This window comes from Vibrio sp. QJM3NY_21, assembly GCF_057785975.1.
In genome coordinates, this window is record NZ_CM173514.1 from 1,384,117 (window position 1) to 1,499,459 (window position 115,343).

At 43.9% G+C, this 115,343-nt stretch carries 89 protein-coding genes and 1 pseudogene (2 of these 90 only partly in view); 44 read left to right on the forward strand and 46 right to left on the reverse strand.

The genetic code is table 11. From position 1 onward, the window contains the following. Together AC3CID_RS21675 and cspE are read left to right on the forward strand one after the other, a co-directional pair. On the forward strand, positions 1 to 728 hold the 3' portion of the coding sequence (locus AC3CID_RS21675) for a cytosine deaminase (RefSeq protein ID WP_488527440.1). Its footprint begins 550 nt before the window's first position; the window shows 728 of its 1,278 coding nt (coding positions 551-1,278); the start codon falls outside the window, past its left edge; the stop codon is at positions 726 to 728. A 360-nt stretch (positions 729 to 1,088) separates the two neighbouring features. Then, complete coding sequence (cspE, locus tag AC3CID_RS21680; protein WP_004730009.1) at positions 1,089 to 1,301, forward strand: transcription antiterminator/RNA stability regulator CspE; 213 nt, start codon at positions 1,089 to 1,091, stop codon at positions 1,299 to 1,301. Between the two features lie 7 nt (positions 1,302 to 1,308). On the opposite strand, the gene AC3CID_RS21685 is transcribed toward cspE, so the two are convergent. Then, positions 1,309 to 1,437, reverse strand: a complete 129-nt coding sequence (locus tag AC3CID_RS21685) for a hypothetical protein (protein WP_267136161.1) — start codon at positions 1,435 to 1,437, stop codon at positions 1,309 to 1,311. A 248-nt stretch (positions 1,438 to 1,685) separates the two neighbouring features. Between AC3CID_RS21685 and AC3CID_RS21690 the strand changes: the two genes are divergently transcribed. Next, positions 1,686 to 2,702: a GGDEF domain-containing protein gene (locus AC3CID_RS21690; RefSeq protein WP_237300394.1), complete on the forward strand. Its 1,017-nt coding sequence runs from the start codon at positions 1,686 to 1,688 to the stop codon at positions 2,700 to 2,702. Positions 2,703 to 2,888: 186 nt separating this feature from the next. Here AC3CID_RS21690 and AC3CID_RS21695 read toward each other — a convergent pair whose 3' ends face one another. After that, complete coding sequence (locus AC3CID_RS21695; protein WP_054547138.1) at positions 2,889 to 3,485, reverse strand: aldolase/citrate lyase/malate synthase family protein; 597 nt, start codon at positions 3,483 to 3,485, stop codon at positions 2,889 to 2,891. A 169-nt stretch (positions 3,486 to 3,654) separates the two neighbouring features. On the opposite strand from AC3CID_RS21695, the gene AC3CID_RS21700 reads away from it, so the two are divergent. After that, entirely contained in the window at positions 3,655 to 5,184 is a 1,530-nt protein-coding gene (locus AC3CID_RS21700; protein WP_488527441.1) for a DUF3612 domain-containing protein, read from the forward strand. A 560-nt stretch (positions 5,185 to 5,744) separates the two neighbouring features. Here AC3CID_RS21700 and AC3CID_RS21705 read toward each other — a convergent pair. Further along, positions 5,745 to 7,328 carry a DEAD/DEAH box helicase gene (locus AC3CID_RS21705; protein ID WP_054543020.1) on the reverse strand — a complete coding sequence of 528 codons (1,584 nt, stop codon included), beginning with the start codon at positions 7,326 to 7,328 and terminating at the stop codon, positions 5,745 to 5,747. A 164-nt stretch (positions 7,329 to 7,492) separates the two neighbouring features. Further along, entirely contained in the window at positions 7,493 to 8,848 is a 1,356-nt protein-coding gene (locus AC3CID_RS21710; RefSeq protein WP_488527442.1) for a diguanylate cyclase, read from the reverse strand. A 283-nt stretch (positions 8,849 to 9,131) separates the two neighbouring features. On the opposite strand from AC3CID_RS21710, the gene AC3CID_RS21715 reads away from it, so the two are divergent. Then, positions 9,132 to 10,280 (forward strand): DUF3541 domain-containing protein, encoded by a 1,149-nt coding sequence (locus AC3CID_RS21715; RefSeq protein WP_488527443.1) that lies wholly within the window; start codon positions 9,132 to 9,134, stop codon positions 10,278 to 10,280. Between the two features lie 139 nt (positions 10,281 to 10,419). On the opposite strand, the gene AC3CID_RS21720 is transcribed toward AC3CID_RS21715, so the two are convergent. The 8 genes from AC3CID_RS21720 to AC3CID_RS21755 form a co-directional block, all read right to left on the reverse strand. Beyond that, positions 10,420 to 11,037, reverse strand: coding sequence for a class I SAM-dependent methyltransferase (locus tag AC3CID_RS21720; protein ID WP_488527444.1), 618 nt, complete (start codon positions 11,035 to 11,037; stop codon positions 10,420 to 10,422). Next, positions 11,037 to 12,290: a sensor histidine kinase gene (locus AC3CID_RS21725; RefSeq protein ID WP_488527445.1), complete on the reverse strand. Its 1,254-nt coding sequence runs from the start codon at positions 12,288 to 12,290 to the stop codon at positions 11,037 to 11,039. The genes AC3CID_RS21720 and AC3CID_RS21725 overlap by 1 nt, the downstream gene beginning before the upstream one ends. Beyond that, positions 12,287 to 12,997 carry a response regulator transcription factor gene (locus AC3CID_RS21730; protein ID WP_114635777.1) on the reverse strand — a complete coding sequence of 237 codons (711 nt, stop codon included), beginning with the start codon at positions 12,995 to 12,997 and terminating at the stop codon, positions 12,287 to 12,289. Before AC3CID_RS21730 ends, AC3CID_RS21725 begins: the two co-directional genes overlap by 4 nt. 155 nt (positions 12,998 to 13,152) lie before the next feature. Then, on the reverse strand, positions 13,153 to 16,296 hold the full coding sequence (locus tag AC3CID_RS21735; RefSeq protein WP_488527446.1) for an efflux RND transporter permease subunit: 3,144 nt from the start codon (positions 16,294 to 16,296) through the stop codon (positions 13,153 to 13,155). Positions 16,297 to 16,298: 2 nt separating this feature from the next. Next, on the reverse strand, positions 16,299 to 17,564 hold the full coding sequence (locus tag AC3CID_RS21740; RefSeq protein WP_488527447.1) for an efflux RND transporter periplasmic adaptor subunit: 1,266 nt from the start codon (positions 17,562 to 17,564) through the stop codon (positions 16,299 to 16,301). After that, positions 17,561 to 19,009, reverse strand: a complete 1,449-nt coding sequence (locus tag AC3CID_RS21745; RefSeq protein WP_488527448.1) for a TolC family protein — start codon at positions 19,007 to 19,009, stop codon at positions 17,561 to 17,563. The genes AC3CID_RS21740 and AC3CID_RS21745 overlap by 4 nt, the downstream gene beginning before the upstream one ends. Before the next feature lie 114 nt (positions 19,010 to 19,123). Then, positions 19,124 to 19,393, reverse strand: coding sequence for a hypothetical protein (locus tag AC3CID_RS21750; protein ID WP_488527449.1), 270 nt, complete (start codon positions 19,391 to 19,393; stop codon positions 19,124 to 19,126). A gap of 358 nt (positions 19,394 to 19,751) precedes the next feature. Continuing rightward, positions 19,752 to 20,960, reverse strand: a complete 1,209-nt coding sequence (locus AC3CID_RS21755) for a NupC/NupG family nucleoside CNT transporter (protein WP_488527450.1) — start codon at positions 20,958 to 20,960, stop codon at positions 19,752 to 19,754. Between the two features lie 612 nt (positions 20,961 to 21,572). On the opposite strand from AC3CID_RS21755, the gene AC3CID_RS21760 reads away from it, so the two are divergent. The 4 genes from AC3CID_RS21760 to AC3CID_RS21775 all read left to right on the forward strand — a co-directional run bounded on the left by AC3CID_RS21760 (position 21,573) and on the right by AC3CID_RS21775 (position 24,316). Then, positions 21,573 to 22,049 (forward strand): hypothetical protein, encoded by a 477-nt coding sequence (locus AC3CID_RS21760; protein WP_004729970.1) that lies wholly within the window; start codon positions 21,573 to 21,575, stop codon positions 22,047 to 22,049. 285 nt (positions 22,050 to 22,334) lie between these two features. Then, positions 22,335 to 22,604 carry a PTS sugar transporter subunit IIB gene (locus AC3CID_RS21765; RefSeq protein ID WP_004729968.1) on the forward strand — a complete coding sequence of 90 codons (270 nt, stop codon included), beginning with the start codon at positions 22,335 to 22,337 and terminating at the stop codon, positions 22,602 to 22,604. Positions 22,605 to 22,613: 9 nt separating this feature from the next. Continuing rightward, a complete protein-coding gene (gene ulaA, locus AC3CID_RS21770) occupies positions 22,614 to 23,870 on the forward strand; it encodes a PTS ascorbate transporter subunit IIC (protein ID WP_004729966.1) in 1,257 nt (418 codons plus the stop codon). Next, positions 23,867 to 24,316 (forward strand): PTS sugar transporter subunit IIA, encoded by a 450-nt coding sequence (locus AC3CID_RS21775; RefSeq protein ID WP_171308021.1) that lies wholly within the window; start codon positions 23,867 to 23,869, stop codon positions 24,314 to 24,316. Before ulaA ends, AC3CID_RS21775 begins: the two co-directional genes overlap by 4 nt. Before the next feature lie 227 nt (positions 24,317 to 24,543). Here the strand turns inward: AC3CID_RS21775 and AC3CID_RS21780 are convergent, their stop codons facing one another. Further along, positions 24,544 to 25,809, reverse strand: a complete 1,266-nt coding sequence (locus AC3CID_RS21780; protein WP_054547150.1) for an HD-GYP domain-containing protein — start codon at positions 25,807 to 25,809, stop codon at positions 24,544 to 24,546. 225 nt (positions 25,810 to 26,034) lie between these two features. On the opposite strand from AC3CID_RS21780, the gene AC3CID_RS21785 reads away from it, so the two are divergent. After that, positions 26,035 to 26,571, forward strand: a complete 537-nt coding sequence (locus AC3CID_RS21785) for a GNAT family N-acetyltransferase (RefSeq protein ID WP_372243466.1) — start codon at positions 26,035 to 26,037, stop codon at positions 26,569 to 26,571. Positions 26,572 to 26,674: 103 nt separating this feature from the next. Here AC3CID_RS21785 and AC3CID_RS21790 read toward each other — a convergent pair whose 3' ends face one another. Beyond that, positions 26,675 to 28,024 (reverse strand): sensor histidine kinase, encoded by a 1,350-nt coding sequence (locus tag AC3CID_RS21790; RefSeq protein ID WP_054547151.1) that lies wholly within the window; start codon positions 28,022 to 28,024, stop codon positions 26,675 to 26,677. After that, complete coding sequence (locus AC3CID_RS21795; protein WP_065205833.1) at positions 28,017 to 28,706, reverse strand: response regulator transcription factor; 690 nt, start codon at positions 28,704 to 28,706, stop codon at positions 28,017 to 28,019. The genes AC3CID_RS21790 and AC3CID_RS21795 overlap by 8 nt, the downstream gene beginning before the upstream one ends. A gap of 812 nt (positions 28,707 to 29,518) precedes the next feature. Here AC3CID_RS21795 and AC3CID_RS21800 point away from each other — a divergent pair. The 9 genes from AC3CID_RS21800 to AC3CID_RS21840 all read left to right on the forward strand — a co-directional run bounded on the left by AC3CID_RS21800 (position 29,519) and on the right by AC3CID_RS21840 (position 39,573). Next, entirely contained in the window at positions 29,519 to 31,525 is a 2,007-nt protein-coding gene (locus AC3CID_RS21800; protein ID WP_171327947.1) for a putative bifunctional diguanylate cyclase/phosphodiesterase, read from the forward strand. A 250-nt stretch (positions 31,526 to 31,775) separates the two neighbouring features. Continuing rightward, positions 31,776 to 32,255: a type II secretion system protein gene (locus tag AC3CID_RS21805; protein ID WP_017079599.1), complete on the forward strand. Its 480-nt coding sequence runs from the start codon at positions 31,776 to 31,778 to the stop codon at positions 32,253 to 32,255. 849 nt (positions 32,256 to 33,104) lie between these two features. Continuing rightward, entirely contained in the window at positions 33,105 to 34,850 is a 1,746-nt protein-coding gene (locus AC3CID_RS21810; RefSeq protein WP_488527451.1) for an EAL domain-containing protein, read from the forward strand. A gap of 222 nt (positions 34,851 to 35,072) precedes the next feature. Further along, entirely contained in the window at positions 35,073 to 35,444 is a 372-nt protein-coding gene (locus AC3CID_RS21815) for a GntR family transcriptional regulator (RefSeq protein WP_488527452.1), read from the forward strand. Then, positions 35,441 to 36,295 carry an ABC transporter ATP-binding protein gene (locus AC3CID_RS21820; protein WP_488527453.1) on the forward strand — a complete coding sequence of 285 codons (855 nt, stop codon included), beginning with the start codon at positions 35,441 to 35,443 and terminating at the stop codon, positions 36,293 to 36,295. Before AC3CID_RS21815 ends, AC3CID_RS21820 begins: the two co-directional genes overlap by 4 nt. Beyond that, a complete protein-coding gene (locus AC3CID_RS21825) occupies positions 36,295 to 37,152 on the forward strand; it encodes a hypothetical protein (protein WP_488527454.1) in 858 nt (285 codons plus the stop codon). Before AC3CID_RS21820 ends, AC3CID_RS21825 begins: the two co-directional genes overlap by 1 nt. A gap of 939 nt (positions 37,153 to 38,091) precedes the next feature. After that, positions 38,092 to 38,379, forward strand: coding sequence for a putative quinol monooxygenase (locus AC3CID_RS21830; RefSeq protein WP_473577781.1), 288 nt, complete (start codon positions 38,092 to 38,094; stop codon positions 38,377 to 38,379). After that, positions 38,379 to 38,933, forward strand: a complete 555-nt coding sequence (locus AC3CID_RS21835; RefSeq protein ID WP_065205827.1) for a nucleotidyltransferase family protein — start codon at positions 38,379 to 38,381, stop codon at positions 38,931 to 38,933. The genes AC3CID_RS21830 and AC3CID_RS21835 overlap by 1 nt, the downstream gene beginning before the upstream one ends. Positions 38,934 to 39,135: 202 nt before the next feature. Continuing rightward, positions 39,136 to 39,573 (forward strand): bifunctional diaminohydroxyphosphoribosylaminopyrimidine deaminase/5-amino-6-(5-phosphoribosylamino)uracil reductase RibD, encoded by a 438-nt coding sequence (locus tag AC3CID_RS21840; protein ID WP_171308025.1) that lies wholly within the window; start codon positions 39,136 to 39,138, stop codon positions 39,571 to 39,573. Between the two features lie 17 nt (positions 39,574 to 39,590). Here the strand turns inward: AC3CID_RS21840 and AC3CID_RS21845 are convergent, their stop codons facing one another. After that, complete coding sequence (locus tag AC3CID_RS21845) at positions 39,591 to 40,043, reverse strand: NUDIX hydrolase (protein ID WP_488527455.1); 453 nt, start codon at positions 40,041 to 40,043, stop codon at positions 39,591 to 39,593. A 291-nt stretch (positions 40,044 to 40,334) separates the two neighbouring features. On the opposite strand from AC3CID_RS21845, the gene AC3CID_RS21850 reads away from it, so the two are divergent. From AC3CID_RS21850 to AC3CID_RS21865, 4 genes are all read left to right on the forward strand, one after another. After that, the gene (locus tag AC3CID_RS21850; RefSeq protein WP_488527456.1) at positions 40,335 to 42,047 is read left to right on the forward strand and encodes an RluA family pseudouridine synthase; all 1,713 of its coding nucleotides are present in this window, start codon (positions 40,335 to 40,337) and stop codon (positions 42,045 to 42,047) included. Positions 42,048 to 42,202: 155 nt separating this feature from the next. Continuing rightward, positions 42,203 to 42,583, forward strand: coding sequence for a hypothetical protein (locus AC3CID_RS21855; protein ID WP_004729929.1), 381 nt, complete (start codon positions 42,203 to 42,205; stop codon positions 42,581 to 42,583). Between the two features lie 274 nt (positions 42,584 to 42,857). Continuing rightward, positions 42,858 to 44,054: a multidrug effflux MFS transporter gene (locus tag AC3CID_RS21860; RefSeq protein ID WP_488527457.1), complete on the forward strand. Its 1,197-nt coding sequence runs from the start codon at positions 42,858 to 42,860 to the stop codon at positions 44,052 to 44,054. A 124-nt stretch (positions 44,055 to 44,178) separates the two neighbouring features. Further along, complete coding sequence (locus AC3CID_RS21865) at positions 44,179 to 45,192, forward strand: alpha/beta hydrolase family protein (RefSeq protein WP_019824676.1); 1,014 nt, start codon at positions 44,179 to 44,181, stop codon at positions 45,190 to 45,192. Positions 45,193 to 45,212: 20 nt separating this feature from the next. On the opposite strand, the gene AC3CID_RS21870 is transcribed toward AC3CID_RS21865, so the two are convergent. Continuing rightward, positions 45,213 to 46,277: a helix-turn-helix domain-containing protein gene (locus AC3CID_RS21870; RefSeq protein ID WP_473577770.1), complete on the reverse strand. Its 1,065-nt coding sequence runs from the start codon at positions 46,275 to 46,277 to the stop codon at positions 45,213 to 45,215. A 110-nt stretch (positions 46,278 to 46,387) separates the two neighbouring features. Next, complete coding sequence (locus AC3CID_RS21875; RefSeq protein WP_488527458.1) at positions 46,388 to 47,320, reverse strand: GlxA family transcriptional regulator; 933 nt, start codon at positions 47,318 to 47,320, stop codon at positions 46,388 to 46,390. A gap of 89 nt (positions 47,321 to 47,409) precedes the next feature. On the opposite strand from AC3CID_RS21875, the gene AC3CID_RS21880 reads away from it, so the two are divergent. Further along, positions 47,410 to 47,973 carry a cysteine hydrolase family protein gene (locus AC3CID_RS21880; RefSeq protein WP_065205822.1) on the forward strand — a complete coding sequence of 188 codons (564 nt, stop codon included), beginning with the start codon at positions 47,410 to 47,412 and terminating at the stop codon, positions 47,971 to 47,973. 90 nt (positions 47,974 to 48,063) lie between these two features. Here the strand turns inward: AC3CID_RS21880 and AC3CID_RS21885 are convergent, their stop codons facing one another. From AC3CID_RS21885 to AC3CID_RS21895, 3 genes are all read right to left on the reverse strand, one after another. After that, entirely contained in the window at positions 48,064 to 49,422 is a 1,359-nt protein-coding gene (locus tag AC3CID_RS21885) for a Na+/H+ antiporter NhaC family protein (protein ID WP_488527459.1), read from the reverse strand. A 190-nt stretch (positions 49,423 to 49,612) separates the two neighbouring features. Further along, positions 49,613 to 51,799 (reverse strand): malate synthase G, encoded by a 2,187-nt coding sequence (locus AC3CID_RS21890; protein WP_488527460.1) that lies wholly within the window; start codon positions 51,797 to 51,799, stop codon positions 49,613 to 49,615. Positions 51,800 to 51,954: 155 nt separating this feature from the next. Further along, on the reverse strand, positions 51,955 to 52,908 hold the full coding sequence (locus tag AC3CID_RS21895; RefSeq protein WP_054545783.1) for a LysR family transcriptional regulator: 954 nt from the start codon (positions 52,906 to 52,908) through the stop codon (positions 51,955 to 51,957). 141 nt (positions 52,909 to 53,049) lie between these two features. Between AC3CID_RS21895 and AC3CID_RS21900 the strand changes: the two genes are divergently transcribed. Together AC3CID_RS21900 and AC3CID_RS21905 are read left to right on the forward strand one after the other, a co-directional pair. Further along, positions 53,050 to 54,648 carry an isocitrate lyase gene (locus AC3CID_RS21900; RefSeq protein WP_017074729.1) on the forward strand — a complete coding sequence of 533 codons (1,599 nt, stop codon included), beginning with the start codon at positions 53,050 to 53,052 and terminating at the stop codon, positions 54,646 to 54,648. Between the two features lie 212 nt (positions 54,649 to 54,860). Next, complete coding sequence (locus tag AC3CID_RS21905; RefSeq protein WP_054545784.1) at positions 54,861 to 55,439, forward strand: hypothetical protein; 579 nt, start codon at positions 54,861 to 54,863, stop codon at positions 55,437 to 55,439. 118 nt (positions 55,440 to 55,557) lie between these two features. Here AC3CID_RS21905 and AC3CID_RS21910 read toward each other — a convergent pair whose 3' ends face one another. Next, complete coding sequence (locus tag AC3CID_RS21910; protein ID WP_054545785.1) at positions 55,558 to 55,932, reverse strand: cystatin domain-containing protein; 375 nt, start codon at positions 55,930 to 55,932, stop codon at positions 55,558 to 55,560. Between the two features lie 263 nt (positions 55,933 to 56,195). Beyond that, positions 56,196 to 58,652 carry a M9 family metallopeptidase gene (locus tag AC3CID_RS21915; RefSeq protein ID WP_488527461.1) on the reverse strand — a complete coding sequence of 819 codons (2,457 nt, stop codon included), beginning with the start codon at positions 58,650 to 58,652 and terminating at the stop codon, positions 56,196 to 56,198. Between the two features lie 455 nt (positions 58,653 to 59,107). Between AC3CID_RS21915 and AC3CID_RS21920 the strand changes: the two genes are divergently transcribed. Together AC3CID_RS21920 and luxN are read left to right on the forward strand one after the other, a co-directional pair. Continuing rightward, complete coding sequence (locus tag AC3CID_RS21920; RefSeq protein WP_488527462.1) at positions 59,108 to 60,343, forward strand: acyl-homoserine-lactone synthase; 1,236 nt, start codon at positions 59,108 to 59,110, stop codon at positions 60,341 to 60,343. Then, entirely contained in the window at positions 60,336 to 62,939 is a 2,604-nt protein-coding gene (luxN, locus tag AC3CID_RS21925) for a quorum-sensing autoinducer 1 sensor kinase/phosphatase LuxN (protein ID WP_171327933.1), read from the forward strand. Before AC3CID_RS21920 ends, luxN begins: the two co-directional genes overlap by 8 nt. A gap of 144 nt (positions 62,940 to 63,083) precedes the next feature. Here luxN and AC3CID_RS21930 read toward each other — a convergent pair whose 3' ends face one another. Continuing rightward, positions 63,084 to 63,374: a hypothetical protein gene (locus AC3CID_RS21930; protein WP_029225018.1), complete on the reverse strand. Its 291-nt coding sequence runs from the start codon at positions 63,372 to 63,374 to the stop codon at positions 63,084 to 63,086. A gap of 888 nt (positions 63,375 to 64,262) precedes the next feature. Between AC3CID_RS21930 and AC3CID_RS21935 the strand changes: the two genes are divergently transcribed. Then, positions 64,263 to 65,183 carry a LysR family transcriptional regulator gene (locus tag AC3CID_RS21935; RefSeq protein WP_488527463.1) on the forward strand — a complete coding sequence of 307 codons (921 nt, stop codon included), beginning with the start codon at positions 64,263 to 64,265 and terminating at the stop codon, positions 65,181 to 65,183. A 43-nt stretch (positions 65,184 to 65,226) separates the two neighbouring features. Here AC3CID_RS21935 and AC3CID_RS21940 read toward each other — a convergent pair whose 3' ends face one another. Then, the gene (locus AC3CID_RS21940) at positions 65,227 to 66,153 is read right to left on the reverse strand and encodes a LysR family transcriptional regulator (protein ID WP_017074721.1); all 927 of its coding nucleotides are present in this window, start codon (positions 66,151 to 66,153) and stop codon (positions 65,227 to 65,229) included. 130 nt (positions 66,154 to 66,283) lie between these two features. Here AC3CID_RS21940 and AC3CID_RS21945 point away from each other — a divergent pair, with 130 nt between their 5' ends. After that, complete coding sequence (locus tag AC3CID_RS21945; RefSeq protein WP_054545795.1) at positions 66,284 to 67,072, forward strand: hypothetical protein; 789 nt, start codon at positions 66,284 to 66,286, stop codon at positions 67,070 to 67,072. A gap of 144 nt (positions 67,073 to 67,216) precedes the next feature. Continuing rightward, positions 67,217 to 68,728 carry a DUF1214 domain-containing protein gene (locus AC3CID_RS21950; protein WP_171310864.1) on the forward strand — a complete coding sequence of 504 codons (1,512 nt, stop codon included), beginning with the start codon at positions 67,217 to 67,219 and terminating at the stop codon, positions 68,726 to 68,728. A 190-nt stretch (positions 68,729 to 68,918) separates the two neighbouring features. Here the strand turns inward: AC3CID_RS21950 and AC3CID_RS21955 are convergent, their stop codons facing one another. Both AC3CID_RS21955 and kduD read right to left on the reverse strand, forming a co-directional pair. Then, on the reverse strand, positions 68,919 to 69,557 hold the full coding sequence (locus AC3CID_RS21955) for an RpiB/LacA/LacB family sugar-phosphate isomerase (RefSeq protein WP_146456242.1): 639 nt from the start codon (positions 69,555 to 69,557) through the stop codon (positions 68,919 to 68,921). Positions 69,558 to 69,610: 53 nt separating this feature from the next. Continuing rightward, positions 69,611 to 70,369 (reverse strand): 2-dehydro-3-deoxy-D-gluconate 5-dehydrogenase KduD, encoded by a 759-nt coding sequence (gene kduD / locus AC3CID_RS21960; RefSeq protein ID WP_488527464.1) that lies wholly within the window; start codon positions 70,367 to 70,369, stop codon positions 69,611 to 69,613. Positions 70,370 to 70,684: 315 nt separating this feature from the next. Between kduD and AC3CID_RS21965 the strand changes: the two genes are divergently transcribed. Together AC3CID_RS21965 and AC3CID_RS21970 are read left to right on the forward strand one after the other, a co-directional pair. Further along, positions 70,685 to 72,016: an MFS transporter gene (locus AC3CID_RS21965; RefSeq protein WP_488527465.1), complete on the forward strand. Its 1,332-nt coding sequence runs from the start codon at positions 70,685 to 70,687 to the stop codon at positions 72,014 to 72,016. Positions 72,017 to 72,201: 185 nt separating this feature from the next. Continuing rightward, on the forward strand, positions 72,202 to 73,083 hold the full coding sequence (locus AC3CID_RS21970) for a multidrug transporter (protein ID WP_488527466.1): 882 nt from the start codon (positions 72,202 to 72,204) through the stop codon (positions 73,081 to 73,083). Here AC3CID_RS21970 and AC3CID_RS21975 read toward each other — a convergent pair. Further along, the gene (locus AC3CID_RS21975) at positions 73,070 to 74,260 is read right to left on the reverse strand and encodes a GGDEF domain-containing protein (RefSeq protein ID WP_237289392.1); all 1,191 of its coding nucleotides are present in this window, start codon (positions 74,258 to 74,260) and stop codon (positions 73,070 to 73,072) included. The genes AC3CID_RS21970 and AC3CID_RS21975 overlap by 14 nt on opposite strands. Positions 74,261 to 74,855: 595 nt before the next feature. On the opposite strand from AC3CID_RS21975, the gene AC3CID_RS21980 reads away from it, so the two are divergent. Both AC3CID_RS21980 and AC3CID_RS21985 read left to right on the forward strand, forming a co-directional pair. Continuing rightward, positions 74,856 to 75,644, forward strand: coding sequence for a phytanoyl-CoA dioxygenase family protein (locus tag AC3CID_RS21980; protein WP_114634771.1), 789 nt, complete (start codon positions 74,856 to 74,858; stop codon positions 75,642 to 75,644). Between the two features lie 20 nt (positions 75,645 to 75,664). Next, entirely contained in the window at positions 75,665 to 76,654 is a 990-nt protein-coding gene (locus AC3CID_RS21985) for a zinc-dependent alcohol dehydrogenase family protein (RefSeq protein WP_488527467.1), read from the forward strand. A gap of 21 nt (positions 76,655 to 76,675) precedes the next feature. Here AC3CID_RS21985 and AC3CID_RS21990 read toward each other — a convergent pair whose 3' ends face one another. From AC3CID_RS21990 to AC3CID_RS22000, 3 genes are all read right to left on the reverse strand, one after another. After that, a complete protein-coding gene (locus AC3CID_RS21990) occupies positions 76,676 to 77,623 on the reverse strand; it encodes a FecCD family ABC transporter permease (RefSeq protein WP_488528004.1) in 948 nt (315 codons plus the stop codon). Positions 77,624 to 77,724: 101 nt separating this feature from the next. Continuing rightward, positions 77,725 to 78,687 (reverse strand): ABC transporter substrate-binding protein, encoded by a 963-nt coding sequence (locus tag AC3CID_RS21995; protein ID WP_488527468.1) that lies wholly within the window; start codon positions 78,685 to 78,687, stop codon positions 77,725 to 77,727. Then, on the reverse strand, positions 78,684 to 79,526 hold the full coding sequence (locus AC3CID_RS22000) for an ABC transporter ATP-binding protein (RefSeq protein ID WP_488527469.1): 843 nt from the start codon (positions 79,524 to 79,526) through the stop codon (positions 78,684 to 78,686). Before AC3CID_RS22000 ends, AC3CID_RS21995 begins: the two co-directional genes overlap by 4 nt. Before the next feature lie 371 nt (positions 79,527 to 79,897). On the opposite strand from AC3CID_RS22000, the gene AC3CID_RS22005 reads away from it, so the two are divergent. After that, the gene (locus AC3CID_RS22005) at positions 79,898 to 81,802 is read left to right on the forward strand and encodes a bifunctional metallophosphatase/5'-nucleotidase (RefSeq protein ID WP_488527470.1); all 1,905 of its coding nucleotides are present in this window, start codon (positions 79,898 to 79,900) and stop codon (positions 81,800 to 81,802) included. A gap of 267 nt (positions 81,803 to 82,069) precedes the next feature. Here AC3CID_RS22005 and AC3CID_RS22010 read toward each other — a convergent pair whose 3' ends face one another. From AC3CID_RS22010 to AC3CID_RS22025, 4 genes are read right to left on the reverse strand one after another with little or no spacing between them, the layout of a single operon-like run. Continuing rightward, entirely contained in the window at positions 82,070 to 82,780 is a 711-nt protein-coding gene (locus AC3CID_RS22010) for a response regulator (RefSeq protein ID WP_488527471.1), read from the reverse strand. Positions 82,781 to 82,803: 23 nt separating this feature from the next. Then, positions 82,804 to 84,237, reverse strand: a complete 1,434-nt coding sequence (locus AC3CID_RS22015; RefSeq protein WP_488527472.1) for an ATP-binding protein — start codon at positions 84,235 to 84,237, stop codon at positions 82,804 to 82,806. A gap of 10 nt (positions 84,238 to 84,247) precedes the next feature. Next, the gene (locus AC3CID_RS22020) at positions 84,248 to 86,311 is read right to left on the reverse strand and encodes a MacB family efflux pump subunit (RefSeq protein WP_488527473.1); all 2,064 of its coding nucleotides are present in this window, start codon (positions 86,309 to 86,311) and stop codon (positions 84,248 to 84,250) included. 2 nt (positions 86,312 to 86,313) lie between these two features. Continuing rightward, the gene (locus tag AC3CID_RS22025) at positions 86,314 to 87,546 is read right to left on the reverse strand and encodes an efflux RND transporter periplasmic adaptor subunit (protein ID WP_488527474.1); all 1,233 of its coding nucleotides are present in this window, start codon (positions 87,544 to 87,546) and stop codon (positions 86,314 to 86,316) included. 723 nt (positions 87,547 to 88,269) lie between these two features. Here AC3CID_RS22025 and AC3CID_RS22030 point away from each other — a divergent pair. The 3 genes from AC3CID_RS22030 to AC3CID_RS22040 are packed head-to-tail and all read left to right on the forward strand — an operon-like array spanning position 88,270 to position 92,631. Then, positions 88,270 to 88,977: an ABC transporter ATP-binding protein gene (locus AC3CID_RS22030; protein WP_248398664.1), complete on the forward strand. Its 708-nt coding sequence runs from the start codon at positions 88,270 to 88,272 to the stop codon at positions 88,975 to 88,977. A 4-nt stretch (positions 88,978 to 88,981) separates the two neighbouring features. Beyond that, entirely contained in the window at positions 88,982 to 91,516 is a 2,535-nt protein-coding gene (locus AC3CID_RS22035) for an ABC transporter permease (RefSeq protein WP_488528005.1), read from the forward strand. After that, positions 91,516 to 92,631, forward strand: a complete 1,116-nt coding sequence (locus AC3CID_RS22040) for a lipocalin-like domain-containing protein (protein WP_488527475.1) — start codon at positions 91,516 to 91,518, stop codon at positions 92,629 to 92,631. Before AC3CID_RS22035 ends, AC3CID_RS22040 begins: the two co-directional genes overlap by 1 nt. A gap of 76 nt (positions 92,632 to 92,707) precedes the next feature. Here AC3CID_RS22040 and AC3CID_RS22045 read toward each other — a convergent pair whose 3' ends face one another. From AC3CID_RS22045 to AC3CID_RS22070, 6 genes are all read right to left on the reverse strand, one after another. Beyond that, complete coding sequence (locus AC3CID_RS22045; RefSeq protein WP_473577731.1) at positions 92,708 to 93,739, reverse strand: HlyD family secretion protein; 1,032 nt, start codon at positions 93,737 to 93,739, stop codon at positions 92,708 to 92,710. Next, positions 93,739 to 94,047 carry a hypothetical protein gene (locus tag AC3CID_RS22050; RefSeq protein WP_016785541.1) on the reverse strand — a complete coding sequence of 103 codons (309 nt, stop codon included), beginning with the start codon at positions 94,045 to 94,047 and terminating at the stop codon, positions 93,739 to 93,741. Before AC3CID_RS22050 ends, AC3CID_RS22045 begins: the two co-directional genes overlap by 1 nt. Positions 94,048 to 94,251: 204 nt before the next feature. Further along, positions 94,252 to 96,606: an arylsulfatase gene (locus tag AC3CID_RS22055; RefSeq protein ID WP_010432891.1), complete on the reverse strand. Its 2,355-nt coding sequence runs from the start codon at positions 96,604 to 96,606 to the stop codon at positions 94,252 to 94,254. Positions 96,607 to 96,836: 230 nt separating this feature from the next. Then, a complete protein-coding gene (locus tag AC3CID_RS22060) occupies positions 96,837 to 97,682 on the reverse strand; it encodes a LysR family transcriptional regulator (protein WP_065206740.1) in 846 nt (281 codons plus the stop codon). A gap of 3 nt (positions 97,683 to 97,685) precedes the next feature. Continuing rightward, entirely contained in the window at positions 97,686 to 99,011 is a 1,326-nt protein-coding gene (locus AC3CID_RS22065) for an anaerobic sulfatase maturase (RefSeq protein WP_488527476.1), read from the reverse strand. Positions 99,012 to 99,308: 297 nt separating this feature from the next. Then, complete coding sequence (locus AC3CID_RS22070; protein ID WP_248391934.1) at positions 99,309 to 100,442, reverse strand: OmpP1/FadL family transporter; 1,134 nt, start codon at positions 100,440 to 100,442, stop codon at positions 99,309 to 99,311. Between the two features lie 675 nt (positions 100,443 to 101,117). Between AC3CID_RS22070 and AC3CID_RS22075 the strand changes: the two genes are divergently transcribed. Next, positions 101,118 to 102,047: a LysR family transcriptional regulator gene (locus AC3CID_RS22075; protein ID WP_054545821.1), complete on the forward strand. Its 930-nt coding sequence runs from the start codon at positions 101,118 to 101,120 to the stop codon at positions 102,045 to 102,047. A 79-nt stretch (positions 102,048 to 102,126) separates the two neighbouring features. Here the strand turns inward: AC3CID_RS22075 and AC3CID_RS22080 are convergent, their stop codons facing one another. Beyond that, positions 102,127 to 103,191, reverse strand: coding sequence for an alpha/beta hydrolase (locus tag AC3CID_RS22080; protein WP_488527477.1), 1,065 nt, complete (start codon positions 103,189 to 103,191; stop codon positions 102,127 to 102,129). Between the two features lie 258 nt (positions 103,192 to 103,449). Here AC3CID_RS22080 and AC3CID_RS22085 point away from each other — a divergent pair, with 258 nt between their 5' ends. From AC3CID_RS22085 to AC3CID_RS22100, 4 genes are all read left to right on the forward strand, one after another. After that, a complete protein-coding gene (locus AC3CID_RS22085) occupies positions 103,450 to 104,541 on the forward strand; it encodes a calcium:cation antiporter (protein WP_054545823.1) in 1,092 nt (363 codons plus the stop codon). Between the two features lie 67 nt (positions 104,542 to 104,608). Then, a complete protein-coding gene (locus tag AC3CID_RS22090) occupies positions 104,609 to 105,259 on the forward strand; it encodes a DedA family protein (RefSeq protein WP_065206737.1) in 651 nt (216 codons plus the stop codon). Between the two features lie 9 nt (positions 105,260 to 105,268). Then, positions 105,269 to 106,660 (forward strand): magnesium transporter, encoded by a 1,392-nt coding sequence (locus tag AC3CID_RS22095; protein WP_114634756.1) that lies wholly within the window; start codon positions 105,269 to 105,271, stop codon positions 106,658 to 106,660. A 129-nt stretch (positions 106,661 to 106,789) separates the two neighbouring features. After that, complete coding sequence (locus tag AC3CID_RS22100) at positions 106,790 to 107,440, forward strand: MarC family NAAT transporter (RefSeq protein ID WP_054545826.1); 651 nt, start codon at positions 106,790 to 106,792, stop codon at positions 107,438 to 107,440. Positions 107,441 to 107,940: 500 nt separating this feature from the next. On the opposite strand, the pseudogene AC3CID_RS22105 reads toward AC3CID_RS22100, so the two are convergent. The 4 genes and pseudogenes from AC3CID_RS22105 to AC3CID_RS22120 all read right to left on the reverse strand — a co-directional run. Next, positions 107,941 to 110,994: pseudogene (locus tag AC3CID_RS22105) on the reverse strand (efflux RND transporter permease subunit). Beyond that, positions 110,994 to 112,085: an efflux RND transporter periplasmic adaptor subunit gene (locus AC3CID_RS22110; protein ID WP_488527478.1), complete on the reverse strand. Its 1,092-nt coding sequence runs from the start codon at positions 112,083 to 112,085 to the stop codon at positions 110,994 to 110,996. The pseudogene AC3CID_RS22105 and the gene AC3CID_RS22110 overlap by 1 nt, the downstream one beginning before the upstream one ends. Positions 112,086 to 112,203: 118 nt before the next feature. After that, positions 112,204 to 114,003, reverse strand: coding sequence for a mechanosensitive ion channel family protein (locus AC3CID_RS22115; RefSeq protein WP_065206734.1), 1,800 nt, complete (start codon positions 114,001 to 114,003; stop codon positions 112,204 to 112,206). Between the two features lie 699 nt (positions 114,004 to 114,702). Beyond that, on the reverse strand, positions 114,703 to 115,343 hold the 3' portion of the coding sequence (locus AC3CID_RS22120) for a hypothetical protein (RefSeq protein ID WP_488527479.1). The gene runs 43 nt beyond the window's last position; 641 of the gene's 684 nt are visible here — the last part of the coding sequence; the start codon falls outside the window, past its right edge — the gene reads right to left on this strand; it ends in the stop codon at positions 114,703 to 114,705.

Consider the following 115,343-nt stretch of genomic DNA (forward strand, 5'->3'; position numbering starts at 1 on the left):
TCGAATTCACTCGTGAGTACGGTATTGAATCTCTGCACTATGCGTTTGAGCTTGCTCGCAAGTACGACTGTCTGATCGACGTTCACTGTGATGAAATCGATGACGAGCAATCTCGCTTCGTTGAAACACTGGCAGCCCTTGCTCATAAATTCGACATGGGTGATAAGGTAACGGCAAGCCATACTACAGCAATGGGTTCTTACAATGGTGCTTACGCATCTCGCCTATTCCGTCTATTAAAGATGTCTGGCATTAACTTCGTGGCAAACCCGTTAGTGAACATCCACTTACAAGGCCGTTTCGACGACTACCCGAAACGTCGTGGTGTGACTCGTGTTAAAGAGATGCTAGCGGCTAATATCAATGTGTGTTTCGGCCATGATGATGTGTTTGACCCATGGTACCCGCTGGGTACAGCGAATATGCTTCAAGTTCTGCACATGGGACTGCACGTAACACAAGTTATGGGCTACGACCAAATCAATACCTCTCTTGATTTAATCAGCAAGAACTCAGCTCGTACATTGAACATCCAAGACAACTACGGTATTGAGGAAGGTAAGCCAGGAAGCCTGCTAATTCTTCCTGCTGACGATGGCTTTGATGCCGTGCGCCGCCAAGTACCAGTGCAGTACTCTATCCGCCACGGCAAGGTAATCGCAGAGACTCAACCAGCGAAAACAAAAATTAATTTAGATAAAACTGAAGATATCAACTTCAAACGATAATATCGTCTATACTAATGATGAAAAGGAGGCTTAGGCTTCCTTTTTACTTTGTCATGGCGTGTGATTTTATAAAACTATCAGCTATTTCAGGTGGTTTTGTTAACGAGCACAACATGACAAAAAAACTCGCTGATTTCTCAATCAATGAGTGTACAACCGGAAAGACTGTGTTAACATGCACTCGCTCTGTTAGCCGGAGTTATTTAAGTTAGATGAATAGTAAAAAATGACATGTAAAATCGTTACCCGTTTTTGTAAGTAGTTTTTCCTTATTTCTTAGCAACATTAAATAATTCAATTATCAGCGCATTGCAGTAATGCAATCAACAATTTAGAAAATTTATGAATAAGGGACAAATTATGTCTAACACAAATACTGGCACTGTAAAATGGTTTAACGAAGAGAAAGGTTTCGGTTTCATTTCTCAAGACAACGGCGGTGCTGACGTATTCGTACACTTCCGTGCAATCGCTTCAGAAGGTTTCAAAACTCTGAAAGAAGGCCAAAAGGTTTCTTTCGAAGTTGAAAACGGTCAAAAAGGCCTACAAGCAGCAAACGTTGTTGCTCAATAATTAGCTTTTAGCTAAAAAGAATTTTAAAGCGCTGATTTTTATCGGCGCTTTTTTGTATCTGCTCATCAATGTTTTCACCCTTTCCCTCTCTCGATTCAAATTTCTGCGTTACTTCTCCAATCGATTCTGAAATCACAGTTCTCTCCCAGACTAAGGTTTTAATAAAAAACTTAACCTATGTTCCATAGTGAATAACCAAAAATATGGTTAAAGAACAATCCATTAGACACCATTTATGAATACGCAATCGATATTCATAATAAAAATGAGTTATTTATCCAATCCTCATCGATTAATCATATAATTTTTAAAGCAAAGACCTGCGAAATCCGCTAACCTTGTCCACAAGTGGCTTGAGTTAGTTTGGTATCTGCAGTAAAAATAATGAAAAAAGACGAATTCCAGAAATCCACCGCTAATCTAAAAAAAGCGGTACCTCTTATGATGAAGAACAGAGTGTCTACCACACCTGCAAATTACGCACTTTGGTACACCTATGTCGATAATGCTATCCCACAGCTAACTAAAGACATGGATGGTGTTTTAGAACACTACGGCATTTGCCCTCCAGCCGTTGGTGAGCAGCTTTACAACAATTACGTTGCGAGCAAATCTGAAACCAATATCAACGATCTTCGCGCTAACCTAGAACTGTTAGTTTCTGAAGTTTCGAATTCAATGAATGATACTCTCACCGATACCTCCGCTTTTTCCGACATGATCGATAAAAGCTTCGAGGATTTGGCTCGTGTTGATAATGAAAGTCTATCGATCGACGAAGTCATGTCGTTGGTTCGTCAGTTGGTTTCTGAGTCTCGTCATATTCGTCACTCTACTCAGTTTTTAAACTCTCAGTTGAACTCTGCAACGTCAGAAATCACCAAGCTAAAAACCCAATTAGTAGAAGTGCAGAAAGATGCGCTCTTTGACAGTACAACGACACTCTATAACCGACGCTCTCTAGATCGTGATTTGGAAACATTATGCGAAGCCAAACAGTCACTATGTCTCATCCTTCTCGATATAGACCATTTTAAAAATTTCAATGACACCTATGGCCACTTGTTTGGCGATATGGTTCTTAAAGGGATAGCTCGCAAGCTGAAGCTAAGTTGTCGTGAGGGTATTTCTGCGTATCGATTTGGTGGTGAAGAGTTCGCACTCATCGTGCCAAACAAGTCTTTGCGTATTGCTCGTCAGCTCGCAGATACTAATCGACGCTCTCTAGAAAAGCTGTCTATTAAAGATCGTCGCAGTGGTCAACAAGTCGGTAGTATCACCGCATCGTTTGGTGTCGCTGAACTTGAGCCCGGTGAGTCGGCGCAATCACTGATCGAACGAGCTGATAAGTTACTTTACGAAGCGAAATCACTTGGCCGCAACCGAGTCATGCCTCTTTAAGGTTTCACAGCTGGTTCTGCTCAATGAGAAACCGTGAACGCGAATTGATATACATTTAAAAAACAACAAAAAGCCCCAAAGACTAACTAGTACATTAATCTTTGGGGCTTTTTCGTTGGCTATGTGTATCGGCTTAGTACTTACTGGGGTCAAACCCTCCAGCGTTCCAAACCTTATTTCATACGACTAAAGCTGGTAGCAATAATTCAGGCAGTAATCTTCACCACTCTTTGCTCTGAACTCTTTATCTTCGCTGCATGCCTTTGGTTTGCCCTTTGCATCACCTTGAATCAAGCTGATCCAGTGGCGCATTGCTGCAATGGTCTCTTCGCGCATTGTGGTGGTTGCTTCCACTGGCGATTGACCGAACGTGGTGCATGATTCTAACTGAATATCATCGATCTCTACCAATTCAATACACCCTGTCCCTTTATGACATCCAAACATCACTTCTAAGTGACTGCCACTGCCATCTCGGAACAAGATAGAGTCTGGGTCATTCTTCTCACCCATGTACGCTACAAACTGTTTAGGGTGCTTTAGGCCGCTGTGCTGACCATCTTTAAAGTAAGCCATGATATGGCGGTAATCAACTACGTAGCTGGTTACGTCTTGATGTGAACCATTCTCTAGTGGGAACAGTCGATCAAGCAGCTGTTTTGCTTTCACTTGCTTCTCTGTTTGCTGGTTGGCACTGATTGTCTCCACGGCAAAGACAGCTTCAGCGATAAATGGTTTTGATTGTTTTTGGATTTCTGTTTTATCGAATGTAAGCATATTCATAGTCTTTCCCTCTTGACTAGCCCGGTGATAACCACCGATTTCTACAGCAAAAATGTGTCCTAGAGCAATTATTCCAAACTAACGTTTAACTTATTTGTCATTTTGTGAATTGCTTAGTTTGTAGATTAGCGCTTTTTTACATACAATTTCACAACAAAAATTTTACAATGTGAATTTTACAAATATGGCCTTGTCAAAAAGTTTAGTTCGTCAGTCTCATTTCCTAGGTACGAAAATACGTAACCTAAGAAAACGTAACCATTTAACGATGGAAGATCTGTCTGCGCGTTGTATTCGAATCAACCCAGAATACGCACCTTCCGTTTCTTACCTTTCAATGATTGAACGCGGAAAGCGTGTGCCAAGTATCGACATGCTGGAAGTGATTGCGCAGGTTTTTCAGAAGACCCCAACGTGGTTCCTCGACGACGAATCAGAACAACAAGCCATTGCACCTGACAAAGGGAATCGTGGTGGGATAAGTGGCATGGCACTCGAGCCTAGCTTTCTTTTCTCCAACGACATCCTGCAGATTGCGATTCCTGAAATGCTGTCACAAACGGGGATCTCTGGCCGTCAGTTTGCTCACCTCTTGATTAGGGCACACCAAGAAAGCAACCAGAACCACTTCCCTGACCTTGAGCGCGCCGCAGAGGAGGTTGGCCTAAAACGTCTTAACCTGAGCGTAGAAGACCTTATAGACATCGCTAGAACCCTTGGTATTAATATCCGCTGGGTTACGCGCACGCCGCAGGACGTGGTTGACGAGCTAGGAATCAATGCCAAGCAACTGGTTACTTCATTCTTTGAGCCTCCCGGTACGATCTTTTTAAACGAAATTCTCAAAGAGTACCCCACTCGTCTGAAATACGATCTCTCGGTTTATATCGGCCATTGCATTCTGCATAGCAAAGAAGGGTTAAAGAGTGTGTTGTCGGTCGGTAACAACAACACATGGGATGACAACCAGATTTCAGGCTCTTCACAGCTGAACTCTCAAGACATTCTGCAAGCGTGGCGAGACTTTGAATCCAGTTTCTTTGCAGGAGCACTTCTGTGCCCTAAAGTCCCGTTTAGACAGCTGCTTGACCGCACAGGTTACGAAATAGACGTTCATAAGAGAGCGGGGGTTTCCCCCTCTGTTGCGATGCGTAGAATGACGGTAGTATCGCCCTACCCTCACTGGCACTACTTTGATGCTTATGGGCCGGGGAAGCTCAAGGCGGTATACCGCGGGAACGGGATTCCACTGCCTTGGGGGAATATGAGAACGGTCGCTGACCCATGTCAACATTGGGCTGTATTCCGTCGATTGTCAGAACCTCAGGCAGGTAGCTCAGCTCAGATCTCCATTTTAAATGTGGGAGATGAGCCAAGAATCTATTGCTGTGAATCCATCAATATGACGGATCCTGCGGGTAACAATCGTGTGTTGTGTGCTGGTATAGACTTAAACCCAGCGATTGATGCTCAAGGCGGTAATTCAAGAGATATAGCAGAGCAGCTTAAGGCGTCATGCGTCAACAATGGTGGCTCTGTGGTAATCCCGCGTAACATCAAGAAAGATCTCACGACAATAGCCAAGATTCTAAATATAAATTGGATTGAACGTGGGATTGAGACAGAGGCTAGGCTTATCTGCTCCAGAGGTGGAGAGTGCCCTCGTCAACCAAGCTGTTACTCGAAGTGTGGTGAGTAAAAAAGTAAAACCAACAAGTAGAACTCAAAATTCAGGCAAAAAAAAACCAACCACAATAAAGGTGATTGGTCATATATTTTGTGTGAACAATATGGGTTCACTAACAACGTCAGTTGGCTAGGTGACCCTCGGCTTAAGAAGGGTCACCATTACTAATGCAGCATACGTGCCAACTTTTAAAACACGTATTTACTAAGCATCTGAACACGTATTGTCCGTAAATCCCTGCTTGTTTTGCAAACTGGAATTGCAAATTGCAAAGATCCACAAAAACGCTAGTGATTATGTTGTTATTAATAAATCATTAACGAATCATTACCTTTCCTCTCAATAGCGTATTTCTTCTTGATTCAGTAGTTTTTGCAGCCAAGAAATCACTTCTAATTCGCAAAATAATACCCATAAAAAAACGCGAACATTGAAATTCAATATTCGCGCTTATTCGAGTTAAATTGCAGAAATTCGCTACGCTAATAAACGAGAACCTTTTAAAAAAGTAATTCTCGTTACTGAAACGCTACAAAGCTACCTTATCAACCTTTCGGTCTACCAAAGAGCTACTATTTCTGAGGTGCAGGCTTAGAACGGCTTCTAGATGGTGAAGGCTTGTTCCCTGTAGGCTTATTACCTGCTGGTTTGCTCGAGCCATTACCGCCACCGAAACCAGACTTCTTAGGTTTACCTGCACCAGCTGGCTTACCAGAACTATTCGTAGAAGGCTTGTTTGCCGCATTGCCACGCTTATAGTTACTGCCATTATTTCTTAAAGATTTATCATCACCCGCAACTGTTGAGTTGCTGTCAGAAGCTTTGTTGCCTGAATTAGGCTTGTTCGCATTAGGCTTACGCTTAGGAGCAGAACCTGAACCAGAGACATGACGCTTGTTCTTACCTGCTGGTTTGTGCCCGCGAGCATTCTCACCAGAACGTTGACCATCAGAGTGTTCACGTGTCTTTTTCGGCTTCTTAGGCTTAATCGGACGCGAATCCAAACGAGATTCAGGCAGTTTGTTTACAGGTGCAAAACCTTCAAGTTCACGGCGCTCAAGCACTTGCTGAATAAGGCGCTCGATACCAAACAGTTCACCCACTTCATCAGCACAAACCAATGAAATTGCCTTACCCACTTCACCAGCACGGCCAGTACGACCAATACGGTGAACGTAATCTTCTGATACGTTTGGAAGGTCGAAATTCACTACTTGAGGCAGTTGCGGAATATCGATACCACGCGCTGCAATATCTGTCGCCACTAATACTCGGACTTTACCCGTTTTGAAGTTCTCTAGGGCTTTCGTACGCGCGCCTTGGCTCTTGTTACCATGAATAGGAGCCGCTGAGATGCCTTGCTCGTCAAGGAAGTGTGAAAGCTTGTTTGCACCATGTTTCGTTTTGCTAAACACAAGCACTTGTCGCCAATCATTATCTTTGATCAGCTTCGCTAGCATTGCGCTTTTTTTCTTTTTATCTACTGGGTAGATGCTTTGCTCAACGGTTGGTGCTGTTGAGTTCGCAGGGCTTACCGAGATTTCAACTGGGTTGTTTACTAAGCCTTTCGCCAAGCCACGAATATCATCAGAGAACGTCGCTGAGAACAGTAGGTTCTGGCGCTTTTTAGGTAGAAAAGCCAAGATCTTACGGATATCGCGAATGAAGCCCATGTCTAGCATGCGGTCAGCTTCATCTAGCACTAGAATTTCTAGTTGATCAAAACGCACAGCATTTTGGTTGTATAGGTCAAGTAGACGACCCGGTGTTGCTACCAGTACATCACTACCTTTACGCAGTTTTTGCATCTGAGGGTTAATTTTCACACCACCAAACACCACCGTAGAAGTAAGAGGTAAGTTAATACCGTACTTCACTACGCTGCCATTCACTTGCGCAGCAAGCTCACGGGTTGGTGTTAGCACTAGCGCACGTACTTGGTTCTGACGTACGCGAGGGCCTTTTGACAACATTTCAAGAATAGGTAGCGTGAAGCCTGCAGTTTTACCTGTACCTGTTTGAGCAGCGGCCATAACATCTTTGCCCGTTAGGACAGCAGGTACGGCTTTCTCTTGTATTGGTGATGGCTTATCGTAACCTTGTGCTTCAATAGCTTTAAGGATCGGTTCAGAAAGGCCCAGGGAGGTAAAACTCATAGATTATTTTCTCAGTTGAATAACATTTAGTATGAGCAACGCGCAGAAAGAAGTCGTTGCTACAGCTTTCGCTCATCAATTAGATTGATAAGGAGCAAAGCGCGGTATTCTGAGGCTTTTCCCCACATTCAGCAACTAAATTCTAATCACAGCTCCAATTCAACCTACATAACTTGTCGCTTCTGTTCGTACATTTTTTCATCAGCCGCTTTCAAGAGTGCATCGACATCATCGTAGTTATTGTTATGAATAACCCAACCGACACTAATTCGAAGATAAATTGAGTACGTCTCGTAGACCACTGGTGTCGTACATATCACCTTACGAAGTTTAGCCACAATCGACGATACATGTTGATCATCGATGATGCGTGGCAATAAGACTAAAAACTCATCCCCCCCGATCCTTGCCACGATGTCTGAACCGCGCAACTCACTCTTTATACGCTTGGCACATTCAACTAACACCTGATCGCCAGCTGCATGACCAAACGTGTCGTTGATCGCTTTAAAACCATCGAGATCGATATTCACAACGGCAAAGGTTCTCGCTCTCTGCTTTTGAGTGGTTTTAAATGCCTGCTTGAGGCTGTACATGAAGTATCGACGATTCGGTAACATCGTAAGCTCATCATGCATAGAACGGCTATCAGCAATTAGATAAAGGCGATAAATAGTCATAAAGGCAATCGCTAGTACTAACATTATGGTGTAACCCACCAGCCTTACCGCTTGAACTCGATACCAAGGCACGTCCATCAATACATGCTCATTACCGGAGAGAGCAAGGTACCAACCACCGTAAGGAAAGCTCACCTGCTCGGAGGCAAACGCATTATCGAACACACCCTGGGTGCCATAAAAGACTGGGCCATCTTTACCTGAACTGTTGGCACCGCGAATCGCGAGTTCGTACTTGTTCTCGATTTTCCCAATTCCGACATCGTCAAACAGCTCATCTAAGCCAATAACAGCACTGGATACACCCCAATAGTCTTGATTAAAAGGTGGGTCTCGAAAGATCGGAGTTCGCGTAATGAGGGCTTGACCACCTTGAAACAATTCAAAAGGCCCAGCAATAACAGTGTTACCGAGATTACGGGCTATCTCAACAGACTCCCATTGGTTTGGATAATCGCGATAATTAATACCAAGAATCTGCTCATTGCCTTCCATTGGGTAAACAAAGTTTAGAATATCGTCTTTGGCGAGTGCGATAAGTCGAATATGGAAGCCATCTTGAATGATATTCTCAGCAATCTTGTCCCAATTCTTCACCTCACTATCAGGGTTGATGGTCACTAAGGTAGAGAAATTGTTGAGGATATACATATCAGACACGATCGCGGCTTCGATCCGAGAACGAATAATGGATAATTGTTTTTTCCCCTCAGAATACGATTCATTCTTAAGAAAAGTTAATTGCTTGGCGTGAAAGAACTCAATCGCGCCTACTATCGCTAGGAAAAAAAGAAAAGATACTACTTTGGCAGACCACTGCTTGCTAGAACCACTTGGCATTTACGAACCTCTAACACTTTTGTTCTATATACTGCCTTATAACGGCTCATTTCTGGCTTATTGCTCCAGTATGCCGCTAAGTCACTAAAAATCTATACTAACGTCTACTATCTATCAAATATTGTGCCATTCATCACTTCAGGTCTGTTGGTTATACTAATTGCTTAATCAAAAAGGGTTAGTGAACCTTATAAAGCTTACATTGTATTGACTCAAACCTTACATTAAAGGATTCATCGATGTTATTTTACATAGACTATTAATCAGCTTGGTACCTCACGACATGAAGCTAAAAACGATTACACTGTGCACATTATTATCGGCCTCAGTTACGGTCGCTGTTCACGCACAAGAGAACGCTCTGGCGACAAATGTACCGAGTATTCAAATCCAAGCAGATTCTCTTAACTCTCAAGAACAATCTTTCAAGCAATCTGCCAATCTGATTCGCACAACCTACGAAAGCCAACTTTATACCCTGCCCGCTTTCAAAGAAGGTCACTATGGTTTGCGTATGTATCGACAAACATTAGACGATAAATATTCTGCAGCGGTGTGGAGCGACATGGCGCGTGTATCGAGCAAGCTTAGCCGCCTGTCTAATGATGTTCAAACCATGGAACAGATCGTACTCTACTCAGAAAAGCGCGTGGCTTCGTATGTGGGTGATGACGATGAACGCAGCGTTCGACGCTACAACATCACCAAGCACATGCCAGAATATTTATACCTTGGCGTTGACCTTCTTGGCTCTATGGCGCGTGCCAATGAGTACGGTTTAGAACACAAGAACGATGCCAAACTACGTGAAATCATTCGTCGCTATGACTTCTCTCGCTACGTAACCAATGAAGACATGATAAAAGCCTGGGCAGCACAATTAGCTAATCAGGTTTACTGGCTGCGCCAATTGGGTGAGCAAGATGTCGTTGACCAGTTCGTCGACACTTTCAAAAAAGCGTACCCAGACGACAAAGACAAGAAGCTTTCAAGCCAGCAATACGGCAATAAGATCTATGGTATGACACATGTGATCTTTGGTGATTCGGAATATTACCAACACCAAGTCAGTGAGCAAGAACACCAATGGATCTACGATTACTTCAGAGAGAACATCGATACCATTCTACTGCGCGCTAAAGAAGATGTGATTGCAGAGGTTGGATTGACCTTCTTGCTTGCGGGCTTAGAAGATGACCCGGTTGTAGAGAAAACTCGACTCGCGATCCAAGCCTCTATCGATGAGAAATATGGGATGATTCCTTCAATCACTGGTGATTTTGACCTTGAGTACGGTGAACACCGCAACGTGTTGGCGATCATGCTGCTCGATTGGCAACAAGTGAACGAAGCACCGACGTTAAAAGGTAATCCTAAGGTGTTTACTACAATTCCGTATGGGCTAATTGAAAACCAGCCATTGAGTAAATAGAAACTCCGGAGTTCATCTATAAAACCTAAAAAGCCGCAAACCTCTCAAGGTCTGCGGCTTTTTACTGCTTGTTACGTTAGTACTCGTATCAAGAGTTGTTAATATCAAAACCTGCGTAAAGATAAAGACAAAGACGATATCAATCCCCTGTCACTGCTTTGTTCATCACTATCGTGAAATCCCCTTCTGCATAGCCTTCTATCAGAGAGACATCGTCACACAGCGTTTTACAGAAGCGATAAACGCCCTGAGGGTGATAACTCATTAAGGTATTACGCGAAGGATATTGACTTGAATTGAGAAGGTTAAAAATCACGGTCTGATTCGCCAACTCAAACATACGAGTGATCATGTTAGTCAAATAGTCAGAATCACGAGAGATGTAGTTCAGTGAACCACTTGCGATAACCACGTCGTGCGCTTCGAGGCTCATGTTACTCATATCACCCGATAAAAACTGGCAACGAGCTTCGGTGTAATTTTGCTTGGCCTTTTTTAGGAAGTCCGCGTGTTGATCAACGCCCGTATAAGATTGAATTCGATAGATGCTGTCGAGCAGTTCAAACAACTCCCCGTAGCCACACCCTAAATCCAAAACACTCTTCTTCTCAAAGTCGGCCGAGCGAGCAATCACTTCAAAGCGACATAATTGGCTCTCTTCATTAGTCCAGCCTAAAGACTTCGCTTTATCGCCATTCGAGCGGTTTGTCTGCTTTCGGTGGTACCAATACACCTTAAAACGATCACGCCAGTGCATTATGAGAAATCCACCCACACTTCACGGCCACCAGCCAACTCTTGGTTATGGTATTGCCATTGATATTGAGCGAGCAACTTCTCGGTAAGCTCTAACCCTAGACCAAAGCCGAGATTATTGTCTTCTACCGTGCCGTCGGTGTTGTGGTTAACGATGGTGACTTTTGAACCAACTTGAACCATATCTACAGTACCGCTTCCTGTGTGTTGGAAGGCATTACGAATCAAGTTAGTTAATACTATTCGGGTTAACCCGACTGGTAACTGGCACTGTGTGTCATCGCTTTCAAGATTCACGACCACAGCCTTTCCATTCAATAGATAGGTTAGGTCATGGTTTATCTGCTGCAACATGTCGCCAAGATGTGTGTTTTGCTGAGGCAGGTCTTTGTCTTGTTGTCGAGTTAACCACAGCAAGGTCTCTGTCAGGTCTGTCATGGTGAAACCCGCGCGCTTAATTCGGTCTATCACTTCAAGCTGCTTTTCTGGGCTCTTACCTTTTTGAATCAGCTTCTCTAACAGTTCACTGTTGGTTCTTGTCACAGCGATAGGTGTGCGTAACTCATGGCTCGCGTAACCCAAGAACTTCTGCTCTCGTTCTAAACTGCTTTGAACCGAACTTAAGCTATCACGAATGATGTTAGCCAAGGTGTTCAGCTCACTGAAATGAAAATCGGGAGTGGGTTCATTAAGGTTGTCTTTGTCTAACGACTTAGCCCAATTTTTGAGTCTTTCAACAGGCGATGCGACCTTACGTAATACCAAAACTAGAATGACCACAAACAGAGTAATCGCGCCTAATGCAGTCAAAAAAATCGTTACAAAGTGCGGAAACGCATCGTTATCTATGAAGTGATCTTGCCTTTGAGTAAATACCGCAGAAACATAACGAATCTCGTCACCTTTCATCACCTTCATGGCGAAGTAGCCTTCCTCTGGCGGTGAAAATATGGATTTACCAATAATCATTTTAGTAATGAGGTTGAATTGGAGTTCATTCTGCTTGAGGTTGCTCTGGATGCTTTGTGGCAAGTCACTCCATTGCGTCGCCACAGTAAACTCTTGGTTGGTCATAGGCTTGCCCGGTTTCACAACCTCTTGCTGAGCTTGAGCAATCATAGAGCCACGCATAGCGACATCCATACCTGAGATAAAGTAATTTATACTCAATGCTGATAGAACCAGAATCGTCGTTACGCCCGTAACCAGAATCGCCAGCAATACATAGATTCTTAAGCTTGGTCTAATCTTCATCCTTCTGGTTGCTCCTTAATCGCAAACCCTTTGCCCGCAATGGTATGAAGTAATTTGTTCTCTTGTTCAGCATCGACTTGTTTACGTAGATTGAAAATATGCACTTTTAAGCTATTACTGTCTGGTTGATCATCGCCCCACACGCCCTGCATGATCGTCTCTCGTGAAACAGGATTAGGACTAGATCGCATCAAAACTTCTAAGATTTTGAGCGCAGTTGGGGAAAGCTTTAGAGGTGAGTTCGCACGATAAGCTTGATGCTGTTTAAGGTCGATCTCCAGATCACTCACCGATAAGCGGCTAACCTGACCACTGCGCCGCTTTGCCAATACTTGAGCTCGAACAATCAACTCTTCCATCGCAAATGGTTTGATCAAGTAGTCATCGGCACCTTTTGAAAAGCCTGTCAGCTTATCATCAAGCGTATCACGCGCCGTCAGCATCAATACTGGTGTGTCGATCCCCTGTGCCCGCAAGTTCTCACAAACATGCAAGCCATTCATTTTAGGTAAGTTGAGATCGAGAATTACTGCGTCATAGCGATTAGTTTCAATTAGATTGAGTCCAGCTAGACCATTTGCTGCATGATCACACTGGATGTCTTCTAAATCGAGGTAATCAATAACAGCAGTGGCCAAATCGAGGTCGTCTTCAACCAAAAGCAATTGAAGCTTATCTGTGAGTTTATTAGTGACGGATTCTGCCATCATGACGACCTCTATTTTAGTTATATTGTGGCTAGTAATGCGCAGTTCTGTAATGCCTTAGCCTATTGAGCTTTGACTGCTAATGAACCTAAACAAATGCTGCTGAGACTAATTCAGCATCCACCTATTAGATATCATCATTAGCTTAGCCATGGTTAAGCCGTTTGTTCAACGCCTTTGACTCGATTTGTGACTTTAAGAATCAGCGACTTAATCTCACACTGAATCATTAGTAATGCTGGCGTCAGAATCAGCGTAATAAACGTCGCAAACAAAATGCCGTAACCTAGTGCTGCCGCTGCAGGGATCAGGAATTGAGCCTGCAGAGACGTTTCACTTAATAGTGGCGTCAAACCTGCGAACGTGGTGACCGATGTGAGTAACACGGCTCTTAGTCGACCTGAACACGCTTCAACAATCGCATCGTGAACCGACTTGCCCTGCTCCTTGATTAGCTCGTTAAAACGAGAAACCAACAACAAGCTGTCATTCACCACCACACCGCTCAACGCTAGAATGCCGTTTAACGATAGGATACTGATTGTTAAGTCATTCCACCAGTGCCCTAGGATTGCGCCAACAATACCAAATGGAATCGCCGTCATGATGATCACCGGCTGAATGTAAGACTTCAGCGGGATAGCAAGCAGCGTGTAGATAGCAATCATGGCGAGTACAAACATGCTCATCATTGAACTCGCGGTTTCTTCTTGCTCTTCCGTTTCACCAGCAAAGTCGACCGTTAGCCCCGGATATTGCGCTTCTAAATCGGGTACTAATGTGTCTTGCAACTGATGAACAAGCTCAGCAGGCGCAACCACCTCTTTGTCCAATACTGCACTGATGTACACAGCACGTTGGCTATCAATGCGTGTGATCTCTGATACTTGGTAATCAGAATATACTTTAGCGACTGTGCTCAAAGGTACCACGGTACCGTCGTTGGTTCTCACGCTCGATTGTTTGATATCCGCAATGGTTTGACGATCCGATTCAGGATAACGAACACGGACTTTCACTTCATCTTTACCACGTTGGAACTGCTGAACAATATCACCACCAAACGCTTGCAGTACTTGTTGCGAAAGGCTTGCAGTATCAAACCCCAACGCGCGACCTTGTTGTGTTAATTCAAAACGATACTGAGGCTCACCCAGATCCAAGTTATGATCAATGCCACTCACACCGTCAATAGCTTGAAGCTTAGTTAAGAACTCATTGCCCGCCGCAGTAACAGATTCTTCGTTCCACGCTTTCAATTCTACTTTGAAGTTGTCGACCATCTCCATTTTAGACAAGATCTTGAGCTTCTTAACCCCTTCCATCTGGCCCACAGTCTCTTGCCAAGCATCTGCAAACTCGTTCGATGTGTAGACACTGTCGCTATCTAATTCAATTTTAACTTGGCCAGAATCATCAGCATCGGCGATAACCTGAAGGCTAAGCAGTTCCGATGATTCATCTTGAGCACCGTATTGCGCTCTCAGAGTTTCATCCGTTTGTGTTGCCGCCGCTTCAAGCACTAGCAAGTTCTGTTGTGTTTGACCAAAGCTCGCGTCGTTTTGCATCGACATGTCAGCAGTCACGGTGTCGCCCGGCATATCAGGGAAGAATGCCACACGTACCGCCCCAGTCATTGGCAGCCCCGCCGCCAAGATAAGCAGTGACAAGAAAACCATTACCACGGCGTAACGCAGTTTCAGCGCCCATTCAATCACAGGGCAATAGATGCGCTTATTAAACCAACCTAGCCCAGTATCGGCAGCATGTTGAACACGAGCCCAAAGCCCCTTTTTGTCGCTGCGCTTGGTATTAATATGCGCGAGGTGCGATGGCAGGATGAACTTAGACTCAACCAAAGACAGCAACAAACAGATAGTCACGACCGTGCCGAACTGAGCGTAAATCTGACCCATTTTGCCTTCAACGTTAGCCAGTGCTAAGAAAGCAACAACCGTCGTTAGCACACCAAATATGGTTGGCGATGCCACCTTCATCGTGCCTCGAATAGTACTGCCGATCGAATCCCCTTCTTCCTTACGCGTGGAGTAAATGCTTTCCCCGACGACCACCGCATCATCGACGACTATTCCGAGCGCCATAATGAAACCAAAGGTGGTCATTTCATTGATGGTTAACCCCATAAAGGTGTCTGTCATGAAGAACATGGTGCCAAAGAATACGAACGGTAAGCCCGCAGCCACCCAGAAAGCGACACGCACATTAAGGAATACCGCTAACACGATGAATACCAGAGCAATACCCGTTAACGCGTTCTTCACCAACAGGCTCAAACGGTCTTTGATCATGGTACTTTTGTCGTACCACGTTTCGATTTCGACATCGCTCGGCAGCATGTTGCTGTTTTCCCAGCGATCTACCACTTGTTGAGCCTGTTCAACGATGCTGACGACATCTCCATATTCATCCATCACGATCTGAATCGCCATTGCATTATGTTGGTTGTAACGAGAAAGCATGAAGGTGTCATCGGCAAACATGTCTTCAACGTTAGCAATGTCACCCAATGTAATTTGAGTACCATCAGTGGTCGTCATCACCGGAATCGCGTTGAAATCTTGCAGTTCATACGCCTGCTCAGACACCTTCAAACGAACCGTTTTCTCGCCATTGCGAAGGCTCGTCGAAATAGCCGCAGAAGATTCCGCATTGATCGCTTCAGAGACGTCAGTCAGGGTTAATCCATAAGCTTGAAGTTTATTCTCATCAACCTCGACCGAGATCATAGGATCGGCTTTAGCCTTAATCTCTAAGTCACGAATGGCCGATTGGCTCAGTAAATCCGACTTTAGTTGCTCAGCTAAGCTCTGCAGCGTTGCTCGGTCTGCATCCCCATAAAGCTGTACCCATAAGGCGTGGTCTTGCATGCGAGCCTTATCAATCACAGGATTGTCAGCGCCCGCAGGCAGGTTATTGATCGCATCAACCTTAGTTTTAACGTCGGTTAACAGAGTATCAAGATCATAGGTGCTCGTTTTCTCAATCGAGACGTGGCTGCCGTTGGCATCAGAAGTCGACGTAATACGCTTAATACCCGGCACAGTTTCTAACGCATCTTCTATCTTGATCGCTAACCCTTCTTCCGCTTGAACAGGGTCACCACTGTCATAAGTAACTGAAACTGTGACAACATCGGGTTCAAGACTTGGGAAGGCCTCTTTACGTAACGTGTTAAGCGATAACACGCCAATAATGATCACGCCCACTAACAATAAGTTCGCTGCCACAGAGTTGTTAGCAAACCATGCAATAGCGCCTGTATGCTGCTTGTTTGACATGATTAACCCTTAGCCAGAACGACCATGCCTGCTTTAAAGCTGCTTAACGGACGCTTTACCACTTGCACACTGTCACTATTTGATTCTGTAAGGCTATTCAGATCGGCAGAGTTGTTCAGCTTGGTAGGGTCGATGTAAATCAAACCGCCCTTTTCAAACTCAACATTCGCGTTTGATTTAGAGAGCAGACCGTTGCCATCCACAAACCACAGGTCACCCTGCTGCGAAAGTGCTGAAGCTGGCAGCTCCCATAATTGAGTTAGTTGCTTACCCGAGATCGTTGCCTGCACGAATGTGCCTGGATAAAGATCTTTCTCTTGCTCCAAAGGGTTATCGACTTTCACGATCAGTGAACGTTGACGTGTGTCTTGTTGTAAGTGCTGCTCTACTCGCTCGACATAACCTTGCCACTGGTACTGACCATCAGAACTCGACAGAATCACTGGCCACGGCTGCTCTTTCAATTGCGAGTTATCGCTGTTGGGTAAGCTCAACCATTGGCTTTCAGACAAAGGAACAGAGACCTCAACCTCATCAACGCTGTATAACGTAGCAATCTGCGCGCCCGTTTGTGCGTAGCTTCCCGGTTGAACATCACGGCTCACGACTAACGAATCAAAAGGGGCAACCAAGGTTGTTTTTTTGAGGTCTTGCTGAGCCTTTACCAATTCAAGCTTGGCGTTCTCTAAGGCAGCTATTACTTGTGCCAGTTGTGGTTCGCGTAATACTAAAGGTGAATCCGGCTCGCCAGACAAACCAGATCGTTGCCATTCAGACTTAGCTTGTTCGCCTTGTCTCTGTTCTTCCAATAAATCCAATTGAGCTTGAGCAACATTCGCTTTCGCTTGTGTAACCGCTTGTTGATAGTTGGTCGAGTCGATATTGGCGATCACCTCACCTTGGCCAATCACTTGCCCGGTTTCGAACTGCGAGCTGATTGCTTCTACTCGGCCACTAACTTCTGTTGAAAACATCAACTCATAACGCGACTTCGCTTCTCCGTAGCCCACCACTTCCGCTTGGTAGTCTCCGAGAGTGGCGAGTACCACTGACACTTGTTGCTGTTGCGATGCAGACAAAGTTGTCGTTTCAACAGGCGTCATTTCGAGAGACTTAGTGTCAACAGACATAGCCTGAGGCTCGGAAACCGTTAGTTCATTCGCCTTTTGAGGAGCAGGAGCCACTTGAGAGCCGTTGTAAGCAAGGGCAGCAAAAATGCTTGAACCCGCAACAAGGGTGATTGCAATTGTGATGGTGTTCAGTTTCATGAAGATACTCCTAAGCCCAGAGCTAGGCCTAAATCAATTCGGTTTACAAGACGGTTATAGATGGTTTGTGTTAGCTGCGCTTCAAGGTCATAGGTTTGTTGCTGAACAGTAAGTAGATCAAAAATGTCGACCAAACCCTGACGGTATTTCTCTTCATAGCTGGTGAAGCTGCGTTGTGCGCTCACCAAGGCGTTCGTTAGGTGTTGCTGTTGAAGAGTTAGTGAGGACTCTTGACCCATCGCGTTCTCCACTTCATTCACCGCAGTAAGTAGGGTTTCTTGGTAAGCCCAGTAGCTGGATTCTGTGGTTAAGTCTGCAATCTCTGCCTGTGCTTTAAGCTTGCCACCTTGAAACAGTGGTGCTGACACTTGACCAAGTGCGCTCCACAAAGGTCCGGTCAACAAGGCTTCATTCGGAGATTCCGCCATATCGGTTAGGCTTGCTGATAAGCTGATCGAAGGCAGCATCGCTTTGTATGCAGCATCAGCACGCAGTGTTTCTGCTTCAATATTGAAGAAAGCCGCTTGAAGATCCGGACGCCCTGCCAGATCTTGCGTCGGCATGTTGTCTAGCGGGTTAATGATGGTTGGGAATGAACCGAGATCCGCAAGTGATAACTCCTCAGACTCCCCACTCCACTGCCCCGTTAACAAAACTAACGCGCGTCGACTTTGTGCCAGTTGCTCTTGGTAATCGGCCAAAGTTGCTTGAGTCGATGCGCTGCTCGTTTTGGCGTTATCTAGCTCTTCAAGGCTACCTAGCCCTGTGCGATAACGTTCTAAAACCAGCTCTTCGTTGTTTTCGAGGATCACTAAGCGCTGCGTTTCAATATCAACAAGCTGCTGCTTCAAACTGATATCAAGCCAACCTCTCATAACACTCGCGACCAAAAGATCTTGAGCGCCCTGAAGGTTAGCCTGAGACGTCGCAATATCTTTTAACGCGGCGTTGTTTGTGTCTGCTAATTTCTGCCATAAGTCCAACTCCCAACCGACCGTGACATCCGTGGTGTAGGTTTCAGTGGTGCTTGAGCCGTTAGTGCCTTCGTCAGCTTGACCAGAAAAACTCGCATCGACGGTTGGTAAGCGGTCGCCAGACGTCACACCTTGCTGTGCATAGGCAATTTTGAGTGCTGTGATACTTTGTTGAAGGCTTGGACTGTTCTGCAGAGCGCGCTCGATATAGAGATCGAGCTCCGGCGCATTCACTAAATCGGTGAGTTGTAGATTCTCTGTATCTAACTCTTGTTCATTAGAAGCATGCTGGTTCAAAGCCTGTTCTTCAGAGGTTTGTTGGATCAGCTCTGAAAGCAAGCTTTGCTGTGTCTTGCTAGTGCTTTGCTCTGCTAACGAAACATAGTCAGCCTGACTGGTTGTCGTGCAACCGATCAACCCGATTAGAGCAAGTGAAATAAGGGAATGTTTTAAAGGAAGATTCAATTTCATCTTCTTGTCTCCTGTAAGAATGGAGGCAAGATAACGAGCTGGAGGTTAAGGGAGGGTTAAGGCGAACGTTAACCCTAAAAGAAAATGCAAAAAGTGTACGTTTAAACTTCTGTTTTATGCTTCTGACTTGCTAGAAAAGAGCCCACCGATCTTATAACCAATCGCATAGCAAACCACGGCAATAGTCACAAACACCAATGCCGAGAAGAAGTACGCCACCGATGCGGCGACGCCAGTGCCCCATACGATGCTGAAGACTAAACCGTGGTAAGCCTCTTGCGGCCACTGAGAGATAGGGAACTGAGTACCAACAGCAATAAGATAAACCATCGCAAACAAGCCGATAAAGGCAGTGATAAGACCGATGAGAACGCGCATGTTCATGGGGAGACCTTTGATTTATTGGACTTGGTTGCCATTGTTCTTAGTCGAAAGCGGATGTGCTTAGTCGAAACCGAATATTCTCAATCGAAGTCGAATGTTCTTAATCGAAGTCGAATGCTATTAATCGCAACCTAATGATATTCAAGTATATCGGATAAAAGGAGCTTGCTCTATTACTCTTCCGAGTGAGCCTAACACACTACAGAACAATGAGAAGTGGTGGTTTGAATCTGAATCAACCTAACCAGCAGGCACAAAAAAGCGGATACCCTTCTTACGTAAACTCCGTAAGTAAGATACCCGCTTTTACTAAATTTAAGCGCTTTTATTGAATCTAGCTACTTTAACTTAATCTAGCTTAAAGCAGGATGAAGATACCCGCTAAACATGCACTCATTAGGTTAGCTAACGTACCAGCCGCTACCGCTTTCAAACCTAAGTTTGCCACTTCTGCACGACGCTCTGGTGCCATCACACCAATCGAACCTAATTGAATCGCGATAGAACCAATGTTGGCAAAACCACACAATGCAAAAGTCACAATCACTTGGCTATGTTCAGACAGCAGAGCTTTGTTCTCAACGAAGTCGATGAAAGCAACAAACTCGTTCATTACAATCTTCTGACCGATGTAAGAACCTGCCATTAATACTTCATCACTCGGGATACCAATTAACCATGCAAGAGGCGAGAATAGGTAACCAAAGATAGCTTGCAGGGTAATGCCCGCAAAACCGAACATTTCGCCTAGACTTTCTAAACCCGTGTTGACCATTGCAATCACACTCACGAATGCAACCAACATAGTGCCGACAGCGACCGCCACCTTCATACCGTTCATTGCGCCACTTGCCAATGCATCGATCACGTTGCTTTGGTCAGCTTTATCTAGCTCAATGTGGTCGTAGTCACTCGGAGTACTACGCTCAGGAACAATGATCTTCGCCATCAATAGGCTGCCCGGAGCCGCCATGAAGCTTGCTGCAATAAGGTATTTAAGCTCAACACCTAATCCTGCATAGCCACCCAGTACACTGCCGGCTACTGACGCCATGCCGCCCGCCATTACAGCAAACAGTTCAGAACGAGTCATAGACTTTAAAAAGGGACGAATAAGAAGAGGAGACTCACCCTGAGAAAGGAAGATATTACCTGTTGCAACTAGAGATTCAGCTTTACTGGTACCCAGCAGTTTTTGCACGGCTCCACCAAGAACTTGAATCACTTTCTGCATAACGCCTAAGTAATAAAGCGCAGAGATCAAAGCACTGAAGAAGATAATGATTGGAAGTACGCGAATCGCGAAAATGAAACCTTCAGTAGCCAGATCACCAAATAGGAAAGCGATACCAACGTCTGCAAAACCAAGCAAGCTCGAAACGCCACTGCTTAGGCTTGTTAACGCCAGTTGTCCCCAAGGGAAATACAACACCAAAGCAGCGAAGCCGATTTGAAGTAATAGTGCCCGAGAGACCGTTTTCCAGTTAATAGAAGAGCGACTCTCAGATAGCAGACATGCGCAAGCAATCAGTGCAATAACACCGACAAGACCAAATAGAATATTCATAATGTGTCCTAGTAATCCTTAAAGAGTGAACATGAGCCAAACGAATGACATCAAAGGAATAGGACAAAGAACCGCAAGCAAAACGCTACGCGATGAAGGAGCTAACAACGTTAGCGACTGTAACAACGAGTTGTTCATGTAAAAATCACCTTATACAAGCAGTGGAACGTAGCTGGTCCGGTCCGTGGGGTCATTCACATATCCATGTGACGGCTTGTATTGGCTAAGCACCGGCTTAAAACCGGAAAAGAAGTATAAACAGTTAAGTGAGACTTTCATCACATTTTTTGACGCAAACGATCGCGCGGTCAAGGATTAAACAAAACGCTGTGTTTATCGTCTTTTGTGTGCATAAAAACTGTAAACAACCTGTATGAAGTTGAATTTGTAATGTTAAGCCTTTAAACGTACGAGCGTAATCACTCGGTTAATTCTGTGTGATTCTTACTACTTTTCTGTGCTCTGCCTCATTTCCCGATACTTCAAGATTCATCTTAAGTTTAGATGCGTATATACTTTGTATGATCTCACCAAATAATTATCTATAAAATACTAATAGAGCTGATTAGATATAACAGCCATCGAGACTAAGAGAGGACACACTTGAAGAAAATGGAAGCTCCGCACGACATGAACAATGGAGCTAAATTCAAAACAAATAGACATGGCTATGTGACAGTAGTTGAATATTATAATACCTATACTGTTATTGTCGCGTTTGAAAACACCGGAAATATCCGCGCTATCAGTGCGGCGAAATTACGTACAGGTCAGTTAACCGATCGCTCTGTCGCACCTGAATCAATAATGATTGGTGAAAAGGTTGAATCCGTTAAACATGGAATATTGACCATTACCCAAGTTGAATCTGAAAATATTGTGGTACTAACCAATACTAATAACGAAGAAATTCGAATGTTATTGCCCGCTGTACAAAAAATGAAAGATAAGGTCGAAGATGTTGAGAATGATAAAACTGAGGCTCCAAAGCCAACCTCTCTTAGTCAATTAACAAAAAGAAATAAAAAGACCAAAGACGTCAATAGTATGCTTAAGAAAATGCTTACCGATTACGGTCGATACGATTAGTTATCTATTTTATTTCACAGTTCTTCTAAATATTTGTCTTCCGAAAAATAAATACATTAACCCCTGCCTTTCTCAATAAGATACGTTGCATATTCGAGTGAAAAGTTAAATTTGATCAAAGTCTCAATCTGGATCTTTAACACGAATTAACGAGATCTCCATCACAATCTCATTTTAGCTTTGTGATGGAGATCTTATTGAAATCTGAATATTTCCATTATTATGCTCTCACACAATAAGAGAACGCAGTTTCTCAACCCCTAAAATCCAATTGAGACAAATATTATGAAAAAGATTCTTGTAGTTTGCGGTAACGGCCTTGGTACTTCACTAATGATGGAAATGGCAGTGAAAGAAGTGGCTAAAAAAATCGGTTTCGAAGCAGAGATTGATCACGAAGATCTATCTTCTGCAGCATCAAGCAATGCGGATATTTGGGTCGCGGCAACAGACGTTGCTAACCAACTGAAAGACGGTGGAAAAGAGAACATCATCAGCCTTAAAAATATTTTTGACAAAGCATCAATCGAAGAACAACTAAAAACTTTCATGTAAGGTCAAATTATGCAAAACTTTTTCGAATTCATGCTCGGCTTATTAAAAGAGCCAGCAATCATGGTAGGTTTAATTGCTTTCATTGGCCTTGTTGCACAAAAAGCTGATATTTCTACCATTCTAAAAGGCACAATTAAAACCGTAATGGGTTTCCTAATTTTAGGTTTTGGTGCTGGCGCTCTTGTTGGCGCACTAAATAACTTCTCAGTTGTATTTACTGAAGCATTCGGCGTAAGTGGTGTTATTCCAAATAACGAAGCAATTGTTGCATTAGCACAAGAAGCATTCGGTTATGAAATGGCTCTAATTATGTTCTTCGCATTCGTTGTGAATATTTTATTGGCTCGCATTACTCCTTTAAAATATATTTTCTTAACGGGTCACCACACAATGTTCATGTCTATGCTAGTAGCGGTAATTCTGTCTACAGCAAACATTGAAGGCACTGCTCTAGTCGCAATTGGCTCTATCATTGTGGGTACACTAATGGTTGTGATGCCAGCTCTAGGCCAAAAGTACACTGAAAAAGTAATGGGTACTGATCAACTGGCTATCGGTCACTTCTCGACACTGTCTTACATCGTGTCTGGCTTCATTGGTAGCAAATTCGGTGACACATCAAAATCAACAGAAGACATCCAAGTTCCTAAAAGCTTAATGTTCCTGCGTGATACGCCAGTAGCCGTAGCAACAACAATGGCAATCTTCTTCATGCTTGCGTCTATTATTGCGGGCGGCGAGTTTGTAGAAACAGTATCAAGCGGTCAAAACTGGGTTGTGTTTACCTTCATGCAATCTCTAATCTTTGCAGGTGGTGTTTACATCGTATTGCAAGGTGTGAAGATGCTAATTGCTGAAATCGTTCCTGCATTTAAAGGTATTTCTGACAAACTAGTTCCGGGTGCAAAACCTGCTCTAGATTGCCCAATGGTATTCCCTGTAGCGCCAAACGCGGTACTTATCGGTTTCCTTTGTTCTTTCGCTGCTGGTCTACTAGCAATGGCAGTACAAGGTGCACTTGGTTGGACAATCATTGTAGCGGGCGTGGTTCCACACTTCTTCGTAGGTGGTGCGGCAGGCGTTTACGGTAACGCAACTGGCGGTTTACGTGGCGCAATCCTAGGTTCATTCACGCAAGGTCTGTGTATCTCTTTCCTACCGATGCTGCTGCTTCCAGTACTGGGTGGCCTTGGTCTTGAAGCGACAACATTTGCTGACTTCGACTTCGGTGTTGTTGGTCTGATTCTAGGATGGATTGTTTCATGAGCCTATTTGATTTAATCGGTAACCAAGGCGTTATCATCAACTCTGAAGAGAACCTAACAGTTGATGCTGCGATTGATTTAACCTGTTCAACACTGTTATCAAGCAAAAAAATCGAAGCAAGCTATGTTGAAGCTATCAAGCAAAAGCACAAAGACATCGGCGCGTACTATGTTCTAGCACCAAAGATAGCGATGCCTCATGCTCGTCCTGAAGATGGTGTGAACGAAGCATCACTACAGGTGACAGTATTCAAAAAGGGTGTTGATTTAGAGTCGGAAGACAACGGTGACGTTTACCTTTCAATCACTCTGGCAGCGATGGACTCAGACAGCCATATCCATACTATTATGGCGCTATCAGAGTTGTTCCAAAATGATGATGACATTGATGCCATTATCGCAGCGGAAACAGAGCTAGAGATCATCGAGATCTTAAAACGCTACTAATCTCGATCTAAAGATCCTGATATGCCCCCATTAAAAAAGCGATAGTCTCGGCTATCGCTTTTCTGTTTCTGGTGCTTAGTCAATTATCTTTTAGCATGAATTGAAACGCATGGCTTACCCATTCATGATTTACAGAAGGCATGGTTTACAAAAATATATGGCTTACAAATGCATGACTAACAAGTGCATCACGCCAACGCCTCACAACCAATCAGCATTCACTAGCGTTAAAACGCGTACATTCTTTTATCAGTTGATAACTCGAAACAGTACTGTGCGTGTTTTTCAAGACATTCAAACACTTCTCTATCCAACTTATAGTTTTCAACATAGTCTCTCAAAATAGCCATCGTCTGTTCTAACGTCATACCAGCACGATAAGGACGTGATTGAGATAATGCTTGGAATACATCTACCACAGCGACGATCCGACTCGGTTGATCCAGCTCTTCCGCCGTTTTACCCATTGGGTAACCTGATCCATCTAACCTTTCATGATGATTGGATGCCCATTGGCATACCTGAGGAGAACTAAACAGCTCTTGCAGTGCGAATCGAGTGTCCGTTGCGTGGCGTTTAATACAGCAATACTCCTCTTCGGTCAACAAATCCGGCTTATGAAGAATGTCATTAGGTGTTTGCAGTTTGCCGATGTCATGAACTAGCCCGGCTAAATAGAGTTTACGCTGAGTTGTGTATGAATAACCCAACTGCTTAGCGAGATATTCAGAAAGCTGCCCGACTTTCAACGAATGCTTAAAAGTAAACGAACTTTTTGTATCAACAACATTGGCGATAAACTCGGCAAAGGCCACCGTCTCGTCCAGCGACATTTGCTGAGAGAAGAATGGCACAGGCTCAAAGTTATCCCTCATGTTCTCGATGTAAGGGATTTCCATCGAGAACCAAAAATCATCCAGATCGACCAGCTCACACATGTGTTGTACAAGGTTGGTTTCGAACATCTCGTCAGCTTGTTCAGTCAAACGTTCGATAATGCTCGCTTTTCCATCTGGTGTTAAATTTCCATAACGATCAGAAGAGGTTATGCCGTATAGATAATCGACTCTGTCGGCAAGCATCACGATCGCGGCCAATTCTTTTTCTAACTCGCTGATATGAATAGCCTTTAACTCAGCCCACGGGGTATGATGATAAAGAACCGGCTTAGCGAATATAGAAAGAACTGGGCACTCTTTTAAGATTTGGTAGCCCTTCTGACAATGGTGATAGCTCGAGTCAGGCACAAACCCAGAAGTTAAGCTGAGCTGCTCATCAATTTGCGATACGCCACAGTCGTGAATTAACCCTAATGAGAACGCAAGTTGGGCCTGCTCTTCTTCCCACCCGACGCTCAGAGCACATCGATACGCGATATAACCTACCCTCTGCCCATGGTTTTTGCTTTCAAAACCGACGTTATCAAGCGCCTTAGCAATACCAAATAGAGCCTTTCTTAGGTCTACGGTTACCTCTTGGCAATGTTGATTCATTATTTAAGCCTAGCATTTTTATAGTTTTTATATATTTAGGCTGCTAATACTAATGCATAGCTAATGGTTATATACACAACTATTGTAAGGTTTAATGAGTTTCGTGATAGAACTAACGTATCACGAAAAATCCGTGCTACAAGTGGTTGCATATTGAAAATCATGCGACATTATAGCCTGCCGACCAAAAATCACTAAATCATCAGCCAAAAGAAAAGGAAAGACATGTTTAAAACGATTATCGATAACGAACTATCCATCGCATTGGTTGAAGAGAGTTTCGCTTCTCACTATGCGGAAATTTCACAAAGTCAGAATGAGTATCTAAGCCAATGGCTTGTGTGGCCACCACATTGTAAAACCGAGCAAGACTTTAGGATCTTCATCCAGCGCTCGCTACACGATTATGCGGAAGGGAAAAGCATGACATGTGCGATTGTGTATAAAGACAATATCGTCGGTAACTGTAGCTTCAACACCATTGACCACAACAAACAGAAAGTCACGATAGGTTACTGGCTGTCTGAATCGTACCAAGGTAAAGGGATAGTCACCCGTGTGGTCGAAAAACTGATTGATATTGCTTTCAATGAGTTAGATATGGAAAAGATTGAAATATCAGCTGCCACTGAGAACATGAGCAGCCGTAAAGTTTGTGAGCGCTTACATTTCACGTTAGAAGGTATTATAACTCGTAATGAGAACTTGAATGGCCGCATCGTAGACCACGCCATTTATGGTCTTCATCGCTCTAAGCTCTAAGCAGTCACTATTATGTAAATGAGCATACTAAAAAGCCACGGTATTCGACCGTGGCTTTGTTATTTTACGAACCTAGAACCTAAGTAGCCCTCAGAGCGCCCAGTTATACGGTCTTAGGAATCACGATACTGAACTTAGCTCCACCATGGTTGCTGTCATCGATTTTGATATCCCAAGAAAGCTTTTTAGCCGCTGAAATCGCAATCGCGAGGCCTAACCCCAAACCACCCGTTGTTGAGGTTCTGCTTGAATCTAGACGGGAAAACGGAAGAAATACTTCATCACGACTGTCTTCTGGGATTCCAGAACCATTATCTTCAATAACCACTAGCCAATTTTCTGAATTCTCATCCAGTGTCATCCACACCTCATCGCGCGTGTAATTACCCGCGTTTTTGAGAATATTATCGAAGACCAAACGTGCCATTGAGCAGTCACACTTAATCTTGCAATCTTGCCCTACTTTGGATTCAAAGAGCACATTGTCTAACTGAGAGTAACGAATACGATCGAGACAGTACTCATGAAGATCAGAGGTCACTTTAACGAGCTCAAAGAATGAGTTATCCATGACATTCAACTTCGACAGCATGATAATTTCTGAAGTGAGATCGTTGATATCCTCAATGTAGGTATCAATATCATCGAAAAGCGCCTGATGATGGTCGGGGGCTCCCCTTCTTAGAATATCGGTCGCCAGCTGAATACGACTGAGCGGGGTGCGCACCTCATGTGGGATAGCTTGAGCAAAGATGTGGCTTTGTTTCACTTTGCTCTCGATCTCTTCCGCCATGAAGTTAAAGCTGCTGGCCAAATCAGACACAGGATGAATGTCGTCTAGGTCAGAACGAGTACTGAGTTTCCCCCGACCAAACTGTTTTTGCTTCTCAACCAGCAACTCGATTCTTTCTTGAAAACGCCTCACAGGTAAGTAAACACTTGCGCCTATGGCGACAATAATGGCGAACAAAAGCCCAAGTAAAAAGTTTCTTTCTGAATCTTCATACCATTCAATTTCAGGAGAGAAAAAATCCCCTACCTCACTGAACGCGAAACTAAATTTAGAATTTGGAAGTTGAAACACCGCCGAGTAAAGATCGTTATCACTGAGATATATGGGTACACCATTTAAAGTGGTGAATAACTCGCATCGTTGGCAGGGAGCTTCTCCCGACCAATTATCTAGCAGTCGTAAATTGAAGATATAAAATTGTTGATAGCCTGTTCTATCGAGTTCTTTATACAGTGAATTATATTGATTGTGCTGACGGGTATACTGCTCAACGAAGTAAATACCATCATTTAGGAAAGTTTCGATCTCGGTTCTTCGCATGTGCCCTTCACCTAGGTTCACAAACAAAAAGATCGTTGCCGACATACCAACCACAATCCCAAGATACAATCGGGCAAACATCGAAACAGAACGAAGTTTCGCAGTCATGAACTTACGCAACCAGCATGTACCCCTTATTGCGAACCGTACGGATCAACTGTTTGTCTTTTGCGTGAATGCGTAGTTTTCGTCTTAAACCGGAAACTCGCATATCAATAGAACGATCATTAAAAGCATAATCAATCCCTCGAAATAACTGACAGCACTGGTCTCGAGTCACGACCTGACAGATGTTATTCACAAGAAGGTTTAAGATTTCAAACTCGGCAGAAGTAAGCTTAAGATTTTGCCCATACAGAGTGGCACTTTGAGCAATATTGTTGATCACAATATCGCATTGCTTTTCAGCCGTTTTTTCTGGCGCGATAGCAATAGGAGCAGCTCGACGTAATAACGCTTCAATTCGCGCCAACAAAGCATGGCCACGAATAGGCTTTGCAACGTAATCATCCGCGCCAAACTTAAATAAGCTTACCTCACTCATTTCATCGGCAGAGGCGGTCAACACTAAAATTATTCCATTGTAAAACTCTCGAGCCTGACGGCAAATTTGAGCGCCACTCATGCCTGGAAGCATCAAGTCCAACAGCACTAAATCAGGTTCAATACTGCGGATCGCTTCAAGTGCTAAATTCCCTTCATGAACAACGCTAACATCGTAGCCTTCAGCTTCTAGGTAAAGCGTAGTTAAACGAGCTATCTCTTGGTCATCTTCGACAATGAGCACTTTGGTTTTCGACATTCCTATCACCAGTATTTATTAAAAGCGAGGGCAGTATATATACTGCTCATATATCATCAATGTTGTGATTCGAGCCTCACTTTTACCGTACGCAAAACATTGTAATCACTTTTGTACATACACGTTTACAAAACGCAGTGCTTAACCACCAGTACGCCTTAGTTTAAGAAGGTTGGCCATCAATAACTCGCTATTCAAGGTGTTTTAATTGCCTATACAACGCTTACGTTTGCTTTATTTTCTTACTCACACTTACATTTAAGGCATTTACAAAACCCAATCAAATCAACCTTCCAAATAGTAATGACTTGTCGGTTAATATCACTGACAAATAACATATTTATAGGTTTAAAATCCGAAAATATCGTTCAACAGTCGAAAGAAAACGATTACGTTACCCACCAGCCAGTGTTTTGCATTTTCAGGGCCTCGGCAGGCGCTATTAAGCAATATCTTCTTCAAGTAATATTCATGAAATTGATAATTCGATCCAGCATTTGCTAATCACCACTACCACACAGGGTCCACTTTAAGATGAATAAACCGCTTTCACTGTTACTGACCAGCCCCCCTTTATTTTCAACGCAGTTATTAGCTGATAGCAATAAACAAGAAATAGTGAATCCGATTCAAGCGCAGGCAAATTCTTGGATAAACATTCAGGTCGCGCCAAAAATAACATTCGTCAAAAGATGGGCTTCAACTGTGAGTTCTATAGCGCGCTCCTTTCTGTAGCACTTTTTTCTTCTTCAACACGGCTTTTAACGGCTGTTGAAGACCAGAATTCAATTTGATAAGCGCCTACTGAATGCATGAGTTCGGTAGGCACTGTTCGACCAACACATCAGTTCACCGAGTTCAATATGATGACCAATTATCAACCTTTCGAGCATCTCAAGTGTCCTATTTGGATATATGATATTGATAATAAAAGAATAACTTGGGCAAATAGTAACGCGCTCCCCCTCTGGGAGTCTGAGTCGATGTTTGAGCTGACATCACGTGACTTTAGTGTCGAGATGTCAAAAGCGATAGAAGCAACACTGGAAGAATACCAAAGACAATTTCTACGTAACGAAAGCATCAAAACATGGTGGAACTTCACGCCAAACCACATTTCCAAACGTGCATTATGCCTATTTTCTGGGATCCCATTGCCCGATGGTCGAACTGGGATGTTGGTACAAGTCATTGCCGAAGAGGGCAGCCTAAAGCACGACTTAGCTTGCTCTGATGGCGCAAATCTATCCCTTCTATTTGATAACTCGGGAGACGTAGTGAGCGCTAACTCCGCATTCTTTCAAAGCTATGGTTCACCGTTTAGTACCCTATCCGACTTCGTTTCAAGTGAAGAGGCAGCAGCACAATGGTTGTTTGCTGCGCGTAAAGGCCGCGAGATTTTAGAAGAAGTCAGCTGCGAAATAGATAACAAAATCCATCACTTTGACGTTCAAGGAAAATGGCTATTTGATAAAAGCGAGCTTCTGTTAAACCTCACCTGTACAACTAAACAAAAAGAGAAGTTGATCAAAGCCAGATACAACGCTGAGCACGACTGTTTAACTGAACTTTATAATCGCCGCGGTATCACCAACCTTTTGGAAACCAGTATTGCCTATCGCTCGCCCTTTGAGTTGATGTTTGTCGACCTTGATGGCTTCAAATTGGTCAATGATACTTATGGACACAGTGTCGGTGACCAACTACTTAAGCAGGTTGGCGAACGTCTTAAACACCTCGTCGACGAAACGTGCATGATAGGTCGATTTGGTGGCGACGAATTCATTGTTATTGCCCACGCCTGCCGAAATCACAATATCCCGCTGCTCTGCTCTCGTATTATTGAAGCCTTGAACAAGAGTTTCCACATCAGAGGGATTGGCACCTTGTCTGTTGGTTGCAGCATCGGTACCGCTCATTTCCCTGATAATGCCGTCGATCAAGAGTCACTGCTCAAGCAAGCAGGTATGGCGATGCATATGGCCAAAGCAAATGGACGAAATCGATTTCAAACTTTTACACCTTGTTTAGCACAAACCCTTCACCGCAAGGTAGAGATCCGTCATCGACTCACGCATGCCTTAGAGAACGACGACCTCAATCTTCATTACCAACCGATAATGAACACTAACAGCGACAAGGTGAAAGGATTTGAAGCCTTACTTCGATGGTCGGACGAAGAACTAGGTGACATCGCTCCTGACGAATTTATTACCTTAGCGGAGGAGAGTGGGCAAATAGTTCCTCTCGGAAAATGGGTTCTCAATTCCGCACTCAAACAGTTATCGATGTGGCAACGAGAGTTTGATAATGAGTTGATGATGAGCATCAATATCTCGAGTATTCAGATGCACGCTACCTTTGCCGAACAGTTATTGGCAATGCTGAACTTCTACAACATCCAGCCTCAAAGCGTTGCCCTTGAAATCACGGAGTCTTCCATGATCTTCAAACATGGTGAAGTCAGACAAGCATTAAGTGATATATCAAAATTAGGCGTAGAACTTCACCTTGATGACTTTGGCACAGGGTACTCCTCACTCTCAATGTTGCATGACTTGCCAATTAGCACCGTTAAACTCGATAAAAGTTTTGTCCATGGTTCGCACAAAGGGAGCAAAGCAATAGTCCAAGCTACCCATGCTATCTGCGACAAACTGGGGCTAAAAGTAGTTGCTGAAGGCGTCGAGACCGAAACGCAAAAAGCGTTCTTGATCGATTGTGGATACCAGTATCTTCAAGGGTTCTTGTTTAGTAAGCCCATCCCGTCAAATGAAGTCGAAAGACAATTTTTAACAGGTCGATTAATAGACATTTAAAAACCTATTTATCAATAAGTTAGAGTTTTTTAGCACTTCGTAGTCCAGAGAGTGATACCCACATCAACGCTTACGTATGCTTACATTGCGGCCAATAACGACAAGCCGAAGTTAAAGTATTGTTTATTATGCAATTATTGAGAACAATCAACCTGCAAGCCATATAACAGATATACCTACCTTCTGTAATGGCTTTGGTATTTAGATTACCCTCTAGCAGCCCCTCAATCAGATCAAATAATCGGTAAATATGAGAAGACAAAACGGCTTCACTCTCTTAGAACTTATCATCGCAGTCTTAATTTTAGCTATCTTGTCTGCCACGGCTATGGTCAAGTTCTTAAACGTTCAAGGAAGCGCCCGTGCGAGTAAAATACACGACGTAGCGGGTAACCTACGTACCGGTATCGATATGATCTACGCCAAGTCTGCGATTGCTGGCGTTGAGGGAGAGTGCAACTATGTAGAAAAAACGGAAATTGAAACCTACTACGTCTGTCATGGCTACCCAATAGCTTATGTGGATTCACTAAGAAGACTGCTCAATATCGACAGAACAGAGCTTCACGTGATCAACAAAGAAGTCGATCCTGGTAGCAATGCCGAAAGAGTAGCTGCTATCTCTTTTGACGCAGATAACTACACCTATTCACCTGAAGGTGACTTTTGTCAGGTACTCTATCAACCAGAAAAAGAACCTCAAATCGTCGTACTTGATGGCGCATGTTAAATACTCAACGATTTTACTCATTCAGAAGTTAGAGCTAAACCATCGAGACAGCTCTTTGAATATCATCTGGTTACGATAAATTTGTTCAAAAATAATACGAATAGGGTTAAGTTGTTGCTACTTACATCTTTAAGTGCTGTTTACGTTATAACATGAACTTAATTCATATCTTATTTTTTATAATTAGCCTGTAAAGATCTACATAGGTGCATGTCTGATATAGATATCAACGGTGTTTTGGTTAAACACCTTTCGTAAATAGATAGGTATAAATATATAAATAAAATAACATGATCGTGCTATCTAAAACTTCCCACCTGAAAATTCCATTATTTAATAAGACGTAAGAATACAAATAAGGAAAACTCAAAATACAATATTATCAATGCCATCATCTATCCATATAATTCAATTACTAAAATCATGTCTCAACTAAATTATATTAACATTACATAAATTGACATAATCTAAATTTATCCGGAAAAATTCTGATAAATCTCACACATCAATAAATCAAATGAATACCATCAAAAGCTACATTAGAAACCTCTAAATTCAGTGGCTAATCCTTCCGCACAGAAGCGGTGAAATGGATAAATACCAAAACAAATGGATAAATCCCCTTTACCCCTTGTAAATCATTGGCTTTCATTTATAAATTCAACTTTTGGGTGAACATCTCGATAACCTTTCATTCAAGCCCAAATTCTGCGATTAGTATCAACATCTTAAGAGAAAATGGTGACATTTTGGTTATATTATTTGGAAAGGACTCTTAGGTTGAATGAAAATCCCAGCCAATACACATCAATCACATAAATATAATAACTGTCGCTTAGGAGTTGAGCCATGCACTGTTCTTTCAATATAAACAACAATAATGAGAGCTTGCAACTGATCTACAATGAAGAAAAAATATATATCAAGAACAACAGTAATAAGATATCAGAGGAAAGTCTTAATAGTAAAGAGAGTTTTGTATTCAAATATCTTATTGAGCACTCATCAATATCTAACCCTCAATCTGCACGAGATGTTGAAGAGTCTTTTAAATTACATTTTGATGAAGAGTTTAGTTTGTATGCATTAAAAAACATCATCGCCTCAATAAGAAAGAAGTATCGAAACTTATGTAAAAAAGCAAAGATAGATAATAATAGCGAACTTATCTCTAACCTTTATAAGGTGGGTTACTTCATCGATCTCGATAAGAGCTCTACAAACTGCATCGCACCAAAGTACGACATCAATCAATTCAAGCCCAGTCAGATAGAAATGTTGAAAATGATGTTCAATACCTATCATAGAGAACTGATTAAGGCTCTGATAACCGTGTTCACCGTCTCTTCATTTTTCCTCTTCGTTGTCTACTTTTTCCAAATCCTTTATACGACGAAGATTGCAGATGAATACAGCGAAAACACCAAACATATTGCTGAAGAAATCATGCTCTATGGTTGCGATAACCAAGGGGCTGTGCACTCATTAAGGCATTCACTCAACTTAGATTCTGTCATCATGACTACGTCTTATGGTTCATGTTATATCTCCAAAACACGCTCGAAAATGGTAGACCTTGATCAAGTTGATGACTTTTACGATAGTACCGATTTCGCTTATTCACGCTTCGTAGATACCAAGCGTGACATTGACCTTACGGTGCGTATTTCTACACGCTCTATTGAAGCTCGATACAAGAACTCACTATTGCCGCTGTTAGTCGACTCGGTCTCGATCCAGAAGAATGGTTATTACATTCTGAACCTAGGTGAAGAAAGTAAAGCTATCTATCAAACACCACTGCCAACCGGTGCAACCATTACCTTTTACAGTGATGATATTGTCGTACTGTGGACTGCGCTTTCTCTGATTCTCGCCACACTGCTTTATCGCTCCTATATTCTGGGCTTTATGATCTACCTGTTTCGTTGGAAACACATCTCCTTTGAAGAAGAGCCCATCATCAACACCGAAGACAACAGCGTTCTGTATTACGAGTTGCTATCTCGAGTTCGTAACGTCGGCGTTTTAAGCTTCATCAACACTATGAGACGCACCAATTTACTCACCTTTCACACTATCTTGCTCATCGAGACGGTCAGAAAAGCCAAATTACACAACAGCCATGAGATCTATGGTGTCAACGTGTGTCCGAGCGCTTTGGTGGGGTCGAACTTCGCAAGGCTCAGAGAGCATTTGGCCGCGATGGAAGCGAATGAATTTGTCGTCGAGATTACTGAATATTCGAATATTGGCTATGGATGTGAGGTTATCGATAACATTAAGGATATCAAAAAGCTTGGTATCACTATCGCTCTGGATGACTTTGGCACGGGCAATAACAACATCGAAATCATCAATGTTATCTCTCCGGCCTATCTAAAACTGGATCGTTGCTTTGTTAAGGATATCGAGTCAGGAGAGCACCATCAGGGTGTATTGCTTAATATCTCTGAGATTGGACGCTTATCAAATATCACGATGATTTATGAAGGTGTCGAGACGCGCAGGCAACAATATATCTTGTGTCAGCTAGGCTACAACTTACATCAAGGCTATCTGTATAGCCGGCCCAATGACTCAGAGGAGCAATAGGCCCCCCTAACAGAAATCTTGACGAGCAACCATTTCCTATTCAAATAATCATCGCTCATACAGCTGCTTGAAAGCCCACAAGGACGTAGGCTTCAAGTACCCTCCCCGCCAAACATGCTTTATCCAAATGTAAAAATATCCGATCCATTTTCATAAAACCCTTGCCAATTCGAATAAAAAGGTTAGTGTTATACACATGTATATCACCATGCAGTTTTAATTATGACCGAATGGAAAGACGACCAACCGATCTTTAGGCAGCTTGCCGTAAAGATCAGTGACCAAATTCTTCAAGGTGTTTGGTTAGAGCAACAAGCATTACCCTCTGTGCGTGCGGTTGCTGCCGATCTCAAGATCAACCACCTTACTGTCATGAAAAGCTATCAGTTACTGGTGGATGAAGACTTGGTTGAGAAAAAACGCGGCCAAGGCATGTATGTGGCCGAAGGGGCACTTCAAAAATTGAAAGAGTCTGCACACCAATCATTCATCAACACACAGATCCCAGCCATCGCTGAGACGCTAGGCATCATTGATATGAGTGTCGAAGAACTCGTGAAACAGCTAGCACAACATATAAAGGACAAGTCATGAGTACTTTACTTTCCGTGAAAAACGTAACCAAAACCTATTCAAATCAAGTGGGTGCCGAGAACATCAACTTCGAGTTAAAGCCAGGGCAAGTACTTGGGCTTCTGGGCCACAATGGCGCGGGCAAATCGACACTGATCAAATCACTGCTTGGTGGCCACAACTATCAAGGTGAGATTGAAGTAAACGGCTACCACCCTATCCACCAGCACGCAGAGCTCATGCAGCACTTGTCGTATATTTCAGATGTTAACGTGTTACCAGAGTGGATGACCGTTAAACAACTGCTTCGATACACACAAGGTGTACACCCTAGCTTCAACAAACAAAAAGCAGAACACACGTTAAGCAGCACCAACATTAAGCTCTCTTCTAAGATCAAACAGCTTTCTAAAGGGATGAAAGTACAACTTCATCTCGCGATCATCATCGCGACTGACACTCAAGTGTTGATATTAGATGAGCCAACCCTGGGCTTAGATTTGCTGTACCGCGATACTTTTTATCGCCACCTACTAGAATGGTTCCACGACGGTGAACGCGCCATGATCATTGCAAGCCATGAGGTTTCAGAAATTGAACACCTATTAACGGATGTACTGATTTTGAAGCAAGGTCATTGTGTACTACAAAAGAGCATGGAAGACATCGAGGACGACTATTTCATTATCGAAGTCGCAAACAACCATTCAAGCGAGATACAGAAACTTAACCCACTCACCTCTCAGCCTGGGTTAGGGACGACTAAGTGGCTATTAGAAGGTCAATACAAAGCGCAGGTTGAATCACTGGGTAACATCTATAACGTTGGTCTCGCAGATCTATTCCTTGCAACACAGACGGAGAAGGCATAATGCATCCAAGTTTTTACATGCTAGAAAAAGAACTCATCGAGCATAAAGTTAACACTCGATTGCCTCTATTTGTCGCATTATGTGGTTTCTTACTGTTCGTTGGTCTGTTCTTTAATGGCTCAGCGCAACATGAATTTTTCTTCGAAATGCAAGTGAACGGTGACGTGAGCGACATTCACAGAGAGTTCGCACAAGATCTCAACTCAGTGATCTACTTTGGCGCGGGCCTTATTTCACTGATCCTGTCGACGCTTTACATCCCTAAAACGCTGCGTAAAGAACGCCAAGAAGGCAGCTCAATGTTTTGGAGAAGTATGCCGGTATCCAACGCAATGACTCACGGCGTGAAGCTAGGCTTCGGTTTAGTGGTTATTCCGGCTATCTGTGCGTTGTTAGTGCTGTTCGCAGATTTTCTATTCTGGATATTGAACGTCTCAAGTGAGCAACAACTGGCACTATTGGTTGAGCAGCAATCTCTGTTTTATGTGCTGAGTAACTGGGTCGTGTTTTTTGGAAGAATGATGTTAGTTGCACTAGTTTTATTGCCACTGGCAACTGTCACTCTAGCTATTTCGCAGCTGGTGAACTCTCCATTGCTTGTCATTTTCATCTCAAGCTATGCGATTAAGTTCCTCTCTGTCGCCGTGTTTGGGTTCTATGGCATCAATGACTTCCTATCTCTCATCGCGTCATTACCAATGAATGTGCTCATAGCAAGCAACCCATTAAGTGCGATTGCAGAAGCGCCGATTTTATCTCTAGGTATTTACGCACTGATCGGTGTTGGTGGCTATCTTCTGAGCCTAAAGCTGAACCGAACCGATGATGTCAGTTTGAAGACGCTCTTCCAACGTTAACGCATTAGCTCCTGACGTTGGTGTTATCTCTCCCGAGCAGGTAACCACATCAGATATCAAAATCTAAATCAAAGCTTCTGAGAAATCAGGAGCTTTTTTTGATCACGACTTTGCCAATACAGAGATAGGTAACAAGAACAAAGGGACAAAAGGGTTTTAGTTAGGAGTAACAGAGTGAAGCAACAAGAGAATCTAAGAGGAGATATTAATGAGCTGACATTGAATGCATTGTTGTTAATGCCTGTCAGCTCTTTGGGGGATAATTTCTTTAGTCGCCGACCAGATGAAGGTCCTTGAGAGTGCTAATGAAATCGATTTGTTGCGTTTACATTTGATTAAGCTTTTCAGCTTTTTTTATCTTAAAGCTTTACGATTTAAAGCTTATTTCTTTGAAGCTTCTTTCGCTGTGTCTTTCCAGTATTGGATGCGAACGCGATGAAGCTGTGCTCTTCTCATTTTTTTCATAAGGGATATTTCCTTTTCTTTAACTGCTCTTCATGAGCTATTTTTATTGCCAACCATTCGAATCTAACGGTGTTTGATGTCCAGATCAATGATACAAATCACAAAATTTATAGAGTTTTGAGTACCATTTACATCAAAGTATGACCTAGCTATCAACTATGGCTCAATTTAATATCTTCAGCCATTGTTCGAAATTTAGATTAGTTATCTCAGATGACAAATTCATTTCAGTATCAATACAGTTCAATGATACGTACTTAATAGACCGGACCAACGCGGATTTAGTTCCAGCATCTTATCTTTTATTACTCACCTTACCCATAAGGTTACAGTGTAACTAAGTCTATATTCAATGTGAACAGTTAGTCGTCACATTAGCCTATACGTCACAACATCAAAATGGGATTATGTTTGTAACGGGTAGAGCTTTTTATAGAAGAAAGCCGTAGTGAATAAAATTAAATGGACGTAATTATGAGTAAAGTAATTCTGCAAGGGCATATTCTAGTGCCAGACAACGACCTAAAAGCCGTCACACAAGCCTTGGTTGTACACAAAGAACTGACACTGGAAGAACCTGGTTGTATCGTGTTTCGAGTCAGTCAAAGCACGCTTCAACCTAATCGCTTTGAAGTGTATGAAGAATTCACTAGCCGAGAAGCATTCGAAGCGCACCAACAGCGAGTAAAAACGTCTGAATGGGGTGATATTTCCAAGAACGTGACTCGTCATTATCAAGTCACCGATGTTCCGACATCATAATGATACATCCGCTTGCCAATAGTATCGTCACGTTGATCAAACAGGATCCCTTACGAATGCAGGTTTTAGACTGTGTCTCTCAGTTGGATTTACCGCAGTGTTATGTTGCTGCAGGCTTTGTGAGAAACCTCGTTTGGGATCACCTACATGGCTATGCCTCCCCGACTCCACTCAATGATATTGATGTGATCTACTTTGATCCCATTGATACCTCTTACGAATCGGATTTTAGATACGAGGCTCAGCTTAAACAATGCTTACCCGAACTGCATTGGCAAGTTCGCAATCAAGCCTGCATGCACACTAGAAATGGAGATGAACCTTACCAAGGCTCATTGGATGCGATGAGTTACTGGCCAGAGAAAGAAACCGCAGTCGCCGTAAAGCAAAATCTTAATGGAGACATCGAGTGTATTTCATCTTTTGGTTTAGAGAGTTTGTTTGATTTGAAGATCACACCGAACCCCAATCGCAGCAAAGACGTGTTTGACCAACGAGTTCAGTCTAAGAACTGGTTAACTCATTGGCCCAAATTAGCGATTGGTCACAGTTAACGATTAACCACAGTGAGTTAATGAGCGGCTACAGTCAACTAGCGGCCAGATTCAAAATGAAAACCATTGACTAAAAGCCCAATCAGATCGAACATGCCCCCACTTGCTTAGCTTATTAGCTTAGTAAGTTAGTAACTAACCAAGTCATCAACCGCGCGCGGTCACTCACTGCTGCGCTCTCTCGTCATACTGAGTAACGACCATGAACCAACAATACATGCTGCAAGCTCTTGAAGCTTCGCGCCAAGCCCTACCCGACTGTCAACCAAACCCGCCTGTGGGCTGTGTTTTGGTTAAGAACGATAAGGTGGTGTCTGTTGGGTACACGCAAAAAGTCGGCGGAAACCACGCCGAGGTCGAAGCGCTCAATAGCTATGACGACGGATTGGACGGAGAAATGGAAGGGGTTACCGCTTACGTAACTTTAGAGCCATGTTCATTTGTAGGCAGAACACCCGCTTGCGCCAATACATTGGTTAAAGCCGGTGTTAAACACGTAGTGGTGGCGATGCTAGACCCAGACCCTCGTAATAATGGTCGTGGTGTTGCGATCCTTGAATCGCACGGCGTGAAGGTGGATGTGGGGTTATGCCAAACACAAGTGAGCGCCTTTTTATCCCCTTACCTTGGTAGGTCCTAGATCTTAAACAACCAGTATTAGTTCAATTTCACTCGGTAAAGCGGGTTGACTGGCTTATCGACAAAATACGACCAGATATGATCGTAGACAGCATGTTGGTTGGGGAATGGCGCTAACGCTTTTGCCTCTTCTAAATTGCACCAACGGTACTCCGTATGCTCGTCATTCAGTCCAATCGCTTGGTTGGGTGGGCATAGCACCGCAAACACAGGGATGAGCTGAATCACATTAACGTGAGCCTCGTAAAACTGCTCCAGAAACTGCGCGTTATACAAGGCTTCCACTTTAATTTGGGTCTCTTCTTCAAACTCGCGCACGATAGCCTGCCAGCCTGTTTCACCTGCTTCAATCGAGCCTGCGACATGGCACCAAAACTCGCCCTTCACACGCTTCATAAGTAGCATTTTCATTTGTCCGTCGATCTCTGAAATAGCGACACCAGATACAATCGAAGTATTGAGTGGAATCATAACGTTACCTTAGGTTGAACAAGAGGGCGGCAAGGCTACCACCCTTCGTTTGTTAAATTGTTTTCTATGATTAAAAACGAGAAGTTACTCATCAATTAATGAAGTTCAAGCCATAGCTCATGGGTTCAATGTTAACCATCTCGCTTAGCTATCCAGTAATAGAACCATTTCTTATTTGAGGCGCTTTTCGATAAAGAGTAGAATCGCCGCCTTGTACTGTGTTTAAAGCCTTTAAACATACACAGTAGACTCACAACCATTTATCACCACGATATAAGTATTCAGACGACTATGCACTCATCAAAATCAACGCACGACTCAGATAACAGCCACACACCTGAGCATTGCTTCACCCGCTTTCAACAGCCGATCGAGTCGTATTCGTTGCCAGAGCGTTTCACCTTCCCGTTCTATTACGAACCGCATCCACTGTGTGAAATCGCCTCTCGTCAGCTTCAACAATATCTAGAAACGCAAACCGATTGGCAACATGACTTCGGGCTAGATTCTGACGCTGGTCGCGGCAAAATGTTTGGTGTGTTACTGGTGAAAAGCCCTGAAGGTGAATTGGGTTACTTCTCTGCTTTCTCAGGTAAAATCGCCGACCAAAACCTACTGCCTCACTTTGTGCCGCCCGTATTCGACATGCTGAGCAGCGACAGCTTTTTCCATCAAGATACGGCCGATATGATGGCTGTAAACGCTGAGTTTAAAGCGCTGCAAGCAAATACTGAATACCTTGATTTGTGCGAACAACTTGCGCAGCAAAAAGCGCAAGCTGAGCAAGAGATTGAAGCTCAACGTCTATTGATTATTGAAGGCCGAAAAACACGTAAAGAACAACGTGAACAAGGCAAAGAAAACCTTGATGAGCAAGCTTTCGAACAGCTAAATAACGAGCTAAACAAGGTCAGTGTTGCCGACAAAAATCAGCAGAAATATCTTAAGCTCAACTGGGAACAAATTCTGAATGAACTGCAAACTAAAGTTGATGTGTTCACCACTCAACTGGCAGAACTCAAAGAGCAAAGAGCACACCTTTCTCATCAGCTTCAGCACAAACTGTTTTCACAATACGCTTTCCAGAATGCGGAAGGAAACATTGAGGATCTAAACCAAATCTTTGAAGACACGCCAAACAAGATACCACCAGCGGGTTCTGGCGAATGTGCCGCTCCAAAGCTGCTACAATACGCGTATTTGAACGGTTACACACCGCTGGCACTGGCTGAATTTTGGTGGGGCCGCTCTCCAAAGTCTGAAATCCGTAAGCACAAGAAATACTACGCCTCTTGCCAAAGTAAGTGTGTACCGATTTTAGGCCATATGATGAAAGGTCTAGAAGTCGATCCAAACCCATTGCTAGAGAACCCAGCAGAAGGCAAAGAGCTGGGTATCTTGTTCCAAGATGAGCACATTGTTGTAGTACACAAACCAGCAGGTTTTCTATCCGTGCCGGGTAAAAACATTAAAGACTCGGCCTACACACGCGTTCAAGAAATGCACCAAGATGTTGAAGGGCCATTTGTTATCCATCGTTTGGATATGGCGACCTCTGGCATTCTGATATTTGCTTTAACACGACGTGCGAACAAAAGCTTACAGAAGCAGTTCATTACTCGTGAAGTCGAGAAGCGTTACGTGGCAATGATTGAAGGCGTTCTAGCAGAAGATGAAGGTTATGTTCGACTGCCATTGCGTGGTGACTTGTATGACCGTCCTCGTCAGATTGTCTGCTTCGAACACGGCAAGCCTGCAGAAACAAAATGGGAAGTGATAGAGCGAAACGAGCAAACCACTAAGGTTTACCTGCACCCTAAAACAGGGCGTACACACCAGTTGCGTGTTCACTGTTCACACGAAGAAGGCCTTAACATGCCTATCGTCGGTGATGGCCTATATGGCAATAAAGCTGACCGACTGCACCTACACGCAGAAAGACTTGCGCTGCACCACCCTGTGACCAAGGAATGGATGGAGTTTCAGTTCGACGCTGAGTTTTAAACCTCTCATTAGTACCAAGCTTTAAAAAAGGAGTCACAACCGCTTGTGGCTCCTACCTCTTTTGGGTATATCTCTACGCTTATTGCACTACATCAAGATTCACTTTGTTGTGAAGAGTAGCATGCCCTCCTTCTTCTCTCCTTGAGGCCTTTGATATGTCATCAGCTGCTTTGAATTTACACCACAACACACAAACTTCTTCTTTGATAACTGCGCAAGCACCAAGCTTGAAACCACTAGCAACCAAAAAGCCTAATCTAAATTTGGCAATGCTAAGCTTAATTGAAGAAGTTAAAAACGAACTCCCACTTTACGAATCGGAGACGTTTATCTGTGGGCCAAAAGGAAACTGCTCGGGTTGCTCTAAGAAACTACTAGAGATGGTCGACAGTGAGTTAATGTATTGGGAGCACAGTATTTCCATTGGCCAAGGCCCTAACTTCGAGGAACTGCGCCGCTTTGGTAAGCTTTGCAGCAGCGTTCGACGTGGTTTAGAGCGTAACGGTTTAGTCGAAAAACGCCCAAAGAAAAGATAACAAGCCAAGTCGATAATCATTACAATGTGTCGTTGGCGATCACAAACCACCCTGCTACTAACTGATTGAACTCGTTAGCTATAAAATTAATAATGTTTTGTAATACAATTCAGTGCGCAGACCGACTTCGTAGATTCGAACTCATAGAGATAAGCTCATCGATACTTTCACTATATTCTTGAACGACTCTATCCTTCTTGTCTGACGTGCCTTAGCCTTCTGTATATCAATATCACATCAATTAGAAACCGACCTTGGACAACGGAGAGCCACCTTGAAGAGACCACAACCAGTACTGGGAAAGACCGGTATGCTATTTTTTCTCGTCATAATAAGTGCTTTCCCTCCATTGACCATCGACCTTTACTTACCTGCGCTTCCGCAGATGGTCGAGGTGTTTAATACTGATCGATCCATGGTCAACCTAACCCTGAGCAGCTACTTCGTTATTTACGCCATCGGCCTTCTATTCTGGGGACCACTCAGCGAGAAATTTGGTCGTAAGCCGATCCTTTTGATTGGGTTAGCGGGCTATATGGTCGCGAGCATATTGTGTGCGATGACCAATAGCATCGAACAGCTAATTGGCGCTCGTATATTCCAAGCCTTTGCTGGTAGTGCTATCACCGTTATTGCTACCGCCATCGTAAAAGATCTTTATGATGGGCGAGAACGTGAAAAGATCATGGCGACTATCATGTCACTGGTGATCATCGCACCAATGGTTGCGCCTGTGTTTGGCGCCTTTTTACTGAAAATTGCTTCTTGGCGAATGATGTTTGTCACGCTCGCCATTTTTGGTGCATTTGCGTCAGTATTAGCTTGCTGCTACCAGGAAACACTCGAAAACAAATACCAAGGTTCCATATTCCGCTCATGGGGAAGAATGGGCGTGGTCATGAAAAACCGCTCGTTCGTCAAGCTGCTGGTCATTTTCTCTATCATACCGATGGCGTTGATGGGCTTTCTTGCGGCGGGTTCTTATATCTACATCGATCACTTTGGATTGACCGAACAACAGTTTAGTTACGCGTTCGCATTCAATGCATTGTGCGCCTCATTTGGTCCAACAATTTACATGAAGTTGTCCTACCGAATGCCGGTTCAAAAGGTCATCTCAGGATGTTTTGCTTTATTAACGCTTGCGGGAATCTTCACTCTAACCATTGGCGACCTATCCCCTTGGTTCTTCATGTTCATCGCGGCACCAGCGACATTAATGGCGATCATCATGCGAGTACCGGGTACCAACTTGATGTTGAATCAACAAGATCATGACACGGGTTCTGCCGTCGCACTGATCCAGTTCTTCAGCATGATTTGTGGCTCACTTGGCATGGTCTTGGTTTCAATACGCCCAGATTCTCTAATTGAAAACCTAGGCTTTATTCAATTATCCGTCGGTACGTTAGGCGGCCTGATGTGGCTAATGATCAGAAACAAAGAGTTCGTGACTAATAAGCTGAATTAGGCGCATCCAAAATAACTAAGTTTGTACTCAAACACGATTTAGGGCGTCCTCGATCGTGTTTGAGGTCTCGCGCTCACTGGCTTTAGCGCATATTGGCTCCAATCACCTCAATTGGAGTTAAACCATGAAATGGATACATTTACTGTTCACATCCCTACTTTTCCTCTGCGCTTCATCCATCGCTTCCGATGTCGGATTCACTCAAGTCACCTTAACTGACGACCCTAATCGCCCGCTAAACACTGCCATTTGGTATCCCACACAAGATGTCTTAGACACAACCTTGATTGGCGATAACCCAGCCTTCATCGGCACGAAAGTCATCAAAGATGGAGAGATTCAATCAGGCATTTTTCCAGTTGTACTGCTATCACACGGCTACCGAGGAAACTGGCGAAACCAAAACTGGTTGGCGACCGAACTTGCGAGTCGTGGCTACATCGTAGCGGCCACTGACCATCCGGGAACCACCTCTTTCGACCAATCTCCAGAGCAAGCGGCCAAGTGGTGGGAGAGGCCGCGAGATATCACTCGAACCATCGATTACCTGTTAAGCGAAGTTCAATGGAAGCAAGCTGTTAACGCCAACAATATCACTGCAATCGGACACTCGCTAGGAGGCTGGACAGTGATGCAATTGGCAGGAGCGAAAATAGATAGAGCGACCTTTGAAGCCGAGTGTCTTATATACCCTAACCCGCGTACCTGTGGGCTGTCTGATGAATTAGGGCTATCACAAGCCCAACCAGCTGAACCAAATGAAAAAGACCTATCAGACCCTAGAATTCAGCGCGTTGTCAGCCTTGATTTGGGGCTTGCTCGTAGCTTCTCAGTCGGCAGCTTAAATGACGTTACAGTGCCAACCTTAATATTGGCGGCTGGGATTGATATTGGGGATCTACCTCAGGCATTAGAATCTGGCTACATTGCTGAGCACATGCCTCTTAATTTAAGACGCTATAAGGTCTACGAAAGCGCTACCCATTTCAGCTTCATTCAAAGTTGCAAAGCTGGGGCGGTACCGATGCTTGAAGAAGAAGTGCCAGGCGATGGCATTATTTGTAAAGATGGCGTTGGTACATCACGCGACCAGCTACATCAATTGATCTTAAACGACATCGTTAGCTTTCTGAATTGATAAACGGAAAGCAAACACACTCAATCTAACACTTGCGGCGAACTTCGATACTCACTCGGAGTTTGCCCAGTTATCCTTGAAAACTCGCGATTGAAATTGGACTTGGTCTGAAAGCCTGAACTAAGGAAGATATCCGTTATCGCTTCATCACTTTGCATCAGGAGAGTCTTAGCGTGCTCAATTCGATAGGCGTTAATCACCTTTGAAATGTTCTGGTGGTGAGTTTGATTAACCGCAGACGATATTTTTCGAGCTGGGATACCTAACTTTCTCGCCACTCGATTCAGGGACAAGTCAGGATCTTTGAACACCTGATGATCCTTCATTAACGCATCAAACTTAGCGACGATCTGCGTGACTTCTTTGTCTTCATCTAAGCTCACCGTTGGTATCAATGCCTCAACTTCGTCTTGTATGCTATTTAGCGTTGAAAGTTCGCTCTGTTGTTGATTTTTTTTCGGAGTCGGAGACGTACTGGTACTGACAACGACCACAGCCCCAACAATTGCGGGAATAAGAACTAGGTAACCAATAGACAGAATTAAGTCGGTGTGTTGTGCGTTAAGCAGCAAAATATCATACGAGATAATGCTATCCACTAGAGCCGAAAACAGTAAGGCTATACCTGCCGTACGCTCAGCATACAAAACATTCGATACATCACTCAGCCTGACGTGCTCTGGGAAGTTAAACGATGATTTCAACAACAAGCAGCCAAAGCTGAGATATAGCGAGATCAACAATAGATCAATCGTTCCATCCCAAATATACGAATAAGAAAAGGAGCCAACCAGAACAACGACTGGGCCTAAGCAATGCAAAAGAGACAAAGGTTTACTTCGATGAGCTCCCGCAAAGCAGAGCCATGCAGCCACCGGTACACTTGCCCCTAGAACCGGTTGTAAGAAACGGAACAGTGCAATATCAAACGTCCAACGTAGCCCAACGACAGTAATCATCAACGCACACAACATAATAAACCAAAACGGTTTTTGGCTTGTCTGTGGGTAACGATATCTAAGTAAAACAGCCGTGACGCATAACAGCAGAGCTGCAATAAATGGTAGGGGAATGGCGAGCATCAAAATTCCATTTAGGTTCGGGGGAAGATGATTTCAATATCACGTCACATATTCCGTAAGTAAACCATTGAATCAATGCGAGTGATAAGTATTGAGTATCAATCTATGGTAAATCATTCCTCAGAGAGAAATCTAGAACGAAATCTTGATGGTGTTAAGCCAATGATTTTCATAAAGACCTTACGGAAGCTATTTACGTCCTCATAACCAACTAGGTAGCTGATCTGCTCAACCGGTTTATGAGAGCTTTCCAATAACTCGCATGCACTTTGAATACGTACGTGTTGGATATAGTTAATCGGCGTAAAACTGGTCGCCTTGGTAAATTGACGAATAAAGGTTCTTCGAGTCATAAACGCTTCTTCAGCCAATTGATCAAGAGACAACGAAAAGTGATGGTTCTTTTGAATAAAACGCTGCACCGACACAATTTTTTCATTGCCGTGAGCATAGTTCGGCACAAAGCTCTGATAGTAACGTTGCTCTCTCAACCCCGTATCAAGCACCAAATATTTACCTAGATTACGAGTGTTGGTCGGTGTCGTGTATTTGGTCAGGATAAACAAAGCGAGATCCATCCACGACATCAAACCACCAGCGGTCATCACATCCGCATCATCAATCAAGATTTTGTCGATATCGACTGCGATCTGTGGGTAAAGCTCCGTAAACTTCTGCTGCGCTTGCCAGTGCGTGGTCACGGTTCGCCCTTCTAACAAACCTGTTTTTGCCAAAATGAACACGCCTGCACAAGCTGAGCAAAGGATCACCCCCCTTTGGTGAGACTCAATCAGGTACTCAAGCAAGGCGTCACTCGGATCTAGATAGTAACAACCATCTAAATTCGGTGGGAGTATGATGATATCGGCGTTCGACACGCTAACACTGTCATGCGCTTGGATCTGAACGTTGAATTGAGTCTTCTCAGCCGAAGGTTCAAGAGAATTTGCCATCTGCAGAAACTCTTTCACGCCAAACACGGCACTTTGCAAAGAACCCGGATAGTCGATGATTTCGACCATTACTGATTTTGTCACTATTGCCATAGAGTCTGTCATTTTTGACGTGCGATAAAAACTACAGAGTATTCATAATATCCCTACACCGCAATACAACAAATACAAAGGTATAGAATATGAAGAACACAGCCCTGCTACTTATCGACTTTCAAAATGACTATTTCCCTTCATACGAGGGTGCAAAATGGGCGTTGTCTGAAACAGAGAAAGCAGCCGAAAAAGGTGCACAGTTATTATCCGCTTTCAGAGACAAGCAACTTCCTGTGGTTCATGTACGTCATGAGTTTCCGACGAATGATGCTCCTTTCTTCTTGCCAAAATCAGACGGTGCTCAAATCCACAGCAGCGTGACTCCGCTAGAAGGTGAACCTGTTATCGTAAAGCATCAAATCAATAGCTTTAGAGACACTGAACTGAGCAAGGTGCTAAAAGAGCGAGGTGTTGAAAAACTGATTATCGTTGGCGCAATGAGCCACATGTGTATTGATGCTGTGACTCGTGCAGCAACCGATTTGGGCTATGAATGCCACGTAGCGCATGATGCTTGCACAACCTTAGACATGGAGTTCAATGGCGTTAAGGTTCCAGCAGCGCATGTCCATGCCGCATTCATGGCTGCACTAAGCTTTGGTTATGGCAACGTTGCAACAGCAAACGAGCTTGAGAGCCTACTTAAATAAAGCTAAAAATCAAAAGCCAGCTTCTGAACAATTCTTGTGGATACAAAAAAGGCGCCAATTACGGCGCCTTCTCATTAAGATCTATTTTTACTAAGCTTGAGCCACTTGGCGTGCTGGGTGTTTAATAAACACAGCTACCACAGCAACGACTGAAAGCGCGAAACAGTAGTAAGAATTAGCCACTATATCCAAAGGCGATAAGTTAAATACCGAACCTAATAGCAATACCTGTGCACCGTAAGGCAATACGCCTTGAATCACACAAGAGAAGATATCCAATAAGCTGGCAGAGCGACGTGGAGAAACGTTATTTTCTTCAGCTAATTGGCGAGCCACACTACCAGACACAATAATCGCTACCGTGTTGTTTGCAGTACATAGGTTCACCATAGATACCAAGCCCGCAATACCCAACTCACTCGCACGGCCATTCGCTTGCTTAGAGTGTGAAGAGCCAAACGCACGAATCACACCACTTACTAAGCTAGTCAGGAACGCCAATCCACCTTGACGACGCATGAGCTCACTCAAACCGCCAATCAGCATCGACAATAAGAAAATCTCCTGCATGTTGCCGAAGCCTGCGTAGATGTCTTGAGCGTAATCCGTCATACCGTAGTTCTCAACAGAACCTAGGCTTACGCCACCCGCCAGCAAGATACCAATCGTCAGCACAACGAATACATTCATACCCGATACAGCAAGAATCAAAATAGTGATGTACGGAAGGACTTTCAGCCACTCGATTGGGCCCGTTTCAGGCACTTGAGTTGCCGTGCTGTTGAAAGCAAAGATAACAATCGCGATAAGAGCAGCAGGCAGTGCAATGCGGATGTTCTCTTTAAACTTGTCTCTCATCTCACAGCCTTGCGAGCGTGTCGCGGCAATCGTGGTATCAGAGATGATAGAAAGGTTGTCACCAAACATCGCGCCACTTAAAACAACACCAGCCGTCAGTGGAATGCTCATGCCTGCTGAATCTGCAATGCCTAGTGCCACAGGGGCAACCGCAGCGATGGTACCCATCGAAGTGCCCATTGCTGTTGCGATGAAAGCAGAAATAAGGAAGATACCCGGCAGAATCATGCTTGTTGGAATCGCCGATAACCCTAGGTTTACGGTCGCGTCAACGCCACCAGACGCTTTAGCCACAGCCGCAAAAGCACCCGCCAATAGGTAGATCATACACATTGCGATAATGTCTTTGTGACCGACTCCACCTAAGAACTGTTCGATAGCACGGTTCAATTTATCTTTGCTTAGCAACAACGCTAGCATCACCGCAGGTAAAGCTGCAATCGGAGCTGGAAGCTGATAGAAAGCAAAATCGACGCCTTGCAGTGACAAGTACGTACCTACGCCAATAAACAGCGCTAGGAACACGATCAGAGGGATAAGCGCAACTGCCGAAGGGGCAATTACCGCATTAGAATTTTTTGAATTGGACATGGAACGACAACACAATAGAACAGGAAGATGAGCAGACTAATGTCACACTTAAGGCTTGTCAACGTCTAGACGTCTAAACACCCAAATTAATGCAAAGTAATAAGCACGCCATTGAACATAAAAAAAGCCGCGCTAAATTAGCGCGGCACCTTGGGCTCGGTTCAAATAGGGGTATTTCTTTTTTTATTATTTATTGTGCAGTTCCTTTCAGCTTCAGTCGCATCGCATGCAGCACTGGTTCAGTGTAACCACTTGGTTGAGCACAACCTTCGAATACCAACTGACACGCTGCTGAAAAGGCAATGTTGCTTTCAAAGTCAGGTGCCATATTACGGTAGCTCGGGTCGCCAGCATTTTGCTCATCAACCACTGCGGCCATGCGCTTCATGGTTTTCATTACTTGGGCTTCATTACAAATCCCATGACGTAACCAGTTCGCAATGTGTTGGCTCGAAATACGCAGCGTAGCGCGGTCTTCCATCAAACCTACATCGTTAATATCTGGCACCTTAGAACACCCGACGCCTTGGTCAATCCAACGCACTACATAACCAAGAATACCTTGCGTATTGTTGTCCAATTCGTTTTGGATATCTTGAGCGGTCAGCTTTTGATTACCTAGCAATGGGATAGTAAGAATATCGTCAACATTTGCTCTCACACGCTCACGAAGCTCTTTCTGGCGGCTTGGTACACTCACCTTGTGATAATGCAAGGCATGCAACGTCGCGGCAGTCGGAGAAGGAACCCAAGCGGTATTAGCACCCGCTTGTGGGTGTCCGATTTTCGCGCCCATCATCTTCGCCATATTGTCTGGCTCTGGCCACATACCTTTACCAATTTGGGCTTTACCTTGCAGGCCACAAGCTAAGCCAAGATCAACGTTCTGATCTTCGTATGCGCCAATCCAAGTCATGGTTTTCAGCTGTGTTTTAGGAGCAAATGGTCCCGCTTCCATACTGGTGTGAATCTCATCACCGGTTCGGTCTAAGAAACCTGTGTTGATGAACACAACACGATCTTTAGCTGCTCGAATACACTCTTTAAGATTGACTGAAGTACGACGCTCCTCGTCCATGATACCGACTTTGATCGTGAATCGATCTAAGCCTAATGCATCTTCAATACGGCCAAATAATTCATTAGTAAACGCCACTTCTTCAGGGCCATGCATCTTAGGTTTTACTATATTGATGCTGTTCGCTGTCGAGTTTTGGTAAGCGCTGTTGCCTTTTAAATCATGCATTGCGATTAGCGAAGTGACCATGCCATCCATAATGCCTTCAGGTACTTCATTACCTTGATCATCAATGATGGCTGGGTTGGTCATTAAGTGGCCCACGTTGCGTATAAACAACATACTGCGACCTTTAAGCGAAATCTCACCACCGGTGACACTGGTGTATTGGCGGTCTGGGTTCAAGCTACGAACGATGGTTTTACCATTTTTCTGTAACGACTCTTGCAAGTCGCCTTTCATCAAACCGAGCCAGTTACTGTAGGCCAGAGCTTTATCTTCACCATCGACCGCGGCAACAGAGTCTTCGCAATCCATAATGGTGGTGAGTGCCGCTTCCACTAACACATCTTTAATGCCAGCAACATCAACGCTGCCAATTGGTGCACTCGGGTCAATTTGGATTTCAATATGTAGGTTGTTGTGCTTTATCAAAATACTTGAAGGCGCACTCGCATCACCTTGATAGCCAATAAACTGGCTATGATCAATTAGAGTGACTTCTTCACCGTTATCTAGTGTCGCCGTCAGCGTGTTACCAATGCTCACGTTGCTGATACTGTATTTGGTCACGTCTTTATGAGAAACACCATTTAACGGCGCAGCATCATCAAGGAACTCACGGGCATAAGTGACTACTTTGGCGCCGCGAACTGGGTTAAAGCTTCCGCCTTTCTCTGCACCATCACTTTCGCTGATCACATCGGTGCCGTAGAGCGCGTCATATAAGCTACCCCAACGTGCGTTTGCTGCATTAAGTGCAAAGCGTGCATTCATAATAGGTACAACAAGTTGCGGCCCTGCTTGTGTAGCAATTTCAGGTTCTACGCTTACTGTGGTGACTTGAAAGTCATCGCCTTCAGGGACTAAGTAGCCAATCTGTTGTAGGAACTGTTTGTACTCTGCCGCATCCAATGTTTGTCCTGCACGCTCTTGGTGCCAAACATCAATTTGGTGTTGAAGGTCTTCACGCTTAATAAGCAATGCGCGATTCTTTGGAGCCAAGTCTGCAAGGATATCTGCAAAAGATTGCCAAAAGTCTTCTGCGATAATGCCCGTTCCAGGAATGACCTGCTCATTAATTAATTGGTAGAGGGTGCTATCAATGTTCAAGCTTCCCTGTTGAATACGACTGCTCATAAAATCTCTCTCAAACTAACTGATGACTACTCAATAATTCTACGTAACTGGCTCAAATTTACGTTACTAACTTAAACTTACTTAACGGACATGAATTTAGCTAATTTATGCCGTTTATACTGGATATTCATATAAAAAATACCCTACAAACTGTGTTATTCCGTCACACCACTCTCTATTTCATTGGCAACACTTTTAATCAATCGACGCATCCACTGATGGTCTGGATTGGTTTGTAACAATGGGCTCCATGCCATCTTCACCTCAAAGGGTTCAATAGCGAAAGGTGCTGGTTTGATCAACAACCTAGGATTGTTGCGCTGTAACTGTGCCGCTTTGGTTGGAATGGTAAGGATCAGATTTTTCTGTTGAGCGAAGAGAATCGCCGACAAATAATGTCGAGTAAACACCGTAATATTTCGGGTTTTGCCGATACGCATTAGTGCTTCATCAATCCAACCCAGCTTTTGTGCTTCGCTTGGGTTGATCCCAACACCTGTGCCCATCCCTGTCTTACTCACCCAAATATGTTGCGCCTTTAAATAAGACAAAATATCAAAGTTATCAGCAATCGGGTTATCACAGCTAAATAAGCAGGAGAACCCGTCGTGCCAAAGGCTCATCTGGTGAAACGACTGTGGAATATCATCAAATCGGTTGATGATAATATCAACAGTGCCTTGTTCCACATCCTTATAGCTCACATCACTTGGCGTCATGATATCCAATCGAATTTTCGGAGCTATTTCGCTCAGTTTTTTAAGCAATGGCTGAATAATGGTCGATTCTGCATAGTCACTCGCCATGATACGAAACACGCGTTCGCTGTCTTCCGCATTAAACTCAGTTGTAGGTTGTAGCGTCTTCTCTACATTCGCCAAGATATTACGGATCAGTGGTTGCAACTTATGTGCGCGCTCGGTTGGTACCATCCCTTCACTTGTTCTCACCAACAATGGGTCTTCAAACAGATCCCTTAACCGGCGTAGGCCATTACTCATGGCGGGTTGAGTAATTCCTAGCTGATTTGCCGCACGTGTTACGTTTCTTTCACGTAGCAACATGTCTAAATACACAAGTAAATTAAGGTCTATACGAGCAATATTCATATAAAAAATACCGAATATAATAACTATAAATTAACAAAATTATCACATATATGGTTATTCTTTGTCCATGGTTAGATTTAGTCCAAATCAAATGACCTCGCCAAATTGGCCAACATGTCCACGAGAAACTAAGGAATAGTTATGTCGCAAATTACACAAGATATCGAAATGATTGAAGTTGCAAAAAGCGCTGCTGGTGCTCCATGGGATGCAATCAACCCTGAATCTGCAGCTCGTATGCGAGCTCAAAACAAATTCAAAACAGGTCTGGATATTGCGCAATACACGGCAGACATCATGCGTGCAGACATGGCGGCCTACGACGAAGACAGCTCTCAGTACACGCAGTCTTTAGGTTGTTGGCATGGTTTTATCGGCCAACAAAAGCTGATTTCTATTAAAAAGCACTTCGATGGCAAAACCGATCGTCGTTACCTATACCTTTCGGGTTGGATGGTTGCTGCACTTCGTTCAGATTTCGGTCCACTACCAGACCAATCAATGCATGAGAAGACATCGGTAGCAGGCTTAGTAGAAGAGCTATACACCTTCCTACGCCAAGCTGATGCTCGTGAACTGGGTGGTTTATTCCGTCAGCTAGATGCTGCTCGTGAAGCTGGCGACGTTAACCTGCAAGACCGTCTCCAAGATAAAATCGACAATCATGTGACTCACGTAGTGCCAATCATCGCTGATATCGATGCAGGTTTCGGTAACGCAGAAGCGACCTACCTAATGGCTAAGCAAATGATTGAAGCAGGGGCATGTTGTCTACAAATTGAAAACCAAGTAGCCGATGAAAAGCAATGTGGCCACCAAGACGGTAAAGTAACGGTTCCGCACGCTGACTTCCACGCGAAACTTCGCGCACTTCGTTACGCTTTCCTTGAACTAGGCATCGACAACGGCGTTATTGTTGCTCGTACCGATTCACAAGGTGCTGGCCTAACAAAAGAAATTGCAGTAGTGAAAGAGCCAGGCGACCAAGGCGATATCTACAACTCATACTTAGATGTTGAAGAGATCGATGTTGCAGATATGGCTGAAGGTGATGTTTGCTTTAACCGCGACGGCAAGCTAGTTCGTCCTAAACGTCTACCATCTGGCTTGTACCAATTCCGTGAAGGTACTGGTGAAGACCGCTGTGTATTTGACTGTATCGAAGCTATCAACGCAGGTGCTGACTTACTTTGGATTGAGACTGAGAAGCCACACATTGGTCAAATCAAAGAGATGATGGACGGCGTACGTGAAATTCACCCTAACGCGAAACTGGTATACAACAACTCTCCATCATTCAACTGGACGCTAAACTTCCGTCAACAAGCATACGATACAATGGCAGCAGAAGGTAAAGACGTATCAGCTTACGACCGTGCAAGCCTAATGAGCGCGGAGTATGACGAAACTGAACTTTCTGCAAGTGCAGACGAGAAGATTCGTACGTTCCAAGCCGATGCATCACGTGAAGCGGGTATTTTCCACCACTTGATTACACTACCTACATACCACACTGCAGCGCTGTCTACTGACAACCTTGCGAAAGAGTACTTCGGTGACCAAGGCATGTTGGGTTACGTTGCGAATGTTCAACGTAAAGAAATCCGCCAAGGCATTGCATGTGTTAAACACCAAAACATGTCTGGTTCAGACATGGGTGATGACCACAAAGAGTACTTTGCTGGTGAGAATGCACTAAAAGCAGCAGGTGAAGCGAATACATCGAATCAATTTGATTAATCGCTAAGACTAAAGCCTCCCCCGCCCTTCTCTCTTACTTAGGTAAGATCCGGGGGAAGGCTTTGAGATAAAGCTACTACTGCCAGCTTTATCTCAAAGCCTCAGATTTGTGTTCCACACCACGGTTAACCGAACAACTTCTGTTTAAGCTAACTGTGTACATATTTGCTCAGATTCCTATTCGTTGATATTCCTTTTGATTGAGAGTGCCTATGACTTCAATACCGACACACCTACAAGATGCAAAAACACTGTTATCAGAAAATGGTTTCGCAACGGGTGATACTTGGTATCACGGCACATCTTCAGCTTTACTTGCGTCTATTCAAGGTCAAGGGCTAAAGCGCTCTGGAGACAAAGCGCTCAACGAAGCGGCTTCAAAAACCATGGCGACCATTGGCAACAACTACACAGAATCCGTTGAACCCGTCTTCTTAACTCAGAGTAAAGAACTGGCGTATTACTGGGCTCAGCAAACCATTCGCGAGCGCAGCACTCGTTTTGAGGGTGAAGAGCAACCTATCGTGTTAGCCGTCAATCTATCTGACAAACAACAAGCAAAAGTCAGACCGGATGTAGGCGCAATGAGCCTGTTGATGATGAGTGTTGGCGAGCAATTCATGTCTCACCTCACCGAGATCTATCAAGAGAACAACATTGCAGGCCCCGACATCGAGCTTCGCACAGCCGATCGTATGGACTATCTGAATAAACTTGGGATGGCCTACATTGATGAAGACATCAGCCGAGCTTGTGTTCAAGAGTTATTGGAACCTGAACTGACCAGCTAATACCGTTCAATCAACCGACCTTAATTAGAATTAAAAATGGCTCCCAATACGGAGCCATTTCTACTTTCTGTATACAAACATAAGTTACCTAAAAATATAGGTATTGAAAATGTCTATACTATAGACACAGAAGGCCTTGCTGCGCAGCTTGCATCATTTCGATATCACCTTGTAGCGAACGATAAACGACCGTATTCCACACCTCACCATTATCCATTTCAAACTCGATAGCATAGTTCAAACCAGCGACGACCTGAGTTCGAACACTCAAGATTTGTTTGAGCTCGGCAGCGGTATTCATTTGACCAAGAACCGCGTTTAAAGCTTGCTCAGCTTGAGGTGTGATATCACTTTTCGACCAACCGCCAGTAAGGTTCTGAGTGCTACAGATTGGATTCGCCTTCTCTTGTGATTGAGTCATCACTTCGCCCTTCTGACTGCATCCAGCTAAAACTACGACACCTACCAAAGTAACCAATAATGCTTTTCTCATAAATCCTCACTAAATAATTCATTCAGCCATTAACGAGCGTTCACTCTCAATGGTGTTTCATATGCCTTCAAGATTAAACCTCAAATGTCATCACTTCATCAGGAATCATGGTGTCGCTAATCCCTAAACACAGAACAGTGTCAGAAAAAACAAAGCCGGACATTCATGCCCAGCTTTTATCCACCGGATATTGTGACCCTTTATAGGAGTAACGTTTTAGATGGTGCTATTTGTTAATGCCATTTTATCTAGTGCTATGTTTGTTAATGAAAGTACACCAACATCTCGACATCATCCCCTTGTTGTTCTGCACTCAGTAAGAAGTGTAAATAGCCTTCTTCTGTTACAGGGATTTGCAGATACTCATTACTGCCTGCGTAGTTAGACGCATACTCGTGCTGCCCTGCGGTTGGCCAATATGTACTGCTAGCAAACAGATCGACATTACCAGTATCTGGTTGAGCGGTGTTTTTGTCCGTTAACCACACTCGCACCTCTTGCACACCTTCTGGAACATACACCGCAGCATAGCGACGTTGATGAACAGTCAGGATTTGAGCTTTACCAGATTCAAAGATCACTGGTGTTAAATCATCTTGTTCTTGGATTGGTGGTGTTGGCGTTTTTGTCTCTACGGATGCCAACAGCGTCACATCACTAAAATCGGTGCGACCCGTGATGCTCATGTAGTAACGACCCGGTTTGATATAACCCGATGAACCAGGTTCGAACGCCACAACTTCATTGCTGCCGTTGCCGTATTGGCTAAACTCGAAGTCGTAATAATGCGCCTCTTTACCGTAACTCATATAGAGGTCAGCATCACCTTGGATTTGGCCCAGAGCATTACCTTCAATCGAAACCTCAAAATGCGTGGTGTTCTCTGGTACATCAATGTAGAAAAGCTGTTCGCTATAAGCCGTGCCGGTTAACAGCACATCTTGGTTTGAGACAAGCACAGTGACTTGATCTGTCGGCTCGGTGGGATCAGTTGGCTCTCCTGGGTTAGGATCCGGGTTTGGTATTTCAGGCTCGGTTGAAACTGATTCTAACCAACGTTCAAACTCACCATTGTATTGCTGACCCAACACTTTTACCTGTTGCGCCCATTCGGAAAACTGACCAGTACGAGACAGTGCCAACAAGCTCTGCACTTCTTGAGGATGTTCTTCCATCATAAAGCGCACCGCCAAGTAGCCCCAGCGATAGATACGATTAGAATCATGGGAGTAAGTGGTTGCAAGCACATCCGATAAGCTCATCTTCCCGCTGTTAATCAAGCTTACCGCAGCATCGTAGCCTTGCTTGTAATGCATGTACTCGGCAAAACCTTCTAGCCACCACACGACGTAGCCATGCGCCAAATTGTCGTTAAACGAACCATATTGGTTAAAGCGGGCATCGAGATAGTGTGTGTATTCATGTTCTAAATTGAGAATAGCCAGGTCATCACCATTATCGTAACGATAAGCTACAAAACGCGCTACGTTGCCTACCTCTGATGGGTTTCCTTCTAAGTACTGACCACCGTTGTCTGTGGTGTTACCAAATAAGAAAGCGGAGTAATCCACATAGCTGCCTTTGCTCCCGAACACCGCGACTTCTACTCGGTCGTTGTTATCGTCTGCGACGGGTTGTTGGCCCGTATTCGCCACTTGATGAAAATCCGCCTCTTTCGTTGCCAACACATCACACGCTTCCATAGCTTGTGACTGGCTTAAATCTTGAGAACGAATAATCGCAGGCCCTTGGCATTCATGACGGTTAGGAAGTACACGCATGGCTAGATCACGTTTGGCTTGCTCAATATCCAAGCCATTTAGCCTTTCCGGTGCGAAATAGCTCATCATTTCTACTGCCGCTAACCAAAGTTTATCATGTGCGCTCCCCAGTGGATTTTGCGCCATCACTTGTTGCATCACTCGCAGTGCTTTTTCTTTGGTGACTTTGTCTGGACTTGCTAACAAACGACCCGTTTCACGCACCGCGTTATAAACAAGAAAGCCGGCATCAGTATCCAGTGCCCATGAGTTATCACGAGCGAACGCCGCAAGCGTATCGATATGCTGAGTATGACTCGCCATATAATCGTAAAAATCATCTCTAGCCGCATGACCTGCCATCGCTCGAAACAAATTGTTTAGCCCATCGACCCATTGCGAGTCTTGCGCAGTTTCTCGGTTAAAGTGGCGAAGTGCCGCAAGTTGCGCATCCATAGTCAGTGGCAGCTGCTTAACATTATCTACCATAAGAGTCAGACTTTTCATTGCACCAGTTTGCTGTCGGCCTTGGTCTAAAGCATTAGGGTTAGCGAGGAACAAGTTAGTCGACTGTGCAAAACGTTGGCTCAGCACATCAGAAAAATCTTCCGCTTGCGCGTTATAGCGAACGTAATAAGCGGCACGAACAAACTCGCCAAGGTTTTCGAGTTTACGAGCTTGTTCTTCTTCACCTCGATAACCGGCAATTTCTAGGTTCAGCGTGGCTTGAATGCGGCTTAAGCTCGCTTCACTGTAAATATTGTTTAATGCATTTTCAGATGCAGAGAACCAAGAACCATAGCAACTGTAGTCCGCCGTAGAGACAGAAAGAGCGAGATCAGAGGCCAACTGAAGATCAGAAACATCACATTGATTTTCGGCAAAAGAGAAACTGGAAACACTAGCAAGCACACAAGCGATCGCCAAACGATGACGTGGGAATAAACGGGGATGAGACATACAACACTCATTAGTTAATTATATATTTTGGGTCGCCGTTATATTCCTTACGATTAACAAGGTGAATTCAGTTGCTTATGATTTATGAGGTTGGTTCAAAAAATAGATATTTTGCGTTATTTTATAAATTCAAAGGTTTATGCTCGACAAGAACTCATAAGCTCAAAACACTATCGAATAATACAAACTACTGATAATAAGGTAGTTTATTTGATCATTAATTGATTTAGATATGGCAAGGCTATGTTGTTAAGGATGACCGCAAGTAGTAAACTTGCGACCGATTATGCAACTTATCTCTCAAGTCATAGGCTCAAGTCATAGGCTCAAGTAACGTTACGGCAGACTCGCTCCAAGTAACATGACTCAAAAAATACTAAAAAATTTGTGTCCTGTAGACAGTGCAAATCGAATAAAAATAATTATATAAACCTAGGCTAGGTTCGGTTAATCAAATGAAAATAACGTCGTCTTTAGGCTCACTGTTGGCTAGCAGTCTGTCTATCGAAAAAAAACAGCGAGCGCTGATAGAGCTCGTTATCAGTACTTATCAGCCACAAGAGCGCACTGCTCTTTTCCAAAGCGTGACTGAATATCGTAGAAGCCAATTAGAATTGCTTTTCCCTGAGCATCAAAACAAAAGCTATTCGGTATTGTTTGAGGTGATGGACTACCGCGATCTGATTCTGCGCTATCCAACTACACTATCTACAGAGGTTGCTCTTCTAGAGCAGGCCGCAGGACAGTGCTATATGCATTGGCTAGATTTCTGGTGTGAGTGCGAAATTGCTGCGATCAAAGCAAAATCGCCATTGAACACCAAGTCCCCTTCTCCTGTCGATCTGCCCATTAAAGATAGTGCCTACTACGGTGCAATCGTTGAACACATCGAAGATGCTCAACTTGTAGTGCAAACACCCTGTCACCCACAAGGAATGTCAATCAGCGATGCCATTGCTTTAAGCAATCTTGAGGTGTTCATCAAGGGTGAAAAATGGTTTGAGATGCTGCCTTTATTACACCTTTCCCAGGCAGGTAAGCATTTTATTCTACTCAAACATCCCGTTGATGAAGCCTTTCCGACACTGGTTTCCTCTGCGCTGATTCAAGATTGGTCTAAGAATGAAACTTGGTTAAGTTACGCGCCACCGTTCAGCAATGAACAGTGGCAATACTGTTTACCCGATCATGGTTACGATGATTTGGCTGAGTTACAGATATTCACACCGTCTACACTGTCAAAATGTCATTCTCTCCTAGAATTTGATAATAAGTTTCAGTTACAATTGTCTGACAAAAGTGCCATATGTGAAGTGCTCCGCCTGACAGTAAGCGGTAATACTCAACAAAGACTCTATTTCCTCTATCTCGCCCAAAAAGAACTAATGAGTGTATTGCACCAAGTAGGGTACAAAATCGGCTTCACCATTATCGAGCAGCCTTTCATGCTCCAGTTTTATCAAGCTACCGATCCCAAAGCGTATTTCCATTCCGGATATTGCGAGTTAAATGATGACGGTACAACCATTTATCGTGGATTGTGGAATTTCGAAGTGATGGTCAAAGTATTTAATAACACCGATTTTCGTCGCTACAAACGCGCAGTACGTGAGAGTAGAAAGCTAGGCTCAGCAGAAAAAGTAAACTCGATAGAAAAACTAAGTTCGGTAAAAAGAGATGAACATGTTTGATTTCGGCCTAGAGGCGATCATCTATGCCAAAGCAATAACGCTTCTTATGACGGCAGCAATCGTAGTAATGTGGTTACTCTACTATTGCTATCGTCTGAAGCAAAAAAATGAAGCCATCGCGGGCACGCACCATGTGCCTTACATTGCTTACTCGGTTTGCATTGTTGCGTGGATCAGCAGCAACGCGTATTTCCATACCGACTTATTACCGGAGCTTGGCGCTTCGGCCGCGGTGTTGGCGGCAAAATTTGCCAATCTCGCCTCTTTCTTTGCGTTTGCATTTGCCTACTACTTCTCGTGTCAGCTCGCAGCCGAGCAACGCAATGGTAAAGTACACATATGGCAACAGGCTATTTTTGTCGGCTCATCAGTCTATGCCCTCTTTATTAATTTAAGTCCGGGGTTAACCGTTGAACACGTCGACATTGTCGGCCCAAGCCAATTCGTTATTGAGTTTGGTCCTCATACGCCATATTTCTTTATCGGGCTGGTGAGCTTTGTTGTCCTGACCTTAACCAACCTTGTGGCCATGCGAGCTAATAGCAGCAAACTAATACTCGCCAAAACCAGTTACATGATTGCGGGCATCTTAGTTTTCATGCTTTCTACCGCAACCATTCACCTTGGCATGACATACTTCATGCATGATTTCTCACTAACCTGGTTACCACCAGCATTGTCTATTAGTGAGATGCTGTTCGTTGGTTATGCCCTGCTGACCTCTCGCTTCTACAGTGTTAAATACCTAGCTTATATGAGCCTTAACGCGCTATTGGTGTGTGCAATTTTAGTGATACCTTTCGGCGCAATATTCATCCCATTGACCGACAACAACCAATGGCTAATCGCAATACCTATCTGTGCGCTTATCGGCATCACTTGGCATGTACTCTACAAACGCGTGAGCCATTACGCCTCTTTATTGGTTTACAGAAACAAGAAAACGCCTGTACAGCAAATCCTTGCTTTAGAAGAAGACTTCAAACTATCTATTGATGACGCGATGCGTCGCTTGGGTAACCTACTGCAAATTCCAGAGGACAAATTGCGCCTCGTTAACAGCAACTACAACGAGACCTTCTACGAAGACTACCTTTCAACAAATAAGTCCGTTTTGTTATTCGATGAACTTTCTGAAGAGTTAGATTACGCAGAGCCCACGAAAAGCTCGATCAAGGCGCTTTATGACAAGATGAGCTCAAATAACACAGCCTTAGTTATGCCTTTGTTTGGTCAAGGACAGTCTGTCTCGCACTTATTGATATCATCACACAAGAGCAACGACCAGATGTTTTCTAATGAAGAGATCTTGGCACTGCAAACCCTGTTAACTCGTGTGCAAAGTACCATCGAAGCTGATAGACGCATTCGTCAAAGCCGAGCACTAGCGAACTCAATTGCTCATGAGATGCGTAACCCGCTCGCTCAAGTACAATTGCATTTTGAAGTACTCAAGCAGCACATTGATAACCAAGCACCAGCAAAACAAATACTGCTTGATATTGAGAACGGCCAAGCTGCCATTCAACGTGGGCGACAATTGATTGACATCATCTTGCGTGAGGTCAGTGACAGCTCACCGGAGCATGGGCCGGTTGCGATGACCTCTATTCACAAAGCTGTGGATCAGGCAGTAAGCCAGTACGGTTTTGAAAACGAGAAGATTATTGAGCGAATTCGTTTACCACAACATGCTGATTTTGTCGCAAAGCTCAATGAGACCTTATTCAATTTTGTCATTTTCAACCTGATACGTAATGCGATCTATTACTTTGATTCTTATCCGGAGAGCCAAATTGAGATCAGCACTAAAACCGGATCTTACGAGAACATTCTCACATTCCGTGATACCGGTCCGGGCATTGACGAAACCATTGCTCATAAGATTTTCGATGACTTTTTCTCGTATCAAAAAAGTGGTGGTAGCGGCTTAGGATTAGGTTATTGCCAACGCGTAATGCGCTCATTTGGCGGTCGAGTTGAGTGCCACTCTAAACTGGATGAATTTACTGAATTCCACCTGTATTTCCCAGTGGTACCTAATGCGCCCAAAGCAGACGCGCTTCGTACGCCTGATTTCAATGATTGGAAGCAAAGCCAATCAACGAGTGAAGATAAAACCAAAGCGGATATACAGGCAGGTTTACAAACGAGTCAACATGCTCCAAGTAGCGTTCAAGAACAATTAGACCATCTCGCACCCACCGTGCTCATCGTCGACGACAAAGAGGTACAACGCACGCTTGTTCAGATGTACCTGAGCCGACTTGGCGTAAATAGCTTGCAAGCCAAAAACGGGGAAAATGCTGTCGATCTGTTCAGATCACACAAAGTTGATTTGATCTTAATGGACGTACAAATGCCAATAATGAATGGCTTTGACGCAAGCCAGATCATCAAGGCGCGTTCACCTCAAACACCCATCATTGCTTTGTCTGGGGAGTCGGGACAACACGAGTTAGATATGATCAGCAAACTGATGGATGGTCGCCTAGAGAAGCCAACCTCTTTGAAAGCACTGCAACATGTACTCGATAACTGGCTGAAGAAAGACATGAGAGCGAACGTTTCTAAAGAAACACAAAGTGAAGACTAGATGCAATAAAGTCGCTGATCCTATGAGAACAACGACTCGATAAGTAAACCAGCAATTGGACAACCCAGTGATTAATCAAAAATCCCCGCAAGAGCCTTTCTTGAGGGGATTTTAAAATTCAAAGGGCTCGGTATCAATAATTGACTAAAGCTCTTTAATCTCGATTTGGCGCAATGCTTCCATGTACTCTAGAGTCTCGTTTACATCGATTGGTTCGTATAAGCGCAGTACTCCCGCCCAACCTTCAGAAACTTCAAAATCATATTCAGCACCAGTATCACAGTTAAACGTGACCGAAACGGTACCATCACCGTTGTCACGCATGGACTCGCCAGACGCATAGAATTGCTCAGAATCAATCCAACCGTTTGCGCCATAAGTGGTCAAAGAGTAATAACCGCCACGACCTTCAAAGTCTAGGTTTGGTGTTGGAATCGTCCACTCTTGGCAGGTAGTTTTACCTTGGCCGGGAACACGCTCCAAATATTGCGCTGTATCTGCCGGTAGCCCTGCATAGCCAAACGCCGTCACATATTTAAAATGGTGATCTTCCACGTCATCTAACGTGGCGCCAAACCCTTTCAAGCCCTCAATCGGTGCGCCATGTTTCATCACGTTGTTGATCAGTTTTAAACGATAATCTTCAACGTCGCTTGGGTTGTAACCTTTGCCTTGATAAGGCGTGGCTGAGTTCGCTTTTATAGAGAGTAGACTCTGGCGACGCTTAGTATCTTCAATGGATTCTGCAATGCGTGTTCTCGCTAATACATGGACATGAGTACCGTTCGTCAGATCATCAGCGGTTAGAGTTAGCGTTTCGCCACGGCGAACCACTTTATGCAGAAGATGATTTTCGTCCATGATATGAATGATCTGGAAATAATCGTTATCTTCTTTTGGTACATGGAACGTTGCACCTTCTGATACGTCAACCACCATCGTCGAGTAAACGACATCACGATTTGAGCGAATCACCGTTTGTGCGTCTTTGGATACTGGGTCTGCGTGCAGCCAATGGTTTACGCCCACTTTGTTTTGTAATCCAAGGAAGTTCCAATCAGACTCGGCTTCAGGGTAGTTATCCCAGTTAACACCACCAACGGCAGCATGGTCATAGGTAGATGAACGATTGTTGTCCTCTGCCGTTACACCAAATGCGGTTAATGCTAGTAGCGTCGCTAACGTCGTTTTATTCATGATGGTTTCTCGTGTTTGTTTCGATGAGCTCAGTATGTAGATGCGCCGTGATATACTCCAATTGATTATATGAAAACAAGATATACACTTTAGGTATATCTAATCATCTTTGTTCTGGATCCCACAATGATAATAAGTAACCGCTTTAAGCGCTTAGACCTCAACTTACTTAAAATATTGAAGGTGTTGATCGAGGTGAAAAACACTCGAAAGGCGTCAGAACTCCTGTTTACGAGCCAACCCTCAATCAGTCGTTCATTACAAAAGCTACGCGACTACTTTGACGATGAGTTATTTATACGCTCACAACATGGTTTAGAGCCGACCGCTAAATTACTTGAAATTAAACAAACCTTGATGCCAGTGTTACTACAATTAGAACAAGTGCTTGAACCAGAATCTGAGTTTGATGTCGCTCAATTTGATGGCACCGTGAACATTGCTATCAATGGATTCATTGCCAATAGCATCTCGGCGAAGCTGATTAATATTCTGTTAGCACAAGCCCCGAAGGTGAAAGTGAACATCGTCGATTGGGGAGTAAATACATCGGACTTGATGACCTCTGGTGAAATCGACTTAGGAATCAATTACTACCCATTAGAATTATCTAAGCAGGTATACCAAAAACGAATAGCGAGTGATGACTTTGTCTTGATCTGCCGATCTGGGCATCCGCTTGCTGACTCATTATTACCACAAGATCAGGAAGAGCCGCTTCAATTAGCAAGCTTAGTCGTGAGTGATTGGAACGAGAATATTGCACTTGCCCCTAACGTGCTAGCGGACGTTGGAATCAATACTGAAGTGAAAATACGATCGACCTATCTACACAGTTTATTGTCAATCGTAAAACAGAGTGATGTGTTGTTCCCTTGCTCTAAATTACTAGCGAACTCACTATCTGATGAGTTTTCATTTGTGAAATTCCCTCACATACCCAATATGCCGAACAGTGATATTGGCATGACCATTGGACGTAAGCACCGTAACCAATCCAAAATACGCTGGCTTGAATCGTGTATTGAAGAAGTGTTCACAAGATAACGGTGTGCTTGTTATCACCGACAAAAACAAACCAGACTAGCGATTACGAGTGATTAGCATCCACCATCGAAGTTTCGATCAAATCCAGTAGCCATTTGTATTTTGAGGAATGTTGGTTTTTCTTGTGAAGATAGGCGAATACCTCCATTTCCTCAGCCCCCTCCTCTAATCCTTCAATCACGATTGAGCGCAATACTCCCTTATGTTGTTCAATCACTGGAGGCATACAAGGGGCAATAATGTTGGAGTGCTTGATCGTTTCGATGAGTCCAACAATTGACGTGGTTCGAAGCGCCATATTGATCGACTTGCCTTGGCTTAAAACTTCTTCTTCCAATCGCGAGTGCTTGTTTTGGTCGAAGTAAGCGAGGTCAACATGAGCGAATGGGAAGGACAACAAATCATCAATTGTAGCGATAGACGCCTTGAAAGGGTGATCAGCCCTCACGGCCAATACAAACTTTAAGGTCACGAGAGGCACGGCAATGATCTCGGCAGGCAAACTCTCCGCTTCAAAATGAATAACAAAATCAACTTCGTCACTTCGAAGTCTTTCTAACGAGTTTTGGGAACTAGTATGGCTTATCAGCCTAGAAAGCGGGCTTTCCATTGAGAGTTGATGGAAGAGAGCTGGTGTTAACCAAGGCAAAATATGAGGGTTCGCCTCTATCTTAAAATCTTCGTTTAGATCGGCAGGAGCAAACTGCTTGCCCTCCTCTATCGCCGTGACTAATCCGTCCAGTAATGGAAAAACACGTCGATACAAATCATCGGAATAAGGCGTCGGTAGAAACTGCTTATAAGACAAAACAAACAGCTCTTCACCTAACGATTCCTTGAGCTTTTTGATGCTTTGGCTTACCGCGGGTGTCGAAACAAACAGTTTTTCGCCGGCTTTGCGCAAGCTCTTTTCCTGATACACCACCACAAAAACTTTCAGTAAGTTCAAATCGACATTGTTCAGTTTCATAACACAACCATAAAGCACAGATTAACGAGTAGTTAAGTTTATATGAATTAACTTAACAATGTCCACTTTGTATAGTTATCCCACATTCACGAATTACACGGACGTAGTGAGATAAATTTATGAGGCAACTATGTTATTACACCGTTCAATCCTTTCTCTTACTTCTTTCCTTTTCGCTGGTTTAGCTATCGCGGAAGAAACCGAAATTCAAGATATGTCCGACCCTCTGGCGGTGTATACACAAGGTGGCTTTGGTTACACAGATAAAGGCCTAAACCTAAAAATAGGCCAAACCTACGATACTGGTAGCGACACAACCATGGGCATGAATGTGTTCGAAATAAAAGGCATCGCCGGTGAAGCCGTTGGTTGGAACAACCGAGGCGCAGACGACAGTATTGATTCGATTCGTTTTAGAAACTTCGGTGTGGATTTAACCAATGGCCGAGGTACACAAGTCGATATGTCTTGGGATTTCGATAGTAATCAAGGTAGTGCATCTTACAGCTTTATTCAGGCGCTACCACAGATGGGCATGTTTAACTTCTATCCGCTTGCTGGTCTCGGTATCGCTGCAGGTGAAGAGTTAGTTGAAGGGACTGGAGGCGACCTCGATGCCGCGCAGCTCAGCGATCGCTACAACATGCACGGTACTTTCTACGTAGCGGGTATGTACGCCAAGATGCAACTTACCGACAAAATTTGGCTGAACTATAACCCTATGTATTTAGGCACAATGTCTGGTTCTTCAACGTTCAAAGATCATGGCTTTGAAGGCAGTGATTCTGTACTCGCGCATGAGTTTGCAGCAAGTTACCAAATTAACCCAAGAGCCAACGTTCGTTATTTCGCAAACTGGACAGAAAACACCAGTATCGAAGACGGTGATCACCGTATCGAATTTAACTATCAGTTTTAAGCAGTAATTTTCTGTGCGGATAAGCTCTTGCAGTCTTAACCCATGATTTCTGTTTGACGAGCTATTTCAGTTTTAACGAGCAATTTTAGTTTTAACGAGAAATTCCAGTTTTAACGAACAATTTTGAGTTTTTGAGGACACATTATGAATATGATATCTAAAGCCTTTGTCGGGAGTTTCACTTGCCCATTACGATCTGCTGCCATGCTCGTTTCTGTAACGGCTTTATTTTCAGCAGCGGCGATAGCCGGAAACGATGATGCAACAGAAACGATCCAGACGCGTGCAGGTGACTTTACTTTCGAAACCGACTTTCTTCACGGCATTCCAACACAAGCAAGCTCAGAGAAGCTATTTGAATTAATGGATTATCAACGCGCGTCACAAGCGTACATTTGGTCGGTACCTTTAGTCTCGAACTACGCGTGGAAAAAAGCGTATGCAGATATGGGGGCAGAAGATGGCCAAATCACCTACGTTGAGTCTCATGAATCCAAGCTGGGCGGCTTAACTTACAATACCTCTACGCCTTATGCGATTACCTGGTTTAACGTAGAGAAAGAACCAGTAGTGATTGAGATCCCGACGGATGAGTTGCGTGGCGCAGTACACACCATGTGGCAAATTGGCATTTCTCAGATGACAGAACCGGGTGTTTATGTTGTAAAAGCGAAAGGTTCTGAAACGCCGAGCAACCTTCCAAAGGGTGCAAAGGTATTTGAGTCTGACACAAACAATGTTTTCTTCGGTGTTCGCTTAATGGCTAAGTCAGAACAACAACGTATGAAAGATTTAGAAGCGCTAAAAATCACAGACCTCAGTGGCAAACTACTTAGCAATAAAGGGGTGAACTTCCCTGAGCGTGGCGAAGATGCCAAACACCCGCGTGGCATGGCATTTTGGGAAACGCTAAATGAAGCAATCCAATCTGAGCCAGTAGCAGAGCGCGATCGTATGATGCACGACATGCTGCGCCCATTAGGCATTGAGAAAGATAAAGCGTTTACGCCATCAGCTCAACAACGTGAGATTTTAGAGCAAGCTGTCATCATGGGTGAAGCTATGGTTAAGAACATCGACTTCAACAAAACGGAACGCTTGCCACACGCAGCTTACGGTAATGAAGGAAATTCGTGGGAAATAGCAACCGCTTCGACTCCGAACCAAGATCGTGACTACGGTATGGATCTCGATGGACGTGCGGCTTGGTTTTATGAAGCGGTGACCAACGATATTGCGATGCACGGTTTTGAAAACGGCGGTTGGGGTCAGATCTATCTAGACAATTACCGTGACGATAATGGCAACGGACTTAATGGCAGCAATCACTACACTTTGACACTGGATGGGGATGTAAATTTTGCCGATTTGTTCTGGACAATTACCGTCTACAACGTCGAAAACCGTGCCATCATCGACAATCAGATTGAGCGTGCCGATGTCGGCTCAAACATAGAAGGAACGGTTAAAGATACTCAAGGTAACTACACGTTCCACTTCTCACCAACAAAGCCAAATGGTGTAAATGAAGCGAACTGGGTTCAAACCCGAGAAGATGAAAACTGGTTTGTTTACTTCCGCGCTTATTCACCAAGCAAAGGATTTGTAGAGCAACGACCAGAGACATTATTACCGAACTTTAAGCGTGTAAAATAACAGCAACGCTCGTGAAGTAATGAATAACTGTAGAGAGGAGCCTAAGTGCTCCTCTTTTTTATTATCTCTATCTAACTAACTAACTAACTAACTAACTAACTAACAGGCTAAGAACACATCGTAGAAACGAAAGGAATTAAATAACAAACCTCAATACACCTCACCAAGTCCTCTAAAAACCTTCATAACATTAATCTAAAACCGAACGAACATAATCAGCAATGTCTTGGTTTTGGCAGTTATCAAAGAAACATTGCTGGAAACGCTCGCTGCCAACCGCTGTCTTCACTAACTCTTGATCGATCGCTCTTAGCGAGTCAATAAAGTTATCTTTCACTACCGCCGCTTTCACCTCATTTAACAGTGCTGCGTTACGCTGTTGTGGTTCTGCTCGCTCTAGCGGATACCCGTTACCACGCTCGCCTGTAAACGCTTTTTCAAAGATATAACGAATGTTGAGTTCACCAGCCCAGCCAAAGCCTTTAGCAAAAGCGAGAGCGAGAGCATTGCCGTTGTTGATTTGGTTAAACAAGAAAGCATCTGATGGCTCTAGGCAGTAACCACAAACCACACCCGGATGCAGGTTCAGTGACATCAAAGCACCTTGACCAGTTCCACACCCAGTCACAATGAAATCAACAGCTTTTGAGTTGATAAGAATACTCGCCATGATACCTAAGTGGATATACGTTAAGTGGTGATCATTCTCGTCGGTCATACCTAGATTAAAAACATCATGTCCAAAGCCACCGGCCACTGACTCTAACTCAGCTGCAACCATGGCATTTTTGCCTGCTTGACTGTTTTCCATCATTAGTGCGATTTTCATTTATCTTCTCCTGCAAGATTGCTACAAACTCAAAATTTAGAATAAAAAACCAATTAGCGAGCTAACCAACCACCGTCAACAGCAATGGTATAGCCGTTAATGTAATCCGATGCTGATGAGGCTAAGAACACACATGGGCCAGCCACATCTTTCGGTGTACCCCAGCGTTCAGCCGGAATGCGCTCAAGAATCGCTTGATTGCGCTCAGCATCTTCACGCAGAGCTTGAGTATTGTTCGTTTCCATATAACCGGGGGCTATCGCATTGACATTGATATTATCGCGTGCCCATTCGTTCGCCATCGCACGTGTCATTCCCATCACTGCGCTCTTTGAGGCAGTATAAGAAGGCACGCGAATACCTCCTTGGAATGACAGCATTGATGCGATGTTAATGATCTTACCGCCAGTACCTTGAGCCTTGAACTGCTTCGCAACAGCTTGAGACATAAAGAAAACGGTCTTCGTATTAACGTTCATCACGTCATCCCAATTTCGCTCTGAGAACTCAATGGCGTCTTCACGACGAATGATTCCAGCATTGTTCACAAGGATGTCGATCTGACCAAACTCAGTCAAAGCTTTCTCTATAATGCCTGGAATGTACTCTTGCTTTAGAAGGTCGGCACGTACATCTAAAAACGTGTGACCTGCGGCATTCATTACCTCAATCGTCTCTTTCGGCTCAGTACGATTAACGCCAACAACCTTACAACCAGCTTCAGCTAAACCCATTGCAAGACCTTGTCCAAGGCCAGTATTACAACCAGTCACTATCGCTACTTTTCCTTCTAAACTAAATGACTCTAACATCTGTTCGCTCGCTCAATTACGTTTGGAATGGTGACATATCATTACCACCACCCAATTAAATCATACAATACGATATTAAAACGAGACTGACGTTAAAGAACTTGGATCAAAACCCGTTGAACAAGTTGAAACGAATACAACAAAGTAAATGGACAGGGTGCGTGATTTGAAGAAGAGTAAACCGGTAACCGTTTAGGAATATTGAGCCCGTAAATTATCTAAAACAGATATTTCAGGTATTTGGCAACAATCCCATGATTTAAAAGGCTAAACGGTATATACATAATAATGTGTTATTAAAAGTACTGAATTATCATGACGCTCAAAGAAATCCTGAAAATCCCCAACGTCCGCTACTTCTTAATATTTAGAAGCAGTTACTTTGCGCGTTTTTATTACCCTGTATTCACTCTACTCTATTTAGATTACGGGCTAACCCTTTCTCAATTCGCGATGCTCAATGTAGTTTGGGCTGCCACCATTGTGCTTGCTGAGGTGCCATCGGGCGCATTCGCCGATACCTTAGGGCGTAAGAAACTTGTGGTGCTATCTTCGATTGTGATGTTTGTTGAAATAGCCATGATCGCCTTTGTGCCGACAGGAGATCCTAATCTTGTCTTCATCGTCTTCTTGATTAACCGAATATTAAGTGGCTTAGCAATGGCACTGGCTAGCGGGGCCGACGAGGCATTGGCTTACGACACCTTGAAAGAGCAAGGTAATGAAGAGTTATGGCCGCGAGTGTTACAAATCCAACTTCGTGTCGCCTCAACCGTCGGCATCTTTGTCACATTGATTGGTGCAGCGATGTACGACGTGAACTTTATGACGAACATCTTTCATTTCATCGGATTAGCCGAGCCAGAAAGCACCAAAGACCTGATGCGTATTCCGGTGTTCGCCACCCTATTTGTCGCGATGATCGCCATTTATGCGGCTATAAACATGCGAGAAGAGAAAAAGATCCTACCAAGCGGCCAAACCAAGTTGGCTACATCTATAGCTAGCCTTAAACTAACTGCCGATACTGGTAAGTGGGTACTCGCTACGCCTAATGTGTTTTTCATATTGCTCTACTACAGCCTGTTCGAACACACCTCGCGAATGTTCCTAACCATGAACAGCCAATACTACTTGGCCATTGATATTCCAATTATCTACTTTGGTTTTATTGGTGCGGGTATCAGCTTGCTTAAGATTATATTGGCAGGGCAAAGCCGTAGGTTGGCAGAAAGCATCGAGCCTAAAACCTTCATTGTGGTCATGGGTTTAGCGAGCATGGCGACCTACTATTGGATCAGCTTAGGTTGGTCGATCTATGGTGTGCTCCCTGCACTGGTACTTATCTTTATCATCATGACGATGAACATTTTCATTAGTTACCACCTAAACAAAAAGACCGAATCGCACAACCGAGCCACTGTTCTTAGCTTTAAAGGCCTGATGTTTAATCTCGGATACGGTTTGATCGGTATTTTGTATGCTTACTATTATAAGTTGGTGTCGCAAGGCTATACCGTTCAAGAAATAGAACAGAACCTCGCTTTCTTGGCTTCATTGTCTTCGTTCTTCTATTACTTCACTCTGTTGTTCATTTCGATCAGCGCACTGTTCTATTTCAAGAACCGAAAAGAGCCAATTTTTTGAAGCGGTTAGCTATATTGTGTTGAAGTTCAATGAGCTGACTCTTCAAAGGTTAGCTCGCACAAAGTTCTGATTTACCCAAATAGACTATCGCCTGAAAATAGACGCTCAATAAACAAACAAGCCCCTTCTTCTATTGGTTAAATTTGTTAATATAATCATAATTTTATATAACATACGGAAGCGTCATGTCATTTAGTTGGATAGCCTTTACTCTTCTCGCAGCCTTCAGCCAATCTTGGCGCAATGCATTTCAAAGTAAACTAGCTGGCACCATGAGTGTGGCAGGTGTGACGCTGGCTCGCTTTATTTGGGCAGGTCCAATCGCCTTAATTTATCTGTGCGCTCTCTATCAATGGAAGCCAGTATCCACACCTGATTTTTCGGGTGAGTTTGTTTTCTACATTATTGCAGCAGCCATTATGCAGATCCTCGCGACAGGGTTAATGGTGATGCTATTTAAACTCGAAAACTATGCGATAGGAGCAGGCTTAGCCAAGTGTGAAGCCCCCGTATCTGCTGTGTTATCCGTATTGTTTTTTGGTACTGCTTTGACACTAACAGGTTGGGTCGGCGTGCTTATTGGCACGTTAGGCGTACTAATCATGAGTAGTTCTTCGGGTTGGCGAAGCTTGTCTCCGAAAGTATTTTTGTTAGGTATGGCGTGTAGTACCGCCTTTGCTTTAACGTCTCTTTGGGTGCGTGAAGCAAGCTTGAGCATAGGGCTTCCCTTCCCTCATAGCGCCGCATGGGTACTCTTCCTAGTCATTTCCCTTCAGACGGTGATTATCTGTACGTATCTCTTTTTCAGAGAACGCGACACATTACGCCAAATATTTACCAAGTCGAAACTGGTGGTGATGACAAGCCTAGCAAGTGTTATCGGTTCTCTGGGTTGGTTTAGCGCGATGTCGCTTCAAGCCGTGCCGTACGTAAAGACACTCGGGCAAGTCGAAGTGATCTTCATGGTATTGATATCCTATTTCTGGTTAGGGCAAAGCATCGCGCGCAAAGACATTGTTGCGCTCATCTTGCTTTCTATCGCAGCGGTATTGGTTATGTGGCAGTGATGAGCTCGTTAATATGACTAGGACAAATTGAAGTCATATTGCGACCGTTTGTTTTCGCTTGATATAACGCTTTGTCGGCTCGGCTAATAAACCCATTCCAACTCTCATGCGGGTGAAGCTGAGCAACACCAAAACTCGATGTCAGAAACATCTCATGTTCTTGTACTGCTGATACCTCTGAAATAGATAATCGCAGCTTGCAGGCAATAGCCTGTGCTTGGAGAAAATTAAAATTGGGCAATAAAATCATTATCTCGTCTCCGCCAAAACGAAACGCACTGGCTTTGGGCGATGTTTTTATCGCACCTTGAACCATTTCAGCAAAAGACTTGATGACGAGATCACCCACAATGTGCCCGTGTTGATCATTGATCGACTTAAAATTATCAATATCCATCATAATGGCACTGACAGGCGTAGTACCCGCCTGCTTCATGATGACTGGTACCATTTCATCTAATGCTCTGCGGTTTCCCAGTACCGTTAAGGGATCGCTGTAGGACAGCTCGTGAATAGAACTAAGCAACCTTGCATTAATCAGCCAAAGCATTGTAAAGCTCATCGACACGATAAGAACGATGCTCACTAAAAAGGCAAGTTGATGAATGAGAGTGGCCGCCATGAAATCCTGCAGCTCAGCTGAAAATAACGTCACCATTACTCGGAAAACCATAAATCCGCCATATATCGTAAATGACATGGCCATCATCCGAATACCTAGGGTCAAGTCATCACGCCGGCCCTTTAATACCGCAAAGGCAGTGCAAAAAGTCACAAAAGCCAGATATAAACTAATGAGGATAATTCGAGCCTTGATGGAAGGCTCATAGTACGTGAAGTAAATAAAACATGGCAAAAGAGCCAACATCATTAGACTACTGAGGTAGGTGCATTTGAGAGAATATTCTCGAAACAGACATAAGCTATACAAGGCGAGATGAAAACCAAGCGCAATGACCATATTGGCACCAATAACGGTGACCCAATCAGGGAATTCCCCTCTTAGGCTCAACATCAACGGCCCTGTTCCGATAACAAATATTGAAATGGAAAAGATTGAAAGCCCTTTAATCGGCTGTTGAGTGAATTGAAATAACAATAAGCCAATACAGTAAATGAAAGAGAACAAAATAATAATGAAATTAAGTGTTCTCATATCCAGCGAAAAACCATCCATGATTTTCTATCTTCCATACGCAAACCAAATCACAACATGGTTAATAATCATACAAACCAAAGAAACATTCACTATATGAATCTTTGTATTTTATAAAATAAGGGATAGATCACATATGCAGAGATTTTTTTCGCATGAGTCCATGATCTGGATAGGCATGTAAAACTCGCCCACATGGCTTCATAGCATCACGGAATCTACAGGCTTCTGCACTCGTTACTTGGTCGAATGACGACTGTCTGGCATTATGCGCCCAAGAAATCTCTAGGGGCTGTTGACCTTTCGAGCTGGGTTTTGCAGCATCTTGTGGAAAATTTATTCAAGGAAGAGGCTTTGACGTGTAGCTGGCTTACATGAAAAGCCGATAACGCAGTAGAAATGAACCACAAGAGCTGCCCGAAGGGTTCGAGCTAGGCGCCCCCGCAAAAATCGTTTTATGCTTTGTTTAAGAATATTTGCTTAGAATGACTAGGCTACATACTCTTCGCCGCGCCTAAAACGATTTTGACTAGGCGTCCCCATCCGAACAAAACTTAACCACGAAAGGTCAACAGCCCCTAGTTATTACACAGTAAAGAATGAATGAAGGTAGTCAGTGGTAGAAAACAGCCAACAATTAAGTGACCGTTACAACGAACATGGTTACTTTGTTATCAGAAATTATTTCGATGAAGCTCAAATTGCATCGCTTAGAAAAGTCGTGCTGAAATTCCATGAATCATGGAAAGCAGACAACGAAGAATTCTATAAAGAAGAAGCATTTAACTCGTCTTTAATTACCGGAAGCGAATATTTGCCTGCCGATGATAGAAGCGTACTTTTTGACTTCATCAGCTCAAAACAAGTGATGGGCGTTGTTGATGCAGTGATTCCGAACAAACCGGCATTCATGAATACGCAGCTGTTCTTCAACCCTGTGAACCCGCAACAAAAAGACTTCTGGCATCGTGACTGTCAATACGACTACGACGTTGATGACCAGATGAAAGTCATCATGGAAACCCAAGTATTGCACCTGCGAGTCCCTATTTTTGACGAGCCCGGTATGGAGCTTATCCCCGGCACACACAAGCGTTGGGACAACGAAGAAGAATACAATGTTCGCCAAGAAGAAAACGGCAAAGTGAGCAGTGATGATATATCTGGCGGTAAGCAGATACCGTTAGCCGCCGGTGACTTATTGGTGTTTTCAGCGGATATGATTCACCGAGGCCGCTATGGCTTGGATCGTTTGGCTTTGGATATTTTGATCTTTGACTCGGCGGCAGACTATGTCGACTACGTTGATGACGATTGTCTGCCAACGCCAGCCATGCTGAGCAATATTACCGACCCAAGATTGTTTATGAACACGCTACACTTAAAATCAATGCAGTACTCATAACCCATAAAGGTATCCGAACTATGACTGACACTAAGCAAAATACCCGAATTAGCCAGTTCCGTTTCGGTCAGCCAAAAGAATCTCTCAAGTTAGAACATGTCACTTTAGGGGCACTAGACAAAGATAAAGTTCGCGTACAAATTGAAGCCACTAACATTAATCCTAGCGATCTGTTGTCGATTTATGGTGTGGGCCAATACAAACATAGCCACCAGCCGCCGAGAGTGCCGGGATTTGAAGCGGTAGGAAGGATTGTAGAGTCCAGCCATGCTGAGTTTGCAGTGAATCAGCGCGTGCTCGTAGCAACCAGTGGAACGTGGCAGAACTATGTCGATGTATCACCAGATGACCTGTTCCAAATTCCTCAGCATCTAGAAAATGGCTACGCCTGTCAGTTGTACATTAATGCGCTAACCGCATGGATGTTGACGACAGAAGTGGCTAAGCTGAACCAAGAAGATGTATTGATCATCAATGCTGGTAGCTCAGCCATCGGTAAGATCTTTTCCCAGTTATCAGCATCACTCGGCTTCAAAATCATTGTCGTTACATCACAGCCGGAACAATACACAGCCACTTCTAGTTGGGCGTTAGATTCGAACGCTGATCTAGTTTCTCAAATTAAGGCGTTAGGCTTGCCTATGCCAACCGTTGCCTTTGATGCGATTGGCGGTTCACCCGGAACCGACCTTATTCACACCCTTGGCAACAAAGGGCGTTTTATCAACTATGGGACGCTGTCTCTGGATTTTTACGAACCACGCTTTTTTGAGCACGCGAGAAGCCAAGGCATCGATTTCAGCACCTTCTTCTTACGCTATTGGGAAGAAGCGGAAGGTAAAGATGTTCGCCGTGAAAAGTTCACGACCATGCTAGATCACTTCATCACAAACGATATTCAGCTCGACGTCGACCGCTATCTGCCATTCGATGAAGTGCAAACCGCGATTGATCTCATTGAATCGAAAACTACACGCTTGAACGGCAAGATCATCTTACTGCCTGTTTAGTTTGGTGGAATTGAGAGCACACTATGTACGCCAAACAAGATACAAAACGAACAACCCGCCAAGAGCCGCCGTCACAATACCTACAGGCAGTTCTTGTGGCGCTAATATGGTTCGGCTAATCACATCCCCAAACAGTAAAAGCACCGCGCCCCACAAGGCAACCAAAGGCAGAGCTCGCTTGTGAGTGACACCTGAAAATGGTCGTACTAAGTGGGGTACCATCAAGCCAATAAAACCGACCACTCCGGTCATCGATACAATCGACGCAGTGCAAAACGCACAACAAAGAAAAATCTCACTTTGTAGACGGTGTACATTGATCCCCAATGAGCTTGTCGTCTGTTCACTCACCAACAAAGTATCGAGCTCCCGATAACGTTTGAAAATCAACGCTATAAGACACAACACGCCCGCCAAGGCAAAAATCAAATTATCCCAACGTGCGAGCCCTAAGCCTCCCATCGTCCAGAACAAAATCGAACTCGCCGCTCTCTGGTCGCCTGAATAAATCAAAAAACTCGTGATGGCTCCGAATAGAAATGAGATCGCCAAACCACACAAGATCAAGTTGTCATTGCCTTTTTTCTTCTGCATCGAAAACAGAATCAGAACGGCCGTCGCCGACACAATACCGCCCGAGAATGCAGCCAGTGGCAGTGACCAAACACCCAGAGCATCTCCCACTTTGGTGATCACCAACACAGCACCAGCAGACGCGCCAGATGACAAGCCAAACAGAAACGGATCCGCCAGATCATTCCGTGTCGAGGTTTGAAGTAACGCCCCAACCATCGCCAACCCTGCACCCGCAATAACGGCTAACAATGCTCTCGGTAACCTCAAATCGATCAGTATTCGACTCGTCATATCCGGCGTTGGATCAGTGAAAGAGCTCAGCCCTACAATCACTTCCTTAAAAGACAAAGGAACCGAGCCAAATTGTAAACTCATCATGAAGGCGAGCAGCATGGCAATGATACCTATTAGCCATGCTGCTCGATATTTATCAAATAAAATCAAGGAACTACTACTCTTATCAATAACAAGATTTTCTATGACTACCTCCCCGATCACTCAGAAACGAACGCCTCTGCAAGTTTCTCAATGGCATCGATATTGGCAGGCCCAGGAGTGAGTTGCTCATAACGTAGTTTGACATAGCGACCAGAAGTGACCGCATTGGTGTATTTCATTAACGGATGGGCTTCGAGGAAACGTTGCAACGAATCGGCACCACTCGCCGATTGGTAATCAAGAAGGATAATCACATCTGGGTTTTCACGAGCGACATTCTCCCAAGACGTTCTTGCCCAGCTTGCTTCCATGTTGCCTGTAATATTTTGGCCACCAGCAGCTTCAATCATTGCGTTTGGCATTCCATACTTACCCGCGGTGAAAGGCTTGTCTTCACCCGAATCAAACAAGAACACTTTTGCGCTCACCTTATCTGATGCTTTTTGCTTTTCTGCTATTTTTTCAACTCTCTCTTTCCAGTTTTTCACCAAAGCCTCGGCCTCTGCTTGCTTGTCGAAAATAACGCCTAACTTTTTCATATCGCCATAAAGCAGATCCATTGTCGCACCTTCTTTTTGGTCTTGGGTATGAATACAGCTTTCAGAAAGTACTAAGGTATCAATTCCGTATGACTTCAGTGTTTGAGGCGTCACTTCACCACCCACTTTCATTCCGTAATTCCAGCCAGCAAAAAAGAAGTCAGCATCAGCAGCAATCAATGTTTCTAATGAAGGATACTTAGGTGCGAGCTCAGGAATGTCTCCTAAACGTTTTTCGAACGAACTCGACATCTTGTACCACCCTGTAATACCCGTAACGCCCATCATCTCCTTTTGAAGACCAAGGGCAAAAGCCATCTCGGTCATATTGATGTCGTGCACAACCGCTCTTGAAGGTCGCTTTTCAATGGTCAGTGGGCTCCCACAGTTATCAACCGTCACTGGGTATTGAGTGCTTGTCGCATGCGCAAAAGAGAAAGGTAAAAGAAACAAAAGACTGGAAATTACAGGCCACTTCATTGGGCTGCTCCTATTAAAGAGTGATTAGAGAGAGTTAAGTGAGTTGAGTAAGTTGATACAGCTTCAAAATGATGGATGGTGCTGCACAAATTAGGATGATTGAACGTGAGAACGCGTAATCCAAAAACAGGGATCATGTATCGGTCTTGCATCACGGTCTCTGGGGCTGAGAACGCCACCATCTTTTGGTGTGACATCAACAAGACTTTGTCGGCGAATGGCGCGACCAAAGGTAAATCGTGCAGCACCACAACAGACGCAATGCCGCGCTGTTTAATTAGGCTCAGAAGTTCAAGGCGAGCGAGAGGATCAAGGTGGTTTGTAGGTTCATCTAAGAGTAAAAGCCTCGGCTCTTGTGCAAATGCGCGAGCAATACTTGCACGTTGCTGTTCACCACCGGATAGTTCACCAAAGCACCGCTGGCTTTTGTGAACAAGCCCGACATCTTGCATCGCCTGCTGAACCGCTCGTTGGTGCTCTTTTGCGCTACAACAAAATGTATGAGGAGTTCGGCCTAAGCCAACATACTCAGCAACGCTCAAACGAGGATCAACATGCTCATGTTGAGTAACCACTGCGACTTGCTTGGCTATCTGCTGCCGCTCAAGGCTTCCAAGCGCAATACCAGACAACATCAACTCACCCGCGACGGTTTTATATTCGCCTGTAATGCCTTTCAGCAAACTGGACTTTCCACTTCCATTGGGGCCAATGATGGCAACGCATTCACCATCGTTCACATCAAATGTCACGTCGGAGACGGCTCTCCAGTTAGCCAAACCATCAGCGCAGAGCCCGCGCACAGACAATACAGGTTTATTCAAATTCCCACCGAGCATCCAAAAACAACATTTATTGTTACGTTATAACATAACAATAAATTAAAGATATAGTTAATAATAGAAATATTAAGACCGCACTAAGAAGTAATGGGAATGGCGGGATAACCCAATCACCTTAAACAAAGACAGAGGTGCTTACGGAAATTGATTCACTGAGAAAGTTTGATTCAAGGAATTGAGTATTGAGAACGCAGTAAAGAGTTGTAATGCGTTTCTCCATAATTTAAGTGGTTACGAGATGGTCATGAATCGCATTTATTTGAAACATCAGTAAGTTATATCACTATAAATATGACACTGATCACCCATAAGGTAATCTCGATTCTATATGGTAGCGTCATACTTAAAACCACGATGTGAACATACTTATGAAAAGACACATACTATCAAGCGCCATCCTACTCTCTCTAGCCTTTCCCACCTTTGCTGCTGATGGCGACATACACGATGTCACGATCCTGGGTACTTCAGATATCCACGGTCATTTTATGGCGTGGGATTACGCGGCAGATAAACTCAACACTCGTGGTAGCTTGAGCCAAATCGCGACCAAGGTTGGTGAGATCCGCAAAGAGCAATCTAACATTATCCTTGTCGATGCTGGCGACACCATCCAAGGCAACTTCGTTGAAACCTTCAAAGACGAGCCTGTTGATCCAATGATGCTTGGCTTTAATCACATGAAATACGATGTATGGGTTTTAGGTAACCACGAATTCGACTTTGGCCTTAAAACGCTTAACAGAGCCGTTACTCAATTTAAAGGGCAATCTCTCGGTGGCAACATCAAGAACAAAAACGGAAACCCATTCTTGCCGGGTTACACCATCCTTGAACGCGGTGGTATTAAGATCGGCGTGATAGGAATGGATACCCCAATGACGGAGGTCTTTGCGCAAGGCACCAACCGTTTAGAAGGCGTCACTTTCACTAACCCAACCTTGGAAGTGAAGAAAATCGTCAAAGAAATTGATGATAAAGTGGATGCCATCGTATTGGTTGCCCATATGGGGATTGAGAACGAGAATGACATTGCTGACACCGGTGTCACCGACATTGCCAATGCAAACCCAGAGCTTGATGCCATCGTCGCTGGCCACATGCACACTCGCATCGATAAAGCCGTTGTGAATGGCGTTATTATTACTGAACCCGACAAATATGGCCGCGCCCTATCTCGTATTGATCTTCAATTTGAAGAGCGCGATGGTAAATTCACTCTCGTTAACAAAGACAGTTTCACCTATAAAATTAAAGGTATAGATTCTGACGAGAATATGGACGAGCTATACCAGCCTTATCATAAACAACTCCGAGAAATGGCGAATAGACCTGTCGCTCAGCTTACCGGCGTTGATTTAGTCCCTGAAAATGAAATCCGCGGTATCCCTCAAGTCCACGTTCAAGACACAGGCATCAGTGCGCTATACCAAGAAGCGAGCTTCTTCTATGCGCCCAAAGCCAATGTCATCGCACTTCAAATAGACAACGACAATGCAGAGCTTGATGTTGGCCCAATCAAAGCCAAAGACATCGCGTACAACTACCAATACGCGGGTGGCGAAATCACTGTCTACCAGATGACAGGTAAAGAGCTGAGAACCTACATGGAATGGTCTGCTGGTTACTTCAATTCCGTACAACCCGGTGATGTGACCTACAGCTTTAACCCTGAACGTAGAGCTTCAAAATACTCAACCAACGACTTCTTCGCGGGCGTGACTTATACCATCGACCTTACTCAACCTGCAGGTACACGCATCACCAACCTCGCGTTTACAGATGGCACTCCAGTTACAGATGAAACAGAAATCCGTATTGGTATGAATAGCTATCGAATGGGTCATCTAACCAAGAAAGGCGGCGTGCTAGAAGGAGATTCGTTCCCTGTACTCTTTGATACAGAAGCAGAGTATGGAGAAGAAGCAGGCACGATCCGTAACATGACCATCAAGTATCTTAAAGAAGAAAAGAACGGCAAGTATGAAGGTAAAACTCAGCAGCGATGGGCACTTTCGGGGTTAGAGAACCGCTACAATGAACAGCGAGAGATCGTAAAGTCATTGATTAATGATGAAACCATATCAATCCCCACCAGTGACGATGGCCGCTACACAAACATCGCTTCTATCAACGTGAAAGAACTGATGTTCAAATCTGACGAAGCCAAACAAACAGCCATAACCACACGCGAAAAGAAACTGGCGCAAGCTAGTGAACAAGAGAGCAAACAGATCAAACGCGAAATCACTCTGATCAAAGCACTCAACTAATCCCTGACCTCAAACCAATAACGACTTAACGACGCTTAGAGCGTGGTTAAGTCGTTCCCGTCCTACAACACCACACCTTTACTAAGTACACGGTTGATACTGGATAAATGATCCGCAAAGACTAACTCATAGTTGGACATTTTTGTGTCAGTGAATTTGCTAATTTATCTTCTGACGAATTATCAGGGGTATGGCAAATTCTGATCGAGTGGCCAGTTTTTATCATCCACTGCACACCCTATAGTCATCTCGCTCGCTATACACAGATTATTTAAGTGTTTCATCTAGTAATTTGTACCCTACCCCATAAACCGAACGGATAGGGTTTGTTGTTGGTGCCACAGCATGTATTTTTTTACGGATGTTCTTTATGTGGGTATCAATATTTCTGTCTGATACATCGGCAAGATCGCTGTAAAGCGCATTGAGAATATCATCACGACTATACACTCGGCCGGGATGCTCCACTAGCAGGCGAAGTAACGTGAATTCTTTGGGCGTTAAGTCAAGAAAGCAGCCACCAAATCGGGCCTCATATTCGTCAGGCTTTAATACAAATTGTCCCAAAACTAACTCAGGGCTAGGTTGAGAAGAACGTTTAGATACTAGGTTTGGTTGAATTCGGCGCAGTACCGTTTTGATCCTCGCAATCACTTCTCTAGGGCTAAACGGCTTGCAGATATAATCATCAGCTCCGAACTCTAAACCAATTAATCGGTCAATCTCTTCACTTTTTGCGGTCACCATGATGATAGGTAATTGAGAAAACTGACGTACTTGTTTGCATATTTCCACACCGTCTACATCTGGCAGCATTAAATCAAGCAACATTAAGTCAAAAGTCTGCGATTTCACTGTCTCAACAACATTCGCACCCGATGCGAGGTGGGTCGCTTCAAAGCCGCTATTTTGGCAATACGCGATCAAGACTTCGGCAATGTATTCCTCGTCTTCCACAATCAAAATATGCGTCTTCATTCTCTCTTTCCTCTATCGAAATCTTATTGTGAGCCAGTATGGTGATGGATCGGTAGGGTTATCATCATTTTAACACCGCCCAGACCTGATTTTTTAGCACAAATAGTGCCTTGATGCGCTTCGATAATTTGGTGACACAATGCTAAACCAATACCAGAGCCACCATGCTCTCGACTGCGAGATTGTTCTACTCGATAAAAGCGTTCAAATACCCGTGTGAAATCTTGCTCAGGTATGGATGGAGACGTGTCTTCAATTGCCACCTCTACGGTATTTTTGTCTTTGTGAAGGGATAAAGCGATGCTTCCCGGTGCGTCGGTATAACGACAGCTATTTTCCAATATGTTGGTAAACAACTGCGTCAAACGCTCTCGATCAGCCACCACAAAACACGCTGTCTGCTCTTTCCCATACAGCGATTCACACTCTAAACCTAGCCCCAATTCATCGGTCTTAACCTTAAAGCCAAGTAAGATACCGTTGAGAAGTTCAACAAGATCGAATGAAGATTTTTGGTATGACAAACCGCCAATATCAGTAATAGACAGCTGATAAATATCACCGACCAAATGGCTCATGCTATCAATTTGATCAATCATCACCTGTAAGCGCTTTTCATCCGCTTTAAAAATCCCATCTTGGATCGCGTTAAGTTGCCCTCGAACCACTGTGAGCGGTGTTTTCAGTTCATGAGCAACGTCTGACATCCACTTTGAGCGTTCCGTTTTATTCTTCTCTAGTGTCTGAGCCAGAACGTTAATATTATCAGTGAGTACGCCAAGTTCATCGTTACTAGCGCTCTCCACCCTTGCTGAAAAGTTACCTTGAATCAACTGAGTCGTACCTTCATTCACTTTAAAAATGGGCGCAACCAAGTGACGAGAGAAAAGCCAAGCTGTTATAAACGCAAGCACGATAACGGCCAACGTAATCGCAACATAACTTTGGTATTGCTCAGCCAAAAATGCGTTGGCAGGGCTGTGTTCAGCCAGCCGCGAAGGGACATAACTTAACCAGCCGATCACGACACCGTCTAACACGATGGCGTGAGTAAAGGCGCTTTCATCAATTCGAGAGCGGCCTACCACCACCGTTTTATCGACATCATATAAACTGAGTCTTCTCTGCGTTTGCAGTAACTGGCTCATTCCCGTCGTATCCGTCGGCAAAGAGAGTGATCCTCGCTCCTCTGGCCCTTTTCGAGTGCCGACCAAACGTCGCCAATGCTTCTCGTCTTCTTTTAGCGATTGCCAAGACCCATTGGTTTGATAGTACTCTCCCAACTTTTGGCTGACTTGCTTGATATAGCTCGATTCGGCCTCTTTGATAAAGTCATGAAAACCCGACGACAGGTTCTGCATGATCAAAGCGAGCATAATGCACACCGCGACAAAGCTTGTGATACAAAAAGCAAAGAAGAACTTATGAATAAGCTTCAATTTATAATCTATCTTCAACGTTCTTTCCTTATCCTCGAGATAACGCGTCCACCGGGTTTAATCTTGCTGCATTTCTAGCGGGTAAGAAACCGAAGAGCACCCCGATCAGTGTTGAGCAAATAAAGGCCGCAATAATTGAGTTGGTCGAATAAATCATACTCAAACCACTGCTCGTCGATGAGACAATCAAGCCCACAGCGTAAGCTAACCCTATACCCAAAGCGCCACCACACAAACACACTAAAACGGCTTCTATTAAAAATTGTCTTAGAATATCCGCTTGCCTTGCTCCAACTGCCATGCGAATGCCGATTTCTCGCGTTCGTTCGGTTACCGACACCAGCATGATGTTCATAACACCGATGCCACCCACCACCAATGAAATAAAGGCAATAGCCGAGATAAGTAAGGTCATCGTTGATGAAGTTTGTTCGATATTTTCTCTGACCGTATCCGTATTGACGGTAAAAAAGTCTTCTACACCATGGCGCATTTTAATTAAATTAATGATCGCTTGCTCTGCAGCGGTACTGGATACTTCATCGCTCACCCTGACCGTAATATCATTAACGTAATTTTGGCTATAAATACGAGAATTTACCGTGCTATAAGGTAGCCAAACATTCAGAGCATCACTATTGCCAAACGCCATTTCTCTTGCTTCGGTAACCGCGATAATACGCACTGGCAAGCGACCTAAAAAGATGACTTTGCCAAGTGCTTCACCATCAGGGAAAAGGTCATTTAAGGTATTGTTATCAATAACCGCCACTTGCTCTAGTGCATCGATACTTCCGTCATCAAATAGCTGCCCTTGTGCGACTTCAAAACCTCGAACGCGAAAGTAGTCAGGACCAACACCTTGCACTTCTGCTGTCACCGCCTCATTACCATAGCGCACCGCCACATTCACACGCACAGTCGGTGTCACACTATCAACAAAGGAGAGATTCGTTAAAGCGTTTGCATCACTTGCTGTCAAGGTTCTCACTCGCCCTGCACGCCGGTCGCCCAGCCCAGAGCCAGGTTTGATTTCAATAGTATTAGTGCCCATTGAAGCCATTCGTGACAACACCTGAGCTTGAGAACCATTACCAATCGCGACCACGGACACCACAGACGCAATACCGATGATGATCCCCAGCATCGTCAGAAACGTTCTTAGTCGATGGCTTCCCATTGCGGATAGCGACATTTTGAACGCTTCAACAACGCTGAACCACTGTGCAGAAAATGGCTTTGATATAGGTTTATTGACACTTTGTTTCTCTTCGATTCTTGTCGACGAATCATCCGTTACCGAGCTAGCTACTTTCGAACTAGCTACCGTCGAACTAACCACTGCCGAACTAGCTACTGCTGAATATTCAGTTGAGGCGCTATCGTTACTGACATCGTTACTGGCATCGCTCGTTATATCACTCACGATTTCTCCATCAGAGATCTCGATTACGCGCTCCGCGGAGGCGGCAATCTTAGGGTCATGAGTAACCAGAACAATAGTATGCCCTTGTTGATGCAACTCACGAAGCAAGTCCATCATCTCTTTACCGCTATGGCTATCGAGAGCCCCGGTTGGTTCATCGGCAAGGATCACCCTACCGCCATTGATCAAAGCGCGGGCGACACTAACTCGCTGTTGTTGCCCACCACTAAGTTGACTTGGCTTATGATCCATTCGCTCCGCTAGCCCCAACCTTTTTAACAGTTGCTCAGCTCGTGCTTGGCGGGACGCTTTGTTTTCGGCTGAGTAAAGCGCAGGGATCTCGACATTACCGATAGCAGTGAGATCATCTAACAAATGATAACGTTGAAATATAAAACCAAAATAGTCACGGCGTAATTCCGCTAATTGGTCAGGGTTCATTACCGATGTATCTCGACCATTAACAAGATAAGTTCCTTCGCTAGGAGTATCTAAGCAACCTAAAATATTCATTAAAGTCGATTTACCCGAACCAGATGCACCCATTATCGCGATCATTTCACCGCGACGTATGGTTAGGTTAACGTTGTTCAATACCGTTAACTGATCATCACCTGCAGGAAAACAACGACTGAGTCCTGAGATTTCTAATAGAACGTCACTCATAACTAAGGTCTCCCGCCGTTACCTTGACCGCGACCTCCATTACCACGACCACCTTTCTCTGACCCTAATGTCGATGACATATCAAAACCTGATGACGATTTGGTGTTCGCTTGACCAATAACAACTCGATCTCCTAGCTCTAGTCCATCCAGAACTTGTGCATACACTTTATTATTGATGCCAATCTCAACATTTCGCATATCTAATGCGCCTTCAACTAAAACAGGGACACGATAACGATTCTTGCCGGGAAGCTTTTTAGTCAGGACTTGAGACGGAACCAATAGTGCGTCTTGTGCATCATCTAGTACGATCGAGACTTGCGCTGTCATACCAAAGCGCAGCAACCCTTCCGTGTTATCGACATCAAATACCGCGTTATAATAAATAGCATCATTATCACCAATGTTTAGCTCGCTATCGTCGCCAGTCAAAAGGGTTGGGCCAGGCTCAATTGATTTCAGTTCACCATAAAAATTGTGTTGTGGCGCGCCTAAAATCGAAAAATACACTTTTTGCCCCATCGCAATGTGAATGATATCGGCTTCAGACACTTGTGCCTTGACCGTCATAACATCAAGTTGAGCGACTTCAACAATGGAAGGTGTCGATTGATTTGTGTTAACGGTTTGCCCCTCTTCAACAGAGACATAAACAACCGTGCCATCAATCGGTGATTCGATCTTTGTATAGCTTAAATCCAGTTGAGCATCATCGACACTGATCAACGCTTTCTCTTTTTCTGCAACCAGTTGGTCGAGTTCGGCTTCATAAACAAGAAGTTCGGCCTCTGCAGCATCGTACATGGATTGCGAGCTGGCATTTTTTATCAACATCGCTTTTTGTCGTTCAAAGGCAAGCTGTGACTGATAAATCTGCGCTTCTTTCGCTCGGTATTGCGCATTAATGTTAGTGAGTGAAGCGTGGGATTCTTTCAATGCATTTTCTTGTGAAAGGTTATCAATCTGAGCAATGACATCGCCGGCTTTAAGTGTGTCACCGACCGTCACGGCTATCGACTCTAACTTGCCTGAGACTTGCGCGCCCACATTCACCATTTTGTAGGGATATAGCACACCGTTAGTGAGCACCACATCTTCAATGTTACCGGCGCGAACAGGCTCCGTAGAATAAGTGACGGTTGAAGCATCATTCTTCATATAAAAATAAGTGGCGACAGCACCGATAGCGGTAACAAGCAAAGTGATCGTCACTAACTGTTTGAGGTTTTTCATGCGCAGGTTTTCCCAATTTTTTAACTGTGATTAGGATAACGAAAAAATGTGAGGGAATTTTGTGATAAGACATCACTATAACTCATTGATAATAAATGAGTTAGGTCGGGTTGGGTTGAATTGTGTAGTGAGTGTGTGGCGATAAGAGAAGTTCCTAGCCACGACCCAGGAAATTCTGCACCATTTCTTTTTTCAAACTTGTTGTCATGAGTCTATATCAACATAACCATGCGCTAAGGCTTCGTTGGAGAGTATGTATATGGTTAACATGGCTAAATATTCTATCGCCAATAGGGTTAGTTCTTTCTTTTTGCCATTCATTAGGTTTTGTATATCAAAATTACTTGAACATATTTATTCGAACTTCAAGGCGTAACCCACAATGGGGCAAAAACAAGCTAGCAAAACAACACCAACCCACCCGCTTTCATAAATAAAACGTTTAATAATTTGAGCCATGATTTATTGCACTTAAACGAGATCACGAACCGTCTGACGAAAAATTCAAAGCCTCCGAGGTGACTCTAAGCTCCCACCACCAACTGTATTCTCCCCCCACACTGATCTATTTCCCTCTTTTTGAAGTACAAGTTATTAATAATTCGATATAAATCGCTCTGTTGTTTGAAATTGTTGTCTACAGTTTTATAGAGCTTGTCGCTTCAGTAATTGCCACAAGTAACGACACCTTTTGATGGTAAGTTTTGGTTATAAGGAAAGGAAATGGAAAGCCCAATTGTCACACTCACACATGCCAGCAAAAGCTTTGTTGATGGCAAAGATACCCATCACGTATTGGAAGGTGTCGACTTCGCTTTGGCGACAGGGGCAAGCGTGGCTTTGACAGGGGCGAGTGGCAGTGGAAAGAGTACTCTGCTGAACATCATTGCGGGGTTTGAGCCTCTATCTGGTGGCGAGTTGTGGCTCGATGGCGAGAACACATCAAATTGGAAAGACCCACAGTGGAGCCGATTCCGCCATCAAAAATTGGGTGTTATCTTTCAACAGTTCAACTTGCTAACGCCACTCAACGTAAAACAAAACATCGCCTTCCCTCTTCATTTAAATCAACAGAAATGGAGCGACTGGTGCGACTATTTAGTTGATGCATTGTGTATCAGCGATCTACTCGAAAGACACGTATCTGCACTCTCTGGCGGTCAGCAACAACGGGTGGCAATAGCGCGTGCACTTGCCCATAAACCCAAGCTACTGCTTGCCGACGAACCCACAGGCAACCTCGACCACAAAGCAGGTTTAGAAGTAATGAGGCTGCTGAACGAAATCACCACACAAGGCAACACTGCTGTGCTTTTGGTCACGCACAGCTCGGAATGTGCCAGCTTTATGCAGACAAAATTGATGTTAGATGATGGTTGTTTAAAGAACGTAGATCGAACCCAAGCCAAAGAGCAGCAACGTTGTGAGTAATCCAATGAAGCAAACTGGCTTCGCACAGAGCCAGATCACCCATACTAAACTGACGTTGAATCTATTCTCGGCGCACTATCGTCAATCACCATTGCAAGCCGCAGCGATTCTGATCGGCATTGTGTTAGCGGTCACCTTGTTTGTCGCAGTGCAAGCCATCAACCTCAATGCCAAGCGCAGTTATGCAGAATCGACCGAGCAACTGAGCGCCCAAGCACAAAACCTTATCATCCCACCAGCAGGGCAAAACTATTTGCCAGAATCGCTCTACTTCAGCTTAAGACAAAGTGGATTAAGCGCAGCGCTACCCGTTATAGAAGGGCGAGTAAGAGACGAACAAGGTCTACGTTGGTCAGTTCAAGGCAGTGAGTTGATCGCCGCCCTCACTTCAAGAACTCGTCACTATCGCGTCGACGATAAAAGCAATACTCAAACCAAAGAGCCAAACATTTCCCTGTTCGACAATGCCTTACCTTTGCCGCAACTCTTAGCGGGTGAACCCATTGTGATGATGAGTCAATCTCAGCACCAGAGTTTGGACGAAGTGGACACGCTCACTTTAGATGAAGTACTCACCAAGGTTGTGGTACTGCCAGATGAATGGCAACTGGGTAGCCGAATGTTGATGGACATTGGATTCGCTCAGCAATTGCTTAACAAGCAAGGGCAACTGAGCTACATCGCTGTTTTTGACACTAAGAGCGACACTAAGAGTAATACTCAAGATAAATGGCAGAGCCTCATAGGCGAGCAAGGGCAATGGATTTCCAACAACCAAAGCACAGATCTCGGTTCAATTACCGATAGCTTTCACCTTAACCTCACCGCCATGAGTTTGTTGGCGTTTTTGGTTGGCCTATTCATCGCTTACAACGGTGTGAAATACAGTTTGCTGAAACGTAATCGGCTGTTGGTGCAAATTCAACAAGCTGGGATTTCGCCGGGCATCGTGTTTTCAGCTCTGTTAGTCGAGCTGACTGTTTTAGTCACACTGGGCGCGTCGCTTGGTTTCATTCTCGGCATTCAACTCAGCCATTGGCTACATCCAACCGTCGCGATAACGCTTGAGCAACTTTATGGTGCAACACTGCTTCCCGGCACATGGCAGTGGCAATGGTTAGTGCAGGCACTGCTACTCACGCTGGCCGCAACGCTTGTCGCGTGTTGGCAGCACTTTAAACAGCGGGTACGACAACCCCTCTCTTCCCATGGCGGTTTCTATCAAGCGCCGGAAACGTCTAACGAAAATCAGCTGTTTGTTATCGGGTCAGTATTAACCATTGTCGCGTTAGCAGGGTTATGGCTGAGCGAACACCACCGCTTCACCATGGCATGGCTCGGTGTGTTAGTGGTGTCGATTCCCTTGTATCTCCCCAAAACGCTCAGCGTGCTAGCGAATTGGAGCGAAAAACGCACCCAATCGGGGTTGATACAATATCTATTTGCTGAGCTGCGTGAACTTATCTCCCCTCTCTCCCTTGCCATGATGGCATTGCTTCTCGCCGTCACCGCCAATATCGGGATGAATACCTTAGTCGGTAGCTTTGAATCCACGTTAAAACAATGGCTTGAACAGCGCTTACACGCCGATATTTATGTTAGCCCTGCCCAAGCTGAAATCGCGAATGTGGAACGTGCGTTAGAGCAGTTTGAAAATGTTGAAACCGTTTATAAGCAATATTATGTCGACGATAACTTGCAGGGCTTACCGACTTTGCTCGGCACTAAAGACAAAGACACACTTGAGCAAACCATGGTGTTCCAATCACGCGTTGATGACTTCTGGCATCGCTTTTACCAAGGTGAGGTGGTGGCGATCAGCGAACCGACTGCTGTGAAGCTAGGCTTGTCCCTAGAAAGCCTACTCAAGCTCGATGCGCTCCAAGACAAAACACTCATCGTCGGGGCGATTTTCCACGATTACGGCTCACCGAATGGTGAAGTGTTGCTTGCACCTGATTTATGGCTTGAAAGCGGCTTTACTGACCTACCCACTAGCTTAGGGGTCAAAGTCTCTGGCGACCCACAAGTGGTATATGAACAGCTACGCCAACAACTCAATTTGCACCCTAGCCAGCTTTACGATCAAGCACAGATCAAATCGATCGCTTTGGATATCTTCTCACAAACCTTTGCCATCACTCGGGCGCTTAATGGCGTCACATTAATGGTGGCAGTGATTGGGTTGTTCTGCGCCTGTTTCATGTTGCTCGATGCACGCAAAGCCGCCATTGCAAGGCTGTGTGCGCTCGGTGTTAGTCAGAGAAAATTGATGGTGATGGTAGTCGCGCAAATCGTTGTTCTGGTCACCTTCACTCTGGTTATCGCCTTACCACTCGGCGCTATGGTCGGTTATGTGTTGACGGACATCGTCACCCTGCGCGCCTTTGGTTGGAGCTTAAATTACGTATGGAATTGGAGTGACGCACTCAGCATCGCAGCCATCACCATTTTAGTGGCTGTGTTCGCGACCTTGATTCCACTGTGGCGTTTGGTCAGCAAACCCGTGGTATCCAGTTTACAGAGCGAGGTGTTGTGATGAATCGACCAATAAAAGTTTTCCTTCTCACACTTGGCATCTTGCTCCTTTTAGGGTGCGAGGAGTCCACTCAACCATCAGCTCAAAATATGGGTTCGATACTCGGTACTGAAACACAAAAAGAGGCTGAGCAATTCACGTCGGTAGTAAAAGGCGTGGAGATCACCTTCCCTGCCGACCATCAAGCACACCCAAGTTTTCGTCATGAATGGTGGTATTTAACCGCTAACCTTATCGATGAGAATGGCAATGCTCTCGGCGTACAATGGACACAATTCCGCTTCGCGGCTGCCCCAAAGGACAGTTCGAATAGCACTAAGGAAACTACGTGGCAAAGTCAGCAAATCTACATGGCACACAGCGCCGTCACCACCAAAGACAAACACTACGCCGATGAGAAGTGGTCACGCGACCAAGCTGAACTCGCAGGTGTAAGCGCTTCACCATTTCGGGTCTACCTCGATGATTGGCAATGGACGTCGACGACCGATGATCTGTTCCCAACGACATTGGTCGCTAACTCGGATCAGTTTGGATACTCGCTTAAGTTAACCAACAACGCGCCTTATCAAAAGCAAGGCGAACAAGGCTACAGCACCAAAAGTGGCGATGGCAAAGTGGCTTCCTATTACTACAGCCAACCATTCATTAATGTATCGGGCGAGGTAATCATCGATGGAGTCACGCATCAAGTTTTTGGCAAAGGTTGGATAGACAGAGAATGGAGCTCGCAGTTTTTACTCGACTCGCAACAAGGCTGGGATTGGTTTGCACTAAGGCTGAGTAATGAAAGCAGCTTAGTCGTGTTCCAACTGCGAAACTCAGCAACAGGTGAAGCCAGTTATTCCCATGCAAGGTTAATGCAGCAAGATGGCTCTGGCATCGCGATTAAGCAACAAGACATCAACTTAACCGCCATCAAGCAAACGGAAATCGATGGAAGTGACTACCCAACAAAATGGCAAGTTTCAATTCCAACTCAACAAATCGAACTGACCGTTTCAGCTCTGAATCCAAATACCAAAATGCCGCTGTCGGTTCCCTATTGGGAAGGCCCGGTCTTAATTGAAGGAACTCACTCTGGTACAGGCTACATGGAGTTGACTGGGTATTAATCAAAAAAGCAGCGTAAAGAACTATCCGCCTTTATGCTGCTTCATCACTCTATTCAAAGTTAACAAATGAAAGAGATTAAATAGCCAATAGATACGATTTAACAGACGCAAGACGTAAAGTGGCCCCACCAATGATGTCTATAAAACCGAGTATAGGGTAAGGCTTAGACGCACTGATCCATGCTGAGCCTGTCGCGCCAATCGGTATTTTTTTCATCGTTTCTTCATCAATTTCTAAAATAACGGTTCGACCAATTGCTGGAGAGCCCCTTTGAATGTGTGCCGAAACTCGCTGCTCTTGTGGGAGTAAATTTCCTTGAGCCTCACCGGTTGCTTTTACTTTACTGTGAACACGAGAGCGGAAAATTTGCCCCGGAAATGTATCAATAAAGAACTCACTAAACTGACCTTTTTCGATATTGGCAAACGCTTGATCAGGGATACGCATTTCGACAAATTTCTTCGATGTATCCCACACATGCAGAGAACCAACTCGAGATCCATCAGCAATAAAAACATGGGTGATCATGCCATTAAATGGCGCTCGAACCGTAAGGCGGTCAAGGTCAAACATCAAGCTTTGTTTCTTAGCGAGCAAGCCATCTTTCTTGGCGTGCAACACGTTCAACTCAGCCATAAAAAACTCAACGTTGTCTTGAGTTTCTTCTAACTCTTTAAGGCTAACATGTTGCTCTAAGTTCTGGTTACGCGATAGGTTTCGCTTAGCTTGGGCCACTTTCACTTCTTGAGCTTCAATGGTTCTATCAATTTCAATCAGACCAGAATCAACCTCAGAAATCGACGCAGAGATCAGATCATCTTTGAGAGTGTAAAGCACTTCGCCCTTTTTCACATCGCGATTATGGTCAACGTATATTTTGTCGATATGTTGGCCAAGCGCTGGAGAGAGCACTGCATGAGGTGCTTTGACAGTGGTTGAATTGGTCAAATCAATCGGCGAATAGAAACGATGGCCGACAAACAAACTCACCAGTAACAGCAAGCCAATCACAACAGACACAAAGTAATTCTTAGGGGTTCGTTTGAGTACATTAAATTTGAATAACAACCAAACCACTAATATGTAGGGAAGCATGATCTCTTTCATTACGAAGCGCCTCTAATCCACTGTTGTAATTTATCCCAGTCCGTCACAATCGCGAGCACCGCAATAATCCAGAGCGGTTTGTAAAACATGCCCAATATGCACAGCCAAAAAATCAACTTGGCCTGAGCCAAACCACGCTCTTTAGCAAGGTGTTTGGGAATAGAATGGACATACCATAGCTTGCTCAATGTCCATACAAGGATGCCCAATGTGACTGCCACAATGAACCACATGAACAACGTCGATTCTAGAATGTTGTAGACCGAAGGATACGCATCGTAAACCAAGGTAGTTGGATGAATCTTCATACGATTTCCTAAATTATCATCCCGTCTCTAAGGCAAAGCCATTGGGACTATTCCAATCACTTAAGTACTTATGCACCTATATATTTATGCACCTATATACTTATGCACTTATATATTTACGCACTTAAGTACTGAGCCCGGAATGAACGAAAAAAGCCGTCTATCAATACCCATTGTCATCGGTATCAATAGACGGCATACACTTTATTGTTCTAGGTACTTAACACGAACTTCTTTGATTTTGCCGTCAAATTTGAACGGCATATCATCATAATAAGCTTGTGATACTGGCGAGCCTAAATCAGAGCCAATATCAAACCCATCATTGAATGAGAAGAACGAAGGCGCTGTTTTTGGAACCACACCAGAGGCGAACGTTTCACCATTCACCTTGATGGTGATATCGAAAGGCGTAAACGGCCCCGGCTTAGTCGCTTTAGATTCAACTTCTATCGTCACTTCACCTTCTGGTAACACTTTCTCAGATTGGATATGTGTGTGTTCCATCAAAAACAGGTTGTACTCATAGTTAAGTTTTCCGTCTTTCACGTACACCGTCATACCACCTGAGAATGCACCGACCGCGTAGAGCACACCATTCGTATCAGGAGTAACCACCGCATCAAACTCGACGAGCGTAGAACGGTTGCCGACTTTTGGTGCTGCAATTTCAGGGATTCTGGTGATTTCATCAGGATACGTCCATTGCGTATATTTACTCTCTGGCGCATCTTGCGGGCTGTGTGCTGCAGTAGACCATAATGATCCACCAATCGGGAATGCTTTGTTATCCTGCGCTTCTTGCTTGAAAATCGCCTTCATTTCTTCCAGTTTTTCAGGGTACTTATCAGCCAGATCAACCGCTTGAGACCAGTCCTCATCAATGTGGTATAGCTCCCATTTATCCGTCTCAGGACTCCACTCTCTAAAACCTTCAGGCATACCTTGAACCCAAGGAGCTCTTGGCCCAAACGCACTCGCAAACCAACCATCATGATAGATACCGCGACTGCCTAAGATCTCAAAGTATTGGGTTTTCTTCTGCCCTTTCACATCCGCATCGTCAAACGAATAAGTCATGCTTTTACCATCGATTTCATCTTGAACATGACCGTTGACCACTTTAGGTGGTGTAATGTCTAAAATGTCGTAGATAGTAGGCGCGATGTCGTTAACGTGATGGAATTGCGAGCGTGGCGTCGCATCGGGTTCAATTTTCGCTGGCCAACGCACCGCAAGAGGTTGACGTGTTCCACCAAAATGAGCCGCAACTAACTTGGTTGATTTATAAGGGGAGCTGCCTGCCCAAGCCCATGCCGCATGCGCCATATTCTCGAATTTAGGACCGCCTAGCTCATCAATTGAACCGACCTTGTTCATCGCTTCAATTTGTTGCTTTGTCGTGGTTGGAATGGCGTTTTGAGCGAGCAATTCAGCAAGCGTGCCGTTTTGCCCTTCCGATGACGCGCCATTGTCACCCCACAAGTAGAAGAAGACAGTGTTGTCTTTGTAGCCAAGCTCATCGATTTCATCGACCAAACGACCAACCTGAGCGTCGGTATGCTCAATGAAGCCGGCGTAAACTTCCATTAAACGTGCTTGGAATGCTTTTTCATCTTCAGGTACATCGTCCCACGCAGGCATACTTTCTGGCCTTGGTGTTAGCTGCGCGTTTTCAGGAATCCAGCCCATTTTCTTGGCTTTTTCGTATACGTCTTTTCTGTATTCATCCCAACCAGCGTCGAATTTGCCCTTGTACTTATCAGCCCATTCTTTGGTTACATGGTGAGGGCCGTGTGCCGCACCACTAGACCAATACATCATGAAAGGTTTGTCAGGCTGCAGAGACTTGTGCTGACGCATCCACTTGATCGCTTGATCCGCAAGATCTTCACTCATGTGATAGCCTTCGCGGTGGATTTTTTCTGGATCAACAAACGTGGTGTTTTCCACCATAGTCGGTTCATATTGAGATGCACCAGCACCAACAAACCCATAGAAATATTCAAAACCATAACCCGTAGGCCAATTATCAAAAGGCCCCGCAGCTGTGGAATCTAACGGGTGAGTGTTGTGCCATTTACCAAAAGCAGAGGTTGAATAACCGTAGTTTTTAAGTACTTCAGGAAAGGTCGCACTGGTTTTCGGGATCACCCCTGCATAACCATCCCAATCGTTAGCGTATTCCGCAATAACACCTGCGCCAACACGGTGATGGTTTCGACCAGTAAGCAATGAAGCTCGTGTAGGCGAACACATCGCTGTCGAGTGGAAACGGTTGTAGGAAATACCTTCACCAGAGATTTCATCTAATGTAGGCGTATCGATTGGACCGCCGTAAGTCGACGTTTGGCCAGGACCTACATCATCAATCATCACGATGACGATATTAGGAGCATCTTCAGGTAGATGGTTGGAAATAGGACGCTTGTTATGAGTAGATTCAGCAAGAGTATGTTTGGCCACCGAGGTCGATGGCTGACTAGGAAACGGTAAGACCTCTTGTGCGACAGAACCCGCAGCAAAACAAGACATCATGATGGCACTAAGCTTTTTCATTCGGACACCTTTGAGAACAGGAATTAACTCCGGTCTACCTGTTGTGCTAAAGACATCCGTATACCGTCATTTAGCGAAGCAAAATAGATCAGAGATGTAAAACTCAATGGCGAGGGGTCAAAGAAAATAGCCTCAGCACCAATGTAGTTTTTCAGTGCTAAGGTTATTCAAAAGGGGGATATGCAGGTAGAGCGTGGCGTTTATATCAGCAATAAGTGGGGTTTATAGTACTAATCCGCGCATTCTAGGTGGGCTCGAATCGCTTCTCTAACTTTTATGTGGTTTTCTGTTTTTTGATAGCGTCGATGGTAAGCCAGACAGTATTCCAATGGCTTATGCTCTATCGGGTTTTCCAGTACTTGAAAATTTAAACGCTCTTGCCAATTGAGTGCAAGATGTCTAGGCACGATCGCAACTCTATCGCTGATGGTGACATCAAGCAGCATCGCTGAAATTGAATGGGTCTTGCATTGGATATTCCTACTTTTTGGACTCTCCAAGCGGATATGTTCGAATCCATCCATTCCTTTCCATTGGGTGGCTAATGCGACATGCCCCTCTTCATAGAATTGATTCCGTGAAATATGACCATGAATTCTTGGATGGTCACGACGGCACACAATAACGGTCGATTCGCTGAATAACGGCTCAGTGACAATGGAGTGGTCTTTGACCATAAATATGCCCACGGCTAAATCGACAGATAACGATTTAAGTTGGTGCAGCAGTATTTCCTGATCTAATGGAGTATGTTCTATCATCATTGACGGTAGAACGGGCAAATCCAATGCCAGCGCCTCGTTCACATAAACCGAATAAGTAAAACGCTCACTCAAGGCATTTTGTATTTCATCAAACCCAACGCGAAATCGAGCGGCTAAACGAATGGCCATCGCGGTCGGTTTCATCGTCCGCCCCTCTCGATAAAACAGGGGCTCACCAATCTCTTGTTCCATTCGCTTTATAGATGCACTCACCGCAGGTTGTGTGATACCTATGGTTTCAGAGGCTTTGGTATAAGAGTGATACTGGTAAACTTCTAAGAATACTTTTATCAAATTCAGATCAAAATCCATGGTTTACCTTCTTACTCCGCAGCAATGTTTGTATTTTATACCACTTCCACAAGAGCAAGATTGATTACGACCAATGGTCACAGAGCTTTTGCTTACAACTGCTGTCAGCTTCACATCTTGATAAGCCAATGCCCACATGATTTCATCTGCAAAACGACCAACAGATAATAGCCTACGCATTTCTTTCATGTATTGAGCACTGTACTCGAAAAATTTTCTATAGCCTTGGCAAAAATAATTATGCCCTGGATGTCCGCTTGAACTGCGTTCAAAACGATGTTTTGGACACCCTCCATTGCAGGCAAACTGAAATGGGCATTTTTTACAGTCGGGAGTCAATGTTGTTTGTTTTTGTAGACCGAATTCAATGGCTTGCTGGCTGTTATTGCATTCAGAAATCGATTTATGATGAATATTGCCCAAACGATGTTCAGGGTATACATAATGGTCGCAATTGTATAAGTCCCCGTTCGCCTCAAGAGCAAAAGCATGACCACAACGTTCAGTAAAATGACACATTCCAGATTGCTGTCCGCACCAAGCACTCAACGTACTATCAAACATATTCACAAAAATGGAGCCCACATCTTTGCGTACCCATACATCAAAAATATCACAAAGAAATTCGCCATAGGCTTGCGAAGGCACCGACCATGACGTGACTTCCGCTAAAGGCTCATCGGGTAAGACAAGTTTTAAATCCGTTTGAGAACATGTTTGCTTCGTTCGTTCGACCAACGGAATAAACTGAATATACGTTGAACCAATCTCTTTCAAATGCTGATACACCCGCTTTGGATGTTTCACATTTTCATTATTGACGACGGTAAGCGTATTAAACTCAACACCATGCTTTTTTAACAATTCGATACCTTGCATAACTTGAGCATGTGTTTGTTTACCCGAGCGGGTGACTCGGTAAGCATCGTGTAAATCTTGCGGCCCATCAATGGACACACCGACTAAAAAGTGATGTTTTTTGAAAAACTCACACCAAGCATCGTTAAGCAAAATGCCGTTGGTTTGAAAGGTGTGTTCAAGTTTTTTTCCCTTTCCGTACTGTTCACATAACTGCATGGCTTTTTCAAAAAACGCGAGCCCCATCATTGTTGGCTCACCGCCCTGCCAAGTAAATTGAACATGGTTGTTGCTTTGAGCTTCAATGGTCTGCTTTATATAGGAACTTAGCGTGTCATCACTCATTCGCCAGTTTGTTTGACGTTCAGGATAGAGTTGGTGTTTTTCAAGATAGAAACAGTAACTGCAATCAAGATTACAGACAGAGCCGGTCGGCTTGGCCATTACGTGACAATTGTGAGGTGCTTGCATGAGTGAACCTTATAGTCAGCCCATCCATTGTGGCTAATTAGTGAGAAGCGTCCATAAGTGTGTATCACCATTCTATAGGTTCAGTTTCTGGCTAAATAGTCGGTGGTGGTTACATTTACTATAAACAGGATTTATAGTTCATGCCTCTAAATAGCTCAAGTCCACGACCACCGACAAATATCGACACATTTTAGTGATTAACCAAAGCCTTCTTCTGCTCTTTACTCTTATATTCTTCTGCTTTGGTTCTGGGTGAGTTTAAAGTGTATAGCTCGGCATCTAGGCTTGTTAAACGAATCAGTGACGATAAGAAAGAGTCACAAAGTGAATACGGTTATCTTCATAACTTCCTGTTGGCTGGAGCGTCACGTTGTCGGCTGTGATATCCGCTGTTCCATTATTTTGATATTGATACGCTAAACCTAACTTGTTGCCAGATTCAAGCTCATACTCACTACCAAACCCAACGCGCCATTGCTGGTCAACGGGCAGTAGTACGTCTCGCTCATTCTCGTTCACTGGAGAAGAGTCGTAGCTAGCGCCACCATAAATCGTAAATTTATCCATCTTATGCGCCGCGCCAACGCCTATAGAATAGGTCCATGAATATTTGTCATCATAATCTTCCCAGTTTTCAAACTTAGCGTTAACCATTAAATCAGTTTGTTTGGAAAGAGCATGCTTAAGCCCCAAGTCGATACTAGTAACCCAAGATAAATTCGCTGTTGGATTCACATCTAGCGACGTTTCAATATCAATTTCATGATCTGTTTTATGCCGATATTGCAGACCCAAGTGTGTATTGTCGCTCAACGTGTAGTACGAGCTCAGTGCAAAAGAAGGGGCAACACTGTCACCGGTAGCAAGTTCTTCCAATTGAGTGTTCACGCCACCAACGACGTCTATTTTCATGTATTGAAGAATCAAAGAACCGCCAAGGGAGAGCTTGTCTGTAACTTGATATGAAACACCAGTTGTAATATCGACGACAGCAATAGCGTTCTCTGAAATGGCATTGATTGGATTGGCGCCGACACCATTGCTATATTCAGCACCTAAGCCACCCGCGGAATGAAGACTAATTCCAAGTACCGCTTTCTTATTCACTCTTTTAGCATAAGAGGCGTGAGGTGCGATTAACCCCTTTGAGGCTTCAGTGCTCTCTCCTGAATCATCACGAGTGAACTGGTTGAACACATTGATATACTGAGCGCCCGAAACATACGAGCGATCTTCAATGCCAGAAAGTGCAGCAGCATTTGAGATTGTTGCAGAAGAGTCAGAACTGTTTGTAACGTTGGCGGCCCCTGCTGTTGCAACGCTTTTGGTTGTCGCTATTTGAGACATGCTTAAGCCAGCACTATTGACCCAAAAGGGGGTAAGAGTGGCACATGCAACCACAACATTGAGAGCGACTTGCGTCATCTTCATTTTATAGATTCCTTAGGATGTTTCGAGAGAATTTTTCGGCGTATTGCACACATGCAACAAGCCCACACTTGAACCATCCGCAATAAAAGCTAGAGCGTTCACGTAATTAGTAATTAAGTGGCGCCCGAACCTTTCTTGTCATTCAACTCAGCCACAAACTCAATATTGTCTTGGATTTCGTTTAACTTAGACCAATTTCACTTGTAGATTTTCGATGCCCCGATTCATATCCGCATTTAACGTGTCATCACTCATTTAACAATTGATTGGGTGTCCAGGACAGAGTTGGTGTGTTTCGAAATAGAAAAGGGAGTTGCAACCAAAATGACAAACAGAACCCGTCGACTTGGCCATTAATGAAAACGGTCCATATAAGTGTGTTCCGCTATTCTATAGGTTCAGTTTTGGTCTAAATAGTTGGTGGGGATTACATTTGCTATAAACGGGGTTTATAGTTAAACCTTACGGCGTCGTCTTTATACGATTTATATTTAGTGTGATAATAAGAGTACGCTTTTGTAACCAAAACTAACTTTTTTGCTTCTTGAGGTAGTTCAGTTGGATACCAACAACTTATGTTGCTCAAAGCCCACTTCACAACTGCGGACAAAAATGAGTTTGCGTCACCCTCGTTCAACACTACAATGGAATTCTCTCAATAGTTAAGGACTGACGATGAAAGAACTTCGCGATTTAGATTTAAATCTACTGAAACTATTGCAAGCGGTTGTAGAAACACGAAACACACATCAAGCCGCAGACAAACTAGGGATATCACAAACTAGCGTCAGCCGTGGTCTAGCTAAGCTGAGAGAAACGTTTGGCGATCAACTGTTTATACGTAAAGCACATGGAGTAGAACCTTCTGAACTAGCTGAAAAACTGGCAGAAGCGGCCGATGAAATGTTCACGCCATTGGTTAAAGTCGTTGAGTCTTATCAAAATTTTGACCCTCAACAGTTCACCGGTGAAGTATCGATAGCAATGAACATTTTCCTGCTAGAGCAATACGGTGATGGTATTTTTAGTGAGCTGCGAAGCGTATTACCTAATGCCAACTTCAAACTGGTTTACTGGCAAGAACAAAGCTTGAGTGACATGCTTAATGGCCAAGTTGACTATATGCTCCACTTCGCCCAATTCCCATTACCACAAGAAATTTATCAACATAAATTGAAAGAAATCAAGCTGAGCCTTATTGCCCGCAAAAACCACCCTGTGCTTAGTAACGGCAGTGCTTGGGAAGATATTCACCACCTTCCTATAACTCGGATACTCGCAGATGGAATTAACTCGAAGCGTGCGCCAGTTGAAGACCTTTATTTAGCGAAAGGCTACAAGGCTAATATTGTGTTATCCACTCATAGTCTTCGAGTTTTACTTAACAAGTTAAAACACTCTGATGCCTTTTCATTCGGCAGTACCTTCATGACAGAAAATGAACCAGAGTTGAGTTGCTATCCTCTTCCTGTTGTCCCTAGAGAGATGAGGTCCATTCAAATTAACGGTGGCTACCTACAATCTAAACGTGGCTTCCCATTGAACCAACTGTTGCACCAAGCGATGCAAAGCTTCTTCGATAAAGTGGTGCAACCAGAGAAGTAACTCTTGAACATCAAGTTACTTCATATCGGTCACTTATTTTGGAGCCTTTTGTAAACTAAAACTAAAACTAAAACTAAAACTAATTGATATGCTTATTGAAGAATAAGCCAATCTCTTTGATAGCATCTTCCGATTCAGGCATGTCCGCAACGAGTCCATTCATATAATCACCATGAGACTGACCATCATAAACGTGAAGCTCAGTCTCAACATCAGCGCTGCGCAGTAATCGGTGCATTCGAACCGTATCACTCAGTAATAAATCACGAGTTCCTGAAATAAAAACAGTGGGTGGAAAAGCATCTATATTTGCGTAAATAGGTGAAATTATTGGGTTATCCAATGCCTCACCATCAGCATATAAATCAAATGTCGCTTGAATTAATCCTTCACGATGACCTAATGAATCTAGCCCCTTCAATGTGTGCCAAGTATCCGATGTTTCTTTCAAATCAACCGCAGGTGTGCCAACAAAAAGCGCTCCCGGAGCCGGTAAATCCATATCTTGTATTTTTAGTGTCGTTGCCAACGTTAAATTACCGCCCGCAGATGTGCCAAAAATAGCCGTCGATTCTGCTGTTTGAGTTTTCATTAGCTCTTTCCAAACGGCAACGGCATCATCAATTGCAGCTGGAAATGGATGTAATGGTGGCTGACGATAATCAACTGAAATCACTTTTGCCCCTAACCCATTCGCGACCCAAATTGCCTCTCGAAGTGCCGATTCACCCCCACCAAAAACAAACGCGCCACCATGAATATGAACTAGCCACTTATCTTTATATTCAGATGAGACTATTTTGGGCGTGACAAAAAAGGTATCTACTCCTGCAAATTTTTTTGCTTCATACGTGACTTCAAAACGTTCCGCTACTGATTTAGCGAGTTCAACTCCGGGCGCATCAAACATGGACTGAAATTCAAGCCACGCCTCTGTACTTTCAGGGACAGGAATCTCTGGGATACTGCCTCTACCTTCGATCATTTCAGCAAACGTTGTCGATATCCCCACAGGCGTTGGAATCGTGCGCTCAGCCAAGTTGATATCAGCGATTACCGAGGTACTTGAAAGACTAAGTACAAGCGCAGAGACAAGAGTAGTAGGAATTAAATTAGTCGGTATACATTTGCGTAATGTTTTCATTGTGACTCCAAAGGCAACTTATGAACTGCAGTTTGTTAACGCCATTATTGAAATCAATGAACTTAAAATCGACGAATTAGAGAAATTCAGAATTGGGGCAACAATTGAAGCATTTATGAATTTCTCTAATTCATATTCAACCTCTTCCCACAACCATAAGCTATGAGCAAATCACTACCTTATGGAGGACGTAGTGAACATTCGCGAACCGACAAAGTCACTAGGACCTTACGATGTTGGTCTCAACGAGAAGCTCAAATGTATAAGATTTTAAAACAAGAGAAAACGCTGCTCCTTGGTATTTTGACTGTAATATTCTTCAAGACTTTAGGTGAAAGCATGCTGACCTCAAGTCTCTCAATCTTCTCTTATGTCATCACTACCGCCGTCCTCTTTTATGTCTCAATGACCGCCATTTTTGCGGTGGTTCGCCACTCAGACTCCTTAGCAATTAAGTTGGGAGACCCATTCGGCACCCTTATTCTGACATTGTCAGTCATCTCATTAGAAGTGATTATGATCTCTTCTGTCATGTTGACTGGCGATCCAAATCCAGTTCTTGCCCGAGATACGATGTTTGCTGTGATCATGGCGGTATTGAATGGCTTTGTCGGTATTACCTTATTAGTTGGTGGGATGAAGTATCACACCCAGTCCTACAATTTGGATGGCATTAAAGCGTATTTGGTTGCCATTATTCCTCTTGCGATGCTCTGCTTGATCTTGCCAAACTTTACCAGCAGTAGTGACAATGGAAACATGTCATTGAGCTTGATGGGCACATTAGTTCTCGCATCCATTGCGTTATATGGCGTATTCCTGTTCGTACAAACACGTAGCCATACCCACTTCTTCATTGATGCCGACAATAAAAGTGAACATGACCACCACGGCCCTGTAAGTAGCAATCTATTTCACACCGTCATGTTAATTAGTTACTTACTCATCGTAATACTTCTGGCAAAAGGTTTAGCCATTCCAATTAACGACAGCATTAGCGTTATGGGCGCTCCGGCAGCCCTTGGTGGCCTTATCGTTGCCCTTATTATTCTCGCGCCAGAAGCTGTTGGTGCCGTCAAAGCCGCTCTCACAAACCAGCTACAGCGCGCTATCAACCTGTTCTTCGGCTCAGTATTAGCAACGATTGCACTGACCGTACCGGCCGTTTTATTGATCTCTGGTGTAATGGATCAGCCCTTGAAATTAGGCTTAGAACCCGCAGAAATGGTGTTGCTGGCCGCTACACTTCTCATGACCAGCGTTAGCTTTAGCAGCGGTAGAACCAACTCGTTGAATGGTGCGACCCACCTTGTCCTCTTCTTCGCTTATTTAATATTGATGTTCGACTAACACGAAACACAACAGCCAGATAGTTAGTTCTGGCTGTTACGTCGTTTGATACCATTAAGGAAAGAGTATGAATGAAATATTATCCGCCATTTGGATACAAGATTTTGACACGCTACTTGAGATCAACTCACTCCATATCTTGCTGCTACTGCTTGCGGTTGTGTTATTTCTAGAGTCGAGTTTTGTGTTTTTGCCTCTCCCTGGGGATGGACTGGTCTTGTTTGTAGGTGGACTAGTTGGATTAGGTGCTGTGGATTTTTATACCGCCCTGACTGCTCTCAGCTTATCGGCTTGTTTAGGTACCATTATAGGTTATCTACAAGGACGCTGGTTAGAAGGTTCACGCTTCATGAACAAAATTGAAGTCGTACTGCCTGAAGATTCATTACCTAGAGCAAGGCGCCTTCTCAATAAATTCGGGTTCCTATCATTGTTCGTGTCTCGCTTTATTCCTTTCGTTCGAGTTCTAACCCCTATGCTGATGGGCATTGCACACCTGAGCTTTATACGCACAGTCATGATCAGCATGACCAGTTCCATCGTGTGGGTGTTAACCCTGCTTTATGCAGGAAAGTCCATTATGCGTCACCCGTTTCTACATCAACATCAAGAGCTCATCACCAAGTGGTTTCTCTTCACCAGCTTAATGCTGATGGCAATTGCTTTTATCACCTTGTTTATCCGAATAATTCGCAAACGTAATCACATTGCAGTGTAGCCCATTATTATGACCTTAATAACCGTTCCATTACCTAACACTGACGCCGAGCTGCTGTACTCCGAGTTAATTTCAGCAATGCAGTCCGGGACTAGTGATGGCATTATCAAACAAATAGAAAGTGCTAACCTGACCGATCTTCCATTCGTGATTAGAAAGTTCACCAACGCACAGTGTGAACAGTTTTGGGTGTTGCTTTGTACTCAGCAGCCTAATCTGGCTGCTGACTTTCTGGATTACCTAACAGAGCCAGAGCGTGCACTCTTATTTTCAAACCTTCCTATCGACAGTGCGAAAGACATTCTTTTACATATGCGTTCAGACGTTCGCCGATCTCTATTACGCAGCTTACCTAAACCACTTCACAAAGCCCTTGAATCCTCATTACCCGAAACTTGGGAAAACGAAGAAAAATCCGCAATGTCTTTTCCTAATGGTTCCGTGGGGCGAATTTGCAAGAATGAGATAATCAAACTAGAAAGCTGGGCAACCATTTCAGACTTAGAAACCGTCTTGCGTGAAGGCGAGCAAAGCTCTGAACGAATTGAATGGCGCTACATTTATTTACACGACAAACGCGGTAACTACTTAGGTACGGTCAAAACTAGAGAACTGTTTCTCGCTCAATCTTGGGATAGATTGCTCGATCATATTGATACAAGTGTCCCCACCGTACCTGCAGATTTTGATCTCCAATCATTAAAAAGTGTGCTCGACTCTACCTCACACTCTACGGTTCCTGTTATCAACGAACATGGCTTTCAAATTGGTATCGTTGGTCACACCCAGTTAAACCAGGCGTTATATGAGAAATCCGAACAACAACAACGTGAAGCCAGCGGTATATTTGGCGGTGACGAGTTTCGTACTATGCCGCTATTACAACGTAATATCCGACGCCTCACATTTTTGTTGCCATCGGTAATCTTGAGCTATGCCGCGGTATCGATCATCGCTTCCTTTGAGCATATTATCGAACAAGTTGCCGTATTAGCTGCCGTTTTACCCTTAGTGGCTAACTTATCCGGGGCCGCGGGCAACCAATCCGTTGCTGTTTCTATTCGAGAATTATCAACAAAGCATATTTCCGCTAAAGACTGGTTGTTTGTCGTCGCCAAAGAGTTACCGATTGGCGCTATCAATGGTCTTGCAATTGGTTTGGTTATTGCCCTACTCATGTTGTTCACCCATGGTCAGCAAAGTCATTTATTACCGGTGTTAGTCGCGGCTGCCTACACGATATCGTCCACTTGTGCAGTCATGATCGGTGGCGCTTTGCCCCTAATTCTCAAGCGCGTAAACCTCGACCCAGCCATGTTATCTAGCCCACTGCTCACTACATTAACCGATGCGATTTCATTCTTTAGTGTTCTATATCTTGCACAGTTAATGCTTCTTTAACTTAGTTAGCTAGTCAATCATTTAGTTAGTCAGCCATTTAGTCATTAATTTGCTTCGAGATTAAGCGACACCTAATAATTTAACCACTACCCAAGACACAAAAACCCACCCACATTTAAAGGAAACTGTATGCACATAGAAACGTTATTCACCTATTTAACTCTAACTGTTCTCGGCTTGTTGCCAATGATGAACCCACCAGCCGCTGCCACCGTTCTTCTTGGTTTAAGTAAGGGCCGAGACAAGAGTTATATCGTTTCACAAGCGAAAACCGTTGGGCTTTACCTATTCATCGCTATGTGCATCACCTTTTTTATTGGTGCTTCTGTTTTGGAGTTGTTTAGTATTTCAATTCCGAGCTTACGTTTGGGTGGCGGGATCATCATTTGTGCGATTGGCTTTAACATGTTGTTTCCAAAACCAGAAAGCATGGATGGCAGTGTCGGACAAGATTCTATTGCTTTAGTGCCCCTTACGATTCCATCACTGTGCGGTCCCGGAACAATGGCATTGATCATTAGCCTTGCCGCTGAAATCGCATCTAGTGAAGAAGAGTTAGAAAAGATTAGTATTTATACAGGAGTCATTGGTGGATTTGGTGTTGTGAGCTTAGTCGCCGCTTTTATTCTGAGTATGGCTTACCCGTTACTTAAAGCTTTGGGTCAAAATGGTATTAACGCGTTTACCCGAATAATGGGTTTTCTACTTATCTGTATGGGTGTGCAGTTCTTTACTATCGGTATTACAGAAATCGTACAAGATATCGGCGCATTGCTGTAATTTTTCGTATCAAACCCCGCACTGTAGATTGCTTATTGTGTGGGTTTTTCTGTTTAAACAACGGCACCCAGTTTCCACTCCAACAGCCCACAATACTATCCCCCTCAAAATACCCACTCTAACTCTAATCGCTCGACTTGCTCTACGTTCTTCTATGTAAATGCTCCTCTGAACCAGTAAACATTGAACCAGCATATATTGACGACCCAGTAAACATTGGTGCCTTTAACGAACATCTTCCCGAGTTTTCATCACAGAGATTCGATAGCAATGTATGGACGTTTTAAGGTGGTCACACTGGTGGCTTTCTAGCTAAATAGTACTGTTAAATACATTGATAACAGCACGTATCTTTCTGCAAATTTGAGTACTAAATCGTTCACTTCCTCCAGGCTAATACGAACAAAAAAGCTGATACCAACATTATTGGTATCAGCTTAATCCTATGCACTTCTGGACGTTCTTTCTTATCCTAATGAAAGGTATTGAACATGTAGATGTTAACGATAGCTTACTCGGTACAACAAGGCATAAATCACAGGCAATACCACTAAAGTTAGTAATGTAGCAAACCCAAGTCCGAATATGATGGTCACCGCCATCGACTGGAAGAAGGCATCAAACACCAGCGGGATCATACCCAACATGGTAGTAATTGCCGCCATGCACACAGGTCGAACACGACTCACACTCGCATCTACAATTGCACGGTTAAGATTTGAACCTTGGTCGGTTTCGATATTGATTTGCTCCACCAGCACAATACCATTCTTCACAATCATGCCTGATAAGCTCAATAACCCTAGCAGGGCCGTGAACGAGAACGGAATATTCATTAATAGTAAGCCTGCACTCACACCAATTAATGCCAGTGGTACCGTCAACCAAATCGCCAAAGGCTGACGAATGGTGTTGAATAACAATACCGTAATCAAGAACATGATCAGGTATCCCATTGGCAATGAACCCATTAGGTTGTTGGTAGCCTTTTGCTGACTTTCATATTCCCCCCCCCACTCAAAATGATAGCCTTGAGGGAGTTCAATCGCTTCGATTTTAGGGGCGACCAAACGGCGCAAAGATTCAGCCGTATCATCACCAAATGGCGTCACATCGGCCATAACGGAAATCACACGTTTAAAGTTACGACGAACAATTAAAGAGTCTTCCGTCGTCAAATTAAAGTCGGAAACGACCTGTGTTATTGGGATATAACGGCTTTGGTCTTGGCTCCACACTTGTAACTCAGGTAATCTATCGATATCAAAACGTTCTTCATCTGGCGCGCGCATGACAATCGGCATGATATGACTGCCATCTCTGAACAAGCCAATCTGCTCACCATTTAAATTGCGTAACAAGGTTCTATCAAGATCACTCTTGGTTATCCCGACTCACCTTGCTGCTGCACCGTCAAGTTGCGGTTCAAGCACTTGAGTTTTCTCTCGCCACGAGTGACGAACTGCGGTTGCTTTTGGCTCATTACGCATGATCTCATTCGCTTGAGCAGCAAGTTGTCTCAACACTTGTGGATCCGCACCATAAAAGCGCGCTTCTACTTTAGCGGCAGGGGCAGGGCCCAAATCCATTAACTTAAACTTAAAATCAATATCAGGATGTAGACTTTCAAGCCTTGCTTTCATCTGAGGTAACATCGTTTCGATCGCGGCTAAGTCTTTCGCTTCAACAATCAATTGCCCGTAACTGCTGTATGATTTTTCAGGTGCATAAGTCAGAATAAATCGCTGAGCACCCGAACCTACGACGGTCGTGACATTATGAACGTCATTAAACCCGCTCACGGTACGTTCGATCTGCTCTAGGCGTTGTTCTGTTTCACGAACGTCTGTGCCTTGTTGCAGCCATACATCCACATAGAAAATTGGCGTATTCGATAGCGGGAAAAAGGCCTGTTTTACAGAGCCAAACCCGATCACAGCAGAAATAAGCAAGACCAGAGTGATGACCAGAGTCGCGACACGGTTTTTTAGTGCGGTATTAAGAACCGTGCGATACAGGGTAAATATCAACCCTCGATAAGGATCGATATGCTCTGACTCACCTTTGGCTATTTCTTCTTTAAACATCAGTTCGCAGAAGAACGGCGTTAACGTGATAGCAAGCACCCAACTTAATAATAAAGAAATCGCTAATACTTGGAATAAAGACCCTAAGAAATCCCCCGTTGCGTCGGCAGACAAGCCAATCGGGGCAAATGCAATAATACCAATCAGTGTTGCACCAAGCAGGGGCCACTGGGTCTGTTTAACAACGGATTCAATGGCTTTACGTTTGGTTAATCCACGTTTCAGGCCAATTAAGACACCTTCAGTTATCACTATCGCATTATCAACCAGCATTCCCAGTGCAATGATCAAAGCACCAAGTGAAATGATTTGAATCTCAACGCCTAGAATGCTCATTCCAATGAAGGTGCCGAGGATAGTCAGTAATAAAATAGCCCCCATTAAAATGCCTGAACGCAAACCCATTGCAAATAACAGCACGACAATAACAATCAATACCGCTTCGACTAGGCTCATCACAAAGTCAGACACCGATTTATCAACCGCATCGCCTTGGTCGTACACTTTGTTTAATTCAATGCCGATTGGACGAGCAAAATCGAGTTCAGACAATTTATTACTGACACGTTCACTCACATCAACCACATTGACGCTGTTCGCAAACGAGATCCCAAGAGAAATGGCTTGTTCACCATTGTTACGATACAAGGTATAAGCTTTATCCTGAAACTGACGGCTTACCTCTGCGATATCACCTAATTGGATCAGGTCATTGCTTCCCGGCGGGCTAAATTTAAATGATTTTAACGCTTCAATTTCATTAAGCTCACCAGAAGAATGGATTCGGATCGATTGTCCATCAAGTAGCAAATCACCACCATTAGACACCATGTTCTGATTTTGAATCAAACGAGAAAGCCAAGCGGGATCAAGGTTCAACGTATTAAGATCTTGCTGGGCAATCTCAATCACAATGTGTTCAGAGACTAGCCCGGCCAAGTTAACTTTCTTTACCCCTTTAATAGCAAGAAGCTCACGCTGAAGGTATTCACCGTAATTTTGTAGTTCGCGATAAGTGTATTCATTACTCGTAATGTTGTAGAGAATGCCATACACATCGCTAAAATCATCAATGACTTGCGATGGATTCACTCCCGGTGGCATTCTCGGCTGAATATCATTCACCTTACGACGTAATTCATCCCATACCTGTGGTTGCTGCTCTGCTTGTATGGTCTCTTTTAATATCACCGCAATCTGAGACAGCCCAGCACTGGTAAAAGATTCGACATCTCTAACATATTCAAGCTGAGAAATCGCACGCTCAAGCGGTAAGGTGACCTCTTCCTCAACTTGCATTGCAGAGGCACCAGGGTACGTGGTGTTAACCATAGCTTGTGGAATAGGGAATGCAGGAAATTCCAATTGTCCTAAACCACGAAACGAAAGCACACCGCCCACCAATAAAATGGCAACGACGAGCCAGCTTATGACTTTGTTTTTAATTGCGTAATTAGTCAGGTTCATTATAAACCTCGCTCACGAACGACGGGCGTAACTCTCATCCCCTCTGACAATTGACTGACACCAGCACTCACCACATAGCTATTCTGAGAGAGATCTCCAGAAACAATCGCACCACGCGCCGACACTCCTTGAATGGTGATATCTAACGAAGAAACTAACCCGTTTTGAAATACCCAGACTTGAGGTTGACCAATCAGGTCATTGTCTAAAATGGCGCTAGCAGGAACGACAAAACGTTGAGCACCTTGCTTATCGGCAATGATTTTATCGATATCAAGGTATAATGTTGCTCCCATACCTGGATACACAGTATGGTTATCTTTTGGCGCGACCAGAGTAAAGGTCACTTCATAGCTTTGTGTTCCTGCTGTTGCTTGCGTTTTATGCTGTTTATAAGTCACAGGGTATGAAGCCGACGAGCCAATAAAGGTCGCTAAGGGCTGATAAGATGGGTCAATTCTCTTAGCATCCATCTGGCTAAGTACGCTCTCAGGTAACTGGATCGTGACATCTATCATTTCATGATCTTGTAAAAGGACGATACCTTGGTGAGCTTGCACTTGTTGATGGTTTTCAATGTGAGTCGTTGCAATTCGACCACTGTAAGGCGCAGTAATGACGGTATCTTTCAACCTGTCTTGTGCAAGCTGTAAAGCTCCCTGTGCAACTTGAAGACGAGCTTGAATGCCATCAAACTCCGCTTGAGCCAATAGATTCTTTTTCATCATTTGGGTCGCTCGATCTAATTCTCTTTTGACTAAATCAAACTCCGATTTTTTCAATGTGATTTCAGTTTTAAAATCTCGCTGATCAAGTCGAGCAATGACTTCGCCTTTTGTCACTCTTTGCGATGGCTTTAAGTTAAATTCAACGACTTCACCACCCACTCTAAAAGCGAGCTCGACTTCCTTCGACGCAGAAACTTGAGCAGGAAAACGTCTTATTTCTTGATGACCCACGGCTTGGACTTCAGTCAAACGGACAGGGCGAGGCGTATCACCTATCAGTGGTGAGTCTTCGGTCGAACACCCCATCGACATAAGTAAAACAGAAAAAGAAAGAAGTATGCGTGAAGAACGAATACGAGGCATGGATATCTCCAAAGTAGCTTAAATATTTTGACGCTACTTTGGAGTAAATAGAAGGCAAACACGATGAATTAGAGAAATTCAAATTAGCGATAATCACCTTAGGGTAAAGCTTTCTGTTTTAACCATTTCCATTTGCGCGAACCGCTGAACTTTTCGCAGGGTACATAATGCTGTCTTTGATTCCATCTTTAAATTCATAACTAAAGTCAGGGAATGGGTAGTTATTGTTATCTTGCCACTGCTTAACTGTTTCGGTCGCTTTCTCTTTGAGTTCATCATCAATAGGGTTAAGTGCCTGAGCAAGTTGGTATTGATTAGAGAATGCCAACTGGGCGCCTACCGCTTCAACTTGCTGCATCACCGAAAACATCACATCCTCTTGCACAGCAAGAAACTCTTCATGGTCTTTGCATATAATATAAGCGAGTATATCGATGTGTATCGCAAACTCACCAACGCCTACAAACCTTGCTCTCACCGGATCTTCATCCAGTTTAGGATGTTGTAACAACAGCCGCCTAATACCAACAACCAGAAGTTTGAGTTGGTCTTGAGTTAGCTCTGGACGCAACCTCAAGCGATGACTCATCCGACGCTTATCGCGGCGTTCGAGGTTATCAATTTCCATATTGGCAAATTCGGAATTAGGAATAGTAATTAAAGAACGCTCTAGTGTTCTGATTCGTGTAGATCGTAGCCCTATGCTCTCAATAGTACCTAGGTTATCGCCATAGCGGCAAAGTTCCCCAATTTTGATACCACCATCAGCATACAAGGTAAGCCCATTAATCACGTTTTCCAGTACAGGACGAATGGCGAGTGCTACCGCCAAACCACCAACCCCTAAACCCGTCACGATTGGGGAGATTGAGAAGCCCATAAAATCGATCACATAGATGCCCAAGATGGCAATCGTAAGGCCGCCAAAAATACGCGCGAGTACCGTAATTAAAGAAGAGTCAACATACTTGCCTTCATGCTTATTAAATACATACAGCTCAGCAAAGTAATTGAATATGGTCATGATCAACCATGCAACGAAGAAAAACTGGCCAATCAAAAAAGAGGTAGACAAAAACTGGTAGATACCTCCAGTGATCCATATTCCGTCATCAATCACTTTTCGGGTAATAAACAGAATAAAGACGACCCCAACCAAAGATAACTGGCGGCCAACTTGCCATTTCAGTCCATTTCGATACCAATGTAAGTTCCAACGTTCGCCAAGCGAGAAGCTTAACTTAATCATAGACCTACATAACAAAAAGACGCTCACTAAAGCAAACCACTGCCAAAGAGGAATCGATGCGTATAAGGTATTAAAGCTTTCTGGTAAAGATTTAATCAATGATATTGAAAATAGCGGGCCTGGAAGAATTAAAAACTCATGGTACAAATCAACGTCATGTTCACTTTTCTCCGTAGACGCTGAGATCAGGCGATACCATTTCGATAAGCTATTAATGGAAGTGGTCGTAAACAGATATTGGCCAACCTTCTCACCATTCGTCTGTCTAGCGATCAGAATGTCTGTATTAGCGAGACGCCATTGGTGACCAGTGTCACCCGTTGGTGATGCCATTTCTGAAGGATGTAATTGAACGTCTTGTCCTAACCTATTTAGAATTTCGTGCAGCAAAATTATTCTTTCCATCACGACCACGGTTCGACTGCGATTGGGAAGGTTTGACAGATCCATGGTTCGCGTTACTTGGGCATAAGCGTGTTGGGCTTCAGGTAAATCGAGCTGCTCAAGCTGCCAATAATGGATCACGTGCTCAGAATACTTAATAAAACCAGATAGAGTGCTATTGGGCGTTGAGGTATCCACAAAACTGGGCTTGTCTTGTCCGTGAGCGAATGAACTAAACCAAACAATTTGGATTGAAAAGAAAAGTGTTAAAAGTCGAGCGACCATAATTGACCTTTGATTTAGTCGAAACACCCTCTCAGAGAGCATACGATTCTTACTATCAATATGAATAGTAAGAATGAAAATTGAAATGAATTAAGAATGGTTCACTATCAATTCGAGCGATAATGAATTTCTCTAATTCATGTGCTTCGTGAAGTAGTTATGCGATAAATAATCATCAATAATCGATGGAGATAAATCATGAAATACTTCCCACTTATTGCCGTTATTCTTGGTTACTTGATTTTTATGTCATTTCTAACATTACGAATATCATCATAAATATATTTTATCTTTAACTATCGCATAGCGAATTACTTCACTATGCGATTACACTTCCCTTTGCGATTAAACTTATCTATGAAGATCATTTTCTTTAACCCATCCCTCCTATCAAAGACAAAAACCACACATAACAATTACATAAGAAGATAAACCAAAATAAATGTATTTAAAGGGAACTTTCCCATAAAGAATTAATGGCTGAGCAGTTATATTTTTCATATATGGTTACACCTATTATTTAACATTTAATCAAACGTTACGCTTAGCTAATAATCAATTGAACTATCATTTGTTAGCTACTGGTTATTAGTTGTTAGTTATTGTCAATAAAATAAAGATATTATTCATTAAGTAACTGTACACTTCAAAATAAATGTAAATACAGTCACCTAACAAAGGGGGATTTTTTGTGGGAGCTTAAAAGCTCATGTTGTAACTGATACCAGTATGGTGATCATTGTTTTCATCGTAACGATATGTCGCTTCAACAAACTGATTTGGCGCTAATTTGAAACCTAAATTGGTTTCAATAGATAAATCACGGTAACTCTCTTTACCGCCGACTTTCTGTTTTTGATCGTTAAAGCTATAAGTGTATTCTGGTGTAACATCAAGCCAAACGTGACTAGTGAATGCGTAGGTCATGGTCAGTGCTGCATTAGCTAAATAACTTGTGTTTGTCGATAAGTCATTGGTATTAAAGCCTAGACCCATTGATGGAGAAAGGCTGAAGTTAGAGTCAATAGAGGTTGTTTTTATGGCATTAAAAAATACCGTATGTGAGTTTTTACTTGTATCCTTGTAATCGGTGTCCCATAGGTAATCCAACTGAAGAGCGGCATCGCTATCACTATTCGCTAATGTCGCAATAACATTATGTTGGTAGAAATCATTAGAACCAATGTATTCAAACATGGTTGAACCATTGTTTATCTCCTGGCTTGCAGCAATGCCAGCTGTAAAACCATCACTATCATAACCTAGATTCGCATAAGAATAAGTCGACACTGGGTTTGAAAAGTCGATATTCTGGTTTGCATTCGCAACAGCAGAAAGAG

Excerpts from the sequence above, each read along its gene's own strand:
- AC3CID_RS21725 (WP_488527445.1), bottom strand. The coding sequence starts at position 12,290 with ATGAAGATTAGACCAAGCTTAAGAATCTATGTATTGCTGGCGATTCTG.
- AC3CID_RS21785 (WP_372243466.1), top strand. The coding sequence starts at position 26,035 with ATGTTTAAAACGATTATCGATAACGAACTATCCATCGCATTGGTTGAA.
- cspE (WP_004730009.1), top strand. The coding sequence starts at position 1,089 with ATGTCTAACACAAATACTGGCACTGTAAAATGGTTTAACGAAGAGAAA.
- AC3CID_RS21910 (WP_054545785.1), bottom strand. The coding sequence starts at position 55,932 with ATGAGAAAAGCATTATTGGTTACTTTGGTAGGTGTCGTAGTTTTAGCT.
- AC3CID_RS21815 (WP_488527452.1), top strand. The coding sequence starts at position 35,073 with ATGACCGAATGGAAAGACGACCAACCGATCTTTAGGCAGCTTGCCGTA.
- AC3CID_RS21775 (WP_171308021.1), top strand. The coding sequence starts at position 23,867 with ATGAGCCTATTTGATTTAATCGGTAACCAAGGCGTTATCATCAACTCT.
- AC3CID_RS21735 (WP_488527446.1), bottom strand. The coding sequence starts at position 16,296 with ATGTCAAACAAGCAGCATACAGGCGCTATTGCATGGTTTGCTAACAAC.
- AC3CID_RS21940 (WP_017074721.1), bottom strand. The coding sequence starts at position 66,153 with ATGAAACTGAACAATGTCGATTTGAACTTACTGAAAGTTTTTGTGGTG.
- AC3CID_RS21720 (WP_488527444.1), bottom strand. The coding sequence starts at position 11,037 with ATGCACTGGCGTGATCGTTTTAAGGTGTATTGGTACCACCGAAAGCAG.
- AC3CID_RS21740 (WP_488527447.1), bottom strand. The coding sequence starts at position 17,564 with ATGAAACTGAACACCATCACAATTGCAATCACCCTTGTTGCGGGTTCA.
- AC3CID_RS22035 (WP_488528005.1), top strand. The coding sequence starts at position 88,982 with ATGAAGCAAACTGGCTTCGCACAGAGCCAGATCACCCATACTAAACTG.
- AC3CID_RS21695 (WP_054547138.1), bottom strand. The coding sequence starts at position 3,485 with ATGAATATGCTTACATTCGATAAAACAGAAATCCAAAAACAATCAAAA.
- AC3CID_RS22075 (WP_054545821.1), top strand. The coding sequence starts at position 101,118 with ATGAAAGAACTTCGCGATTTAGATTTAAATCTACTGAAACTATTGCAA.
- AC3CID_RS21950 (WP_171310864.1), top strand. The coding sequence starts at position 67,217 with ATGAATATGATATCTAAAGCCTTTGTCGGGAGTTTCACTTGCCCATTA.
- AC3CID_RS21825 (WP_488527454.1), top strand. The coding sequence starts at position 36,295 with ATGCATCCAAGTTTTTACATGCTAGAAAAAGAACTCATCGAGCATAAA.
- AC3CID_RS21730 (WP_114635777.1), bottom strand. The coding sequence starts at position 12,997 with ATGGCAGAATCCGTCACTAATAAACTCACAGATAAGCTTCAATTGCTT.
- AC3CID_RS21755 (WP_488527450.1), bottom strand. The coding sequence starts at position 20,960 with ATGAATATTCTATTTGGTCTTGTCGGTGTTATTGCACTGATTGCTTGC.
- AC3CID_RS22025 (WP_488527474.1), bottom strand. The coding sequence starts at position 87,546 with ATGAAAAACCTCAAACAGTTAGTGACGATCACTTTGCTTGTTACCGCT.
- AC3CID_RS22095 (WP_114634756.1), top strand. The coding sequence starts at position 105,269 with ATGACCTTAATAACCGTTCCATTACCTAACACTGACGCCGAGCTGCTG.
- AC3CID_RS22000 (WP_488527469.1), bottom strand. The coding sequence starts at position 79,526 with ATGCTCGGTGGGAATTTGAATAAACCTGTATTGTCTGTGCGCGGGCTC.
- AC3CID_RS22055 (WP_010432891.1), bottom strand. The coding sequence starts at position 96,606 with ATGAAAAAGCTTAGTGCCATCATGATGTCTTGTTTTGCTGCGGGTTCT.
- AC3CID_RS21765 (WP_004729968.1), top strand. The coding sequence starts at position 22,335 with ATGAAAAAGATTCTTGTAGTTTGCGGTAACGGCCTTGGTACTTCACTA.
- AC3CID_RS21820 (WP_488527453.1), top strand. The coding sequence starts at position 35,441 with ATGAGTACTTTACTTTCCGTGAAAAACGTAACCAAAACCTATTCAAAT.
- AC3CID_RS21970 (WP_488527466.1), top strand. The coding sequence starts at position 72,202 with ATGTCATTTAGTTGGATAGCCTTTACTCTTCTCGCAGCCTTCAGCCAA.
- AC3CID_RS21840 (WP_171308025.1), top strand. The coding sequence starts at position 39,136 with ATGAACCAACAATACATGCTGCAAGCTCTTGAAGCTTCGCGCCAAGCC.
- AC3CID_RS21835 (WP_065205827.1), top strand. The coding sequence starts at position 38,379 with ATGATACATCCGCTTGCCAATAGTATCGTCACGTTGATCAAACAGGAT.
- AC3CID_RS22065 (WP_488527476.1), bottom strand. The coding sequence starts at position 99,011 with ATGCAAGCACCTCACAATTGTCACGTAATGGCCAAGCCGACCGGCTCT.
- AC3CID_RS21990 (WP_488528004.1), bottom strand. The coding sequence starts at position 77,623 with ATGCTGCTCGCCTTCATGATGAGTTTACAATTTGGCTCGGTTCCTTTG.
- AC3CID_RS21975 (WP_237289392.1), bottom strand. The coding sequence starts at position 74,260 with ATGGATGGTTTTTCGCTGGATATGAGAACACTTAATTTCATTATTATT.
- AC3CID_RS22100 (WP_054545826.1), top strand. The coding sequence starts at position 106,790 with ATGCACATAGAAACGTTATTCACCTATTTAACTCTAACTGTTCTCGGC.
- AC3CID_RS22085 (WP_054545823.1), top strand. The coding sequence starts at position 103,450 with ATGTATAAGATTTTAAAACAAGAGAAAACGCTGCTCCTTGGTATTTTG.
- AC3CID_RS21705 (WP_054543020.1), bottom strand. The coding sequence starts at position 7,328 with ATGAGTTTTACCTCCCTGGGCCTTTCTGAACCGATCCTTAAAGCTATT.
- AC3CID_RS22030 (WP_248398664.1), top strand. The coding sequence starts at position 88,270 with ATGGAAAGCCCAATTGTCACACTCACACATGCCAGCAAAAGCTTTGTT.
- AC3CID_RS21750 (WP_488527449.1), bottom strand. The coding sequence starts at position 19,393 with ATGAACATGCGCGTTCTCATCGGTCTTATCACTGCCTTTATCGGCTTG.
- AC3CID_RS21945 (WP_054545795.1), top strand. The coding sequence starts at position 66,284 with ATGTTATTACACCGTTCAATCCTTTCTCTTACTTCTTTCCTTTTCGCT.
- AC3CID_RS21905 (WP_054545784.1), top strand. The coding sequence starts at position 54,861 with ATGACTTCAATACCGACACACCTACAAGATGCAAAAACACTGTTATCA.
- AC3CID_RS22010 (WP_488527471.1), bottom strand. The coding sequence starts at position 82,780 with ATGAAGACGCATATTTTGATTGTGGAAGACGAGGAATACATTGCCGAA.
- AC3CID_RS22090 (WP_065206737.1), top strand. The coding sequence starts at position 104,609 with ATGAATGAAATATTATCCGCCATTTGGATACAAGATTTTGACACGCTA.
- AC3CID_RS21865 (WP_019824676.1), top strand. The coding sequence starts at position 44,179 with ATGAAATGGATACATTTACTGTTCACATCCCTACTTTTCCTCTGCGCT.
- AC3CID_RS21985 (WP_488527467.1), top strand. The coding sequence starts at position 75,665 with ATGACTGACACTAAGCAAAATACCCGAATTAGCCAGTTCCGTTTCGGT.
- AC3CID_RS21890 (WP_488527460.1), bottom strand. The coding sequence starts at position 51,799 with ATGAGCAGTCGTATTCAACAGGGAAGCTTGAACATTGATAGCACCCTC.
- AC3CID_RS21895 (WP_054545783.1), bottom strand. The coding sequence starts at position 52,908 with ATGAATATTGCTCGTATAGACCTTAATTTACTTGTGTATTTAGACATG.
- AC3CID_RS22060 (WP_065206740.1), bottom strand. The coding sequence starts at position 97,682 with ATGGATTTTGATCTGAATTTGATAAAAGTATTCTTAGAAGTTTACCAG.
- AC3CID_RS21810 (WP_488527451.1), top strand. The coding sequence starts at position 33,105 with ATGCACTGTTCTTTCAATATAAACAACAATAATGAGAGCTTGCAACTG.
- AC3CID_RS21855 (WP_004729929.1), top strand. The coding sequence starts at position 42,203 with ATGTCATCAGCTGCTTTGAATTTACACCACAACACACAAACTTCTTCT.
- AC3CID_RS21875 (WP_488527458.1), bottom strand. The coding sequence starts at position 47,320 with ATGGCAATAGTGACAAAATCAGTAATGGTCGAAATCATCGACTATCCG.
- AC3CID_RS22050 (WP_016785541.1), bottom strand. The coding sequence starts at position 94,047 with ATGAAGATTCATCCAACTACCTTGGTTTACGATGCGTATCCTTCGGTC.
- AC3CID_RS21715 (WP_488527443.1), top strand. The coding sequence starts at position 9,132 with ATGAAGCTAAAAACGATTACACTGTGCACATTATTATCGGCCTCAGTT.
- AC3CID_RS22020 (WP_488527473.1), bottom strand. The coding sequence starts at position 86,311 with ATGAGTGACGTTCTATTAGAAATCTCAGGACTCAGTCGTTGTTTTCCT.
- AC3CID_RS21850 (WP_488527456.1), top strand. The coding sequence starts at position 40,335 with ATGCACTCATCAAAATCAACGCACGACTCAGATAACAGCCACACACCT.
- AC3CID_RS22110 (WP_488527478.1), bottom strand. The coding sequence starts at position 112,085 with ATGCCTCGTATTCGTTCTTCACGCATACTTCTTTCTTTTTCTGTTTTA.
- AC3CID_RS21795 (WP_065205833.1), bottom strand. The coding sequence starts at position 28,706 with ATGTCGAAAACCAAAGTGCTCATTGTCGAAGATGACCAAGAGATAGCT.
- AC3CID_RS21885 (WP_488527459.1), bottom strand. The coding sequence starts at position 49,422 with ATGTCCAATTCAAAAAATTCTAATGCGGTAATTGCCCCTTCGGCAGTT.
- kduD (WP_488527464.1), bottom strand. The coding sequence starts at position 70,369 with ATGTTAGAGTCATTTAGTTTAGAAGGAAAAGTAGCGATAGTGACTGGT.
- AC3CID_RS21690 (WP_237300394.1), top strand. The coding sequence starts at position 1,686 with ATGAAAAAAGACGAATTCCAGAAATCCACCGCTAATCTAAAAAAAGCG.
- ulaA (WP_004729966.1), top strand. The coding sequence starts at position 22,614 with ATGCAAAACTTTTTCGAATTCATGCTCGGCTTATTAAAAGAGCCAGCA.
- AC3CID_RS21880 (WP_065205822.1), top strand. The coding sequence starts at position 47,410 with ATGAAGAACACAGCCCTGCTACTTATCGACTTTCAAAATGACTATTTC.
- AC3CID_RS21845 (WP_488527455.1), bottom strand. The coding sequence starts at position 40,043 with ATGATTCCACTCAATACTTCGATTGTATCTGGTGTCGCTATTTCAGAG.
- AC3CID_RS21710 (WP_488527442.1), bottom strand. The coding sequence starts at position 8,848 with ATGCCAAGTGGTTCTAGCAAGCAGTGGTCTGCCAAAGTAGTATCTTTT.
- AC3CID_RS21760 (WP_004729970.1), top strand. The coding sequence starts at position 21,573 with ATGGAAGCTCCGCACGACATGAACAATGGAGCTAAATTCAAAACAAAT.
- AC3CID_RS21915 (WP_488527461.1), bottom strand. The coding sequence starts at position 58,652 with ATGTCTCATCCCCGTTTATTCCCACGTCATCGTTTGGCGATCGCTTGT.
- AC3CID_RS21830 (WP_473577781.1), top strand. The coding sequence starts at position 38,092 with ATGAGTAAAGTAATTCTGCAAGGGCATATTCTAGTGCCAGACAACGAC.
- AC3CID_RS22045 (WP_473577731.1), bottom strand. The coding sequence starts at position 93,739 with ATGAAAGAGATCATGCTTCCCTACATATTAGTGGTTTGGTTGTTATTC.
- AC3CID_RS22070 (WP_248391934.1), bottom strand. The coding sequence starts at position 100,442 with ATGAAGATGACGCAAGTCGCTCTCAATGTTGTGGTTGCATGTGCCACT.
- AC3CID_RS22005 (WP_488527470.1), top strand. The coding sequence starts at position 79,898 with ATGAAAAGACACATACTATCAAGCGCCATCCTACTCTCTCTAGCCTTT.
- AC3CID_RS21995 (WP_488527468.1), bottom strand. The coding sequence starts at position 78,687 with ATGAAGTGGCCTGTAATTTCCAGTCTTTTGTTTCTTTTACCTTTCTCT.
- luxN (WP_171327933.1), top strand. The coding sequence starts at position 60,336 with ATGTTTGATTTCGGCCTAGAGGCGATCATCTATGCCAAAGCAATAACG.
- AC3CID_RS21745 (WP_488527448.1), bottom strand. The coding sequence starts at position 19,009 with ATGAAATTGAATCTTCCTTTAAAACATTCCCTTATTTCACTTGCTCTA.
- AC3CID_RS21920 (WP_488527462.1), top strand. The coding sequence starts at position 59,108 with ATGAAAATAACGTCGTCTTTAGGCTCACTGTTGGCTAGCAGTCTGTCT.
- AC3CID_RS22080 (WP_488527477.1), bottom strand. The coding sequence starts at position 103,191 with ATGAAAACATTACGCAAATGTATACCGACTAATTTAATTCCTACTACT.
- AC3CID_RS21900 (WP_017074729.1), top strand. The coding sequence starts at position 53,050 with ATGTCGCAAATTACACAAGATATCGAAATGATTGAAGTTGCAAAAAGC.
- AC3CID_RS21780 (WP_054547150.1), bottom strand. The coding sequence starts at position 25,809 with ATGAATCAACATTGCCAAGAGGTAACCGTAGACCTAAGAAAGGCTCTA.
- AC3CID_RS22115 (WP_065206734.1), bottom strand. The coding sequence starts at position 114,003 with ATGGTCGCTCGACTTTTAACACTTTTCTTTTCAATCCAAATTGTTTGG.
- AC3CID_RS21805 (WP_017079599.1), top strand. The coding sequence starts at position 31,776 with ATGAGAAGACAAAACGGCTTCACTCTCTTAGAACTTATCATCGCAGTC.
- AC3CID_RS21955 (WP_146456242.1), bottom strand. The coding sequence starts at position 69,557 with ATGAAAATCGCACTAATGATGGAAAACAGTCAAGCAGGCAAAAATGCC.
- AC3CID_RS22040 (WP_488527475.1), top strand. The coding sequence starts at position 91,516 with ATGAATCGACCAATAAAAGTTTTCCTTCTCACACTTGGCATCTTGCTC.
- AC3CID_RS21935 (WP_488527463.1), top strand. The coding sequence starts at position 64,263 with ATGATAATAAGTAACCGCTTTAAGCGCTTAGACCTCAACTTACTTAAA.
- AC3CID_RS21965 (WP_488527465.1), top strand. The coding sequence starts at position 70,685 with ATGACGCTCAAAGAAATCCTGAAAATCCCCAACGTCCGCTACTTCTTA.
- AC3CID_RS21800 (WP_171327947.1), top strand. The coding sequence starts at position 29,519 with ATGAGTTCGGTAGGCACTGTTCGACCAACACATCAGTTCACCGAGTTC.